The 95,931-nt window shown below is 57.1% G+C and carries 85 protein-coding genes and 2 riboswitches (1 of these 87 only partly in view); of the genes, 60 read left to right on the forward strand and 25 right to left on the reverse strand.

What is annotated here, in order from left to right:
• The 12 genes from HOP44_RS16960 to HOP44_RS17015 all read left to right on the forward strand — a co-directional run.
• Positions 1 to 191 carry the end of a metal ABC transporter permease gene (locus HOP44_RS16960; protein WP_172255430.1) on the forward strand. 754 nt of this gene lie to the left of the window's left edge, so the window shows 191 of its 945 coding nt (coding positions 755–945); its start codon lies off the left edge, out of view; its stop codon occupies positions 189 to 191.
• Entirely contained in the window at positions 188 to 1,066 is an 879-nt protein-coding gene (locus HOP44_RS16965; RefSeq protein WP_172255431.1) for a metal ABC transporter permease, read from the forward strand. Before HOP44_RS16960 ends, HOP44_RS16965 begins: the two co-directional genes overlap by 4 nt.
• Positions 1,067 to 1,225: 159 nt before the next feature.
• Entirely contained in the window at positions 1,226 to 2,200 is a 975-nt protein-coding gene (locus HOP44_RS16970; RefSeq protein ID WP_172255432.1) for a Gfo/Idh/MocA family protein, read from the forward strand.
• A gap of 268 nt (positions 2,201 to 2,468) precedes the next feature.
• Complete coding sequence (locus HOP44_RS16975) at positions 2,469 to 3,299, forward strand: Cof-type HAD-IIB family hydrolase (protein WP_172255433.1); 831 nt, start codon at positions 2,469 to 2,471, stop codon at positions 3,297 to 3,299.
• A gap of 49 nt (positions 3,300 to 3,348) precedes the next feature.
• A complete protein-coding gene (locus tag HOP44_RS16980; protein ID WP_172255882.1) occupies positions 3,349 to 3,828 on the forward strand; it encodes a DUF456 domain-containing protein in 480 nt (159 codons plus the stop codon).
• 47 nt (positions 3,829 to 3,875) lie between these two features.
• Positions 3,876 to 5,498, forward strand: coding sequence for a putative polysaccharide biosynthesis protein (locus tag HOP44_RS16985; protein WP_172255434.1), 1,623 nt, complete (start codon positions 3,876 to 3,878; stop codon positions 5,496 to 5,498).
• A 232-nt stretch (positions 5,499 to 5,730) separates the two neighbouring features.
• The gene (locus HOP44_RS16990; protein WP_172255435.1) at positions 5,731 to 7,764 is read left to right on the forward strand and encodes a methyl-accepting chemotaxis protein; all 2,034 of its coding nucleotides are present in this window, start codon (positions 5,731 to 5,733) and stop codon (positions 7,762 to 7,764) included.
• 53 nt (positions 7,765 to 7,817) lie between these two features.
• Positions 7,818 to 8,168, forward strand: coding sequence for a thioredoxin family protein (locus HOP44_RS16995; RefSeq protein WP_172255437.1), 351 nt, complete (start codon positions 7,818 to 7,820; stop codon positions 8,166 to 8,168).
• 264 nt (positions 8,169 to 8,432) lie between these two features.
• The gene (locus tag HOP44_RS17000; RefSeq protein WP_172255439.1) at positions 8,433 to 9,338 is read left to right on the forward strand and encodes a COX15/CtaA family protein; all 906 of its coding nucleotides are present in this window, start codon (positions 8,433 to 8,435) and stop codon (positions 9,336 to 9,338) included.
• Between the two features lie 298 nt (positions 9,339 to 9,636).
• Positions 9,637 to 9,779, forward strand: a riboswitch (SAM riboswitch).
• Positions 9,780 to 9,987: 208 nt separating this feature from the next.
• Positions 9,988 to 11,004 carry an ATP-binding cassette domain-containing protein gene (locus HOP44_RS17005; RefSeq protein WP_172199476.1) on the forward strand — a complete coding sequence of 339 codons (1,017 nt, stop codon included), beginning with the start codon at positions 9,988 to 9,990 and terminating at the stop codon, positions 11,002 to 11,004.
• On the forward strand, positions 11,001 to 11,672 hold the full coding sequence (locus tag HOP44_RS17010) for a methionine ABC transporter permease (protein ID WP_172199474.1): 672 nt from the start codon (positions 11,001 to 11,003) through the stop codon (positions 11,670 to 11,672). The genes HOP44_RS17005 and HOP44_RS17010 overlap by 4 nt, the downstream gene beginning before the upstream one ends.
• A 34-nt stretch (positions 11,673 to 11,706) precedes the next feature.
• Entirely contained in the window at positions 11,707 to 12,558 is an 852-nt protein-coding gene (locus HOP44_RS17015) for a MetQ/NlpA family ABC transporter substrate-binding protein (protein ID WP_172255441.1), read from the forward strand.
• Between the two features lie 197 nt (positions 12,559 to 12,755).
• Here HOP44_RS17015 and HOP44_RS17020 read toward each other — a convergent pair whose 3' ends face one another.
• Entirely contained in the window at positions 12,756 to 13,001 is a 246-nt protein-coding gene (locus tag HOP44_RS17020; protein ID WP_172199470.1) for a NifU family protein, read from the reverse strand.
• Between the two features lie 203 nt (positions 13,002 to 13,204).
• Here HOP44_RS17020 and HOP44_RS17025 point away from each other — a divergent pair, with 203 nt between their 5' ends.
• The 4 genes from HOP44_RS17025 to HOP44_RS17040 all read left to right on the forward strand — a co-directional run bounded on the left by HOP44_RS17025 (position 13,205) and on the right by HOP44_RS17040 (position 17,975).
• Complete coding sequence (locus HOP44_RS17025) at positions 13,205 to 13,462, forward strand: YuzB family protein (RefSeq protein ID WP_172255443.1); 258 nt, start codon at positions 13,205 to 13,207, stop codon at positions 13,460 to 13,462.
• A gap of 218 nt (positions 13,463 to 13,680) precedes the next feature.
• Positions 13,681 to 15,594 (forward strand): beta-glucoside-specific PTS transporter subunit IIABC, encoded by a 1,914-nt coding sequence (locus HOP44_RS17030; protein WP_172255445.1) that lies wholly within the window; start codon positions 13,681 to 13,683, stop codon positions 15,592 to 15,594.
• 25 nt (positions 15,595 to 15,619) lie between these two features.
• On the forward strand, positions 15,620 to 17,083 hold the full coding sequence (locus HOP44_RS17035; RefSeq protein ID WP_172255447.1) for a glycoside hydrolase family 1 protein: 1,464 nt from the start codon (positions 15,620 to 15,622) through the stop codon (positions 17,081 to 17,083).
• 43 nt (positions 17,084 to 17,126) lie between these two features.
• Positions 17,127 to 17,975: a PRD domain-containing protein gene (locus tag HOP44_RS17040; RefSeq protein ID WP_172255457.1), complete on the forward strand. Its 849-nt coding sequence runs from the start codon at positions 17,127 to 17,129 to the stop codon at positions 17,973 to 17,975.
• Between the two features lie 419 nt (positions 17,976 to 18,394).
• Here HOP44_RS17040 and HOP44_RS17045 read toward each other — a convergent pair whose 3' ends face one another.
• Positions 18,395 to 19,459, reverse strand: coding sequence for an NAD(P)/FAD-dependent oxidoreductase (locus tag HOP44_RS17045; RefSeq protein WP_172255459.1), 1,065 nt, complete (start codon positions 19,457 to 19,459; stop codon positions 18,395 to 18,397).
• A gap of 49 nt (positions 19,460 to 19,508) precedes the next feature.
• Complete coding sequence (mqnE, locus tag HOP44_RS17050; protein ID WP_172194928.1) at positions 19,509 to 20,615, reverse strand: aminofutalosine synthase MqnE; 1,107 nt, start codon at positions 20,613 to 20,615, stop codon at positions 19,509 to 19,511.
• Between the two features lie 405 nt (positions 20,616 to 21,020).
• On the opposite strand from mqnE, the gene HOP44_RS17055 reads away from it, so the two are divergent.
• Complete coding sequence (locus HOP44_RS17055; RefSeq protein WP_172194929.1) at positions 21,021 to 21,383, forward strand: HesB/IscA family protein; 363 nt, start codon at positions 21,021 to 21,023, stop codon at positions 21,381 to 21,383.
• A gap of 211 nt (positions 21,384 to 21,594) precedes the next feature.
• Complete coding sequence (hprK, locus tag HOP44_RS17060; RefSeq protein WP_172255461.1) at positions 21,595 to 22,509, forward strand: HPr(Ser) kinase/phosphatase; 915 nt, start codon at positions 21,595 to 21,597, stop codon at positions 22,507 to 22,509.
• Between the two features lie 206 nt (positions 22,510 to 22,715).
• Here hprK and HOP44_RS17065 read toward each other — a convergent pair whose 3' ends face one another.
• The 7 genes from HOP44_RS17065 to HOP44_RS17095 form a co-directional block, all read right to left on the reverse strand.
• Entirely contained in the window at positions 22,716 to 23,510 is a 795-nt protein-coding gene (locus tag HOP44_RS17065) for an ABC transporter ATP-binding protein (RefSeq protein WP_172255463.1), read from the reverse strand.
• Positions 23,510 to 24,430: an ABC transporter permease gene (locus HOP44_RS17070; RefSeq protein WP_172255465.1), complete on the reverse strand. Its 921-nt coding sequence runs from the start codon at positions 24,428 to 24,430 to the stop codon at positions 23,510 to 23,512. Before HOP44_RS17070 ends, HOP44_RS17065 begins: the two co-directional genes overlap by 1 nt.
• A gap of 315 nt (positions 24,431 to 24,745) precedes the next feature.
• On the reverse strand, positions 24,746 to 25,783 hold the full coding sequence (locus HOP44_RS17075) for an ABC transporter substrate-binding protein (protein WP_172255467.1): 1,038 nt from the start codon (positions 25,781 to 25,783) through the stop codon (positions 24,746 to 24,748).
• Between the two features lie 279 nt (positions 25,784 to 26,062).
• A complete protein-coding gene (locus tag HOP44_RS17080) occupies positions 26,063 to 26,347 on the reverse strand; it encodes a hypothetical protein (protein WP_172255469.1) in 285 nt (94 codons plus the stop codon).
• Positions 26,348 to 26,493: 146 nt separating this feature from the next.
• Positions 26,494 to 27,180, reverse strand: coding sequence for a TraX family protein (locus HOP44_RS17085; protein ID WP_172255471.1), 687 nt, complete (start codon positions 27,178 to 27,180; stop codon positions 26,494 to 26,496).
• A gap of 21 nt (positions 27,181 to 27,201) precedes the next feature.
• Positions 27,202 to 27,402, reverse strand: a complete 201-nt coding sequence (locus HOP44_RS17090; RefSeq protein WP_172255473.1) for a hypothetical protein — start codon at positions 27,400 to 27,402, stop codon at positions 27,202 to 27,204.
• A gap of 317 nt (positions 27,403 to 27,719) precedes the next feature.
• Entirely contained in the window at positions 27,720 to 28,721 is a 1,002-nt protein-coding gene (locus HOP44_RS17095) for an FAD-dependent oxidoreductase (protein WP_172255475.1), read from the reverse strand.
• A 448-nt stretch (positions 28,722 to 29,169) separates the two neighbouring features.
• Here HOP44_RS17095 and HOP44_RS17100 point away from each other — a divergent pair, with 448 nt between their 5' ends.
• From HOP44_RS17100 to HOP44_RS17115, 4 genes are all read left to right on the forward strand, one after another.
• Complete coding sequence (locus tag HOP44_RS17100) at positions 29,170 to 30,360, forward strand: NAD(P)/FAD-dependent oxidoreductase (protein WP_172255477.1); 1,191 nt, start codon at positions 29,170 to 29,172, stop codon at positions 30,358 to 30,360.
• A 181-nt stretch (positions 30,361 to 30,541) separates the two neighbouring features.
• Positions 30,542 to 31,216 (forward strand): response regulator transcription factor, encoded by a 675-nt coding sequence (locus HOP44_RS17105; protein ID WP_172255479.1) that lies wholly within the window; start codon positions 30,542 to 30,544, stop codon positions 31,214 to 31,216.
• Entirely contained in the window at positions 31,204 to 32,475 is a 1,272-nt protein-coding gene (locus tag HOP44_RS17110; protein ID WP_172255481.1) for a HAMP domain-containing sensor histidine kinase, read from the forward strand. Before HOP44_RS17105 ends, HOP44_RS17110 begins: the two co-directional genes overlap by 13 nt.
• A gap of 237 nt (positions 32,476 to 32,712) precedes the next feature.
• Positions 32,713 to 33,603: a lysozyme inhibitor LprI family protein gene (locus HOP44_RS17115; protein ID WP_172255483.1), complete on the forward strand. Its 891-nt coding sequence runs from the start codon at positions 32,713 to 32,715 to the stop codon at positions 33,601 to 33,603.
• 348 nt (positions 33,604 to 33,951) lie between these two features.
• On the opposite strand, the gene hemQ is transcribed toward HOP44_RS17115, so the two are convergent.
• Positions 33,952 to 34,698 (reverse strand): hydrogen peroxide-dependent heme synthase, encoded by a 747-nt coding sequence (gene hemQ, locus HOP44_RS17120; RefSeq protein WP_172255485.1) that lies wholly within the window; start codon positions 34,696 to 34,698, stop codon positions 33,952 to 33,954.
• Positions 34,699 to 35,140: 442 nt separating this feature from the next.
• Between hemQ and HOP44_RS17125 the strand changes: the two genes are divergently transcribed.
• The 11 genes from HOP44_RS17125 to mnhG all read left to right on the forward strand — a co-directional run bounded on the left by HOP44_RS17125 (position 35,141) and on the right by mnhG (position 47,599).
• Positions 35,141 to 36,649, forward strand: coding sequence for a replication initiation and membrane attachment family protein (locus HOP44_RS17125; protein WP_172194941.1), 1,509 nt, complete (start codon positions 35,141 to 35,143; stop codon positions 36,647 to 36,649).
• Between the two features lie 317 nt (positions 36,650 to 36,966).
• Positions 36,967 to 37,914 carry a primosomal protein DnaI gene (dnaI, locus tag HOP44_RS17130; protein ID WP_172195104.1) on the forward strand — a complete coding sequence of 316 codons (948 nt, stop codon included), beginning with the start codon at positions 36,967 to 36,969 and terminating at the stop codon, positions 37,912 to 37,914.
• Positions 37,915 to 38,124: 210 nt separating this feature from the next.
• The gene (gene trxA / locus HOP44_RS17135) at positions 38,125 to 38,445 is read left to right on the forward strand and encodes a thioredoxin (protein WP_172194942.1); all 321 of its coding nucleotides are present in this window, start codon (positions 38,125 to 38,127) and stop codon (positions 38,443 to 38,445) included.
• Between the two features lie 229 nt (positions 38,446 to 38,674).
• Positions 38,675 to 40,891 carry an excinuclease ABC subunit UvrC gene (uvrC, locus tag HOP44_RS17140; protein WP_172255487.1) on the forward strand — a complete coding sequence of 739 codons (2,217 nt, stop codon included), beginning with the start codon at positions 38,675 to 38,677 and terminating at the stop codon, positions 40,889 to 40,891.
• 188 nt (positions 40,892 to 41,079) lie between these two features.
• The gene (locus tag HOP44_RS17145; RefSeq protein WP_216667631.1) at positions 41,080 to 41,718 is read left to right on the forward strand and encodes a universal stress protein; all 639 of its coding nucleotides are present in this window, start codon (positions 41,080 to 41,082) and stop codon (positions 41,716 to 41,718) included.
• A 34-nt stretch (positions 41,719 to 41,752) separates the two neighbouring features.
• Positions 41,753 to 44,614 (forward strand): Na+/H+ antiporter subunit A, encoded by a 2,862-nt coding sequence (locus HOP44_RS17150; RefSeq protein WP_172255491.1) that lies wholly within the window; start codon positions 41,753 to 41,755, stop codon positions 44,612 to 44,614.
• 1 nt (position 44,615) lies between these two features.
• Positions 44,616 to 44,966: a Na(+)/H(+) antiporter subunit C gene (locus tag HOP44_RS17155; RefSeq protein WP_172255493.1), complete on the forward strand. Its 351-nt coding sequence runs from the start codon at positions 44,616 to 44,618 to the stop codon at positions 44,964 to 44,966.
• The gene (locus tag HOP44_RS17160) at positions 44,963 to 46,450 is read left to right on the forward strand and encodes a Na+/H+ antiporter subunit D (RefSeq protein WP_172255495.1); all 1,488 of its coding nucleotides are present in this window, start codon (positions 44,963 to 44,965) and stop codon (positions 46,448 to 46,450) included. The genes HOP44_RS17155 and HOP44_RS17160 overlap by 4 nt, the downstream gene beginning before the upstream one ends.
• Before the next feature lie 6 nt (positions 46,451 to 46,456).
• Entirely contained in the window at positions 46,457 to 46,936 is a 480-nt protein-coding gene (locus HOP44_RS17165; protein ID WP_172255497.1) for a Na+/H+ antiporter subunit E, read from the forward strand.
• Positions 46,933 to 47,217, forward strand: coding sequence for a Na(+)/H(+) antiporter subunit F1 (locus HOP44_RS17170; RefSeq protein WP_172255499.1), 285 nt, complete (start codon positions 46,933 to 46,935; stop codon positions 47,215 to 47,217). The genes HOP44_RS17165 and HOP44_RS17170 overlap by 4 nt, the downstream gene beginning before the upstream one ends.
• Positions 47,201 to 47,599 carry a monovalent cation/H(+) antiporter subunit G gene (gene mnhG / locus HOP44_RS17175; RefSeq protein ID WP_172255501.1) on the forward strand — a complete coding sequence of 133 codons (399 nt, stop codon included), beginning with the start codon at positions 47,201 to 47,203 and terminating at the stop codon, positions 47,597 to 47,599. Before HOP44_RS17170 ends, mnhG begins: the two co-directional genes overlap by 17 nt.
• Positions 47,600 to 47,824: 225 nt before the next feature.
• On the opposite strand, the gene HOP44_RS17180 is transcribed toward mnhG, so the two are convergent.
• Positions 47,825 to 49,609, reverse strand: coding sequence for a CPBP family intramembrane glutamic endopeptidase (locus HOP44_RS17180; RefSeq protein ID WP_172255503.1), 1,785 nt, complete (start codon positions 49,607 to 49,609; stop codon positions 47,825 to 47,827).
• A 197-nt stretch (positions 49,610 to 49,806) separates the two neighbouring features.
• Here HOP44_RS17180 and HOP44_RS17185 point away from each other — a divergent pair, with 197 nt between their 5' ends.
• The 7 genes from HOP44_RS17185 to HOP44_RS17215 all read left to right on the forward strand — a co-directional run bounded on the left by HOP44_RS17185 (position 49,807) and on the right by HOP44_RS17215 (position 57,249).
• The gene (locus tag HOP44_RS17185) at positions 49,807 to 51,147 is read left to right on the forward strand and encodes a TrkH family potassium uptake protein (RefSeq protein ID WP_172255505.1); all 1,341 of its coding nucleotides are present in this window, start codon (positions 49,807 to 49,809) and stop codon (positions 51,145 to 51,147) included.
• 15 nt (positions 51,148 to 51,162) lie between these two features.
• On the forward strand, positions 51,163 to 51,834 hold the full coding sequence (locus HOP44_RS17190; protein WP_172255507.1) for a potassium channel family protein: 672 nt from the start codon (positions 51,163 to 51,165) through the stop codon (positions 51,832 to 51,834).
• Between the two features lie 496 nt (positions 51,835 to 52,330).
• A complete protein-coding gene (locus HOP44_RS17195) occupies positions 52,331 to 52,999 on the forward strand; it encodes a succinate dehydrogenase cytochrome b558 subunit (protein WP_172255509.1) in 669 nt (222 codons plus the stop codon).
• 17 nt (positions 53,000 to 53,016) lie between these two features.
• A complete protein-coding gene (gene sdhA / locus HOP44_RS17200) occupies positions 53,017 to 54,762 on the forward strand; it encodes a succinate dehydrogenase flavoprotein subunit (RefSeq protein ID WP_172255511.1) in 1,746 nt (581 codons plus the stop codon).
• 172 nt (positions 54,763 to 54,934) lie between these two features.
• Positions 54,935 to 55,723: a succinate dehydrogenase iron-sulfur subunit gene (sdhB, locus tag HOP44_RS17205; RefSeq protein ID WP_172255513.1), complete on the forward strand. Its 789-nt coding sequence runs from the start codon at positions 54,935 to 54,937 to the stop codon at positions 55,721 to 55,723.
• Positions 55,724 to 55,833: 110 nt separating this feature from the next.
• On the forward strand, positions 55,834 to 56,631 hold the full coding sequence (locus HOP44_RS17210) for an AAC(3) family N-acetyltransferase (protein WP_172255515.1): 798 nt from the start codon (positions 55,834 to 55,836) through the stop codon (positions 56,629 to 56,631).
• Between the two features lie 27 nt (positions 56,632 to 56,658).
• Positions 56,659 to 57,249: a GNAT family N-acetyltransferase gene (locus HOP44_RS17215; RefSeq protein WP_172255517.1), complete on the forward strand. Its 591-nt coding sequence runs from the start codon at positions 56,659 to 56,661 to the stop codon at positions 57,247 to 57,249.
• 273 nt (positions 57,250 to 57,522) lie between these two features.
• Here HOP44_RS17215 and HOP44_RS17220 read toward each other — a convergent pair whose 3' ends face one another.
• The 7 genes from HOP44_RS17220 to HOP44_RS17250 form a co-directional block, all read right to left on the reverse strand.
• On the reverse strand, positions 57,523 to 58,413 hold the full coding sequence (locus tag HOP44_RS17220; RefSeq protein WP_172255519.1) for a carbohydrate ABC transporter permease: 891 nt from the start codon (positions 58,411 to 58,413) through the stop codon (positions 57,523 to 57,525).
• Between the two features lie 20 nt (positions 58,414 to 58,433).
• A complete protein-coding gene (locus HOP44_RS17225; protein WP_172255521.1) occupies positions 58,434 to 59,324 on the reverse strand; it encodes an ABC transporter permease in 891 nt (296 codons plus the stop codon).
• Positions 59,325 to 59,446: 122 nt separating this feature from the next.
• Positions 59,447 to 61,150, reverse strand: coding sequence for an extracellular solute-binding protein (locus HOP44_RS17230; RefSeq protein WP_172255523.1), 1,704 nt, complete (start codon positions 61,148 to 61,150; stop codon positions 59,447 to 59,449).
• Between the two features lie 154 nt (positions 61,151 to 61,304).
• A complete protein-coding gene (locus tag HOP44_RS17235) occupies positions 61,305 to 62,738 on the reverse strand; it encodes a response regulator transcription factor (RefSeq protein ID WP_172255525.1) in 1,434 nt (477 codons plus the stop codon).
• Entirely contained in the window at positions 62,713 to 64,530 is a 1,818-nt protein-coding gene (locus tag HOP44_RS17240; protein WP_172255527.1) for a sensor histidine kinase, read from the reverse strand. The genes HOP44_RS17235 and HOP44_RS17240 overlap by 26 nt, the downstream gene beginning before the upstream one ends.
• A gap of 219 nt (positions 64,531 to 64,749) precedes the next feature.
• Complete coding sequence (locus tag HOP44_RS17245) at positions 64,750 to 65,559, reverse strand: histidinol-phosphatase (protein ID WP_172255529.1); 810 nt, start codon at positions 65,557 to 65,559, stop codon at positions 64,750 to 64,752.
• Positions 65,560 to 65,597: 38 nt separating this feature from the next.
• Positions 65,598 to 66,500, reverse strand: a complete 903-nt coding sequence (locus HOP44_RS17250; protein ID WP_172255531.1) for a LysR family transcriptional regulator — start codon at positions 66,498 to 66,500, stop codon at positions 65,598 to 65,600.
• A gap of 609 nt (positions 66,501 to 67,109) precedes the next feature.
• Here HOP44_RS17250 and HOP44_RS17255 point away from each other — a divergent pair.
• The 10 genes from HOP44_RS17255 (at position 67,110) to HOP44_RS17300 (ending at position 75,522) form a co-directional block, all read left to right on the forward strand.
• The gene (locus HOP44_RS17255) at positions 67,110 to 67,568 is read left to right on the forward strand and encodes a chemotaxis protein CheX (protein WP_172255533.1); all 459 of its coding nucleotides are present in this window, start codon (positions 67,110 to 67,112) and stop codon (positions 67,566 to 67,568) included.
• An 84-nt stretch (positions 67,569 to 67,652) separates the two neighbouring features.
• Complete coding sequence (locus HOP44_RS17260) at positions 67,653 to 68,426, forward strand: SDR family NAD(P)-dependent oxidoreductase (RefSeq protein WP_172255535.1); 774 nt, start codon at positions 67,653 to 67,655, stop codon at positions 68,424 to 68,426.
• A gap of 156 nt (positions 68,427 to 68,582) precedes the next feature.
• A complete protein-coding gene (locus HOP44_RS17265) occupies positions 68,583 to 68,894 on the forward strand; it encodes a hypothetical protein (RefSeq protein WP_172255537.1) in 312 nt (103 codons plus the stop codon).
• 187 nt (positions 68,895 to 69,081) lie between these two features.
• Entirely contained in the window at positions 69,082 to 69,555 is a 474-nt protein-coding gene (locus HOP44_RS17270; protein WP_172255539.1) for a helix-turn-helix domain-containing protein, read from the forward strand.
• A complete protein-coding gene (locus HOP44_RS17275) occupies positions 69,552 to 70,787 on the forward strand; it encodes an MFS transporter (RefSeq protein WP_425501890.1) in 1,236 nt (411 codons plus the stop codon). The genes HOP44_RS17270 and HOP44_RS17275 overlap by 4 nt, the downstream gene beginning before the upstream one ends.
• A 68-nt stretch (positions 70,788 to 70,855) precedes the next feature.
• Positions 70,856 to 71,275, forward strand: a complete 420-nt coding sequence (locus HOP44_RS17280) for a universal stress protein (protein ID WP_172255541.1) — start codon at positions 70,856 to 70,858, stop codon at positions 71,273 to 71,275.
• A 208-nt stretch (positions 71,276 to 71,483) separates the two neighbouring features.
• The gene (locus tag HOP44_RS17285) at positions 71,484 to 72,929 is read left to right on the forward strand and encodes a DEAD/DEAH box helicase (protein ID WP_172255543.1); all 1,446 of its coding nucleotides are present in this window, start codon (positions 71,484 to 71,486) and stop codon (positions 72,927 to 72,929) included.
• A 101-nt stretch (positions 72,930 to 73,030) separates the two neighbouring features.
• The gene (locus HOP44_RS17290) at positions 73,031 to 73,792 is read left to right on the forward strand and encodes an ABC transporter ATP-binding protein (RefSeq protein ID WP_172255545.1); all 762 of its coding nucleotides are present in this window, start codon (positions 73,031 to 73,033) and stop codon (positions 73,790 to 73,792) included.
• The gene (locus HOP44_RS17295; RefSeq protein WP_246369891.1) at positions 73,789 to 75,144 is read left to right on the forward strand and encodes an ABC transporter permease; all 1,356 of its coding nucleotides are present in this window, start codon (positions 73,789 to 73,791) and stop codon (positions 75,142 to 75,144) included. Before HOP44_RS17290 ends, HOP44_RS17295 begins: the two co-directional genes overlap by 4 nt.
• A gap of 48 nt (positions 75,145 to 75,192) precedes the next feature.
• Positions 75,193 to 75,522: a hypothetical protein gene (locus HOP44_RS17300; protein WP_172255547.1), complete on the forward strand. Its 330-nt coding sequence runs from the start codon at positions 75,193 to 75,195 to the stop codon at positions 75,520 to 75,522.
• A gap of 83 nt (positions 75,523 to 75,605) precedes the next feature.
• Here HOP44_RS17300 and HOP44_RS17305 read toward each other — a convergent pair whose 3' ends face one another.
• Complete coding sequence (locus HOP44_RS17305; protein WP_172255549.1) at positions 75,606 to 76,916, reverse strand: aminotransferase class I/II-fold pyridoxal phosphate-dependent enzyme; 1,311 nt, start codon at positions 76,914 to 76,916, stop codon at positions 75,606 to 75,608.
• A gap of 400 nt (positions 76,917 to 77,316) precedes the next feature.
• Between HOP44_RS17305 and HOP44_RS17310 the strand changes: the two genes are divergently transcribed.
• Positions 77,317 to 77,796: a YfbM family protein gene (locus HOP44_RS17310; protein WP_172255551.1), complete on the forward strand. Its 480-nt coding sequence runs from the start codon at positions 77,317 to 77,319 to the stop codon at positions 77,794 to 77,796.
• 60 nt (positions 77,797 to 77,856) lie between these two features.
• Positions 77,857 to 78,870, forward strand: coding sequence for an ADP-ribosylglycohydrolase family protein (locus HOP44_RS17315; protein ID WP_172255553.1), 1,014 nt, complete (start codon positions 77,857 to 77,859; stop codon positions 78,868 to 78,870).
• A gap of 164 nt (positions 78,871 to 79,034) precedes the next feature.
• On the opposite strand, the gene HOP44_RS17320 is transcribed toward HOP44_RS17315, so the two are convergent.
• The 3 genes from HOP44_RS17320 to HOP44_RS17330 form a co-directional block, all read right to left on the reverse strand.
• Positions 79,035 to 80,123: an undecaprenyldiphospho-muramoylpentapeptide beta-N-acetylglucosaminyltransferase gene (locus HOP44_RS17320; protein WP_172255555.1), complete on the reverse strand. Its 1,089-nt coding sequence runs from the start codon at positions 80,121 to 80,123 to the stop codon at positions 79,035 to 79,037.
• 134 nt (positions 80,124 to 80,257) lie between these two features.
• Positions 80,258 to 81,445 carry a PQQ-dependent sugar dehydrogenase gene (locus tag HOP44_RS17325; RefSeq protein WP_172255557.1) on the reverse strand — a complete coding sequence of 396 codons (1,188 nt, stop codon included), beginning with the start codon at positions 81,443 to 81,445 and terminating at the stop codon, positions 80,258 to 80,260.
• 89 nt (positions 81,446 to 81,534) lie between these two features.
• Positions 81,535 to 82,746, reverse strand: coding sequence for a PQQ-dependent sugar dehydrogenase (locus tag HOP44_RS17330; RefSeq protein ID WP_172255558.1), 1,212 nt, complete (start codon positions 82,744 to 82,746; stop codon positions 81,535 to 81,537).
• A 269-nt stretch (positions 82,747 to 83,015) separates the two neighbouring features.
• On the opposite strand from HOP44_RS17330, the gene HOP44_RS17335 reads away from it, so the two are divergent.
• Entirely contained in the window at positions 83,016 to 83,882 is an 867-nt protein-coding gene (locus tag HOP44_RS17335) for an MBL fold metallo-hydrolase (RefSeq protein ID WP_172255560.1), read from the forward strand.
• Positions 83,883 to 84,026: 144 nt separating this feature from the next.
• Here HOP44_RS17335 and HOP44_RS17340 read toward each other — a convergent pair whose 3' ends face one another.
• The gene (locus tag HOP44_RS17340; protein ID WP_172255562.1) at positions 84,027 to 86,369 is read right to left on the reverse strand and encodes an outer membrane protein assembly factor BamB family protein; all 2,343 of its coding nucleotides are present in this window, start codon (positions 86,367 to 86,369) and stop codon (positions 84,027 to 84,029) included.
• A 118-nt stretch (positions 86,370 to 86,487) separates the two neighbouring features.
• Positions 86,488 to 87,480 (reverse strand): N-acetylglucosamine kinase, encoded by a 993-nt coding sequence (locus HOP44_RS17345; RefSeq protein ID WP_172255564.1) that lies wholly within the window; start codon positions 87,478 to 87,480, stop codon positions 86,488 to 86,490.
• Between the two features lie 271 nt (positions 87,481 to 87,751).
• Between HOP44_RS17345 and HOP44_RS17350 the strand changes: the two genes are divergently transcribed.
• The 7 genes from HOP44_RS17350 to HOP44_RS17380 all read left to right on the forward strand — a co-directional run bounded on the left by HOP44_RS17350 (position 87,752) and on the right by HOP44_RS17380 (position 95,816).
• Entirely contained in the window at positions 87,752 to 88,438 is a 687-nt protein-coding gene (locus HOP44_RS17350; RefSeq protein ID WP_172255566.1) for a MarR family winged helix-turn-helix transcriptional regulator, read from the forward strand.
• A gap of 54 nt (positions 88,439 to 88,492) precedes the next feature.
• Positions 88,493 to 89,278, forward strand: a complete 786-nt coding sequence (locus HOP44_RS17355; RefSeq protein WP_172255568.1) for a helix-turn-helix domain-containing protein — start codon at positions 88,493 to 88,495, stop codon at positions 89,276 to 89,278.
• Positions 89,279 to 89,753: 475 nt separating this feature from the next.
• Entirely contained in the window at positions 89,754 to 90,728 is a 975-nt protein-coding gene (locus HOP44_RS17360; RefSeq protein ID WP_343059941.1) for an SDR family NAD(P)-dependent oxidoreductase, read from the forward strand.
• Between the two features lie 54 nt (positions 90,729 to 90,782).
• Positions 90,783 to 90,897, forward strand: a riboswitch (TPP riboswitch).
• Positions 90,898 to 91,072: 175 nt separating this feature from the next.
• Positions 91,073 to 91,684: an ECF transporter S component gene (locus HOP44_RS17365; protein WP_172255572.1), complete on the forward strand. Its 612-nt coding sequence runs from the start codon at positions 91,073 to 91,075 to the stop codon at positions 91,682 to 91,684.
• Between the two features lie 13 nt (positions 91,685 to 91,697).
• Positions 91,698 to 93,473: an ATP-binding cassette domain-containing protein gene (locus HOP44_RS17370; protein ID WP_343059942.1), complete on the forward strand. Its 1,776-nt coding sequence runs from the start codon at positions 91,698 to 91,700 to the stop codon at positions 93,471 to 93,473.
• Entirely contained in the window at positions 93,470 to 94,273 is an 804-nt protein-coding gene (locus HOP44_RS17375; RefSeq protein WP_172255576.1) for an energy-coupling factor transporter transmembrane component T family protein, read from the forward strand. Before HOP44_RS17370 ends, HOP44_RS17375 begins: the two co-directional genes overlap by 4 nt.
• Before the next feature lie 400 nt (positions 94,274 to 94,673).
• Entirely contained in the window at positions 94,674 to 95,816 is a 1,143-nt protein-coding gene (locus tag HOP44_RS17380; protein WP_172255578.1) for a glucose-1-phosphate adenylyltransferase, read from the forward strand.
• Positions 95,817 to 95,931: the final 115 nt, after the last annotated feature.

Below are 95,931 nucleotides of genomic sequence, written 5' to 3' on the forward strand. Positions count from 1 at the left end.
TCGGGGAAGGCATCCCGACAGGACCCGTTACGGTGCTGGCAGCTACGCTGCTGTTCGTGCTGTCGCTGCTGCTGGCTCCGGGCCGGGGATTGATCTCCCGCGGGCTGCGCCGCCGTATACTCAAAGCCGATTACGCCCGTTCGGCGGAACGCGGAGCGCTTAACGCCGCGGAAGGAGGAAGCCGCAAATGATGGATTTCTGGATTATTCTTACGGCCGTTCTGGTCGCAAGCGCCTGCTCGATTCTGGGATGTTTCCTGATCCTGCGGCGGATGGCGTTGGTAGGAGACGCGATCAGCCATGCCGTGCTGCCGGGTATCGCGATCGCGTTTCTGATGAGCGGCACGCGCGACTCCATGTGGATGCTGCTCGGCGCGACCGCATTCGGTCTGCTTACCGTATTCCTGATTCAGACGCTGCAGACATCCGGCCTGCAGTCGGACGCTTCGATCGGCATCGTGTTTACCGCGCTGTTCGCGGTGGGAGTCCTGCTGATCAGTCTGAACGCCCAGCATATCGATCTGGATCTGGACTGCGTCCTGTTCGGCGAGATCGCTTACGTTCCTTGGGATACGTGGACGCTTGGAGGAACCGAAATGGGGCCAAGGGCCGTCTGGATGCTGGGCATCACGCTTACCGTCATTCTCCTGCTGATCGGATTGTTCTATAAACAGTTCAAGATCTGTGCATTCGACCCGGCGATGGCGGCGGCGTGCGGTATTCCTGTCCTGCTGTTCCATTATCTGCTGATGGGCCTGGTCTCCATGACGGCCGTTTCTTCTTTTGAGAGCGTCGGTGCCATTCTGGTTGTCGGAATGCTGATTATTCCGGCGGCGACGGCTTATCTGCTGACGAACCGTCTGGGCGTCATGATCGGTCTGAGCGTCGCGGTCGGCATCGTGTCGGCAGTCGGCGGTTACCTGGTGTCTTATCTGCTGGACGCGTCGATCGCGGGCTGCATCGTGTCGATGGCTGGCATCCTGTTCATCCTGACCCTGATCTTCTCCCCGTCGCACGGCCTGATCGTCAAGTTCGCGCGCAAACGCGAAGCGGCAGGTGTTTTGTAAAAGCGGCCGGATCCAAGCTGAGCGTCTTCCCTTTTCGGGAAGGCGCTTTTTTTGGTGCTGCGGCATGGGGCGGACAAAGTGGATTTTTGCGGAAAAATCGTGGTACGCTAGAACGGAAAACAGCCGGTCGGCCGGCGGAGAGAAAAGGGGTTGGAGCGCATGGCACTGAAGATCGGAATCGTGGGAACGGGATGGTTTGCGGGCAAGCACGCGGATATTCTTGCAGCGGCGGAAGGTGTGGAGATTGCGGGCATCGTCGGCAGCAGCAAAAACAAGGGGGAAGTGTTCGGGATCCGCTACGACGCTTCCGGATATGAAAGCGTATCCGAAATGGCGGATCGCCAGCAGCTCGACGCCGTCTATATTTGTGTACCGCCCATGGCGCACGGGGAGATCGAACGCGAGCTGATCGAACGGGGCATCCCTTTTCTGGTCGAAAAGCCGCTGGGTACGGACGCCGAAGTCCCGCAGGATATTCTCGGGTTCATGCGCTTGAAATCGTCGGAGCTGATCACGTCGGTCGGCTACCATTTCCGCTATCAGGATAATGTGGATCGCCTGCGCGAAGCGCTGCATCCGGGGCGGATCGGCATGGCGACAGGCATGTGGATGGGCGATATGCCGCAGGCCAAATGGTGGCGCAGGCAGGAGCAGTCGGGCGGACAGTTCATCGAGCAGACAACGCATATCGTGGATCTGCTGCGCTACTGCGCCGGCGAAGTGGACGAGGTGCAGGCGGTGTATGCAAGCCGTTTTCCGGAAGAAGAATGGGAGCAGACCAATGTACACGATATCGGAACGGTTACGCTCAAGATGAAATCGGGCGCCGTTGCCAGCATTTCGAACACCTGCGTGCTGCCTGCGGGCGTCGGTCAGGCGGGACTGTCTTTTTATGCGCGGGAAGGGCTGTGGGAATGGACACCGGGCCATCTGAGCGCGACGCGCGCCGAAGAGAAACACGTCTTCGCCGAAGAAAGCGATCCTTATGTGCGGCAGACGGAAGCGTTCCTGTATGCGCTGCGGACCGGCGATCCTTCGCGGATCCGTTCCGATTACGCGGATGCCTGCAAAACGCAGGAAGTGACGTTCGCCGCCCTGCAGTCGGCACTGTCCGGCCGCAGCATGAAGCTGTAACCCGGACGTTGGCGGCCGGCCGGTACACCGGCTTCGGCTTCGGCCGTTTGCGCAGTCCGGAGTTGGATTTGCCGATCTGACTCAAGCCCGTCTTCCGGCTCCGCCGGAAGACGGGTTTTTGCCGTTTCGCGTGCGGAAGTTCGAAAGAGGCATCAGCCGGAGCAACAAACAGCGGTGCCCTCTTTTTTCGGCGGCAGGGAGGCTTTGGAGCCCGAATGGAATTGTGATAGAATGGCGAGAGCCAACACGTTTTGAAAGGGGCAAAAGAATGACGAGTTACGATTACAAGCTGCTTGCACTCGATATGGACGGAACGCTGCTGAACGACGACCATCAAGTCTCGGAAGAGACGGCCAAATGGATTCGCCGGGCGATCAAGGAAGGATTCCATGTTTGTTTGTCTACGGGCCGCGCCGCCATGCACGCCCTGCCGTACGCGGTAGAGCTGGGGCTGGAGACGCCGATGGTGACGGTAAACGGAAGCGAAGTGTGGAAAGCGCCGCACCAGCTGCATTACCGCGCGCTGATGGATGTGGAATCGGTCCGGAAGATGCACGCACTGGCGGAAGAATACGGGGTGTGGTTCTGGGCCTACACGACGGAACGCCTCTACAACCGCGATCAGTGGACGGATAAGCTGGAAGACAAGGAATGGCTGAAGTTCGGTTACAATACGTCCGACCGCGAAATGCTGCACCGGATTCTGATGCGGCTTCAGGACATGGGCGGACTTCAGATTACGAATTCGTCGATGGAGAATCTGGAGATCAATCCGGAAGGCATTTCCAAAGCGAGCGGCATCGCGCAGGTATGCGAACTGCTGGATATCACGATGGAACAGGTCATCGCCGTCGGAGACAGCATGAACGACATCGCGGTTATTGAAGCGGTAGGACTCGGCGTTGCGATGGGCAATGCCCAGGACGCGGTCAAGCAGATGGCCGACATCGTGGTGGCGAGCAATAACGAGGACGGCATCGTACAGGTAATTCGCGAGTATCTGCTGGACGGCATGGAGTTCGAGGAGACCGAAACGGACGTATCGGCCTCGCAGGCACCGGCTCCCGCAATCCGGCGCGAAGACGATCCGTCGGCTTGAGGATAGGCGGCACTAAAGAAAAATCCGGGGAGGGCCTGGCATGGTAGCATTGGATATACTGGGTTGGGTACTGGTGATTGCGCTGTTTATCGTCGGGATGGCGGGACTTATTTTCCCGATTCTGCCCGGCGCGGTCGCGATTTATTTCGCCTTTTTCGTCTACGGTTGGTTCTTCTCGTTCGGCGAACTGACGGTCTGGTTCTGGATTATGCAGACGGTGATCTTCGTCGCGCTGATCGTGGCCGATTACGTGGTGAGCGCCTGGGGGACCAAGAAGTTCGGCGGTTCCAAGCTGTCGATTCAGCTCAGCACGGTCGGCTTGATTCTCGGCCCGTTCGTCATTCCGGCATTCGGCCTTATCCTCGGCCCGTTTATCGGGGCGGTGATCGGCGAGCTGATTCACGGATCGAACTTCAAGCAGGCGCTGCGCGCAGGCTGGGGGGCCTTGATCGGGCTGCTCAGCAGTACGCTCGTCAAAGGGATTCTGCAGGTTGTCATGATTGTCATCTTTATCATATGGATCGTGTAAGGAAGCCGCTTGCGGCTTTTTTTACGGGGGAAAGAAGGGAATAGGTTTTGTCGAAAAAGGAATCGTTTATCAAAGGGACGCTTATTCTGGCGGCGGCCGCGCTCGTCGCCCGGGTGCTGGGTCTCGTTCAGCGTATTCCGCTGGAACACATGCTCGGACCCGTCGGCAACGCGTCGTTTACCGTCGCCAATACGCTTTATCTGATGCTGCTCACGGTAGCGACGGCGGGCATTCCGAGCACGCTGAGCAAGATGATCTCGGAGCGCTACGCGCTCGATCGGCCGCAGGAAGCGGGACGCATCTATTACGCGGCGCTGCTGTTCTCCGGCATGATGGGCGTTGTCATCACGCTGCTGCTGTATATCTTTGCGCCGTGGTATACGGCACTCATCAAACTGCCGGAAGCTACCCCGGCCATCCGGGCGCTTGCGCCGGCCCTGATTCTGTTCCCGACCATCGCCATGATGCGGGGCTACTTCCAGGGCCGCAACATGATGGCGGTCGGCGGCGTTTCGCAGATCATCGAACAGGTCGCCCGCGTCTTCACGGCGATTCTGCTCGCTTACATCCTGCTGCAGATGGGCAAGCCCGGCGAAACGATCGCCGCGGGCGCCACATTCGGCGGCGTGCTGGGCAGTCTGGGCGCTTTTGCGATCATGCTGTTCGCTTCGGTGAAGCTGTCGAAGAACGAACGCAAGAAAGGCCGCAAGCTGATTAATCGTCACGATCAAACGATTCCGCTCGGCCAGATTTACGGAGATATTTTCAAACTGTCGGTTCCGATCGTGCTGACGGCGCTCGCCGTACCGGCAATCAACTTTATCGACACAACCATCATCAAGCCGCTGCTGATCGGACAGATCGGCGACGCGATGGCAACCATGCAGCTCGGTATTCTCGGCAGCCGCGCGCAGAGTGTCGCCGGTATTCCGCCTATTCTTGCGATCGCGCTCAGCACGTCGCTCATTCCGATTATCTCGGCGGCTTTTGCCCGCAAGGACACGCAGCATCTGCAGCAGCAGGTGACGCTTGCCATGCGCGTCGCAACGCTGACGGGGATGCCGATCGTGCTGGCGCTCGGCTGCGCCGCGTATTCGGTCAACGGCCTTCTGTTCAGTACGCTGGACGGAGCGGGTATTATCGCCGTGCTGACGATCGGTACCATTTTCCAGATTACGATGATGGTCAGCAACTCGATGCTGCTGGGCATGAATCTGGCCCGCCGCTCGATGGTGCACGTGGCGATCGGTCTGGTCGTGAAGCTGGCCGGCAGTTTTGCGTTGGCTCCGCTGCTCGGGAATTACGGGATTTACGGCATCATCGGCATGACCGGGGTCTGCTTCCTCGTAATCACGCTGCTCAACCTGCATACCCTGCGCAAGATCGTCCCGTTCTCGGTACTGGGCAGCCGCTGGCCGGCATTTATCGCGACCTGCATGATTATCGCCGCGGCCAGTTTCGGCCTCAGCGAGCTGGGCAGCTGGATGACCGCGTTTATGCATCCGCGTCTTGCTTTCTTCCTGGCCTGCTGCGCGGTAGGCGTAATCGTACCGTCGATTTATCTTGTCCTGCTGGTCGTCCTGCGGGTGATCCGCCGCGACGAGCTGGGTTCGTATCCGCGTCCGCTGCAAAAGGCGCTGCGTCCCCTGATGCGTCTGCAGCGCGGTTGATCGCTTTTGATATTGAGCCTGGACCTTCCTTGAGGAAGGTCTTTTTTTGTGTTTTTTACCGGGTTGTTCGAAGCGGACGGCCATCAAACGGCCGTATCGCAGAACCCATCGTCTACACTTTACGGTAGAAAAACCGATATAGAGAGGTCTGGGCAGAATCGGAAAGTGAATCAATAACCGCTGTATTGCGGCAAAAAAGATACTCGGATTATCCGAAGGATGGAGAGAAAAAATGGTCACTTTGAAAACGAAAGTTCTGCTGGTTGTCGTTGCAGTCTGCGTGCTGATCTCCGTGCCGCTCGCTTCGGTCTCACTGTTTCATATCAAAAAAGAAGCGACGGAAGGAGTCCAATCCGAGATACAGGGGACGGTACGCCAGGCGGCTTCCGAAGTGAATGGATGGATTACCGCCCAATCCAAAGTCGTCGAGACGCTGGGTAAGGTGCTGCAGGATACCGTTCCTTTGAAAGAGATCCGTCTGGAGCATCTGCAGGCGTATCAATTGGATAGCAACAAAGAAGATATCGCGACCCTGTACTTCGGATTGGAAGACGGTACCTACCTGGACGGCGCCGGCTTCAAACCCGATGCTTCCTTCGATGCCCGCAAACGTCCCTGGTACGAAGCCGCCAAAGCGTCCAATGCCCTGGCCGTCAGCGATGCTTATGTAACCCAGGCCGGCATCCAGTCGATCTATATTGCCCTGCCGCTGCAAAATGCTTCAGGGGCTTTCGCAGGCGCAATCTCGGAGAACATCGCGCTGACTTCGATCAGAGACGAAGTGGATGCACTCAAAACGGACGACTCGTTCACGTTCCTGCTCGACAAAAGCGGAGCGGTGCTCGCCCATCCCGACGAAGAGCTGCTGAATACGCCGCTTGGCGACCAGCCCGATTACGAAAAGATTTTCGACACGATGACAAGTGGAGAAAGCGCAATGGCCGAATACACGTACAAAGGCGATACGCAGCTGCTGTATTATGAAAAGCTGCCGGAGACCGGCTGGATCGTGGCGACATCCGTATCCAAAACTTCGGCGTTCGCCGAATACAACCGTCTGCAAAACTTCTTCCTGATCTTTACCGTCGGCCTGCTGCTCGTATTGGCCGCGCTTGCGTATCTGCTCGCTTATCGGACGATCCGGCCGCTGATTGCTATGAAGGACAGCGCTTCGAAGCTGGCTTCGGGCGATGTGACGGTACGGGTTCCGATAAAAGGCAAAGACGAAATCGCCCAACTGGGGGCTTCGTTCAACGAAATGTCGTCCTCGCTGAACGGTTTGATTCTGCAGGTCGACCAGTCGGCGCGCCAAGTGCTGGAATCTTCGCGGGCCATGTCCCAGGACGCATCGGGCAGCAATGACATTGCTAGCCAGATCTCGATGGTGATCGGAGAGATCGCGCGCGGGGCGACGGATCAGGCGGAATCGATCCAATCGGGGGCCGAACGGGTCTCCGATATGAACGAGACGATTCGGCAAATCTACAAACAAACGGATCGTGCACGTTCGGCCGCCGGCGACGTGGACGGCGCGATGAGCGGCGGTGAAGCCGCTTTTACCCGTCAGACCGTATTGTCCGAATCCGGCCGTGAATCGACGGAGCGCGTGGAAGCGGCCAACCGGCTGCTGCTCGGCAAGATCGAAGAAATCTCTCTCATTACGGGGACCATACAGACGATCTCGGCCCAGACCAATCTGCTGGCCCTGAACGCTTCGATCGAAGCGGCGCGCGCAGGCGAACACGGCAGAGGATTTGCCGTAGTCGCGTCGGAAGTGCGTCGGCTGGCTGAACAAGCGTCCGAATCGACCGTAGAGATCAAGCAGCTGCTCGGCGAATTGAACGAAGCCGGCCGCCAGAGTACGGAAGAGCTGGGCCGGTTCCGTCTCAACAGCGATTCCCAGACCGAGTCGATGCGCGAGACGTCGGGTTCGTTCGAACAAATTCGCCGCTCCGTGGATGTGATCGTCCGTGGCATCAATGCGATCGGCGATTCCATGCAGACCCTGCAGTCGGGAGCGAACCAAGTATCCGACGTCATGACCGGGCTGGCCGCTGTAGCCGAGCAAAGCGCGGCTTCAACCGAACAGGCCGCTGCCTCTACGATCGAGCAGTCCCAGACGATCGGGGGAATTTCCGAAGCATCGGCTGCGCTCATGAAACATGCGGACCGTCTGCTGCTGGAAATCAGCCGTTTCCGCACGGAGCAGAACCGCGAACAAGACGGGACGGACGCTGCGGATGATTCCGGGGCGAAATTGAGTTAAACTAAAGAAACCGGCATCGATGCCTGAATAGAATGTCAAAGGAGAGAATAAGCATGCAGCAAATTCGTACCAAAGCCGATTTTGATCGGGAAATCGCAAGTCCGGGACTGACCGTAGCCGTATTCCGCGCCGACTGGTGCGGAGACTGCCACTTTATCGATCCGTTTATGCCGGAAGTTGAAGAGCAGCGCAAAGACAGCCTCAACCTGATTCAGGTCGATGTCGAAGAAGTCGAGGAAGTCAGCCGGGAGCTGAACATTCTCGGGATTCCGAGCTTCGTTGCTTTTTCGAACGGCAAAGAACTGATTCGTTTCGTGAACAAAGCCCGCAAATCTCGTGCCGAGATCGAGACTTTCCTCGATCGCGCCGCCGAAGTGCACAGCCAGCTTGCCGGCCGGAACTAATCCGGCGCAGCCCGCTGCGGCAGTCTGCCGCAGCGGGCTTTTTTGGCGGGAATGACTTGGCGTATTCACGATTCAGTGAAGAAAGTCATAAAAAAAGGCCGGATAACCAGCAAATATGGAGTTGATTTGAACATTATTTGTCACAAACGCGATTCTTAACTCGGACCCATTTCCGGTATAATAAAAGAAAAGACGTTTCGGAGACCGCCGTATTCGCGGTACCGGGAATGTCTCCCATTACTTTTCGAATCGGCGGTGAACATTTTGCAGTATAAGATATTGAAATGGTTAAGCTACGCTTCCTGCGTGATCATGCTGCTCGTCTCGTTCAACGGCGTAGTCGTAACGAGAACAGGCTCCGGCCTCGAATGCGGACGAGAATTCCCGCTCTGCCACGGCAAGTTCGTGCCGGGAACGACGATGGGTTCGCTGATCGAGTATACGCACCGTTTGACGGCGGGCATAGCGGGTCTGCTGGCACTTGCAACGCTCGTCGCGTTTCTGATCTGGGCGCGCAAACGGCGTGATTTTCAAATTTATGCCGCGATCATGGCTTTCTTCGTGATCGTGCAGGCTATCATGGGCGCGCTTGCCGTCGTCTTCTCGCAGTCGCCTGCGATTATGGCCCTGCACTTCGGTTTCGCCCTGATCGCTTTCGCAAGTGCGCTTGTGCTGGCGCTGTCCGTTCGCAGGGCCGGCAGCCTGGAGCATTATCAGGCCCCTCCTGCTTCGCAGAGGGTTAGCAAGCGCACGCGCAATCTGACCGTATTCTCGGCGGTCTTCACTTATGCGGTCGTCTATACCGGCGCGCTGGTCAGCCATACGGAATTAGCCAAAGTCTCGGTCATTCTGCATATCGCTTCCGCGCTGCTGCTGATCTTCGTCTTGATGATCGGTCATATGGCGGTTCGCAGCTATTCGCATATTCCGGATATCCGGAAGCTCGGGATGATCGTCATTGTGCTGATGATCGCCCTGCCGCTCAGCGGCATATTGAATCTGGTGGCGCTGGGCAGCGAATACTATATGTTCGCGCCGATGCTGCATACGCTCATTACGGATTTCCTGTTTGCGTTCCTGTGCTTCATGAGTATCCGTACCTGGGAGCTCAGCCGGATTCCGGCCGGGGAAGAAGCAGCCGTGCGCGTCAAAGACACTGTCCAGGCCTGAATATGCGGACCGAAAGTCTACCCGGAACGGATCATTTTTTAAGCGGGCAGGCGGGCATTTCGGCAGGGCGGATGGTTAGGAAAGTACGGAACGGCCAAGAAGTCTCGGCGGAGGCTTCTTTTTTGTGCAGACATTTTGTCCGCAGTCGCAAGACAAGCGTGAAGGAAAAAATCCATGAAAATTTTCATGAGAAACCTTTACAAAACGTGTCAAACTGAATATACTGAGTTAAGGATTTCGGTTCGATGTTTTCGAATTTCTGTAATCCCAAGCTTTCCAATTAGATATCTCAGATTTTTTCTTATCGAGAGAGGCGGAGGGACAGGCCCGATGAAGCCCGGCAACCGATCCTGCACACGAACGTCACGAAACAGACGTCGCGTCAGGGTGTCATGGTGCTAATTCCTACAGAACTGCAAGGCGGGTTCTGGCAGATGAGAAGGTGACTCTACGCATACGATGCGAGCCCTTTTTGTCTAACCAAAAAGGGCTCTTTGATTTATTCGGACATCGCAGGTTCTTCCTTGCACAGCGAAGAATCGGGCTCGATCGGCGATTTGGATTAACAATCGGCTTTAAGACATCAACGCGGAGCATAAAGTGGGCAGGCCACGCCTCAGGGCGGCCCCCAAGTAGGAGGAACAACCGAGTGATTACCATTAAAAATCTGGTCAAGACCTACACCACGCGGGGCAAGTCGGCCACCGCATTGAACGGAATCAATCTGGAGATCGGACAAGGCGAAATTTTCGGGATCATCGGACATTCGGGAGCCGGCAAGAGTACCCTGATCCGATGTATCAATATGCTGGAGCAGCCGACAAGCGGCTCGGTCCGGATCGGCGAGACCGAAATCACCCGCCTCGGCAAAAGACAGCTTCAGCGCGAACGCCGGAAGCTCGGCATGATCTTCCAGCATTTTAACCTGCTGTCGTCGGCAACCGTCTACGACAACGTCGCTTTCCCGCTGCGCCTTGAACGCATGCCGCGTGCCGAGATCGACCGCCGGGTCAAAGAAATGCTTGAGCTGGTGGGACTGACCGAGCACGCGAAAAAGTATCCGGCCCAGCTGTCGGGCGGACAGAAGCAAAGAGTCGGCATCGCCCGGGCGCTTGCACCCAATCCGCGCGTCCTGCTGTGCGACGAAGCGACATCCGCGCTTGATCCGCAGACCACCGACTCGATTCTGCGCCTGCTGCTCGATATCAACCGCAAGCTCGGTTTGACCATCGTGCTCATTACGCATGAAATGCACGTCATTCAGAGCATCTGCGACAAGGTGGCCGTGATCAACGGCGGCATTATCGTGGAACAGGGACCCGTTATCGAAGTATTCCTGAAGCCGAGAGAAGCGATTACCCGCGACTTCATCAAGCGGGAGTCCGAAGGCGGAGAAATGTTTGAAGAAGCGATCCGCGCCGTACATGTTCCGTCTTCGCGAACGGTCAGGGTGACGTTTATCGGAGAATTGACGTACGAATCGACCCTCTCGCAGACGGTCAAGGAAACGGGAGTGGACTTCGCCATTCTTCAGGGCACGATCTCGCGCATCAAAGACACCCCTTACGGGCAGCTGGTGGTCCGCTTTGAAGGCGATACGGATTCGATCAACAACACGCTGCGGCGGCTTACCGAACAACGGCTTGAAGTGGAGGAACTGCAATGAACGGCAAACTCGATTTTTCGCAAGTCAACTGGGACGAGTTCGGCAAAGCTACGATCGAAACGCTCCAGATGCTCGGCTATTCCAGCCTGTTCACCCTGCTTATCGGTCTTCCGCTCGGCATCGTATTGTTCCTGTGGGCGCGTTCGTCGTCGTACATGCTGCGGGTGCTGTACAGCATCCTGTCGGTGATCGTCAACATCCTGCGTTCCGTCCCGTTCATCATCTTGATCATCGCGTTGATCCCGATCACAAAGGAAATCGTTAACACTTCGATCGGCGTACGTGGCATGATTCCGCCTCTCGTCATCGGCGCCGCTCCGTTCTTTGCGAGGCTCGTTGAGACCGCGCTGCGCGAAGTGGACCGCGGCGTGATCGAAGCGGCCCAATCGATGGGCGCTTCCACCTGGCAGGTCGTGTACAAAGTCATTCTGCGCGAATCGCTGCCTGGCCTGATCGCAGGCTTCACGGTCACGGTGATCGCCTTGATCTCCTACACCGCCATGTCGGGTCTGGTCGGAGGCGGAGGCCTTGGAACGCTTGCGGTCAACTACGGTTATTACCGCTATGAGACGGCCGTTATGCTTGTATCTCTTGTGCTCATTGTCCTGATGGTACAGATCATCCAGATGATCGGCGATCGTCTGGTCCTTCATTTTACCCGGAAATAAAATATAAAATAGTGAACAAAAGGGGAGAAACACAATGAAAAAATGGATTCTCGCAGTACTCACGCTTTCGCTCGTCGCTCTGTTGGCCGCATGCGGCAACAGTAACAGCGGCACTACGGCTTCTACAGACAAGGAACCGGCTGCCGGCGACGCGGCTTCTACCGAAGCGGTTACGCTCAAAGTCGGCGCTTCTCCCGTACCTCACTCCGTGATCCTGGAACACATCAAGCCCGCTCTGGAAAAAGAAGGCGTGAATCTGGAGATCGTTGAATTCGCGGATTACATTCTTCCGAATACGCAGCTGGCCGAAAAATCGCTGGATGCGAACTTCTTCCAGACCCAGGCGTACCTGGATGTGCAAAATGAGAAAAACGGAACCGATCTGGTCAGCGTAGCTTCCGTACACATCGAACCTTTCGCAGGCTATTCCAAAAAAATCAAATCGATCGAAGAGCTGGCCGACGGCGCAACGGTCGCGATTCCGAACGATCCGACCAACACGGCGCGCGCGCTGCTGCTGCTCGAGAAACAAGGCCTGATCAAGCTCAAAGAAGGCGCGGACATCACATCGACCGAGCGCGACGTGACAGAGAACACCAAGAACCTGAAGTTCCTGCCGATCGAAGCCGCAGCGATTCCACGTCAGCTGGACGAAGTCGACCTGGCGATGATCAACGCCAACTATGCGCTTGCAGCCGATCTGTCGCCAGGCGAAGACGCCCTGTTCAAAGAAGACAGCGACGTGCCTTACGCCAACCTGCTCGTTGCGCGTCCAGACAACAAAGATTCCGATGCCATCAAGAAATTGATCGCGGCTCTGAATTCGGCAGACACGAAAAAGTTCATCGAAGAAAAGTATAAAGGCGAGATCATCCCGGCTTTCTAAGCGTGAACGGCGGAACCGCCGATTGAGATCTATCGATTATCGTAAAAAGTCCCGGACTCCGAATGGAGAACGGGACTTTTTTTGGTGAGATTCGTGATCCCGTCAAAAGGACAAACAAAAACGCCGAATCCGAAGATTCGACGCTCTCATTCCATGTTCGCCGAAGCGAAATCTTGTATACGAACCGAAGGCCCGTCTTAGAAGACTTGGATAACTTCGTTCACGCCTTCGACTTCTTCGAACAGGGCACGTTCGATACCGGCTTTCAGCGTGATCGTGGAGCTTGGGCAGCTGCCGCAAGCGCCGACCAGCTTCAGCTTCACGATGCCGTCTTCGACGTCAACCAATTCAACGTCTCCGCCGTCGCGCTGCAGGAAAGGACGCAGTTTGTCCAGCACATCGGATACCTCGTCATACATTTCAAGTTGTGCACTTTCACTCATTATAGTCAGCTCCTCTCAAATGTTTGAAGCGTACAGTCATAACGGCGTAACCACTTCGGAGAATTATTTTGCAAATGGATGAAAAAGAAATCAAACTTTGCAAAAGTCTCTCTTGTATTATAATATAAATGGATCGAAAATTAAAGGATCATTACACGTTTACCGCTATGCGGCTGAGAATAAATAAGAATAGGTGAGAAAACATGATCAGACCGATTATCGAATTCTGTGCGAGCAATATGCATCACGGTACGCAGGAACTGTTCGATAAACTGGAAAGCAATCCCGAATACGATGTGATCGAATACGGCTGCCTCGGCAACTGCGGCCAATGCGACTTCGGTCCTTATGCGATGGTGAACAGCGATGTCGTCGAAGCCGAGACGGTAGAAGCGCTGGAGAAAGCGATCGAAGCGAAGATGAACGAAGAAGATCCTTGGGCATCATTAAACTTGGACTAGATGCCGTCACTTAAACTTTTAACAAAATTCCGCCCCGAATGTTGACGCTTTCAAAAATATGCGCTACAATGACAGCAATTCAATAAACCATTAGGCATGTGACTGGTAATGCAGGCAGGACCTAAAACGAACAAATCTCCCGATTTGTGCGTTTTAGGTCCTTTTTTATATGAAAAATTGCTGCAACCTTTCACAAAAGCCTGAAAAGGAGCATAGATATGGATTACAAACGCACCGCTTCCGAAGTCCTCAAGCATGTCGGAGGCAAAGAAAACGTGTCTCATTTCGAACACTGTTCCACCCGGTTAAGATTCTCCTTGGTCGACGACAGAAAAGCCGACGTTCCGAAACTGGAAAGCATCGAAGGCGTCATGGCAGTCAAAATAGCGAGCCAATGCCAGGTGGTCATCGGAAACGACGTGATCGAGGTCTACGATCAAGTCGTCAATCTGCTGGGTCCGCGCTTTGCCGGCGACTCTTCGGACGAAGACACTTTCGAAAGAAGCGGCAAAGCGAAAGAAAAGAAAAAATGGGGCGCCGTGTTCCTCGATTTCCTGACCGGAGTATTCGGACCGTTGATTCCTGCCATCGCTGGCGGCGGCGTACTGAAGTCCCTTCTGCTGCTGCTGAGCGTCTTGGGATTGATAGACGCTGACGGACAGACGTACAAGATTCTTTTCCAAATCGGCGATGCGCCGTTATACTTTTTGCCGCTGCTCGTTGCGATCACGACAGCCAATAAACTGAAGGTCAGTCCTCTTGTCGCGTTGTCGGCGGTCGGAGCTTTGCTTCTGCCGAATATGGGTGCCATGCTGACGGAAGGAACGACGCTGTTCGGATTCGGCGTTCGCAGCATCGCGTACGCGTATCAAGTGTTCCCGGCAATTCTAACCGTGCTGCTGTACGCGCAGGTCGAAAAGTTTTTCACCCGTTATTCGCCGAAAGTCATCCGCGTATTCTTCGTTCCGATGATGTCGCTGCTGATTACGGTGCCGATCGCCCTGCTTCTGCTCGGACCGCTCGGTTATACGCTGGGCGAAGGGTTCACGAAAATTATTCTGGCCGTATTCGACACGGTAGGTTGGGTAGCCGTTGCCCTGCTGGCAGCCGTTTTGCCGTTCCTCGTTTCCGTCGGTATGCACAAAGCTCTTCTGCCGTACGCCATCAACGCGTTGAGTACCGGAGGACGCGAGCTGTTGTATATGCCGGCTTCGCTGGCGCACAATCTTGCGGAGAGCGGCGCCTGTTTCGCGGTAGCGCTTCGCACCAAAGACAAACGACTGCGGGCAACCGCCATTTCCGCCGCGATCTCCGCTTTGTTTGGAATTACGGAACCGGCTTTATACGGGGTAACGCTGCAAAATAAAAAAGTGCTTTGGAGCGTTATGGCCGGATCGCTCGTAGGCGGCGCCTTTGTCGGTATCGTCGGCCTGCAGGCCTTCGTTGCGGTAGGCCCCGGACTAGCCAGCCTTTCCATGTTTATTTCCAAGGATCTGCCGGGCAATATCATCAATGCGGGTATCGGCCTGCTGATCTCGCTCGTCGCATCGTTCGTCGCCGCGCTGCTGCTGTTCAAGGACAGCCCATCCAAAGCCGCGGATCAAGCGCCGGCGGAGCCGCAGCCAAGCCGCGCCGTCGAGGAGCAGCGTCAATTTGCGGGCAGCCTGCAGGCGGCCGAGACGTTCAAAAGTCCGGCGATCGGCGAGCAAATCCCTCTGTCTCGGGTCAACGACGAAGTTTTTTCGACCAAAGCGATGGGGGAAGGCCTTGCGATCGTTCCTGCCGTCGGGGAATTGTACGCGCCGGTCGACGGCAAAATCGAGATGGTCTTCGCCAAAAAACACGCGATTGCCATGAGCACGACTAACGGGGCGGAGCTGCTGTTCCATGTGGGCATCGACACGGTCCGGCTCAAAGGCAAACATTTCGATCCTCAGGTGCAGGCCGGAGACCTCGTCAAAGCCGGCGATCTGCTGATGAAATTTGACTATGAGCAGATTGCGGCGGAAGGTTACGACCCGGTCGTGCTCGCGATCGTGACAAGCAAGGACAATTACAAGGTCGACGTGGCAAACTTGAAAAAAGTCGGTCGTCAGGATACGCTGATGACCGTGACCGCGCTGACCAACTAAATTTATTTTCGGGAGGAAACAAATCATGACGACGCACAAGGGATTTCCGGAGAACTTTATGTGGGGCGGCGCCATCGCCGCCAATCAGGCGGAAGGCGCATGGAATATCGACGGCAAAGGACCTTCGGTCGCCGACGTGGCCAGCTATAAGCCGCATTTGAGCGTGGAAGACTATGCCGGTCATGTAGGCATCTCCACGCGGATGATCGAAGAAGCGATGGCCGATCCGAGCGACCGGGATTATCCGAAGCGCCGCGGCATCGACTTTTATCACCGGTACAAGGAAGACCTGGCGCTGTTCGCCGAAATGGGCTTCAAAACGCTGCGCGTATCGATTGCCTGGAGCCGTATTTTCCCGACCGGGGAAGAAAGCGTGCCGAACGAGAAAGGGCTGCAATTTTACGAAAATTTGTTTACCGAAATGCGGCGTCTGAACATTGAGCCGATCGTGACACTCTCGCATTATGAAATGCCGCTCGCACTCAGCCTCAAATATAACGGCTGGTACGAGCGCAAAGTCGTCGATTATTTCGTGGAATTCAGCCGGGTATGTTTTATCCGCTACCGGAACCTCGTCAAATATTGGCTGACTTTCAACGAGGTCGACAGCATCAACCGCCACCCGTTCACGACGGCGGGCATCATTCCGGACCGCTGCCCCGAAGGGCAGGAAGATCAGGTCGTGTATCAGGCGCTGCACCATCAGCTCGTCGCTTCGGCGATGGTTACCAAAGACTGTCACGAGATCATCCCGGGCAGTCAGATGGGCTGCATGCTGACCAAGCTGACGACGTATCCGAACACATGCAATCCGAACGACGTGGAGATTACGCTTCAGCGCAACCTGAACAACTACTTCTACTCCGATGTGCAGGTATTCGGCGAATATCCGATCATGACGGAACGTATTCTGGAAAACAAAGGCGTGCGGATCCGGATGGAACCGGGCGATCGCGAAGTGCTCAAAGCCCATACCGTCGACTTCGTGTCGTTCAGCTATTACATGTCGCTGACCGAATCGGCGGAAGCCGGCAAGGAACGCACCGCGGGCAATACGATCATGGGCGTTAAGAATCCGTATCTGCCGTCGACCGATTGGGGCTGGCAGATCGATCCGGTCGGCTTGAAAATTTCGCTGATCGAGCTGTACGATCGCTACAAAAAACCGCTGATCATCGTCGAAAACGGCATGGGTGCGGTCGATGAAGTGGCGGAAGACGGCTCGATCCACGACGAGTACCGTATCAAGTATTTCCGCGAGCATTTCCAGCAGATGAAAGAAGCTGTGGAAGCCGGAGTCGATCTGTTCGGCTATACGAGCTGGGCCCCCATCGACCTGATCAGCGCCTCTACGTCGCAGATGTCCAAACGCTACGGCTTCATTTACGTCGATCAGGACGATCTGGGCAACGGCACGCTTGCGCGCAGCCGCAAAGACTCGTTCCACTGGTACAAAAAAGTGATCGAGACCAACGGGGAAGAGCTCTAAACGAACCGGCTTCTCCGATCTTTCCCTCAGGAAGGGGATCAGGATGATCAAAATCAAAAAAGTGCTGAATTCCAGCGTTGTGCTCGTCGAGGACGATCAGCGCAAAGAATATATTGTATTCGGCAAAGGCATCGGCTACGGGCAGAAAACGGGCAGCCTGATCGACGAGAACCAGGTCGACCAGACGTTTGTTCCCGTCGAAGATGTCAAAGTCAAAGAGTATCTGGGCATGCTGAACGCCATCGAACCCGTATACGTCGAGCTGACGAGGGAGATCATGGCCTACGCCGAGCGCAAGCTTCGGACGAAGCTGAATCCCGGCACGTATTTCATGCTGATGGACCATTTGAGCTTCGCCGTCGAACGCTACAAGAAAGACATCAACATCACGAATAAAGTCTTCTGGGAGATCAAGAACTACTACCCGGAAGAGTTCGAGATCGGCTTGTTTGCACTGGATTTGATGAACGAACGGCTGGAACTCGCATTGCCCAAGGAAGAAGCCGCGAATATCGCATTTCACCTGATCAATGCGCAGGGCAGCAAGTCCGAGTCGAAAGATGGAATGAAATACGCCAAGCTGATCGGCAGCATCGTTAATCTGGTGCGCTATTCGCTGCATATCGATCTGGACACGGAAAACATCCATTACACGCGGTTCATCACGCACGTGAAATTTTTCGTCGAGCGCTTCTATTCGGACCGGATGCTGAAGGCCAAAGACGATATGCTGTTCGAGCAGATTGCCACGTTGTACCCGCAGGCGATGGACGGAGCATTCAAGATCAAAGCCTACGTGGAGCAGGTATACGGAAAAGTTATCACGAACGACGAATTGACTTACCTGGCGGTGCATATCCACCGTCTCATGTCTTACAACGAGCTTGAATAGCAGTCCGGGGGGGAATGTTGTTGTTCGTTTAAGAATAAGGGCCGGCTCCGGGAAAGCTGCACCTTCCGCGAAACAAGATTTTTCGCTGCGTGCTTTCACACTCCCTTTTATAGGGAGTGTGTTTTTTCCTTTCTATAGGCAAAAGCTTGTTAGCCAAGCAACAAAAAAGAAGTCGTACTCGGTTATCGGGTACGGCTTCTTGGGGTAGGGAAATCAGTTTGAGGTTGGAGAGGGCGGGAGACGGAGGAGAACTTGAATGAAGAAACGAAGTGTTCGCCTTTGTCTTTGGGAAATCTCCGCTTAAACATCCAATCCCATTTCCCAAAGGCAACAAGCGATCGGAATCAAGTTCTCCGGAGCCTTATGGCCCGGACCAACCAATCGGGGTTTCTCCAACGGCTGCCAGAAGCCGGAACTCCCTAACCCAGATTATGCTTCGACATCCACAGGACGCCGCTCTTGAGCATACGCGGCACACGGCCGGTAATCGACGTATCGCCGATCACGTTCAGACCGAAGCCGGCTTTTTGGCCGAGGGAACCGAGCATGCCTTTGAGTTTCATCGGCTTGAGCTTCGGTTTCTCGTTTTTCCAGAAGGCCAGCAGCACATGGGCGATCTGCTCGCCCTGCGCTTCCGCGGCCTGGGCGCTCGGCGCGAACTCCAGGCTGGCGCAGTCGCCGCAGACGAACACTTCCGGGTGGGTCTCGATCTGCGAATATTCGTTGATTACGACGCGTCCCGAACGGTCTTTGGTGACATTCATCTTCTGCACCACGTCGACAGGCTGGATGCCGGCCGTCCAGACGACGGCATCGGTATGCATCAGTTCGTCGCCGTTATAGAGCGCGTCCTGCTCCACGCGGCTGATCGAGACTTTGTGGCAGACTTCGACGTCGTGCTTTTTGAACCAGTCCTGCACGTAGCGCGAAATACGCGGCTGATACGACGAGAGCAGACGCTCTCCGCGGTCGAGCAGCGTGATGCGCAGATCGTGGCGGCTTTCGCGCAGCTCGGCCGCAAGTTCGATGCCGCTGAGGCCGCCGCCGACGATATGCACGTGGGCGGACGGTTTCAGGCTGCTGAGCTTGTCGTTGGTGCGGCGCGAAGCATGCAGCGACTGGATACTGAACGTGTACTCGTCCGCGCCCGGAACGCCGTGGTAATTGTCGGTGCAGCCCAGTGCGACGACCAGCTGGTCGTAAGGGACCGGCTCGTCGTTTTGCAGCAGCACTTTTTTGTTCTCCAGATCGATCTCTTCGACCGTTCCGAAATGCTTGGTGATCCGCGGATGGTTCGGGAAAGCGATACGCAGTTTGTGATCGGATACGGTCCCGGCCGCCAAAGCGTAATATTCCGTTTTGAGGCCCATAAAAGGAAGACGGTCGATCAGGGTTACGTTTACGTCCGCAGGAAGATGTTCGGTAAGAGTGTCAAGGATCGTCAGGCCGCCGTAGCCCCCGCCGAGAATAACGAGATTTTTCATATGCAGATCTCCTTGTAATTGGAATGGTCAAGCGGCCGGCCCGAAGCCTTTACTCGTATACTTCGACCTCGTTATAGAAGGTGTCGCGTTCTACCGGAATACGGCCTGCGCCTTTGATCAACCAGATCAGTTCCTTGCGCGTCAATCCTTCCGGAGTCAGGGCGCCCGCGGCGTGACTGATCCGTTCTTTGACGATGGTACCGTGGGCGTCCGAAGCGCCGAAGGTCAGCGCCATCTGGGTCAGCTGCGTGCCGATATTGATGAAATACGCTTTGATATGGTCGATATTGTCGAGCATCAGACGGCTGATTGCGATCGTCTTGAGATCTTCGTAGGCCGAGTTGCGGCGCATGATGCTGGCGTTGCGGCTCTTCGGCTGCATGGACAGCGGAATAAAGACCATGAATCCGTTCGTTTCGTCCTGAAGCTCGCGGATCTGGATCATGTGGTTGATACGGTCTTCGTGGCTCTCGATCGAACCGTACAGCATCGTCGTGTGCGTACGCATACCGATTTTGTGGGCGGTGCGGTGCACTTCGAGGTAACGGTCCACGTTGGCTTTGTCGACGCGCATCTTCTGACGGTATTCGTCGGACAGGATCTCCGCACCGCCGCCGGTCAGCGATTTGAGGCCCGCCGCCTGCAGCGCACGAAGCACTTCTTCGATCGACAGACCGCTGATGCGGGTGAAGAAGTCGATCTCCGCCGCCGTATAAGCTTTGATCGTCACTTCCGGGAAGCGCTCGTTCAGCGCGGCCAGGGAATCGACGTAATACTGGAACGGCACATTGTTGTTGTGGCCGCCGACGATATGGAACTCGCGCACGCCCGGCGTGATGTTCTCTTCGACGTAGCGGACCATCTCGTTGCCGCTCAGGGTATACGATCCTTCTTCGCCTTCGTCTTTGCGGAAGTTGCAGAAGGCGCAGTGCGCTTCGCAGACGTTAGTGAAGTACAGGCTCATATTTTCGATAAAATAGACCTTTTTGCCGTTCTTGCGCAGGTTGGCTTCGTTGGCCAGCTGGCCGATGGTCAAAATATCTTCGCTCTGATATAAATAAACGCCGTCTTCCAAGCTCAAACGCTGCCCGTTATGAACCTTCTCGGCGATTTCGGCCATGCGCTTATCCATGGTGGGATTGATGATTGTAGACATTTAGTAAGAACCTCCTCGTGGATCCCGAGGCGGCGCAACCGCACCGGAACGGGCCGGACCGAATAGGGCCGGATGAACTGACAAACGACAAAAACATGACCGCATGCCGCGGCCCTTATCTGGCTGAAACGGCCAAGCCGTTTCGGAAAGTGTGAAAAAAGTTACATCGGTAAGCTGGTTCGAATTCTTTACATCTTCGTGTCGAAATTCCGAAAATTTAAAGAGTCATTCTCCCCCATTATAAACCTACTCGCTAATCGGGGCAATACGGGGCGGGGGTGCAAATATACCCTTTATCTAGCGGCGGTGCGGGATTTGGACTTTGTACCGAACCCGCCGAAATGCTTGAGTCATGCGGCGCAGAGGCGTATAATACATGGAAGAAAGCGTAAAGGAGGAAAAACCATGATCGAAATCACGGAAGCAGCCGCTTCGCGCATCAAACAGATGCTGGAGCAGCAGGAAACGCCGGGTATGTTTCTTCGTTTGGGCGTAGCCAGCGGAGGATGCAGCGGTTTTTCGTACGCAATGGGCTTTGACAACGAGGAGTCCGATGCGGACGACGTATATATGGAGATACAGAATATCAAGTTGGTCGTTTCCAAGGAAGATCTTAAATATCTGAACGGTCTTCAAGTCGATTTCGAAGAGTCCGGCATGAGCGGCGGTTTCACGATCTTCAATCCGAATGCGGTCGCGACATGCGGCTGCGGATCTTCGTTCCGTACGCGGGAAGAAGACGAAGTATTGGCGCAGCCCTGCGACTGATTCGCTGCCAGGAGTTTCGAAATATTCGTACAAGGCTTTCGGCTTGGATGCCATTTCCGGGCTGAAAGCTTTTTTTATGGAGCCGACGCGGAGCTGTATCCGTTCGTTGGCAGGCAAGTTGTGAATTCGGGCGCAATCACCGGGTGAAACCGCGGTCTATTGCTGCACTGGCGTACCGGATTCGATCTCACGATTCAAGGAGGAAGATCGGATGAAATCCGTTTCCGTAGCAGACATTGTCAAGACGTTCAAATTGGAAGTGCTGGCAGGAGCCGACTTTCTGGACCGGGAGATCACCCGTTCCAAAGCTCACCGTCCCGGACTGGAATTCGTCGGCTATTTCGATTATTTTCCGACGAATCGGGTGCAGGTGCTTGGGCGCAAAGAAATCACGTATCTGCTCCAGCAGACTGTCGAGGAAAGAAAGCTTCATATCGGCAATATCGTCAAATATCATCCGCCGTGTTTTGTCGTGACGACGGGGCAGCAGGAGATTCCTTTTCTCGAAATGTTCTGCGATCAGGAAGGCATTCCGCTGCTGCGCACGCCTGACAAAACGACCGAATTCCTCACCAAGATCGACGGGTATCTGCTCAAATCGCTGGCGCCGGAAATGTCGATCCACGGCGTCTGCATCAATGTGTCGGGCATCGGAGTACTGCTGAGGGGGCGTTCGGGTATCGGCAAGAGCGAGACGGCGCATACGCTGATCGGCCGCGGGCACCGTTTTGTGGCGGATGACGTAGTCGTGCTCAAAAAGCTCGGCCCGTCCACGCTGCTGGGCACGCACAATACGATTACGCGGGAATTTCTGGCTCTGCGCAGCATCGGGCTGATCAACGTGGTGCGCCAGTACGGCCGTACCGCGTTCCAGGACGAGACCCGGATCGTGCTCGATATCGAGCTGACGCCGTGGGAAGACAAAGCGCTGAACAACGATCTGGAAGTGGCGGATCAGTTCACGGAGTACCTGGGCGTCAAGATCCCGCATATCGAAATTCAGCTGCAGCCGGGCCGGGATACATCGGGTCTGATCGAAGCGGCGGCGAATAACTGGTACTTGAAGCAGCTGGGGTACAGCGCGGCGGAAGAGTTCATGAGCCGACTGGAAGAAGGGGCGGAGTGACTGTTGGCGGAGGCTCGCCTGCAGGCACCGTCGCTCCAGTGAGAAGGGATAAGGGATAAGATCAAAAGATTATACAAAAAGGCTGCCCTTCGCATTGCGAATAGGGCAGCCTTTTTGGGGTTAAGGGCAGGGCAGGGCAAACAAGGGATAAGGGATGCAGTAAATATAATCGGCTTGGAACGGGCCTACAGGCATTGCAGCCGAAGTTAACCGAGCAGCGTACGGTCATCGGCCATTTTCTTGCCGCTGATCCGCTCGAATTCGCTCATCAGGCGCTCAACGGTCAGATGCTGCTTGTCGGCTTCCCCGATGTCGAGAATAATTCGGCCTTTGTCCATCATCACGAGGCGGTTTCCGAGGCGAATTGCCTGTTCCATGTTATGTGTGACCATAAGCGTGGTGAGATTCATATCGCGGACGATCTCGTCGGTCAGCGAGGTGATCAGCTCGGCCCGGGAAGGGTCGAGCGCCGCGGTATGCTCGTCGAGCAGCAGGATCTGGGGACGCGTGAACGTCGCCATAAGCAGGCTCAGTGCCTGGCGCTCGCCGCCGGACAGCAGGCCGACTTTGGCGTTCAGGCGATTCTCCAACCCGATCCCGAGGCGGCTCAGTTCGGCCTGGAAGATCTTGCGCCGTGCGCTGCTGACGCCGAACGAGAAGCCCCGGCGTTTGCCGCGCAGATAAGCCATGGCCAGATTCTCTTCGATAGTCATGCGCGGAGCCGTGCCGGCCATCGGGTCCTGGAAAACGCGGCCGATCCAGCGGCTGCGGCGGTGTTCCGGCAGAGCCGTCACGGAGCGATCCCCGATGCGGATATCGCCGGTATCCGGTCTCATGACGCCGGAGATCATATTCATCAGCGTCGACTTGCCCGCGCCGTTGCTGCCGATGACGGTAACGAAGTCGCCCGGCTCCAAATTCAGTTCGATTCCGATCAGGGCGATTTTCTCGTCGATGGTGCCGGAGTTAAACAGCTTGGATACACCCGATACATGCAGCATCAGCGGTCACCTCCTGCGGTCTCGAACGATTTGAGCAGTTCCGCGGAGCGGCGTTTGGCCGCGCCGCGCTGCTTGATTGCGCTTCGCACGGTCGGGAAGACGAGCGCCACAATCACGATAATGGCGGTAATCAGTTTGAGGTCCGATGTCTCAAAGCCTTTGATTTGCAGTGCCAGCGAGATGACAATCCGGTACACGACCGAACCGAGCACGACGGCAAGCGTCGCGCGGAACACGGTCTTGGCGCCGAACAGCGCTTCGCCGATAATGACGGAAGCGAGGCCGATCACGATCATGCCGATGCCCGAGGTGGCGTCGGCGAAGGAGGACTGCTGCGCGATCAGCGCGCCGGACAAGGCGACAAGCCCATTCGAGAGGCTGATGCCGAGAATAGTCGTGTTGTCGGTATTGGAGCCGAAGCTGCGAATCATGCGTTTGTTGTCGCCGGTCGCGCGCAGCGACAGACCGATATCGGTCTTGAGGAAAGCGTCGAGCGCCAGCTTGAAGATCAGCACGACCGCGATCATGAACGGGAACGGGGAAAAGGTGCCGAGCACCGTTTCTTCGCCCATGATCGATACGTTGGGGCTGCCGAGAATACGCAGATTGATCGAATAGAGGGCGATCATCATCAGAATGCCGGACAGCAGGCCGTTGATTTTGCCTTTGGTATGCAGCAGGCCCGTACAGGCTCCCGCCGCCATACCGGCCACAATGGCGGTCAGCGAAGCGATCCACGGCGATATGCCGTGCGAGATCATGACCGCGGCGGTAGCCGCACCGGTCGTGAAGCTGCCGTCGACCGTCAAATCGGGAAAGTCGAGAATACGGAACGTGATGTAGACGCCAAGCGCCATAAGGGCATAGAGCAGGCCCAGATAGATGGCGCCCGGCATCGAGCCGACGAAGTTTTCGAACATGAATGACGCCTCCTGTATGAAAAGGGTAGTCCCTTGTCAACACTAAAGGTAAGGTTACGCTCCCCTGAGATTTCGTACCTGAAGCGTGTACGAAGTCTCCGACGGAATCACACCTAAAGCGTGTGCATTTCAGGAAAACGTAAACCTCTGATTAAGAGTTGAAAGGGTAGTAGGGGCAAGACTTTGCGTGAAAAGAAGGTCCCCCGTAAAGCAAAACAGGATGAAGCCTAGGCTCATCCCGTTTGCATTCGGCTGGGGTTCCGGTCCGAGATCCGTCCGGCAGCATACGCTATCCGTTTGTGCGGGTCGAATCTTTTATTGAATCAGATTGTTCTCCTGGTCCTGCACTTTGCCCTTCATTCCGTCCGTTACCGTGATACCCTGGGCTTCGGCGGCTTTGAGGTTGAGGATCAGATCCAGCTTCTCCTGCATGGCGACCGGAAGATCGGCCGGTTTGGTTCCGTTCTTGAGAATATCCGCGGCCATTTCGCCTACCTGGTAGCCGTGGTCATAGTACTTGAAGCCGACGGTTGCAAAAGCGCCTTTTTCCACCGTGTCGCGGTCGCTCGAGAAGAACGGCAGCTTGTTGTCGTTGGCGATCTTGATGATCGTATCGACGGCGCTGACGACGGTGTTATCGAGCGTAATATAGAGGGCATCGACCTGTCCGACAAGCGATTCGGCCGCCTGCTGCACTTCGGAAGTATTGGTCGCGGCCGCTTTGACCAGCTTGATGCCGTGCGCCCCGAGTTCCTGCTCCGCCCGGTCGGCCATGACGACCGCGTTCGGTTCGCCTTCGTTGAGCACCAGACCTACGCTTTTGATATCCGGCATTTCTTCGGCGATAAAATCGGCCAGCTGCTTGATCGCTTCCGGATTCGTATCCGACGCCCCAGAGATGTTGGCGCCCGGCTTCTCCATGCTGGCGACGATCTTGGCACTGACCGGATCGGTTACGGCGGCGAACAAGACCGGCGTTTCTTTGACCTGTGCGGCGACGGCCTGGGCGGAAGGGGTAGCGATTGCGAATACCAGGTCGTTCTTGCTTCCGGCCAGCTTCTGGGCGATCGACAGGTTGTTGGTCGAATCGCCTTGGGCATTGTTGTAGTCGAGCGTCAGATTCTCGCCTTCAACGATTCCTGCATCTTTGAGTGCGGCGATAAAGCCTTCGCGCGTGGCGTCAAGCGAAGGGTGTTCCACGATTTGCGAGACGGCGACTTTGTAGGTTTTGGCCTCGGGGGTCTCGGATGTGCCGCCACCTTGCGAACCGGTAGCCGACTCCGTTTGGCCGCAGCCAGCCAGGGCGGCGAGGGACAAAGTCAGGACGAGCGGAAGCCATTTCTTTTTCAGCATAAATCGTGAACCCCTTTCTATGACTCTCTGTGGTAAGGCTTTTGCCCGGTACCGGCCGCTTTCTTTTAATGGAAAACCGCGAAACCGCATTGTTGCTTCCATGTGATAAAGGATAAAAGCAAGCGGAGGCTAAAAGTTGCGGCCGGTGAAGGTTTTCTCCTATCTTACGTTGAGCATTTGCCGGCAGTCAATCCGAAATTGTATCTTTTGCAAATAAAAAGAGGCCCGCTGCCGAAATCGCGATGATTTCGGCAGCGGACCTCTTGGAAGACATGCCGGTCACGATCGGCGGAAGCTGCCGGGCATTCCCGCTCCGTAACGATCGACCATGCTAACGAGCAGCAGGGCGGCCGTGATCCAGTGTCCGAACATGCCCCAGACCGGGACGGAGAACAGCAGGCAGGTGACGATCCCCGCCGCCGATCCGTAGAACGACTGCCGGTGCTGCAGCGACATTAGAAGCGTAACGGCGTGCAGAGCGAACATAACCGCGGAAATTCCCCAACCACTGCCCATGACGACCATGCCGCCGAGCAGCGGAAGACCGAGGATGAGCTCAAACAAGCCGCTGACTCCTTTAAATGTGCGTGCGAGCACCATATGATACTCCCCCAGATTCCTTATGTGTTTTAGAGTGAATAATACGGTATAATACCCAGCTTATTGGAAAATGAAACACGAAGTGGAACGCGAACGATTTTTCCAGGTGCTCAGGAAGCGATCGTCCGGAAAAAATCGGCGAATCGGATATCGTTTATCTGCCAGTTGATCAGGGCGATCAGAGCCAGATGAACGGGATAGAACGATCGCCACAGCCAGCGGGGCAGGCGTATTTCGGTACGGGTCTCGGGAGCGGAGCCCTGAATACCGGCAATAAAGAGCGTGGTCACGATACTGTAGAATTGGGTCACGCTTTGGGACACAAGCAGATATAGGACGTTCAGCGCAAAATGCCCGCCTGCCATCGACCAGACATTCGGCATATACCGGTAGATCAGCACCAGCAGCACGCCGTAAGTGGCGTAATCGAACTGCAGCGCTTCCAGCGGCCAGTAGGTCAGCAGAACCAGCAGAATGCCAACGGTCCATTGAATCGCCGCCTGGTCTTTGAAATAGTCGATAGCCATCACGATCAGCAGCGCCACAAGCAGGGTTCCGATCACATTGACTCCCGCTGTGAGGAAAGCCAGCATGAACGGGATTTGCGATAGCAGGGCCAGGCCAAGCAGCCGCAGGGCGTAGCGTTTCGGGCTGCGTGTGCGCCGGTAGCCTGCGACGAGCAGATAGCAGTAAATCGGGAAAGCGATCCTGCCGACGATGCGCATCCAGCGTTCATCCGGAAAAAAGACATAGCCCAGATGATCGATCAGCATCGTAATCATGGCAATCAGCTGCATGCTTCAAGCCCCTTTCGCCGTCTATAGGAACTTGTCCTGCAGGCTCCACCAGGTCAAAGTCAGGCACACAATCAAAAATACGGTAAAAGCGATCACCGGACCGAAGCGTTTTTCTTTCCAAAACTTGATGCCGAGCATAACCATAAAAGCGGCAATCATCAACAAAATAATGATTTCGACGATCGAAATGACCAAATAGAGATTACTGGCGAATCCTTCCACGCGGGTTCCTCCTCATAAATAGTAGAAACGGTGCTGTCTATAGATCGAACGGCAAGGATAAAAGGAGATTTGTCACGTTCGCTCCCATCATACCATGCCGGGGGCAAACACGGGAAAGCCGGGGCTTGTGGATAAAGTTATCCCCAAATCCACAGCGTCATATGAAGCTCCTTTGCGTCTTATACCCACATTATACACAAACTGCCCACAGGAAACGGGGGATAACCGGGCCTTTTAGGCAAACAAAAAGCCCGTCGTACCGGGCGCCGCGGCGCTGGGAGGCATGACGGGCATAAATATGGCAATTCTGTGGATAATTATCGTTTCATGTTGCTGCTGTGGCCCGGGGAGAGTTTGGCTTCCGGATCGAAGTAAACTTTGGCATTGTTCACGGCCGTCGGCGCTTCGCCGAACCCGACTGCGATCAGCTTCAGTTTGCCCGGATACGTCGTAACATCGCCCGCGGCAAAGATGCCGGGAATGCTCGTCTCCATGCGCGTGTCGACCACGATCGAATTGCTTTGGATCTCGATGCCCCATTCGGAGATCGGACCGAGGGAAGAGACGAAGCCGAAATTGACGATGACATCATCCACTTCGATCTCCTGCGTTTCCTGCGTTTTGACGTTCGACAAAACGACGCGTTCGATACGTTCTTCGCCGATCAATTCCGTGATTTCCGTCGGCGTGACCACATTGACCTTGGAGGCCATCAGGTTCTCCACGCTGTGTTCGTGCGCACGGAATTTGTCGCGGCGGTGGATCAGCGTCACCTGCTCGGCGATCGGCTCCAGCATCAGCGCCCAATCGACCGCGGAATCGCCGCCGCCGCTGAGCAGCACTTTGCGGCCCGCGAATTTGCTCAGGTCGCTGACGAAGTAATGCAGGTTCTGTCCTTCGAAACGCTCCGCGCCTTCCAGGGCAAGGCGGCGGGGTTCGAAAGCGCCCACGCCCGCAGTGATGACAACGGACTTGGCATAATGGACGCCTTTGTCGGTCGTGACTTTGAACCGCTGCTCTTCTTCCTTGTCGACCGCGATTACTTTTTCTTCGAGACAAATTTCCTGATCGAAATGATTCATCTGCTCGACAAGCTGGTTAACCAATTCCTGTGCGGTCACTTTCGGGAAACCGGCTACGTCGTAAATATATTTTTCGGGATAAAGCGCGGCCAACTGCCCGCCAAGCTGAGGCATACTTTCGATCAGCTTTACGGACGCCTGACGCATTCCCCCGTAAAAAGCGGCGAACAAACCGGCAGGACCGCCGCCGATGATTAAAATATCGGCAAGATGTTCGCCGTTAGGGTTCTCTGTCACTGGATAAGCACCTCCGAAGGTATGAATCGTTATGAATCTATCGAAATGAATGGGTTTTTGCAATCTCACTCATTATAAACTCGTTTTTCCCCGGATTGCAAAGCGTATTCCCGGCTTTTTTCGCTGTTTCGGCCTCGGCGGGCGGTCCTGCCGGCCAATTGCCTGCCGCAGCTCCGGAAAAAGCCGTTCCAGGGCGCGTATTTTTCGGTTCTCTGACAAGTATGAATATTTTTTGTCCGTTTTGCGTCTGTTTTTCAAATTTTTCTTTGTATTATGAAGCGGAAAAGCGTACAATGTATGTGATAAAAGTCGCAGCCAAGATGCGGACGGGATAAACTTAAAAGTGGGCGAGTTCTCTCCGTTTTTGTGTAACTTTTCACATGAGGCTCCAACCTTGCAAGAGGTTATCCCATAAATGACTATGAATCGAAAAGGGGTAAGGAAAACAATGAACAGCATTCCCAAAATCGTAATCCTGGGCGCAGGGTACGCCGGTATTCTCGCGGCTCAAAACCTGCAAAAAAAGCTCAAAAACAACGAAGCCGACGTTACACTGGTTAACCGTCACGACTACCACTACTTCACTACGGAACTGCACATGCCGGCAGCAGGCACGCAGCCGGAAGAGAAAACCTACGAGAAGATCTCCAACCTGGTCGACGAGTTCAAGATCGATCTCGTGAAATCGAATGTAACGGAAATCAAACCGGAAACGCGTCAAGTGGTACTGGAAGACGGTACGCTGTCGTACGATTACCTGATTATCGCCCTGGGCGGCGATCCGGAAACGTTCGGCATCCCGGGCATGAAAGAGCATGCGTTCTCGATCCGCAGCATCAACTCCGTTCGCGCAATCCGCGAGCATATCGAGACGCAGTTCAAGGAATTCAAAAAAGACGGCGACGAAACCCGCTTGAACTTCGTAGTCGGCGGCGCCGGCTTCACAGGAATCGAATTCGTCGGCGAATTGGCGAACCGTCTGCCTGAGATGGCGAAACAATACGGAGTCGATCCTGCGAAAGTCGGATTGTACAACGTCGAAGCCGCTCCTTCCGCGCTGCCGGGCTTTGATCCGGAGCTGGTCACGTACGCCATGGACACGCTGACGAAAAAAGGCGTGACGTTCCGCATCGGCGTACCGGTTAAAGCTTGCGACGAAAACGGCGTAACGGTTGGCGAAGGCGAACGCATCGAAGCCAAAACCGTCGTATGGACCGGCGGTATCCGCGGCAACCATCTGATCGAAGACGCAGGCTTCGAAGCCATGCGCGGACGCGTCAAAGTCGACGAGTACCTCAAAGCTCCGGGCCACGACAACGTATTCGTCATTGGCGACGGTTCCCTCATGATCGGACCTGAAGGCCGTCCTTACCCGCCGACCGCCCAAATCGCCATGCAGCAGGGCGAGCGCGTCGCGAAGAATCTGGTAGCGACGATTCGCAACCAGCCGACGGAGAAATTCGTGTTCAGCAACAAGGGTACCGTCGCTTCCCTGGGCAAAGGCGAAGCCGTTGCCGTTGTAGCCGGCAAGAAGATCAAAGGCTGGCCGGCAGCCCAACTGAAAAAAGTGGTCGATGCCCGCTATCTGTTCGTGATCGGCGGTATGGGCCTCGTTCTGAAAAAAGGTCGTTTCCTGTAAGCCGGACCTTTCGACGCGGCGTTTGTACCGGTTCGCCGGAGCCGCTGATGCTTTACTGAATCAAAGCCGTCTTCGCACCGTTTATGCGGTACGCGAAGGCGGCTTTTTTCACTTTTTCGCGAAGAATTGGACAAATCTTGAAAAATGCGGATTATGCTGGATTCCGAGAGGAGGGAGCACGATGAATTACAAGCTTTTGATCGCCGACGACGAACCGGATCTGCTCGATATGCTGGGAAGCTACTTTCGCAAATGCGGTTACGAGGTGCTGTCGGCTTCCGGAGGCGAAGAAGCGATTCGTCTTGCCGCGCGGCATCCCGATCTGATCCTGCTGGATATCGGGATGCCGGGGATAGACGGATTGGAAGTCTGCCGCAGCTTGCGCGACACTGTAGCCTGCCCGATCCTGTTTCTGACAGCCCGCGTCGAAGAGGCCGACAAGGTAAGCGGCTTTGCCGCCGGCGGCGACGATTATATCGTCAAGCCGTTCGGCATGGCTGAGTTGGAGGCGCGAGTCGGTGCGCATCTGCGCAGGGAGGAACGCCAGACCGGCCGGTCCGAGGTGAAATTTGCCGGCGGCCTGGTTATCAACTATTCGGCGGCCGAACTATCGCACCGGGGAGTCGGCATCCCATTGACCCGCCAGGAGTACCGGATCGCGGAGCTGCTGTCGCTGCATGCGGGTCGAGTATTCGGCAAGGAAGAGATTTACGAGCGGATCCGAGGGCATGAAGGAGAGGGCAGCAGCGCTGTCGTGGCGGAACATATTCGCAAGTTGAGAGGCAAATTGACCGCGGCCGGAGCTGAGTCTCCGATCCATACGATATGGGGGTTGGGATACAAATGGAAATCCTGAATAGGAATTCGCAGGCAGCTCTGCCTAAAAGAACAAGCATCCGTTTTCGATCGGTGTTGACCGAGTTTCTGCTTCTGACTCTGGTATTGACGGCGCTGGTCGTGCTCCTGTCGCAGGTCACGACGCACGAGGCATCGAGCCGATACGGGATATTGAAAGCCTCCTATTGGGACAAACTTCCTTATACCTGGAAAGCCGTTTCCGATCATGGAGTCGTGAGAGAAGTCGGCCCTGATGAAAGGAGCAGTTCCAGAATTCGCGTGTACGAAAACGGAAGCACGGGACCGCGTTTTGCCGATTTTACGTTAGCGCATAAGCTGAAAGGCGGCTTTTACCTGTTTGTTCAGTACACGGCTCCTTATGCTTACGCGTTTATTCTGCTCGGCGGCAGCTTGTTCCTGTTCTACCGCCGCCGTATTCGCAGGCCGCTCCGCACGTTGATCGAGTCTGCGAATCGAGCAGCTTCAGGCGACCTGGATTTTCGTGTCGCTGTCTGCGGTCGCGACGAGTTCGGCCGAATCGGCGAAGCGTTCGAAAAAATGCGCGGCGGACTTGAACGCAGCAGTCGGGAAGTATGGAGGGTCGCCGAAGAGCGCCGACGTTTAAACGCGGCTTTCTCGCATGATCTGCGCACTCCTTTGGCCGTACTAAAGGGAAGGATCGACCTGTTAGCCGATTTCTATCCTTCGGGCGAATTGGATCGCGAAGAGACACTGTCCGCGATCTCGGCTCTTCGTCGCAACGCCGAACGGCTGGAACGCTATGTTGCATCCATGACTTCCGTGCAAAAGCTCGACGAGCTGCAGCCGCAGCCTCGAGAGGTCGAACTTTCGGAGCTGATCGAAGATTTACGCGAGACCGCCGAAACCTTAAGCGGTTCCCGCACGCTGATCTTCGGTCCCGTACTGCCGGCAAACTTGTCGCTGGACGCCAACCTTGTTGCCCGGGTTTTCGAGAATCTGATCGTCAATACCGAACGCTTCGCCGCCGAAAAGATTTCGGTTTCCTTCGAGCAAAGCGTCGATTCGCTTCGGATTGTCGTCTCCGACGACGGACCCGGTTTTTCGGCCGAAGCTTTGCGCCGCGCTTCGGAGCCGTATTACCGCGGGGACGAAACCCAAGGCGATGTCCATTTCGGCTTGGGTCTTTATATCTGCCGCTTGCTTTGCGAGAAACACGGCGGGAGCCTGACTCTCGGCAACGCGTGCTCGGGCGGCGCCGAAGCTGCTGCCGCATTCAAAGTTTTTGAGCAAGAGTGATAATTTACTTTTTGTGGTTTTACTTTAATCATTTTGCAATAAACCTTGACATGTATCGTATAATAGAAATTAATTTAACATTGAACTTTTACGATAACCAAATTAATTCGGGCCCTTTACAGCCTGAAATCAATCTTATAACCTGAACCCAGCTCCTATCGCGGAGTTGGGTTTTTCGTCGTTATAGAAGCCTTTTTCGATTGAAAAGCATAATAAAACGAATGGGGACATGCAAAAGTGATCTTGAACAAATGGATGCCAGCGTTAACCGCGCTCGTTTTGGTCCTGCTTGCGACCGGCTGCGGTTCCGAGGAAAACCGGATCGCGGGAAACTGGAAAATCTTTATCGGAGACGAAGCGCACGCCTATCTGGAGATCGGCCCGGAACGACTGATCAGCACGGTAGGATCGGAAAAGCCGATAACGGCGGATTATACGTTCACAGAAACCGAGGGCGGGCATTTTATGCTGGACGTGTTCAATCCGGAAACCCGGAAGAACGAGCTGTTGTTCGAAGGTTATTTCGAGGATAAAAACACGATAAAAGTTGTGAACACGCCAAGCGGACCGATCGAAAACAGCAAGCTGATCCGGGTCGACGTATCGGCGGAAAAACAAAAAGAGCTGAATAAAACGTCGTCGGCGCCGGCAAGCGAGCAGCCCGCAAAGGACGAAGTCCGAGCCGGAACAAAGCCCGAAGAAGCGGAATCCATGGAAGCGAAATCGGAAGAAGCGGAACCGAAAATCCGTACGGAAGCGGAACCGAAAGCTGCCGCGGAATCTGGGCTGCAAAGCCGATATGCGGCGAAAGCCGATCAGTTGGACCGATCGATCGAAGAAGAAGCCGAAAAATTGTTCGCGCACGATACCCGGCCCGGTTTTTACGGCGGATACTACGAAGACTGGGATAACCTGCTGCAAGAAACCTGGAACGAGTTAAAAGCGACCATGCCGAGCGAAGCGTTCGAACGATTAAAAGCGGAGCAAATCGAATGGATTAAAAAGAAAGAAAAGCGTTTTAACGAATTCACGGACACGGTCGCTTCCGAACGGGCCGCAGGCATGGATTATTTAGCTTTTGAAACAAAAGAGAGAACGTATTATTTGATCCGAAATCATATGCAATGATCCCCATCCCCGCGCCCAACTTAAGGTGGGGAAACGTCGAAGAGCCCCGGACGAGCATAGTCCCGGGCTCTTCGACGTTTCTGCACGACGCACGCATACATACGACATACCTGGCGGGAGGCGAAGAGTTCGAGCGGAGAGCGCAGCGATCGCCTCTGTAATCGAAAAATTCCCGCTTGCTCTAACTCTAATGGAAATTTCTCGATTACAGGAAGCGATGCAGCCGAACTCTTCGCCTGACGGCCCCGCATCCACATGCCCGCCCGTGCCCACTCGCAAAAAACAAGCGCCCCAGACGACCGAAGCAGTCGTCTAAAGCGCTCAATTCCACCGTTTCCCCGCCGAAAATTAAACTTTCAGCATCTCCTGGGCTTTTTCCCAATCCAGCAGATTCCCGACGTAAAACGCGCCGAATTCCCCGTAACGCGCGCTGACTTCGTCGAAACGCATCTCGTAAATCAGTTTTTTGAACTGAAGCGCATCGTCGGAGAACAAGGTGACGCCCCATTCCCAATCGTCGAAACCGACCGAGCCAGTGATGATCTGTTTGACTTTGCCCGCGTAGCTGCGTCCGATCAGGCCGTGGCTGCGCATCATCGCTTTGCGGTCGTCCATCGACAGCATGTACCAGTTATCGTTCAGCTCGCGCTTTTTGTTCATCGGATAGAAGCAAATATGGGCCGATTTCGGCAGTTCCGGTTTCAAGCGGGCGATGATCTGCGGATTTTGCATCGGATCTTCGCCTTCTTTGCCCAGATAGTTGCTCAGTTCCACAACGCTCACGTAGGAATATTCCTTGGTCGTGAATTTGGCGAAGTCCGTCTTGTTGAACGCGATCTCCAGTTTGTTCAGGTCTTCCAGCGTCTCGCGCAGGTACATGAACACGAAATCGGCTTTCTGGCCGACGATCGAATAGACGGCGGTGCTGCCGGTTCCGCTTTGGGCGGTCACTTCGAATTCTTTCATAAACTCTTCCAGATCTTCGATCGCGCCCGCGCGTTCCTCGTGATCCGCCGCTTTCCACAGCGTCCAGTCGATGGAACGGAAATCATGCAGGCAATACCAGCCTTCAAGCGTCAGTGTAGCTTCGTTCATGAATCGATCACTCCCAAATCAGATTGTATGGTGGGGATTTTCACAAGGTTTCCTGTAAAGATCCATTGCTCGTTCGTCGCGGCATAAGGTCGCCGGGATGCAAAAGGAGGGCAGCGCAAAGACGCTTTGGCGTTCTTTCCCGGTGCTTCCAGTTTCCATTGTAACGCAGGGGCGAACGCAAGAGCAATTCGAGCGCCGGAAAAGTCTGTTCGGACGGCGGGAACGGGTTCACAAAAAGATAAGCATTCCGAAGCCCGGGCTCATGCGGCGGGGAGGCCGGTTCGTATTCGCATGATTTTGCTTTCTTTCCGAGCTTTCCTGACGGAGGAATTGTGGTAAAATGAAGGGGCTCCAACGAACCTGTCCAGAGCCAAGGGCGCGTTCCGCGGAGTACGTCTATTTTTACCTGCAATTTGCAAGGACAAGAGGGGGACATCCGCAGATGCGCATGAAGAGCCTGCTGCACTACACGGAACATCACCGTTATTATACGTATCGCGATTTCAGCCTGAGCAGTCTGGACGACCGCATGCTGACCTTGGTCTACCAGCCGATGGTCGGGGCATCCGCCGTCGCTTTGTACCGGCTGTTGGCCCAGCACCTGCCGTCTGAACAAACGGGATACTCCAAAACGGAACAACAACGAGGGCTCTTTCTTACGCTCGGTATCGAGCCGAACGACCGGGGGAGAACGCTGATGGTCGAGAATGCTTCCAAGCTCGAAGCGGTCGGCCTGCTGCAGACCCATCGGCTGTATATGCCGGAGCAGGACCAATATATGTACGAATACGAACTGCAGCAGCCGCTGCCGCCGTCCGACTTTTTTGCGACCCAGCATCTTACGCTGCTGCTGCGGGACCGGATCGGGAAGTTCGCCGTGTTGGCTCTGCAGGAGCGCTTCTGGAACGGGGAACCGGAAGAGCTCGGCGAAAACGGACGGGCCGCGAAAGAAAATATTTCGCAGCCGTTTTATGAAATTTTTGAATTGAACACGCACGTGATCGACTATGAGCTGGAACAGGCGCTGACCGAAGCTTCGCCGGCGCGCCGCCAAAGCAAAAATATGCCGGCGGAAGATCCGCTGTTCGATTATTCCGATGTCATTTTGCATTTTCCGCGCGGAGCCCGCAACCGTCCATTCGTGGAAGGACTGCGTCACAACCGCGAACAGATGGGCATGATCAACCATGTGGCCCGCAAATTCGATCTGAACGTCGAAGATATCGTGAGACTGCTGGACGAAGAAGGCATTTTCTCGGGCGACGGGGAACTGCTGCTGGACAATCTTCAGAGCCGTGCCAACCTGACGTTCCGCCAGACCGCCAAACGGACCGAAGAACGCCAGGTCCGCGCGGCCCGCGCCGTGCGGCCGGAAGAACCGGCCGCCGAAGAAATGCCGGTCGAACACGCGGTGGAAATGGAATATTATCTCGAAGTGCCTTCGCAGTTCCAATCGAAGTGCGATATTCACCAATACAACATGCTGCTGCGGAACGAGCCGTATACCGGACTTCTGCGCAACTTTTTCCCGGGAACCGTTCCGGGTCCGTGGCTCGATATGTTCAGCAAGATCGATCTCAGCTACAAGCTGCCGGGGGAAGTCATCAATGTGCTGATCCATTACCTGGTAACCCTGCTCGGCAAAGACGGAGATCAGCGGATCAGCCGCAATTTCGTCGATTCGATCGCTTCCAACATGCTGCTGCGGCAGATCGATACGTACGAAAAAGCCGTCCGCTATATCCGCGACCAGGCCAACCCGAAGCGCCAGGCTGCCGCCCAGAGCGGCGGCACGCGCACCCGCACCGCAGGCAAAGCCGCCCGGGGCAAACCGGAACTGCCGATCGTCCAGAACTCGCCGGTCCAGACCGCTGTCAGCGACGAGGAGTTTGCCGAGTACGTCCGGATGGCCGAAGAGATGAAAGCAAGCAAGGCCAAGCCTCAGAAATGAACCGGCCGGACGCTTCTTGAATTTCCCGGATTCCGTGTCCGGTTCTCCCGACGCTCTTCACGCGAAAACAGCCGCCAACAGCGGCGCCTTTGAGCCTTCACGGTCTTTCGCCTTTGAACTTGAGCGCAGTTGCCCTGCTGGCCCTTGGGCCCTGCACGATCTTAAGCTTTTACCACCCACCCCGGCGGAGCGATGTCGAGGGGCGGCGGCTTTTGGATTTCCCGTTCCCCGAGAATCTCCGATTCGCAGGAAGGAAACCAACCGGAGCCGCCCCCGACGTCGCGGAGCGCCCAGAGAGGAGGCCCCCACCCATGACCATGGATTCGATCGGCAACGTACTGAAACAGTTCGGGAATTCCCGAATCCGTCAGCAGACGGAAGACCTGAAGAACCGTATTTTTAACGAACCGGAGGTTAGGCAGCTTCGGCTGCGGTATCCCGGATTGACGGAACAGGAACTGAGCCGCAATCTGAGCCGTTTGTACGAATATACGAAGGAAAAACAAAACTGCGCCAACTGCCCGGGTCTGGAGAATTGTCCGAACGATTTTCAGGGACATTACACGAAGCTCAGTATCGACGAAGTCGGCGAGCAGCTGCGGATCCGCGACCACAAAGCGCCGTGCAATCTGCAGTTGGCCCACCAGCGCGACCAGCAGATCAGCAGCCGGATCCGCAGTTTTTACGTGGATGAACGCGCCCTGCTGGAAGGCTACGACGAAGTGGAGATCATGATGAAAGATCCGGTGCGTTCGCCGGCCGTCAATCGCGTGTTCCGCTATATCAACGAGACGAAGACCGTGGGACTCTCCGCCAAAGGGCTGTACCTGGAAGGGCCGTTCGGCACGGGCAAGACCTTCCTGATGTGCTATCTGCTGCACGAGCTGGCGAAGCAGGGACACTCGGGGGTTATCGTGTATATGCCCGACTTTGTCGAAGACGTCAAATCGATGATCCAAGATGGAGAGAAGCTGCGCGATACCGTCGAGCTGATGAAAGAAACGGACCTGTTGATCTTCGACGATATCGGAGCGGAGAATATGGGACCCTGGGTGCGCGATCACGTGCTCGGTTCCATTTTGAACTACCGGATGAACCGCAAACCGACTTTCTATACGTCCAACTACTCGCTGTCCGCGCTGGAGAAGCATCTCAGTTTCACCAACAAAGACGGCGAAGAAGCCTACAAGGGCCAGCGCTTGATGAACCGCGTTTCTCCGTTTGTGGAAGTGGTCCGGGTACTGGGCGACAACAAACGCGGATAAGGCAAGTTCTTCACGCAATCTTCACTTACAAAAGGTTAGATATTTATAAAATAATACAATTTATTGTTTCGGTAAGTCCAATTCCGTGTTATAATTGACATGTAGACAAACGCAAGTTATCTTTAACTATGCGATTACGGTGTGAGCATTCGCACACAGCCGAGATAAATCATGAAGCACAGAAGAAGCACATATAAGGAGGAATTTTCCATGGCTATTGTAAATGTATCCGACCAAACCTTCGGAACCGAAGTGGAAGCGGGCGAAGGTACCGTTTTGGTTGATTTCTGGGCGCCTTGGTGCGGCCCTTGTAAAATGCTCGCTCCGATCCTGGACGAACTCGACGGCGAAGTTGGCGCAAACGTCAAAATCGCGAAAGTCAACGTCGACGAAAACCCGGAAACGGCTTCGCGCTTCGGCGTAATGAGCATCCCGACCATGATCTTCTTCAAGGACGGACAACCGGTCGACAAACTGATCGGCGTAAACTCCAAGGAAGCGCTGAAAGGCGTATTGTCCAAACACCAATAATTGTATGTATCCGGCGCACGGACGTTTTTTACAAGACGTCCATACGCTCGGCAGCGAAAAGCCCCGGCCTATGCCGGGGCTTTTTTCGTTCGTTCGTCTGAATCTGCGAATAGGGAGAGCGCGTGTTCGGCTTTAGGTGTATGCCGGTTCTTTTTGACGTATAATAAAAAGGGTAATGCATCGAGAGAACTTTATCGCAGGGCAAGTATACAGGGAGGTCGAAGGCAGAGTGGATACGCACCTCGAAACGATTCAGGAGCAGGAGAAAGCGATCGCGCATATCCGGGACAAACTGGCGCTGCTGCCGGAACTGCCGGGCTGCTACCTGATGAAAAACAGGGAAGGCACCATCATTTACGTCGGGAAAGCCAAGATTCTGCGCAACCGCGTACGGTCTTATTTTACAGGCAGTCACGAAGGCAAAACGCAGCGTCTGGTCGCGGATATCCGTGACTTTGAATATATTGTGACCTCGAGCAACATGGAAGCGCTGATTCTGGAATGCAACCTGATTAAACTGCACCAGCCGCGCTACAACGTGCTGCTCAAGGACGACAAGACTTTTCCTTATATCAAAATTACCAATGAGCGGCATCCGAAGCTTGAAGTGACGCGCCGGGTGCTCAAGGATAAAGCGCGCTATTTCGGTCCTTATCCGAACGCCTACGCCGCCCAGCAGACCAAGAAGCTGCTGGACCGTATGTATCCGCTGCGCAAATGCGGAGTCATGCCCAAGGAAGTCTGCCTGTATTATCATATGGGCCAATGTCTGGCGCCGTGCGTCAAAGACATCCAAAAAGAAGATTACGAAGGCATTCGCGACGAGATCGCCCGTTTCCTCGGCGGCAGCCACGAAGAGATCAAGAAAGAACTGCGCCGCAAGATGGAAGAAGCTGCCGAAGATTTGTATTTCGAGCGGGCCAAAGAACTCCGCGACCAGATCCAGAATATCGAAGCGGTCATGGAAAAGCAGAAGATCAACGCCACGGACAAAAAAGACCGGGATGTCTTCGGCTATTCCGTCGACAAAGGCTGGATGTGCGTACAGATTCTCTATATCCGCCAAGGCAAAATGATCGAACGGCACGCGTCGAGCTTTCCGTTCTACGGCGAAGCGTACGCCGATTTCCTGTCCTACGTGACGCAGTATTACAGCGATAACCCGGCGCTGCCGCAGGAGATTCTGCTGCCGGCGAACGAAGAAGACAGCGGCGCCGCGGCTGTGGGCGAAGAACGTCCGGCCGCGGCGGCTTCGCGGGCCGATATCATGGCGGCGAACGATGCCGCCGACGCGGACGGAGACGACGAAGAAACCGTTTCGTCGGATGACGCGTCCGCGGCTGCAGAGGCGGGCGAAGCCGCTGCAGCCGCCCGGGCGGGGGCCGCCGCGGGAACAGGCGGCCTGATCGGCGCAGCCGCCGAAGCGGCAGTGGGCGAAGCGCTGCCGCAGGTTGCGGAAGCGAAGGCGGAATATGCCGCCGCTTCCGCCGGGGGCGCGGACGCAGACGCGCCGGAAGGGCCGCGGGCCGAAGAGGCCGCGCAGCCGGAAGACGGACAGAGTCTGTCGGGGCTGGGCGACGTGAACGGCGCGGCCGCGCTGCAGCAGTGGCTGGGCGTCAAGACGCTTGTGCCCAAGCGCGGTTCGAAACGCAAGATGGTCGGGATGGCGTGCGAGAACGCACGGGTCTCGCTCGAAGAAAAGTTCCGCCTGATCGAGCGGCATGAAGAACGGACAAGCGGCGCGGCCGATCGGCTGGGTCATGCGCTCGGGTTCGACAGCCTGTACCGTGTCGAAGCCTTCGATAACTCGAACATTCAGGGCACGAATCCGGTCTCGGCGATGGTCGTGTTCCTGGACGGCAAGCCCGCGAAGCAGGAATACCGCAAGTACAAAGTCCGCACCGTCAAGGGAGCGGACGATTACGCGACGATGCGCGAGGTCATCCGCCGCCGCTACGAACGCGTGCTCAAGGAAAATCTGCCGATGCCCGATCTGGTTCTGGTCGACGGCGGCAAAGGCCAAATCTCGGTGGCGATCGATGTGCTGGAGAACGAACTGGGGTTGAATATTCCGGTTGCCGGTCTGGTCAAAGACGCCAAGCACAGGACCGCCCAGCTGATGAGCGGAGATCCGCCGCAGGTAGTGCCGCTGGCCCGCGACAGCGAAGAGTTTTACCTGCTGCAGCGGATCCAAGACGAAGTCCACCGCTTCGCGATCTCGTTCCACCGCGAGCAGCGGGCCAAATCGATGGTAACGTCGAAGCTGGATTCGATTCCGGGCATCGGCGACAAGCGGCGCCAGCTGCTGCTCAAGCACTTCGGTTCGCTCAAGAAGATTCGCGAAGCTTCGGTCGAAGACTTCCGTCCGCTGTCGATCGGCGACAAGCTGGCACGCCAGATTCTGGATGCCCTGAAGGAAGAACCGACTCCAAATCCGAACGATTAAGCCCGGTTTTAGTGACGCCCTGCTCTTACCTGCCTTTACTTTTGCGCGGGGGCTCGATATAATGGTCAGTAATTGTATAGGATTTACCCGGAGGAGCCTGCCAACAGCGGGCTCTTTTTGTGCTTTTTTAAAGACTTTTAAAGGGTAATAGACAGAAAATAACAAAGTGGAGGGGCTGCAAAGTGGAAATGGAAAATCAACAGGAAAGTATTCTGGTCTGTGTACATTACGGTCCGCACGGGCAGCGTTTGATCCAGCGCGGAAGCCGTCTGGCCCAACTGCTGGGCGCGCCGCTGCGGGTATTGACGGTCGCTCCGGCCAAACGGGAGGAATACAATCTGGAAAAAGAACGTTATGTGGCGGGCTGGCGCAAACAGACGGAAGAGTGCGGAGGCGAATTCCTCGTACGCGCATGCAGCGGAGGCAGCAAAGCTCCCGATGTCATTGCGGAAGCGGCCAAAGAGTTCGGCGTCACCCAGATCGTGATCGGCCGCGCGATCCAGTCGTTCTGGCACGAGATCGCGCACGGCGATTTCGTCGACGAACTGCTGGAGCGGATCGGCGCGACCGATCTGCATATCGTGGCGGTGCAGCGTTATCCGGAACTGCTTGAAGAAACGCACGAAAAAGGCTTCCCCGCCTATCTGGTTCTCCGCAAAGGGCGATACACGCTCAGCAGGGAAGCATCCGGAGACGACGCGATCCCGGGCATCTTTTTCCGGGAGCTGGATACCGACTTCGACAGCGGCCTGTTCAAGACCAATCGGAACGGACAGGCCGAATATTTGAAAATCGTGCAGGGGGAATGGATCAAATCGCAATCGTAAACAATCGCAATCGTGAAAGGAGGAACGCTTAAACGTGCTGCATGCCGCCATTTTACTTCCGTTTTTATGGGCCGCCCTGATTCCGTTGATGAAAGGGCTGCCCCGCATACATCCGGGTTGGGCCGTACTGCCTGTGCCCGCCGCGCTGTTCGTTTTCTTTATCGGCCTGCTTCCGCGTACCCGAAGCGGAGAAGGAGTCTTCGCCTCGATTCCCTGGATGCCGGGTCTCGGCATCGATTTGTCGCTTGTCCTTGATGGATGGAGCCTTCTGTTTGTTCTGCTGATTACGGGGATCGGAGCGCTCGTGGTCTGGTATTCCGTATTTTATATGGGCAAAGGCATGGAATCGCTGCGCAGCTTCTATGTCTACCTGCTGATGTTCATGGGTTCCATGCTCGGCGTCGTGCTGTCGGACAATCTGATGGTGCTGTACGCGTTCTGGGAACTGACCAGCGTCGCTTCGTTTCTGCTGATCGCGTTCTGGTACCGCCGCGAGCGCTCCCGCTACGGGGCGCTCAAGTCCATGCTGATTACCGTATTCGGCGGCCTGGCCATGTTTGCCGGATTTAATCTGCTATACGTGATGACCGGTTCGTACAGTATCCGGGAGATTGCGGCCCAGGCCGCGGACCTGGCCGGCCATTCGCTGTTCCTGCCGGCGATGATTCTCGTTCTGCTGGGCGCCTTTACGAAATCGGCCCAGTTCCCCTTCCATATCTGGCTGCCGGACGCCATGGAAGCTCCGACGCCGGTCAGCGCTTATCTGCATTCGGCTACGATGGTGAAAGCGGGACTTTATCTGGTCGCCCGGATGAGTCCCGTCTTCGCCGGCGCTTCCGAATGGTTCTGGATCGTATCGCTGACCGGTCTTGCGACGCTTCTGTACGGATCGTTCAAAGCGATCAAACAGACCGATCTGAAGGCGCTGCTCGCCTATTCCACGATCAGTCAGCTCGGATTGATCATGTGTCTGCTCGGCGTAGGTTCGGCATCGGCCTTTTTCCCCGGAACCGTACAAGGGGTTTTCTTCGGTCTGGCGACGACGGCCGCGGTCTTTCATCTGATCAATCACGCCGTATTCAAAGGTTCGCTCTTCATGGTAGTCGGTATCGTCGATCATGAAGCCAATACCCGCGATCTTCGCAATCTGGGCGGATTGATGCGTCTGATGCCGGTCACGTTCGCGATCGCGCTGATCGGTTCGTTTTCGATGGCCGGGCTGCCGCCTTTTGCCGGTTTTCTGAGCAAAGAGATGTTCTTCGCGGCCATGGTAAATATCCGCAATTTCAGTTCGGCCGGAGCGGAGAGCTGGATGATTCTGTTTGCGATTCTGGCCTGGGCCGCCAGCGTGTTCACTTTCGTGTACAGCCTGATACTCGTATTCAAAACGTTCGGGGGGAAACTGCAGCGCGAAAAGCTGGATAATATCCCTCACGAGGCTTCGGTCGGCCTGCTGGCCGCACCGGTGCTGCTGGTCCTGCTGGCTGTCTTTTTCGCGATTATTCCAAACGGGTTGGCTTATGCTCTGATCGACCCGGCCGCGGCGGCCGTGAACGGCGCAGGATTGACGGCGTCCGAAGCCCATGTCTCGATTCATTTCTGGCACGGCTGGACCCCCGAGCTGTTTATGACACTTGGCGTCGTCCTGCTGGGCGTCGTTCTCTATCGCACGTATACGCGTTTTCGGCTGCTGGACCGGGAATGGAACGGCCGGGATACGTTCAACCGGCTCTATAACGGTCTGCTGAAGCTGCTGGAGAGCGGCGGGCGCCGCGGAACCGATTTGTATATGACCGGTTCGGTTCGCCGTTATCTGATTTATATCCTGCTGTTTCTGGTCGCGGCGGTCGGCGGTACGCTGGTCTTCTCGCCCGGCGTCCGCTTCGGCATGGATAATTATGCGCCGATTACGTTCTATGAAGTCGGGCTGGTGATCGTGATGCTGGTGTCGGCCGCGGCCGTACCGTTTGCCCGGTCAAGAGTGAATGCCATCTTGTTCACCGGCTCGGTCGGCTATATGGTTACCGTATTGTTCTTGATCTTCCGGGCTCCCGATCTGGCGCTGACCCAGATGATCGTGGAGACGGTGTCCGTGATCTTGTTCCTGCTGTGCTTCAAGTATCTGCCGAAGTTGAAAAAAGACCGGACGGAAAAACCTACATTCAAATGGCTGAACCTGATCGTGGCGGCCGCAGTAGGCGTTACGGTGACGCTTGTTGCCCTGGCGGCGATGGGCAGCAGCCCGTTTGAGCCGATTTCGGAGTATTTTCTTGAGGAAAGCTATGAATCGGCGGGCGGCAAAAACGTCGTCAACGTGATTCTTGTCGATTTCCGCGGCTTCGATACCCTGTTCGAAATCATGGTCCTCGGGATCGCTTCGCTCGGGATCTACGGCATGACCAAATTGGGCGTGAAGACCGCGCCCGACCCGGAAGCCGCGGGAAAAGCCGCGATGCGCAAGCAGGGGTTCCCGCTCGTCAGCAGCGATGTCGTACTGCGGACCCTGTCGAAAGTCATCGTCCTCATCATTATTACGTTCTCGCTCTACTTGTTCTTCGCGGGACACAACAATCCGGGCGGCGGCTTCATCGCTGCGCTCATGACCGCTTCCGCGCTTATCCTGCTGGCCGTTTCATTCGGTATGGACACCGTGCGCCGAGTGATTCGGGTCGATTACCGGCTGATGACCGCGACCGGACTGACGATTGCGATTCTGACCGCTTCCGGCTCGTTCCTGTTCGGGTTTCCGTTCTTGAGCCATGCTTTCGGTCATTTCCATCTGCCGATTCTGGGCGATACGGAATTGGCGACGGCTGTGCTGTTCGATCTGGGCGTGTACCTTGCGGTCGTCGGAGTTGTGATGAATATTATTTTCACGATAAAGGGGGAAGACTGACATGGAATGGATTATGGCTGTAGCCGTCGGTGTGCTGTTCATGATCGGCGTCTATCTGATTCTGTCCAAAAGTCTGCTGCGGATCATTCTCGGCACGTCGCTGCTGACGCACGGCGTCCATCTGCTGCTGCTGACCATGGCCGGTCTCAAACGCGGAGCGGCTCCCGTGCTCGGCAGCGGCGGCGACGCTTATGCGGATCCCCTTCCGCAGGCGCTCATTCTGACTTCGATCGTCATCAGCTTCGGCGTGACCGCGCTGTACTTCGTGCTCGCTTACCGGGCGTACCAGACCCGAGGCACGGATGAGATCGATGCGGCGGACGAAGTCCGCGGCGGGGAGGAGGAATCTTGAACAATTTGCTTGTGCTGCCCGTCCTCTTGCCTATGGCGATTGCCGTCTTATTGATGTTCTTCCGTACAAAAACACAGCTTCAACGGGTCATCGGCCTGCTCGGCGGGATTGCGAACGTCGGGATTGCCGCCACCATCGTGCTTCGGGTACGAGAGCACGGCATTCAAACGCTGCAGCTCGGCGGCTGGGCGCCGCCTTACGGCATCGTGTTCGTGGCCGATATGTTCGCGGCGCTGCTGGTGCTGGCGGCTTCGATTACGGGGCTTGCCGTGCTGATCTATTCGTTCTCGACGATCGGACAGAAAAGGGAAGAGCATTACTACTATACGTTCTTTCATTTTCTGCTTGTCGGGGTGTACGGTTCGTTCCTGACCGGCGATATCTTCAACCTGTTCGTTTTCTTCGAAGTCATGCTGATCTCTTCGTACGCGCTGATTACACTCGGCGGTTCGAAAAAGCAGATGCGCGAAGCGCCCAAATACCTGCTGATCAACATCCTGTCTTCGACCTTGTTCGTGGCCGCCGTCGCTTATCTGTATGCGGCTGTCGGCACGCTGAATATGGCGCATCTGTCGCAGCGGATTGCGGAAGCCGGACAAGGCGGCGTACTGAATGTCATCGCCGTATTGTTCCTGGTCGTCTTCTCGCTCAAAGCCGGTTTGTTCCTGTTCTTCTGGCTGCCGGGTTCGTACGCGGCACCTCCGTTCGCGGTGCGGGCTCTGTTCGGAGCCCTGCTGACCAAGGTAGGGCTGTATGCGATCGTACGCACCTTTACGCTGATCTTCCCGTACGATTCTTCGCTCACGCATACCTGGATTGGCGGAATGGCCGCGGCCACGATGATTCTGGGCGGGATCGGGGCGGCGGCTTACCGCGATATTCCGCGCATCTTGAACTACAACGTACTGATCGGCGTAGGATTTGTGGCGTTCGGGTTGTCGACCGGCACACGCGACGGAATGGAAGGCGTAGTCTTCTATATGCTGCATGATATCCTCTCGAAAGGGCTTATGTTCGTTCTGGGAGGGATGTTGATTGCGGCCGCGGGCACGGATCGTCTGGACGGAATGGGCGGGTTGATCCGCCGCCGTCCGGGGCTGGGATGGATGTTCTTTATTCTGGCGCTTGCGCTGGCGGGCATTCCGCCGCTCAGCGGCTTTGCGGGCAAAGTGCTCATCGTCCGCGGCGGTCTCGAAGACGGTATGCTTACGCTGTCGCTGGTCGCTTTGGCTTCCAGTCTGCTGACGCTCTATTCGATCATCAAGATTTTCCGCGAAGCCTTCTGGGGGGTCGAGCCGCAAACGGAGCCCGAAGCGGAGATGTCAAAAGCCCGTCCGGGCCTGGCGAACGTATCGGCCGTTCTGCTGCTGCTGTTCGTGATTGGACTGGGCGTGGGAGCGAACGGCGTATACGGCCCCGTTTCGCAGGCCGGAGAAACGCTTGCCGACCCGTCGCTCTATATCGAAGCCGTATTGAAGGAGTAGATCGACATGCCTTTTCAAATTTTGCTGAATCTGATGATCGCCTTCTTGTGGATGATGCTGAACGGAAACTGGACGCTCCCGGGTTTCGTCGTCGGATATACCCTTGGGATCGCCGTGCTGCTCGTGGTCCGCAAATTCCGTCCGGAGCCTTTTTATCTGGTCAGATTGTGGGCGGTGCTGAAGCTGCTGGGGATCTTCATGCGCGAGCTGCTGGTTTCAAGTTTCGTCGTCATGGGGCAGATCCTGCGTCCCAAGCTGAACCTGCAGCCGGGCGTCTTCGAATACCGCACGGAGCTCGGCTCCGATTGGGAAGTCACGATCCTGTCCTGCCTGATCTGCCTGACGCCGGGAACGCTGACCCTTGAAGTATCCGGGGACAACCGGGTGCTGTATATTCATGCCCTGAACATGACGGATGCGGACGAGATGGCCGAGGGTATTCGTTCCACATTCGAAAAAGCGATTATGGAGGTGACCCGATCGTGATAACCGCTCTATTGACCGCTGCGCTGATTATCCTGGCGCTTGCGATACTCGGCTGTACCTATCGGCTGATCGCCGGCCCCAGCCGGTCGGACCGGATCGCCGCACTCGATACGATCGGCATCAATCTGCTGGCCATGATCGCCGTGTTCTGCATGCTGCTCGACACGCGGGCCCTGATCGAAATCGTGCTGGTGATCGGCATTCTGACTTTTATCGGCACGGCCGTGCTGGCGCGGTACATCGAGAGAGGGAGCGTGATCGAAGATGGCGACGATCGTTGAATGGATTTCCGTTCTGCTGGCGCTGGCCGGAGCCGTATTCTGCGCGATCAGCGCTTTTGGACTGATTCGTTTTCCGGATGTGTATATGCGCTCGCATGCGGCCACCAAAAGCGCGGCGTTGGGTGTTCTGTTTATTCTGGGCGGCGCTTTCCTGTATTTCTGGGCCGTGGACGGAGCGGTGGACGCGAGGCTGCTGCTGGCGATCGTGTTCGTGTTCCTGACTTCTCCGGTAGCCGGACATCTGAACGGCCGATCCGCTTACCGTTCCGGAGTGAAGATGTGGAAAGGCAGCGTGCGCGACGATTTCAAGGACGTGCTGGAGAAAGCGGGAACGTCCGCACCCGATGCCGCTTTTGAAAAAGAAAAGCCGAAGCTTCCTTGAATGTGTTCTGGGGATAGCGCGCGGCACAAACAGGCTTTGCCTAAAGGCGAAACGGTTTGTGAGCGCAACACAAACAGGCTTTGCCTAAAGGCGAAACGGTTTGTGGGCTCGACACAAACAGGCTTTGCCTAAAGGCGAAACGGTTTGTGAGCGCAACACAAACAGGCTTTGCCTAAAAAAAGGCAAAGCCTGTTTTTTGCGTCCGCGATTTCGGTCGGTTCCGGACTAGACGGAAGAAGGGCGATCGTCTTTGGACAGCGACCAGCCCGGCGTGCGGCGATCGGCGCCGTTATCGGACGGTACGGCCGGCTGCGGCCGATCCGCTTCCCGGTCTTGAAGACCGCCTCCGCCCGGCGAAACGCCGCCTGCGGGACTCGGCTTGTCTTTGCGGTAGATCATGTAGATGACAAAAGCGACGATCGCCGGCATCACGATCGAGACGATGCCTACGATCACATAATTGAGGGTGCCCATGAAGATGAGGCTGAGTCCCATCAGAATGCTGTCGAACACGACGTGCGCGAACATGGCCGTGATATAGCCGTAGCGCAGGAAGATGAAGCTGAACAGCAGACCGAGGAACAGCAGCTCGATCGGCCGCGTGATTACGGGATAGATCGGATACAGCGTATGGCCGAGCGCCCAGATCAGCGAAGTGATGATACTGGCCAGCACGGTGCTGCGCACCACTTTTTTGACCATCGGAATCCCGAACATCCGGTAGATCGCTTCTTCGGAAATGCCGGCCATCCAGGCCAGGATCGGAAACAGCCACGGGTACATCATATTATACGTGGACTGGGAATCGTCGGTCGTCGAGAAGACGCCGAGCGTACGCTCCAGTACGAAGAAGAGAACGGCCTGCACCGCAAGCAGGATAAGCGCCCACAGATAGCCGGTTTTGACCGATTCCCATATGTGGCGCCCGTAGGCCGGTTCTCCGCGGCGCATCCACATATTGCGTCCTTGGCTGCGCCACATGGCGTCTCCCGCGACAAACGAGAAGTACAGCGAAGCCGCCATGAAGAGGCCGAACAGGATCTGGATCACCAGCGATACGATGAAGAGCAGGTCGGAGTAACTGGTGCCTTCGAAGTAAGGACGCGAGTTGAAGACGGCGAACACCGACACGGCATAATAGAACAGGGAAAGGAAAATGCCGCGCGTGAACGAAGCATACTTTTTGAGCACAAAAGCATAGATGATCGCCAATACGCCCAGAACGAACGTCAGCAGCATGTAGCCTCCGTACGTCATGATTTCCGCCCAGTCCGTCTGCTGCTTGATGTAGGCGGTATATTCGGCCGGTACGCCGAAGTTCGAACGGATCGAGGCGACCTGGTCGCCTTCGAAAGTGACGTTGACGTTCAACGCGCTGTCACCGATCTTCACCGAAGGGGACGTATAGAACAAGCCGGGATCGCCGTCGAAGGTAACCAGTTTCAGTTCGGCCGGATCCAGGCCGAGCGTCCGGATCATCGGCAGGGCGATGCGCTCTTTGTCTTTGGGCAGCAGGGACAAATCCTCGATCGGCGACGGCATCACGTTCGATTCCGTCAGCTCCCGGGCATAGGCAGCCGGAAGATCGTTGAAGGCGAGTACCCGTCCGGGAGCTCCGCCTACGTCCACCGTCAGAATCCGTTCGACTCCCTGTTCCTCGTAGTCGTAGGTCACGCGGAACATTTCGTACGGATACTTATCGAGATAGGTCTCGTCGTACTCGCTGACGAGGCTTTCGCGCGACAGATAGCCGTACAGCTCGGATTCGCTTCGGTAACTGACGGACGGATCGGCGAGGAAAGCGGAAATGCCGAGTTCAGAAGCGGCGAAATCCGACGCAATCTGCTGCGCTTCCTGCTGGCTGACCAGCGAGTACGGCTCCTGCTGCGTCATATCGCTCTGAAACAGGGATGTAAAGTTGAACAGAACATAGATGACCAGGCCGATCGCCGCGGCCAAACCGAGCTTCTTGTAATTTACATTCAAAATGCGCTGCTGCGGGTCTGTCATTTTCTTCCTCCTTGCCGGATTTCGTATCCCGTGCGGATACCTTTATCTAAAATACCATATTCCGAGAAGGGGATACCACAAAACGGCGTTTCGGATCCGCTACCGCCGAAGTCGTTGTTGTAGGAAACGTACGGGTGCGGATATAATAGGACGACTGCCGCACTTTGATCTTGTACGGAAAGGGGAGACGCGAACAAATGGCGATAGCGGTTCCCAAATTGAGATTTGCTCCGCCGCAAATTCTGGCGATGGGCTATGCGGTGATGGTGCTGATCGGCACGATTCTGCTGACGCTGCCCATCTCGAACCAAACCGGCAAACATCTGCCGTTGATCGACGCTTTTTTTACGGCCACATCGGCTGTCTGCGTGACGGGGCTTGTCGTAGTGGATACCGGGACTTTTTTTAATACGTTTGGCCAGATGGTCATCTTGGTGCTGATTCAGGTCGGCGGCCTCGGATTTATGACGATGGCGACGCTGTTCGCGCTCGTCTTCCAGCGCCGGATTTCGCTGCGCGACCGGCTGCTGCTTCAGGAGGCGCTGAACCAGGGCACCGTGGAAGGGATCGTCCGCCTGATCCGGCGCGTGATTTATTATTCGCTGGCGATCGAAGCGGTAGGAGCGCTGGCGTTTACGCTGCGTCTGTCTTTCGATATGCCTTTCGGCAGAGCGCTGTACTTCGGCATCTTCCATTCGGTTTCTTTTTTTAACAATGCGGGTTTTGATATTTTCGGCGATTTTCGCAGCCTGACCGGTTATGCCGAAGATCCGGTTATGAACCTGACCGCGATCGCGTTGATCGTGCTGGGCGGCCTCGGTTTTATCGTGCTGTCCGATTTGGCGGATTTCCGCAGCCACAGGAAATTGTCCATGCATTCCAAAGTCGTCCTTTCGACTACCGGCGCTCTTCTTCTGCTCGGCTTCGCCGTTATTCTGGCTTTTGAATGGGGAAATACGGGGACTCTAGGCCAATATGGCTGGGGAGGAAAGTTCTGGGGAGCTCTCATGCAGTCGGTAAGTCCGCGTACGGCGGGAGTCAATTCGGTCGATCTGACCGCTCTGCACCAGGCGACCCAGTTTCTGCTGCTCATCTTGATGTTTATCGGGGCTTCGCCGGGCTCCACGGGCGGCGGGATCAAGACGACGACGTTCGCGGTCACGATCGGCGCCATGATTGCCATGATGCGGGGGCACGAAGATGTCGTCTTTTTCCGGCAAAGGCTGGCGCGCGAACGTATTCTCAAGGCGCTGACGATCATCCTGCTCTCCCTGGCGCTTGTAGTCAGCGTCGCGATGCTGCTGTCGGCTACCGAAGGACGCGACTTCATGCTCATCTTGTTCGAGACGACGTCCGCTTTCGGAACGGTCGGCCTGTCGCTTGGTCTTACCCCGGACTTATCGACATTCGGCAAGGTCATGATCGCGCTGACCATGTTTGCGGGCCGGGTCGGCCTGCTGACGCTGGTCTACGCGCTCAAGCCCAAGAAGAATCCCGAGAAGTACCGTTATCCGGAAGGCAAGATCATTATCGGTTAAGGAGGTGTGTCCGTATTGGGTACACAGCAGTTTGTGGTCATCGGACTGGGGCGTTTCGGCATGAGCCTCGGCATGGAATTGATCGAACTCGGTTATGAGGTCATGGGCGTCGACCGAAACGAAGAAGTGGTCGAAGAAGTCGGCGACCGGTTTACGTACGCGGCTGTCGCCGACGCGACGGACGAGGAGATGCTGCGTTCGCTCGGCATCCGGAATTTCGACTGCGGGATCGTGGCGATCGGGGAAAATATGCAGACCAGCATTTTGGCGGCGATCCTGCTCAAAGAGCTTGGCGTCAAAAAGGTCGTGGCCAAAGCCATCACCGTCCTGCACGGCCGGGCGCTGGAGAAAATCGGCGTCGATCAGGTCATTTTTCCGGAGCGCGATATGGGAATCCGTGTGGCGCACCAGCTCGTTACGCCAAACCTGCTCGATTATATCAAATTGTCGGACGACTATTCGATCGTGGAGATGCGCGTGCCGACCTGTCTGAACGAGCGTACGGTTGCGGACCTGAATTCGCGGACCCGCTTCGGCTGCAGCATCGTGGCGCTGCGTACCGACGCGGGAGTCACGATCGCGCCTACGGCGCTCGACCAGATGCGCGAAGGCGATATCATGGTTATTGCGGGTCCGAACGACCGGATCGAACAGTTTGAACGCGAAGTGGTCAATATCGAAGAATGACGGCTGCAGGTTCGTGAAATCGGGACCTCGAGAAAGAGGAAAATGCGGAAAAAGCCGGCAGGAATCCGGCGGATTTCCGCAATTTTCTGCGCCGAATCATGGAAACGCTTACTTGCTTGTCGGGCCATAAAAGCCGCAGCGGTGCGCCCTGGAGACCGATTCAAAGTCTTCGGGGCCGTTTGGGTCGTTGTTGAATCGTTAACCTTTATGTACGCTTACATATACTATGCAGGAATTTTTTGTTTTCAAAAAGTCGCCATATTGGTTCCATTCTACGAAAATTTGGGGTAACATAAAAAGGGAAGCCGCGTTGTTTGCAAAAGCCTAATAGGTTTGGAATTCCGGTCGTTCGTTTGCTTCGGCAGGCGGGGCGGAAGGGCGGCAATTTCCAACGTGGGATTTATGAAAACGTTCTAAAATGGCATTTTGCAGCGCCAAGGAACTTGCTTCCGGGCAGCGGCGGAGTGCCGAACGATGAAAGGGGACGGTTGGGCAGATGAAAGGTTACTACGCCAGAAAGGTGCACTCGTTATTGGGGGTAATTCCGCTCAGTTTGTTCCTGATCGAGCACGCAATTACCAATTATGCGGCTTTCGACGGCGGGCAGGAAGGCTTCCGCAAGGCGGTGCACACACTCAACGATCTACCATTAGTTTTTTTCCTTGAACTGTTCGCAATCTGGCTTCCGCTGCTCTTCCACGGCGTATACGGACTTTATATTGCGTATCAGGCCCAGCCTAACCTGGGGCACTTCAAGACCGAGCGCAACTGGCGCTTTATCCTGCAGCGTGTAAGCGGCGTGATCGCTTTCGTGTTCATCGTGTGGCACGTGTACTCGACCCGTTTCCAGATTACGTTGGGTAATACCACTCACGACGAACTCGGCGGCTTTATGCATAACATTGTTACGCAGCCGGGATTCTTCGTCTTCTTCCTGGTAGGCGTCATCGCCACGACTTTCCACTTCGCCAACGGCGTGTGGGCGTTCCTCGTCAGCTGGGGCATTACGGTGGGACCGCGCGCGCAGCGTATTTCTTCCTACGCCTGCCTGGGTCTGTTCGTGATTGTAACGGCCCTGTTCATGCTGTCGCTGTTCGCTTTCCGCGGGGAAGAATTTGCAGATACGGCCAGTGCGATAACCACGTTGAAAACAATGATCGGCTAAGGGGGACTTAATCAGACATGGCAAAATCCGGACTTATTATCGTCGGCGGAGGGCTTGCGGGTCTCATGGCAACCGTCAAAGCGGCCGAAGCCGGCGTTCCCGTACAATTATTCTCCGTCGTTCCCGTCAAGCGTTCGCACTCCGTGTGCGCGCAGGGCGGCATCAACGGAGCGGTTAATACAAAAGGCGAGGGCGACTCGCCCTGGCTGCATTTTGACGACACGGTCTACGGCGGAGATTTTCTCGCCAACCAGCCTCCGGTCAAAGCGATGTGCGACGCCGCGCCCGGCATCATTCACCTCATGGACCGGATGGGCGTTATGTTCAACCGTACGCCGGAAGGCCTGCTCGATTTCCGCCGTTTCGGCGGTACGAAGTTTCACCGTACGGCGTTCGCCGGCGCGACGACGGGCCAGCAGCTGCTGTACGCCCTCGACGAGCAGGTGCGCCGCTACGAAGCCGCGGGTCTCGTAACCAAGTACGAGAACTGGGAATTCCTCGGTGCGGTACTGGACGACGAAGGCGTCTGCCGCGGCGTGAGTTCGCAGAACCTGCGCACGATGGAAATCCAGACCTTCACAGCCGACGCCGTGATTCTGGCGACCGGCGGACCCGGCATCATTTTCGGCAAGACGACCAATTCGGTCATCAATACCGGTACCGCGGCCAGCGCCGTATACCAGCAGGGCGTTCACTATGCGAACGGCGAATTCATCCAGATTCACCCGACAGCCATTCCCGGCGATGACAAGCTGCGCCTCATGTCCGAATCGGCGCGCGGCGAAGGCGGCCGGATCTGGACGTACAAGGACGGCAAGCCGTGGTATTTCCTCGAAGAGAAATACCCGTCTTACGGCAACCTCGTTCCGCGTGACATCGCGACGCGCGAGATCTTCAATGTCTGCGTAGACCAAAAGCTCGGCATCAACGGCGAGAACATGGTTTACCTGGATCTGTCGCACAAAGACCCGAAAGAACTCGACGTCAAACTCGGCGGCATTATCGAGATCTACGAGAAGTTCATGGGCGACGATCCGCGCAAGATTCCAATGAAAATCTTCCCGGCCGTTCACTATTCGATGGGCGGCATGTGGGTCGACTATAACCAGATGACGAATATTCCGGGGCTGTTCGCCGCCGGCGAATGCGAGTATCAATACCACGGTGCGAACCGTCTCGGCGCGAACTCGCTCGTCTCCGCCATCTATGGCGGTATGGTAGCCGGTCCGAAAGCGGTCGAGTATATCAAAGGTCTCAAAAAATCGGCGGCGGATCTTTCGAGCTCGCTGTTCGACGCAAGCACCGCCAAGCATCAAGCCAACTACAATCAACTGCTCGCGATGGACGGCGGTACGGAGAACTCGTACGTGCTGCACCGCGAACTGGGCGAGTGGATGACCGACAATATGACGGTCGTACGCTATAACGACAAGTTGGAGCAGACGATCAACAAGATCAAGGAATTGAAGCAGCGCTACCGCAAGATCAACATGATGGATACGGCCAAATGGAACAATTCCAGCGTCGCGTTCACCCGTCAGCTCTGGAACATGCTGGAGCTGTCCGAAGCGATGACCAAAGGCGCGCTCCTGCGCAACGAAAGCCGCGGAGCCCACTATAAACCGGACTTCCCGACGCGTAACGACGAGGAATTCCTCAAGACGACCAAAGCAGCCTGGACGCCGGACGGCCCAAGCATTTCCTACGAGGAAGTCGATGTATCCCTGATTCCTCCGCGCGTCCGCGACTATTCCAAAGATTAATGCATCGCGTTTCGAAGAAACGCGCAGACTCAGCGAAGTTTCGCAGAAACTTGCATAATCGCGTTTCGAAGAAACGCGCAAACTCAGCGAAGTTTCGCAGAAACTTGCATAATCGCGTTTCGAAGAAACGCGCAGCCTTGTCCATATCAAGCGAATGGGGGAGAAAACGACCATGGCGGAAACCACAACCGTGCCGCAAACATCTCAGAACACAGCCAGAAGAGTCAAATTTGTGATCACCCGTCAGGACACGCCGGAAACCAAGCCCTACACCGAAGAATTCGATCTTCCTTACCGCCCGGGCATGAACGTCATCAGCGCCCTGATGGAAATCCAGCGGAACCCCGTCAACGCAAACGGCGGCTCCACCGCTCCCGTCTGCTGGGAGTCGAACTGCCTGGAAGAAGTATGCGGAGCTTGTTCGATGGTGATCAACGGCAAGCCGCGTCAAGCCTGCTCGGCGCTCGTGGATCAGCTGGAACAGCCGATCCGCGTCGCTCCGATGGCGACTTTCCCGGTTGTACGCGATCTGGTGATCGACCGCAGCCGGATGTTCAACGCGCTGAAGAAAGTCAAAGCCTGGATTCCGATCGACGGAACATACGATTTGGGTCCCGGACCGCGGATGCCCGAGAAAAAACGTCAGTGGGCTTATGAATTGTCCAAGTGCATGACGTGCGGCGTTTGTCTGGAAGCCTGCCCGAACGTCAACGACAAGACGGACTTTATCGGCCCGGCCGCGCTGTCGCAGGTTCGCCTGTTCAATGCGCATCCGACCGGCGAGATGAATGCCGACGACCGTCTCGATACGCTAATGGAAGGCAGCGACGGCATCGAAGGATGCGGCAACTCCCAGAACTGCGTACGCGCTTGTCCGAAAGGGATTCCGCTGACCACTTCGATCGCCGAGCTGAACAAGCAAACGACGAAGAGAATGTTCAAACGCTGGTTTGCGCAGTAAGAAGCGCCCGGCAGACTTCTTCGACCGGGAATATAGATCCGAGAAGCCCGCTGCCGGGCTCCTCGGATTTTTGGCGTAACGAATGAAATGAAGGATGGAGTCTGATTGCCATGATTGTCGAAAAACCGTATACCCGAACATCGATTGCCGACGAAGCCCGGGCCCTGGGCGTCGAGCCGGGGTCCGTCCTGTTCGTGCATTCGTCTCTCAAAGCGATCGGAGGATGGATTGCGGGAGGAGCCGAAGCTGTGATCCTGGGGCTGGAAGATGCGCTGGGCGACGAAGGTACGCTTGTGATGCCGACGCAGTCGTCGGATCTGACCGATCCCGCAATCTGGATGAGCCCGCCGCTCGATCCGCTCTGGTGGGACTTGGTACGCCGGGAAATGCCTCTGTACGATCCGGATCTGACGGTTACCCGGGGAATGGGTGCCGTGCCGGAAACCTTCCGCAAACAGCGCGGTACGCGGCGCAGTCCGCATCCCCATCTGTCTTTTGCGGCGAGGGGCCCGCAGGCCTCTTATATTACGGAGCGTCATCCGCTGGAATACGGGCTGGGCGAACATTCGCCGCTCGGCCGTCTGTATGAGTTGGATGCCTGGGTGCTGATGCTGGGTACCGGCTATGGAACGAACACGTCGTTTCATCTGGGCGAATACCGGGCGGCGTACCGCGGCAAAAAGGAACTGCGGCCAACGGCCAAAGTGCCCGGCGCAAACGGGCCCGAATGGGTGTCGTTTGCCGATATTAATTTCGATTCGGACGATTTCGAGCGAATGGGCGCCGACTTCGACACGGAGCGGGCTTCCAAGATTCGGCGCGGCCGAATCGGCCGCGCGGAGTGCAGGCTTGTCCGGCAGTCCGTAATGGTCGATTACGCCGTAAGATGGCTGGAATTGTATCGCTGAGCCAAGAACGAGGGGAGAACAAAGGATATGGCGGACAAAGAACGAATTGCGGACAGCCTGCCCGAGTGGCTGCCGATTCGCACCAAACGGCTGGAGCTGCGCATCCTGACGCATGAGGATATCCGGAATTGGAGCCGAAGCGCCGACGATGCCGAAGTGAACCGTTATCTGGCTTCGGCGGGGCGCACTTTCGGTATAGGCAATCCGGATCGCGTCTACCGGCAGATCGAAGAATCGTACCGGAGTTTGAGCGCCCTGCATCTAGGGGTCTTTTTGCACGGCGGAGACCAAATTATCGGCTTGTGTTCGTTCCAGCGCTGGGATGCGCGGGGCGGCAAAGCCGAGCTTGGTTTCGCGCTGTCGCACGAGCATTGGGGGAAAGGTTATGCGACGGAAGCAGCCGATGCCTTGGCGGCTTTCGGCTTTCGGTATTTGGAGCTGGAACGGATTCAGGCCCGCTGCTTCGTCAAGAACGCCGCTTCGCTTCGCGTTCTGGAGAAGATCGGCATGGAGCGCCAGCACCGGCCGGAGTTCGGCTTCGGAGTGAAGCGGCGCGACGACGAATTGGGCGTTGTCGTTTTTACCCTGACCCGCGAGAATCTGGAAGCCCAGGCCTGAAGCGGAGAATTTCTTTGTTTTCGCGCCAGATAGGCTTTGTTACACAATTGAAATATAAGCGAAATTGTTTTCTAACATGGATGGGGTATAAATAAGACATGACCCCCTTTTGAAATAGAAGTGATTAGACCCGGACGGAAGTCCGGGTCCCTTTTTTTGTTTAGGGGAAGGTGAATAAGCTTTTCGGCTCAAACAAACGGACTTCGGGATTTTTCCCGAAGTCCGTTTGTTTGAGCCGTACACGTCGTGCGCGGCACAGTTGGCCAAACGCGATTATTCTTTTACCGAACCGAGCGTAATACCGTGAATGAAATAGCGCTGCAGGAAAGGATAGACGATCATGACCGGCAGCATGGCCACGAAGATCTTGGCGGCGTCGAGCGTCCGGTTGGACAGTTCCGACAGCCTGCGATACTGATCTTCGCTCATGGTAGACGGATCAACCGAGACGACCATCTGCTGAATGTAAGTCTGCAGCGGATAATACTGCTCGCGCGTCATGAAGATCAGTCCGTAGAGGAATTCGTTCCAATGATACACGATGCTGAACAAGGTGATGGTCGCCAGAACGGGTACCGCCAGCGGCAGATAGATTTTGATGAGCGAATACCAGGGGCCGGCTCCGTCAACGAGTGCGGCTTCATCCAGCTCTTTGGGCAGATTCCGGAAAAAATTCACGGTTAAAATAACATTGAATACGAGCGTTTGCGCGCCTCCGACAAGAACAAGCGCCCAGATGCTGTTCAGCATTCCAAGCTGTTTTACCGTCAGATACAGAGGAATAAGGCCGCCGTTGAACAGCATGCAGAAGACGAGAATCCACATCAGTATGCCGCGGGCTCTGAACTGCCTAGAAGTTCGGGAGAGCGGATAAGCCATCAGCAGCACCACGACAAAGTTGAGGGCGGCGCCAAGCGCTACCCGCTGAACCGAGATCCAGAAAGAACCGAAGAACTGCGTGTCTTTCAAAATCTGGGTATAGGCGTTCAGGTTGAAGCCGACCGGCCACAGCCAAACCTGGCCCGACGCCGCAGCGGAATTGGAGCTGAGCGACAAGACGAGCGTATACCAGATCGGCAGCACGCAGGTCAGGGTGATTGTGATCAAAATGACGAGCAATCCGATATCCGTGAGGCGTGACCCCCAAGTTCTGTCCCGGATCATAAGCGCACCTCCCGTATGGATTAGAAAATCCGATAATTGATCAGCCGGTAAGCCAGATAATAAGAGATGCTGATCAGAATGAATCCGATGACGGACTTCAGCAGCCCAACCGCGGTTGCCAGCTCGTACTGCAGGTTAAGCAGGCCCGTGCGGTATACCCAAGTATCGATAATGTCGCCGGTGGAATAAACGAGCGGATTGTACAGGTTGAAGATCTGGTCGAAGCCGGCGTTCAGCACGTTGCCGAGACTGAGCACGGCAAGCAGGACCACGGTCGTCTGGATGCCCGGGAGCGTAATATGCCACAAACTGCGCCAGCGGCCCGCACCATCCATGCCCGCCGCTTCGTACAGGGCAGGATTGATCCCCGTCAGTGCGGCCAGGTAGATAATCGTATTGAATCCGAATTCTTTCCAGACATCGCTGCCGACCACCAACCACGGAAACAGCTCCGCCTGGGCAAAAAATAGCACGGGCTTGAAACCGAGCAGCGCTCCGAGCTGATTGATCGGACCATTGTACGAAAAGATATCCAATACGATGCCGCCGAGGATCACCCAGGAGAGGAAATGCGGCAGGTATACGACGGTCTGGATCCAGCGCTTAAGGATCATCTGGCGCAGCTCGTTGAGCATGAGCGCGAACACCAGCGGAACGACCAGGTTGGTGACGATTTTGAGTACGGCGATAATGAGCGTGTTGACGAAAACCTCACGGGTGTCCTTCAGCACGAACATATAGCGGAAATGTTCCAGCCCGGCCCAATCCGAGCCGAATATGCCTTTGCCGGGATTAAAATATTGAAAAGAGATCGCGATTCCGAACATCGGAATGATGCTGAATACGATCAACCACAGATAGCCGGGCAGCAGCATCAGATAATAGTGTTTGTCGAAGCCTTTGATCCGCATCCGTCAAAACTCCTTTCCAAACGGGGATAGGCGCTGCATCGCTATCGAACGCCGCGGTAACGCCCCGTGGAGACCCTGTTCGGGGAATCGGGAGCGTTACCTCGGCTGAACGTTACCTGTGACTATTGAAGCGCCTCGGCCACCTCTTTGGTAATCTGTTCGCCGCCTTGGCGTTTCCAGTCTTCGACAAACTGATCGAAGCTGTCGATCGGAGCGACCCCCATTACGATTTTCAGGAACATTTCGTCTTCCATCTTCTTGAGATTGACCCAACGGCTTTCCATCAGCGGCGTCTGTTCGTAGATCAGGCTTTTGACTTTTTCCATCTCCGTCTCGACAAGCGGGTTGCCGCCGACCATCATCGAATAGGCACGGGTCCAGGCTCCCCAATCGGCGTCCGGCGTCCAGGTTTCGATATTCCATTTATCGTAGGGTTCCTGCTTGATGGTCTTGATCGAATCAAGATCCGAAGGCAGAAGTTTGTACGATCGGGCATCGGCAAAATCTTCTTTGGTTTTGGTGCCGGCGAGGACTTCCTTGACGGCTTTGTTCGTGAATTCGATCTCGTCCGAAGGCGCGAATACGACGCGAAGCGGATAGAAACCGGGTCCGCCTTTGCTCGGGTCGAACGTATTCTCCATCTCGTTCTTGAACAGATTGTTCAGCATCTTCATCGGAATTTCCGGATGCCCGTAATCTTTGCGTACCACGACGAATTCGGTGGAAGGCGTTGCCGCATGCGGCTGGAAAGCTCCGTCTGCGTTAAGAGGCAGCGCGTAAGCCTGCCAGTCCGCTTTGGCGTTGTTCTTGACGGCATTGGTCAGCGGTCCGTAGCCCATCCACCAAGGAGCGAAGAAGATTCCCGATTTGCCGTTGATGATCGGTTCGTCCGAAGCGGCGCGCACCGCCATTTCGGGATCGATCAGCCCTTTGGCATAGAGGTCGCGAAGTCCCGCCAGCGCTTCTTTGGTCTCCGGCTGAATCGAACCGTAGACGGGGCTGCCTCCGTTGTCCAACCAGAAACCCGGGAAAGAACCGTAAGCGGAGAAGACCGGATCGAATCCGTACAGATTATTTTTCGACTCGAGGAAGTTCGCGTACATTTTGCCGTCTCCGCTTTGCGGGCCGGAAATGCCGATCGTGTCGGCAGAGCCGTTCCCATCCGGATCCTTTTCGACAAAAGCCCGGGCGACCGTCTCCAGCTCTTCCATCGACTTGGGAGGTTCAAGGCCCAATTTGTCCAGCCAGTCCTGGCGAATCCACATGATATGAATGCCGTCCGCGTCGGCCTGCACGCCGGGAATCGCGTACATTTTGCCGTCGAACGTAACGGATTTCAACGCTACGCCGTTTGTTTTTTCGATAATGTCCTTGATTTCGGGAGAAGCGTAGCGGTTATAGACCTCCGTCAGATCGGCGAGCTGGCCGGCGGCGACCATCTGCCGAAGTTCGACGGCATTGACCACGAGAGCGTCGGGCAGATCGTTGCTGGCAATCGCCAAACTGATCTTCTGGCGCATGTTGGCGGCCGAAGCGGTAAAAGCATGTTCGACCTGTACATTCAGCGCTTCTTTGACCTGCCGCGTATACTGATTGTCCAGCGGCGTGTCGCCGGCCGGCAGGTCTTTGTCCGTCGGGTCCACCTGCATGCCGATCGAGATTGTCGTCGGTTCGTCGTAACGTCCATAAGGATCGGCCGGCTCGCTGTTTGGCGCTGCGGCTTCCCCGGCTGCCGGTTCGGCAGATTTTTCCGGGCTGCCGCAGGCTCCGAGCATCAAAGCGGCCGACAATAAAACCATCCCTGTCATCGAGACTTTTCGCTTCATGACGTTCCCCTTCTTTCTGTAGAAGATTAATGAAGATAGGTATAATCTAACACGAAGAAACCGCTTTCATGGATAGAAAGCGGTCTTGGGTCTGGTAAGGAAAATGCACGCAATTCGGACATAAGAAGCGGATGTCGGACAAGTCTCTACCCTTCTAGCGGACATTTGTCCCCTCGGGCAGATGCCGCTGCCGAAATTCGCTCGGAAGAAGACCGGTCTGCTCCCGGAAAATACGGCTAAAGTATTTCTCATCCGTATAGCCGGTCCGTTCGGCAACCCATTGCACGGTCTTGCGCGTCTCGGCCAGCAGGGTGCAGGCCCGGTCGATTCGCTGCTGCCGTACGTATTCGTTAAACGTGATGCCGAAAATATCGCGGAAGCATTGGCTGAAGTAGCTGCGGCTCATGTTGACTTCCCGGGCCAGCTGCCCCGCCTGCAGCGGCTCGGACAGCCTTGCGTGGACCAGAGCCGCGGCGCGCGTCACGCTGGCACGAACTTCGATGGAATAAAGCCTGGATCCCAGAGCCGTACCCAGCTGTTCACGCGCCTGTCGCATGAACTTTTCCGTCTCGAACCAGGAGTCCAGCCGTTCGGGCGGTTCCAGACGGCTGCCGGAGACCGCTTCGTAGACCGCATTCCAGGCGTATCCCCAGCTGAGCAGCTCGCCGTGAAGTCTCGGAGACGGAAGACGCAGAGCGGCGAGATCCGCCAGCAGCGCTTCGAACGATCCGGCGTCGTATACCCAATCCAACCGGGAACCGCGCAGACGTATCTCCTGCAAATTCCGCATGTGCGTCTCGGCGAGAGTGGGACACTGCGTATCGGGCTCTGTTTGCGTCTCGGCCAGATTCAGCACATAAGCACGTTTGTCCGGCCGCCTTGCATAGAACCATTCTTCATCCAGATAAGCCGACAGTCCGGCGGATATTTCGGAGATTCCCAGGCCCCGCAGACCGCTTAAACGAAGGATGCGGCAGTCCGATTCCGGATTCAGGGCCTTGTTCAGCAAGCCGGCCAACTGCTCGTCCTCCGTGGAATTGGCGGCCAGCCATGCCGCGAGATGGGGCACGGTCTTGAAATGGGGCGGCCGGAACTCCTCGGAAACGAAGCGGACCGCGTGCTGAAGTTCCGCCGTGTTTGCGCCAATCAGCGCATAGCCGGTATCGGCCGGCAGCTGATTTTCGAATGCAGGAGTATCCTTGCTGTGTTCGCTGTCGATGCGCGAGCGGATGCGCCCCAACACTTCCTCGAAGCGTTCTTCTTCCAACTGGACCTTGGCGATATAGTCGATTGCCCCCAGCCGAAGAGCCTCCTGTACATAAGAAAAATCCTGATGCAGGGTCAGCACGACAATAAATATCCGGGGATAACGTTTTCGAACACTGCGCATCAATTCGAGCCCGGACATGACGGGCATGGCGAGGTCGGTCAGCAGCAGATCGACTTCGTGGGTTTCGAGAAACTCCAGCGCTTTTTCTCCGTTACGGGCTTCGCCGACGACGCGCAGTCCAAACTCGGCCCACGGCATGGTTGAAATCAATCCCTGACGCACAAGCTTGTCATCATCCACTACCAGCACGTTTAACATCCGTCGATTCCTCCTTGTCTGGCGGGTCCGTCTCATCCGGCAGCAGAAGACGAACCGCGGTTCCTTGGCCCAATACGCTTTCCAGCCGAAGCTGCGCCCGTCCTTCGTAATACGATTCGATCATCCGCTTGACGTAGTTCATTCCGATCCCCATACCGACTTTTTCGTGAGCGGGATTTTGTTCGTCCAACAGCCTCCGGATTTCCGCTTCGGCAATGCCGCCTCCGTTGTCGCGAATCATCAGCTCGATCATTCCGTATTCGCGTTTGACGTCCACCTGGATATGCCCTTCGTCGTCCAGGCCGTGGTACAGCGCATTCTCGACAAGCGGCTGCAGAATGAACCGCGGAACCGGAACGTCGAGCACCTTATCTTCGACCCGGATGCGTACATCGAAATCGAAATCGTACCGGATCTGCTGCAGAATCAGATATTGGCGCAGCGAGTCGATCTCTTCCCGAATGGTCGATACCTGCCCCAGCTTGCCAAGATTGTAATACAGTAGGCGGTTCAAAGAAACAAGCAGTTTGTCGATTTCTTTTTGTCCGTTGATGACCGCCAGCCAATGCGCCGTGTCCAGCGTATTCATCAAAAAGTGCGGGTTGATCTGGTACAGCAGTTTTTCCACTTCGAGATCCGCGCGCCGCTTCTCCTTCTGCTCCACTTCATGGATCAGCCCGGCAATCTGATGCTTCATATGATGGAACTGCTGCTGCAGGTATTGGAATTCCGGAATCCGGCTGGGCGGGGAGGGGGTGTCGAAACGGCTTCCGATCACATCGTTCATCTCGCGATTGAAGCGGTTGAGCGGCTCGTATACCATTTTCCACAGCAGCCCGGCCGTTCCGAGCCCCACGGCAAGAAACAGGAGGAGCAGCATCGTCATGATCTGGATCCAGCGGCGTTTTTCGGCTTCGTAATCGCTCTTGGGAATCAGCGAGACGATGCTCCACCCCTGGGTGCTTGTGCCTTTGAACCAATAATAATCGCCTTCGAGTCCCGAAGAAGGAGCATCCCGACCGTGGGGCTCGCCGGAGTGCGCATCGGGACGGAAAAACCCGTTCTCCGCGAAAATTTCGGGCAGCTCACTGTAAGCGATCCGCCCCGGGTTATCCAAAATGAGATGCGAAGAGGTCTTGACGATATTATCGCTGTCCAGAATATTCTGCGTTAGTTTGAAACCGGATTCCATATAGACATAGACATTGTCGCGGCCCGGCAGATTTACCTTCCTCAATGCCGACAGTACGTATTGATCGTTGAAGCGGTCTTTGCTGATATGCGGACCGTAATAGGAAATGCCGTAATAACCCGCCAGAAGAGGAAGGTCTTCGGGAGAGAAACGTCCTCTCAGTCCGGCGTTTGCGAAAAGCACGCGATTCTCGTCCGCCAGATGGTACATCACGAAGCCCGTTGTCGGATTGGTGAAAGTGATCAGGTTGAGCTCGCTTTGGATAGCTTCGATCAGGGCGGCCCGATCATATGCCTGCTCGGCCGCCAGATACTGTTCCAGCAGTTTGCCTACGCTTCCCGGATAAGCCAACTGCTGCGAGACGTGATTGAGATTGCTGATCGTATTCTCAAGCGAGAGCTGGACTTGATGCAGATTGCTCTGTACGCCCGAGTGCAGATTGTCGGCGAGAATGACGGAAATGGTGCGGTGCGAGACCAGCGTCGTGATGACGAACGGAATAACGATGCCCGCCGCGAAGATCAGAATAATGCGCTTTTTCAACGTAAGACGTTCCCGTTTCGGCCGCGGCGGGCGCCTGCGGCGAAGCCAACCTGTCATAGCATGACCGTCCCTCCTTCCGGAATCACTCAAATTGTAACGGATGCGGCAAAGCTCTGCAATTTGGAAATTGGGGGACTCTCCGGTCCGGTCGTCCGGACAGAACCGCGGGGAAAGGAGGAAGAAAAAGACCCCGTTCGACGCAGCTGCGTAAAACGGGGACTTGAAATAGATCCAGGTGCGAATAAGGAGATTTCGAGCCGCCGGGCCAGCCGCGTCTTACAGGGGAACCGCTACCGGCTTGCGCTGTTTGACGTAGATCCATTCCTTGAATCCGATCTCCCGCAGCTTCGCGGCGACGGCCTCGAAGTCTTCGCCGACCCGGGAAGGTTTATGGGCGTCGGAGCCGAAGGAAATCGAGACCCCGTAGTGAAGCGCCCGCTCGAGAATGGCGTCCGACGGATACCAGCCTCCGCAGTGCTTGGTGCCGCCGGAGGTGTTGACTTCGATCGCAAGGCCGAGCTCTCCGATCGTCTTGAGCGCCGAATCTACGGCTTCCGGGGCCGGGATATCGGCGAAAGCCGGATAATAGCCTTTCATGGCATCGATATGGCCGAGAATCTGGAACATGCCGCTGCGCGCGGAAGCTTCGATCAGGCGGTAATATTCTTTTTTCGCTTCGACCGCAAGTTCTGCCGGAACGTCCTGCCAGCGGTTGCGGTCAAAGATACTTTTGCCGCCGCTGATATGCACGGAACCGATGACGTAATCGAACGGATAACGCTCGATCGCTTCGCGGTAAACGCGTTCGTGATCGATAAAATAATCCGATTCGATGCCCAGCAGCACATCGATCCGGCCTTCGTATTCTTTTTTGAGGGCCAGCACTTCTTCCACGTAAGCGCCGAGTTCGAGTCTCGACATGGCGACCGTCGGAACCGGATGGTCCAGCGGACTGAACAAATGCGGCATATGATCGGAGATTCCGATCACGGACAGACCTTCGCGGATAGCGGCTTCGATATAATCCCGAATATCGCCGTCCGCATGCCCGCAGCGATAGTGATGGGTATGCAGGTCGAACTTCATGGACGGATGCTCCTTTGCTTCATTAAGATGGGAAGCTTTTATTCGGACCCGATGAACTGCGTTTCGGGCATTCCTTTGAGATCGGCCAGGAATTGGCGTATGGCGGAATTCAGATATTTGCCCGACCGGTAGATAACGCCGACCGGGTGGCTGACTTCGAACTCGGTCAGCGGCAGCATGATCAGCGAGCCCTGACGGACTTCCCGCGCAATCGACAGCTTCGAGATGACGGCTGCGCCCAGATCGAGCTCTACCATCCGTTTGACTTCTTCGCTGCTGGAGAGTTCCATCGCAACGCGGGGAACAATCCCGTGCTGCTTGAACACCTGCTCGACGAAACGCCGCCCCACCGTATCCGGAGACAGCATCACAAGAGGAACGTTTTTTAAATCTTCGATCGAAACCTTGGACTTGTGCGCCAGTTCGTTCTTGGGCGAGACCACCAATTCGAACGTATCGTAATAGAGGACGGAGGTTTCCAGATCGGGATTGCGTTCGATCAGATAACCGATCCCGATATCGACCGAGCCGTTCTCGACCAGACTGTAGATCTGCGAAGAAGGCATCGATTGGATACTGGTCTGGATCAGCGGGAACTGGTTTTGAAAATAGGACAAAACGCGCGGCAGAATTTGCATGGCGATGGAAGTGGTCGTGCCCAGCATAATATGGCCCTGGGGCGTTTCTTCGAGGTCGGTCATTTTCTGCTTCAGTTCCTCCACGACGGAAAGCACGCGCTCCGCATGTTCGAGGAATACCAGACCCCGATCGGTCAGCGTCACAGGCTGGCTGCGATCGACGAGAACGGTCTTGAATTCGTCTTCCAGGCTTTTGATCTGTGCGGAAACGGCAGGCTGCGTCAGATTGAGCAGTTCCCCGGCTTTGCGGAAACTCATCGTTTTCGAGATGGTTACGAGCGTCTCCAGCTGACTCATATTCATGAAACTTCTCCTCCCACCGCGTACTTGATTCTTTAAATTATAGGGGAAGAACAAAAGTAAAAGCAATGAATAAGCCGAGCTTTGCCTGCAAAAGAATCAAGAGCTCCGACTTTGCGAAAGGTTCAACCGGGAAAAAACGTTCGGGCTGATCGAATAAAAGAGGCGAATAGGTGCGTTCAGCGTTAAAATAGATAAAAAAACCCGATTTTCAAGCCGGAACAAGCGCCATTGGAGTGAAAAAAGGAGGGAATACCCTGTCTTTGGTCACAAAATTTCGGGAAATAATCTTCGGCTATAAAATAAAGATCACTTTCTGGCGATAAAAGAATAAGCCGAATACTTACAGAAATTTACCAAGTTCGACGCAGGACGCCCGGAAGAGCACCATCTGCCTTCTTGTGCGTTTTTTGCGTGTCAGACTATGTCAAAAAACGTCGGTAAGTTGCGGAAATGCGAACAAAATAAACACTCGAAATAAGATGCTTTAATTTTCTCTCTCGCGTATAATTGGGATATTCAAGGATAGGACTTAAGACATCGGATTCTAAAGTCCCGAAATTCAAACGACGTGATTCCGAAAACCTAGGCAGCAGGGGGCGAATGGATAGAATGAAAGCAGAAATAATCAACCCTTTTTTGGAATCGGCCAAGCTGGTCCTTCATCAGCTTATCCAGATTTCTCCGTCGACAGGCGCACTTGCCGTCAAAAGCGTAAAGCCGATCGCCGACCACATCTGGATTCAGATTGGGATGACCGGACAATTGAGCGGCAACATCATCTTCGGTCTGCATGAACAGGTCGCGATGCGGATCGTATCGGCGATGATGGGCGGTTTTACCATTACCGAAATGGACGATATGAGCCGCAGCGCAATCTCGGAACTTGGCAACATGATCAGCGGGAATGCCGGGATTCTGCTCTCCAACCAGGGAGTGACCGTCGACATTACGCCTCCGAGTGTGTTACACGGGCAGGACTTCACCGGAATCATGCCGGACAAGGCTTTGACGATTCCGCTGCTGATGGATGGAATCGGCGAACTGGATATTCAGGTGCTGATTTCGTAAACTGAAAAGGCGAACTTACCGCGTTGACCGGGATTCGATCTCTTCAACGCCCCTATCCGGAATTCTGAAGGAGCATTCGCCTATATGCTGACCAACAAAATCGTATGGATTACAGGCGCTTCGAGCGGAATCGGAGCGCTTGCTGCGCGTCTGGCTTCGGAACGCGGAGCGATCCCGATCTTGTCCGCCCGTTCCGAAGACAAACTGAAGCGCGCCGCGGAAGCTGTACCCGGTCCGCACGGCATTCGCGTACTTGACGTGAGCCGCGCGGACTCGGTTCAGGAGACGGCGCGCTCGATTATGGAAGAGTACGGCCGAATCGATATCCTCGTCAATAATGCCGGCTACGGATTCTTCGAGACGGCGGAAGAAATGGACATGGCCGACTATGAAGGCATCATGGATGTGAATTATTTTGGCGTCGTGCGCTGCACCAAAGCGGTGCTGCCGCATATGCGAAGCGCCGGCGGCGGTCAGATCATGACGGTCGCTTCGATGGCCGGCAAATTCGCCACGGCGAAATCGGCCGGCTACGCGGCTTCCAAGCATGCCGCTGTGGGCTTCATGAACTCGCTGCGCCAGGAGCTGCGCGGGAGCGGGATTGCCGTCTCGACCGTCAATCCGGGGCCGATCGATACGCCGTTTTTCGAGACGGCGGATCCGCACGGCAGTTACGTCAAAAGCGTAAGCCGCTTTATCCTGCCGCCGGAGAAAGTCGCGCGCGAGATGGTGCGAATGATGGAGACGCGCAAAGACGAGATCGATCTTCCGCGTTATTTGGGCCTCGCTGTCCGGCTGTACGGACTGATGCCGCGAACGGCGGACAAACTGGCGGGACGTTTTCTGAACCTCAAGTAGAAGGCGGACGGTCGGCCGAAACGCGGAGCGCCGCGGAATTCTTTTTCCCGATTGGAGGAGAAGGTTTTCGCGGGGCTTTTTTTGCGTTACATTAGAAGAAACAAACGGCAGCGGTTTCCGGCGGAAGCCGCGGAGAAGACGGGAGGAGAGAATCCAGTGGCTTGGGTAGCTTCGCAGCCTTATTACCAGGTAGAGCGGGAAGTCAGCGAAGGCGAGCAGAAACGGAGCCGGTCGGACCGGCAGATCGATCTGTATCACGACCGCATCACGACGCACCGCCGGGAGTTTTCCCTGACGCATGTGTTCGATATGTCGTACCGGCGGATCGGCGGGGGAATCGGCATGCTGTATCTGCACACAAGCATCGGCGTGTTCTCTTATACCGTCAATACCGACCCGCGTCCGTTTATCGACCGTTTCAAGTCGATGCCCGGCGGCGCCGCACAACCCGGCGAAAGAATAAAATAAAGAAACGAGACCAGCCGGAACCGCGAGTTTTTCGCGGATCCGGCTTTTTTTCTATGGGGAGCGGATTCCCACAGAAAAAGATAATCTAACGTTGACGTTAACATTTTTATGTAGTAATATTCATATGTAAATGTTGAAATATTAACGAAACGTTCAGAAAAATTATGAAAAGGCGGGAGGGAAAAGCATGGGCGACTATAAAATCGACGACGTGGCCCGCGAGACGGGACTGACCAAGCGGACGATCCGTTACTACGAAGAGATCGGCCTGATGCCGGCGCCGCAGCGCAGCGAAGGCGGAACGAGGCGTTACACGCGCAGCCATATCGAACATCTGCGGCGCGTCATTTCGGCAAGGGATGTACTCGGCTTCTCGCTGCAGGAAATTCAGGAATATATGGCCTACGCGGAAGAGCTGACCGGTCAGCGCGAACTGTATCCGCAGCTCGGCGAACCGGATCTCCAGCTGTCGAAGCTTCGGGAAATGGACGGAACGCTGGAGCTGCAGCTGCGCAAGCTTGACGAGAAAATCGGCAGGATTCTGCTGTTAAAAGAAGAACTGGAACAGTTTCGCAAACGGGTACGCGGCGGAATCGCGCGGCTCGAAACGGAACAGGCAAATCGTACGAAAACCGACAACATGGAGGGGACGGAATCATGAAGAATGCATCAATGACCCAATCTGGACAGCGGCCTCCGGAAGGGAAAACGCTGAAGGAAGGCGGATTCCTGTCCCAGCCCAAGGCGGTCTGGGCCGTTATGTTCGCCTGCATCATTTCATTTATGGGGATCGGGCTGGTCGATCCGATCCTGCCGGCGATCGCCACGCAGCTGGACGCGTCGCCGAGCCAGGTCTCGCTGCTGTTCACCAGCTACAACTTCGTGACCGGCGTGGCCATGCTCATTACGGGCTTCGTATCCAGTCGGATCGGAGTCAAAAAAACGCTGCTGAGCGGGATCATCCTGACCGTCGTCTTCTCGGCGCTGGCCGGTTCGTCGGATACGATCGCCCAGATCGTCGGCTTCCGCGGCGGCTGGGGACTCGGCAACGCGCTGTTTATCGCGACCGCGCTGTCCGCTATCGTCGGTTTGTCGACTTCCGGTACGGCCAAAGCGATCATTCTGTATGAAGCGGCACTGGGTCTTGGTATCGCGGTCGGACCGCTGCTGGGCGGGGAACTCGGCTCGATTTCTTGGAGAGGACCGTTCTTCGGCGTCAGCGTGCTGATGGCTCTGGCTTTCGTGGCCGTTACCGTGCTGCTGCCGAAGATCCCGAAACCGAAAACGACGAGCAAGCTGTCCGATCCGTTCAAAGCGCTCGCTTATCCTTCGCTGATGACGCTCGGGATCGTCGCTTTCCTGTACAACTTCGGCTTCTTCACCCTGATGGCTTATTCGCCTTACGTAATGGGACTGGACGAACACGGACTCGGCTATGTTTTCTTCGGCTGGGGACTGCTGCTTGCGATCACATCCGTGTTTGTCGCCCCCCGTATTCAGGCCCGTTTCGGTACGGTCCGCTCGATGGCGGTCATGCTGACGCTGTTCGCGGTCGACCTGCTCGCCATGGCGATCGGTACGGTCATGGGCAGTCCGACCACCGTTATCGTATGCGTCATCGTGGCCGGTGCGTTTCTGGGGATCAATAACACGCTGATTACGACGGCCGTTATGGAATCCGCTCCGGTCGAACGTTCGACCGCTTCGGCGGCTTACAGCTTCGTCCGCTTTATGGGCGGCGCGGTGTCGCCGTTCCTGGCCGGCAAGCTGGCGGAATGGTTCAGCGCGGAAATGCCGTTCTACTTCGGTGCGGTCATGGTCGTGATCGGCGTGTTCGCCCTGCTGCTCAGACGCCGCCATCTGTCGCATATCGACGAAGCGATCAGCCATTGATAGCGGAGTGAGCCGGGTGCGGTCAAGAAGCTCCGGTTCCAGTCACCCATAGAAAGGAAGAGGAATTCATGAAACATATTCTGGTAGCGATAGACGGTTCGCCGGGTGCGGATCGGGCTTTGGAAGAAGCGATCCGGCTGGCTTCCGCATTGAAGGACGCTCCGACGGTTACGGCGCTGCACGTCGACCCGGCGCTCTCGATGAACGAGCCCGCGATCGGCTTCGATCCCGAAGCGCGGATCGAAGCCGAAGGCCTGGCGCAGCTGCGTCCGGCGGAAGCGCTGCTCGCGGATTCCGGCCTGGATTATCAAACGGCCGTGCGCCGCGGGGATCCGGCGCGCGAGATTTGCGAGTTTGCCCGCCGCGAAGACTGCGACCTGATTGCGGTCGGCACGCGCGGCCACGGCCCTGCCGCCGAACTGCTGCTCGGCAGCGTCAGCCACAAAGTCGTCCAGCATGCTCCCTGCCCGGTGCTCACGATCCGCTGATCCTTACGATCCGCCGATCGCAGGCGGCCCGGAGTGAATCCGCTGTCCGGGCCGGCCCCCCAGGCGATCCGGCAAGCGTTCTCCTCTTCATCATGAAGCGGGAGGGCGCTTTTTTGCGTATCCGGCTTTTGGATTTTCATTTGGGATTTGCGGAGATTCCCCCTATAATGGAGAAAGGACATGACTGAACATAAAGGTGGAACAAGTAATGACAAAAGAAATCGAACAATTTGCGCAGCTCGGCATCGGCGAAGCGCTGACGGCTGCGCTGCTTGAATACGGGATCGAAACGCCAAGCCCGATTCAGGCGGAAGCGATTCCGCCTATTCTCGAAGGGCGGGACGTATTGGCCCAATCCCAGACGGGAACAGGCAAGACGCTCTGTTATCTGCTGCCGCTGCTGGAGCGGATCGACCCGGAGAAGAAAGAAACCCAGGTGCTTGTGATTGCGCCGACCCAGGAGCTTGCGATGCAGATCGTACGCGAAGGGGAGAAGTACGGAGCGGCTCTCGGCATCGGCACGATCGGTCTGATCGGCGGCGCTTCGGCGGCCCGGCAGATCGAGAAGCTGCGCCAGCGGCCCCATCTGGCCGTCGGCACGCCGGGACGGCTGCGCGAGCTGCTGTCGACGCGCAAGCTGAAGCTGCACGAAGTGCGTACGATCGTGCTGGACGAAGCCGACCAAATCTTCCAGATGGGAGGCGCGGACGATGTGCGCTCCCTGCTCAAGGGAGCCCTGCGCGACCGTCAGCTGGTCTTCCTGTCGGCCACGCTCGGACCGGATGTCCGCGGCTTGGCCCAACGCGAAATGCGCGACCCCGTCGATGTCGGAATCGAACCCGAACAGAAACTCGTCAAGTTGACGCAGCATCTGTATTTCGAATGCCAGCAGCGGGACCGGATCGATACGCTGCGCCGCGTGGTCCGACATTACAACCCGGAGCGTGCGATCGTATTCGTCAATCAGGCCGATACGATTGCCGAAGTGGAAGCGAAACTGAATCACCTCGGCCTCGAAGCGCGGACGCTCTACGGAGATTCGGACAAAGTGACGCGGGCAACCGTTCTGTCGCAGTTCCGCTCCGGCAAGTTCCGTCTGCTCGTCGCGACCGACGTAGCGGCGCGCGGTCTGGATATTCCGGGTCTTGAACTGGTCGTGCATCTCGATCCGGCTACCGACTCGGAGCATTACGTTCACCGCGCGGGACGGACAGGCCGCATGGGACGCAAAGGACTTTCGGTCTCGATCGTGACCGATCGCCAGGCGTTCATCATGCGCAGATTCTCGCGGGAGCTGGGAACCGAGATTCAAGAGCGCGCCATGTACGACGGCGTCGTGCTCGATCCGGCGGAAGCCGACGAGCGCCGCTCGCGGCGGACGTCGAAAAGTCCTTCCGCGGGCCGCAGCGACAGCGCGAAAGCTCCGGCGAAGCCGGCCGCGCGCAGCGGCGCGGCACCTTCGGCCCGTTCGGCCGAAACGCCTCTTGACGGAGCGGAGCGTCAAGGCGCGGACGGAGGTCCGGCCGCGGTTCGGCCGAAACCTGCCGCCAAGCCTGCGGGACGCGGTCCCAAAGGCGGCAAGAAGCAGCCGAACAAAGACAAAGGCGCGCCGAAATGGCTGAAGGACAAAAGGTCCCCGCAGGACCCTTCCTGATCCCGATCGATTCGCCCGCCAAGCCGCCGGATCTTCGGCGGCAGAAGAGCGGCCTGCTGCACGGATACGTGCCGCATCAGACATAGAAGAGGTGAAACGCAATGAGTGAACAAGCCGCCCTGCAGGTAGCAAGGCTGACCGGCGGATACAGTATCAACAAGCCGGTTCTGCACGGGGTCGATTTTGAAGTCGGAACAGGCGAGATGGTCGGCCTGATCGGGCTGAACGGAGCGGGCAAAAGCACGACGATGAAGCATATTCTCGGGCTGATGTCGCCCAAGGAAGGCGAGGTTCGGATCGGCGGCGCCCTGCTGAAAGACGATCCCGACCGCTACCGTGCTTCCCTTGCTTTCGTGCCGGAGTCTCCGGTGCTGTACGAAGAATTGACGGTGCGCGAGCATCTGGAATTTACGGCAAGAGCCTACGGCGTCGACAACGCGGTATTTGAAGAACGCGCGGAGCGTCTGCTGAAGCTCTTCTATATGAAAGACAAAGAACACAGCCTGTCTTCGCATCTGTCCAAAGGCATGAAGCAGAAGGTCATGATTATGTGCGCTTTCATCGCGCGTCCGCCTCTGTACGTGATCGACGAACCGTTTCTCGGTCTTGATCCGCTCGGTATTCGCGATCTGCTGGAATACATGGTCGAAGTCAACCGCGAAGGCGCTTCGATCCTGCTCAGCTCGCATATTTTGTCGACGATCGAGAACTACTGCGACCGCTTCGTCATTCTGCACAAAGGACGGATTATCGTGCAGGGCACGCTGGAAGATATCCGCACCGCATCGAATATGCCGGGCGCTTCGCTCGAGAACATGTTCGATCGGCTCGTCCGGGCAGAGGGCGCCGGGGGCATTCAATGAGCGGGCCGCAGCACGGTTCGCAGGAGTCCAAAAGCGGCGGTGCGGCACCGGTAGGCGCGAGATTCGCTTCGCCGCCCGCTTCGGGCGGTCTTCCCTGGCCGGCCGGAACGATCGCGCCGATGACGACGGAAGGCATGCAGGCGCTGCGGGGCAAACGCCGCTCGGTGTTCCTCGGCCGCATTGTGCCGTATACCCCGTACATTATCCAGAGCGGTCTGGCCGTCACGGTCATGCTGCTGCTGATCTTGTTCTCGGCCTGGTATACGTCCCTGCTGCAGAATATGCCGGCCGATCTGCCGATCCGCTGGATTCTGCCGGCGATGCTGTTTCCGCTGACGGCCTGGAGCGGTTTCCGTACGTATTTGCAGCCGGCGGATACCGTGTTTCTGCTGCCGCTGGAAACGAAGATGCGAGCTTACTTCGCCCCCGCTTGGCGCGGAGGGGTGGTCTACAAGCTGCTGCTCGTCTGGTTGGTCCTGCTGGTCGCCTGGCCGGTCTACATCCGGGTACATCCCGGAGACCATGCCAACTTGTGGGCAAGCCTTGCCCTGCTGCTCGGCTTGAAACTGCTGCTGGCCTATGGCGCCTGGCAGGAACATCGCCTCGTCTCCTCGCGGCTGGCGGACGGATTCATGCTGCTGCGCTGGATTCTGGCCGCAGGGGCCGTCGTCGCCTGGTTCCGGCTGCCGCCGGCTTACGCCGCGCCGGCGATACTGGCCGGCGCCGCTGTCTATGTACTGATTCTGCGCTTCCCGGCCAAGCACCGCGTACCGTGGGAACGGCTGATCGCGGTCGAACGGGCTCAGGTCGGCCGCTCGATGCGCATGCTCGGCTGGTTCGTGGATGTGCCGACGGAAGATCCGCGCGTGTACCGGCGGCGCTGGCTGTCGGGCTTCGGCCGGAAGATTCCGTGGAAGCAGGAAGAGGCTTACCGCTTCCTGCTGACCCAGTCGTTTATCCGCAGCGATCTGCTGGGCATGGTGGCGCGCCTGGTTATCGTCGGTTTCGTTCTGCTGCTGCTGGCCCGCGTATCGTGGTTGGGTATTGCGCTCCTGCTTCTGCTGCTGTTCATGATCGGGACGCAGCTGAACGGACTTCGCCGCACCCACGCCGATTCGCTCTGGTTGGCGCTGTATCCGATTCCGGAAGATTCGCGCCGCCGCGCCGGTCTGCGTCTGATGCTTCGCGTGCTGCTGGTCTCCGCCGTTTGCATGTGGCTGCCGTTCCTGCTCACGCTTGCGTCCGATCCGCTGCTGGCTCTCGGCGCACTGGCCGCGGGTCTCGTACTGGCCTGGTTGATACAGGGTTCCGCGCAGCGGAAATGGCGCAAGCTGGAAGGCGAAGAAGATTGATCCCAAGTGTCCGTCAAGTCTATCCCTTTTGATCGGAGTGTGATCCCCGTGAAGCGATTGAAACAAAAAAGACTTCTGTCGACGATATTGTGCGGATTTCTGGTTCTGCCTGCGGCCTGCGGTTCCGCTGTAGAGTCGGGCTCTTCTTCACCGGTGCTTCCCCTGGACGAGATCCGGGAGGAAGCGGCCAAGAAAACGCCCGATTGGGACACATTCAACGAGTACACGCATACGGATATCGGCTCGGGCTTGTATCTGTGGGAGTACGAAGTTGAAGGAGGTCGGAAATTGAGGATGGGCGGAGCCGATTTGAATGCCGCTCCGACCCAGGTTCAATTGATCGATGCCGAAGGTGAAGTGACGGATCTGCTGAAATAAGCTTTGTATCCATCCAAAAAAGACCAACCTGCCGGAAACTTGGGCAGGTTGGTCTTTTTTTATATGGGGATTCAGTAACGGCTCTATTCCGCTGCCTTGCCTGTCAGTTCCGCTGCACCTTTGTACACCAGATCGAACAGATCTTCCAGATTCTCTTCGGCGATGCAGGAGAACGCGATACGCAGATCGGTCTCGCCGAGGGCGATCGTACCGACGCCGTATTCGTGCAGCAGGCGCTGGCGCAGCGCTTCCGCTTCGATACCCGGGTTCAGCTTCAGGCACATGAAGTAGCCGGAATTGAACGGATAATACGTCCAGAAGCCTTCGTATTTGCCGCTGTCGAGCAGGGCTTTGACCTTGTTCGCGCGGCCTTTCATAATCAGGAACTTCTCGTGCTTCTGATCTTCGAACTCCGGAGACTTGAGCGCGTCCAGCACGAAAGTCTGCGACGGATGCGGACCGCTGGAGATGGTGGCGCGAATGATGCCCATCGTTTTCTGTTCCAGGCCCGCCAGCACGTCGGCTTGATCCGAAGCGAACGTGATGAAGCCCACGCGGAAGCCCCAGACGAATTCTTCCTTGGTCGCGCCGTCGATCTTGATCGGCAGGATGCGCGGATGTACGCCGGCCAGCTTGCCGAACAGTGACTCGTGCAGCGAGTCTTCGAAGAACAGACCGAAATAGGCGTCGTCGCTGACGACTACCAGATTGATGCCGGCTTCCGCCGCTTCAATCAGCGCGGATATAATTTCTTCGCCTTCCGCTACGCTTGGCGTATAGCCGGTCGGGTTGTTCGGGAAGTTGAGCGGCACGATCGCTTTGCCCGCTTCCTTCTGCGCCAGCAGGGCTTTGCGGAACGCTTCGGTATTGAAGCTCATGTCCGCGGTGAACAGCTCATAGTTAACGATCTTCGCGCCGCGGCGGATACCGAAGGTCAGCTCGTAGTTTTCCCAGTTTTTGTCCGGATAGACGACCGCGTCGCCCGGATCGGCGAACAGATCGGCTACGATGCTGAGGCCGTGCGTCAGCGCATTGGTCGTGATCGGATTGCCGAACGCTTTGCCTTCGAGCGAAGGATTCTCGCGGATCATCTTCTCGCGCCAGACGGCGCGCAGTTCCGGCTTGCCCGCGGGAGGCGCATAACCGTACAGGTCTTTCGGGCTGTAAGCCGAAAGTTTATCCTGGATCACGTTCAGATGCATGGGTCCGCCGTTCTCGGTTGCGATTCCGATCGTAGCGTTATATTTCTTGGCGTGCGTGGTCGCTTCGGCGGATTGGCTCAAGATGCCTTCTTTCGGGAAATAGATTTCCCGGCCGAGTGCCGACAGCATGTCGTAGACATGCGTGTTTGCGGTTTTGATCTTGTCATTCCATTGTTCAGCCATTGGGTTCATTGCGAGTCGTCATCCTTCCAAACTGAATTGCGTCAATTATAGCATTCTCCCCTCGAGCCGTCACGGGAAAAGCGGGGATTTTTCAGCTTTTTCCGCCTGCTTGCCCGCTTTTTGAACGAAAAAGCCGGAAGATGTCCCCGGCATGCGTACGATCGGAATTTCCGGATGTTCGGTTGTCCATGTCAAGTTTTTGTACGGAACGGGAAAGGTTATAGATTTTCGGGTTGTGGGTACGCTTTGAAGAAGCATTTTCTCGGCTTCCCGCAGACCGGTATTCCATCGAGCGTCTTCCGAGGGTGGACAACGGTTCAATCGCACGGAAAAATGTGTACAATGGAAAATGAAGGCCAAGCAAACGCATACTGACGTATTCTTTTTTAATCCGAGGAGGAACTTGGTTATGGGCATGATCGGTTATCTGAAACGCGTGACGGAACAGGCGCTGTCTTCCCTGATTCACGGGGGCCAGGACCTGTACGAGTACATTCACGGAGAACAAGGCGAAGAGCTGGATCTCGACAAAGCCTGGCAGGGTCTGCATTATCTGCTGTGCGGAGACCCTTATGGCGGAGAAGGTCCGCTGTTTGATGCCTTAATGGGCGGTAAACCGCTTAACCCGGAAGAGGAGAGCGAAATCATCGTGCGGTATCTGACTCCGGACGAAGTGCGCGAGGTGGCCTCGGCGCTGGACAGCGTCGGACCTGCGGAGTTGGCCAAAGGATTCGAACCGGACGATATGAACGAAGCAGGCGTATATCCGTCGCCCGATTGGAACGAGGAAGGCGAACTGGATTATCTGCTGGGTTACTACGAGCCGATGCGCGAACATTATCGGGCGGCGGCCGCGGCGGGCGAAGGCATGCTGCTCTACGTTTCTTAAGCCGCGTCAGCAGGAACAAGGAAGACCGGAAGCCAGAGATCCGGCAAGGAGGAACGGACTATGCAAGATAAGCTCCATACGGCGAACGGACCGCAATCCCGGCTGAACGGCGCCCTGCTCGGACTTACCGCCGCGGACGCGCTGGGGGTGCCGGTAGAGTTCCGTCCGCGAACGTATCTGGATGCCAATCCGGTTGCGGACATGTTCGGCTACGGCACGTACAACCAGCCTCCGGGCACCTGGTCGGACGACAGTACCATGATGTGGTGCACAGTGGAGAGTCTGGCGCTGCAAAAAGAGTGCGATACCGAAGACATGGCCGGACGCTTCGTGCGCTGGCTGACATCCGGTTATATGACCCCGCACGGGGAGCTGTTCGATATCGGCAATGCGACGCGCGAAGCACTGGAACGCTACCGGACGGAAGCGGTCTGGGCGAGATTCGCAGGTCTTGAGCGGGAAAGCTCCAACGGCAACGGATCGCTGATGCGCATCCTGCCGATGGCTTTTTACGTGCGGGGAATGGAAGCGGCCGAGCGCGACCGGCTGGCGGCCGAAGTCTCGTCGATCACCCACCGGCATCCCCGCTCTATTCTGGCCTGCCAGATCTACGTGGAGATCGCCCTGCGGCTGCTGGACGGCCGCTCGGCCGGGCAGGCCTGCCTCGAAGCGGCTGCGGCCGTTCGGGAGCGCCATGCGGACCATCCCGAATTGGAAACGTTCGAACGGGTATTGAACGGGAGTTTGGCGGAATTGAAGCGCGAAGACATCCGTTCCGGCGGTTATGTGGTCGATACGCTCGAAGCGGCGCTGTGGTGTCTGCTGACGACAAGCAGTTACCGCGAAGCGGCGCTTAAGGCAGTCAATCTCGGCGAAGACACCGATACGACCGGAGCCGTCGTCGGCGGGCTGGCAGGGATCTTGTACGGCGAAACCGGTATTCCGGCAGAGTGGCTCTCGCAGCTGGCGAAGCTGAATGAGCTGCGGGCGCTTGGCGGACGGTTCTCGTCCATGCTTGCGGAGCGGGATGCGGACATGTCCGGACAACGGCCGGCCCGTTCGGAACCCGAATGAAGCGGTGAGCGAAGAACGGGAGTGAAGCCAGGCCAGGAGATAAGCGTCACGAAAAAGAAATTGGAAAAAGAGCGGGATCGCCGAAGCGATCCCGCTCTTTTTGCGGTCAGCGCGTCTCGAGCATTTGTATGCAGCCGGATCGTATCCTTTCCGGTATCCAAAGCTCAGCCGGCCGCATCCTTGATTCGCCGCAGCAGCAGATCGAGCGGGTCGCCGGCTTCGGCCTGGCTCATCCGGGCGCTGTACTGCTTGCGTTCGCGGTGCAGCAGATCCAGCTTGGCGAGGAAAGCTTCGTCGCTCCACGAGTCTTCGTCCAGGCGTTCGGCATAGCCCGCGCGGACGAACGAATCCGCATTCAGCAGTTGGTCGCCGCGGCTCTGCTTGCGGCCGAGCGGGCAGAGCAGCATCGGCTTGCCCAGCGACAGGAATTCGAAGATCGCGTTCGAGCCGGCACGGCTGAATACGAGATCGGCCGCCGCCAGCACATCCGGCAGCGGTTCGTTCACGTATTCGAACTGGCGGTAGCCCGCTTTGCTTTCAAGCTGCGGATCCAGGCCTCCCCGCCCGCACAGATGCACCACGTCGAAACGCCGCACGAGTTCGTCCAGGTTGCGCCGCAGGTTGCCGTTCAGCGCGCGGGAGCCGAGGCTGCCTCCGGCGGCCAGCAGCACGGGCTTGACTCCGTCAAAGCCCAGAAATCCGAGTCCGCGCGCCGCCTGCCCGTTCTTCAGTTCGGGCCGGACCACCGAGCCGATCTGCACGGCTTTGCCGGACTTGACGGAAGCGGCCGTCTCGGGAAACGTCGTGCAGAGAGCCGAAGCGAACGGCAGGGCCAGCTTGTTGGCGAGGCCCGGCGAATAATCCGATTCGTGGATCAGGGCGGGCACGCGGTTCATCCAGGCGCCGAGCACGACCGGCACGGACACGAATCCGCCTTTGGAGAAGACGACTTTTGGCTTCAAGCGGCGGATCAGGCGCCGGGATTGGCCGACGCCTTTGAGGATGCGCAGCGGATCGGTGAAATTTCGCAGCGAGAAATAGCGGCGCAGCTTGCCGGTGGCGATCGCATGATACGAAACGCCGGGCAGTCCTTCGACCAGTTCTTTTTCGATGCCGGTCTCCGATCCGATATAGTCGATCGTCCAGCCCTGCCTCCGGAGCACAGGAATAAGGGCGAGATTGACCGAGACATGCCCGGCCGATCCGCCCCCTGTCAGAACAATGCGTTTATTTGAATTGGAATGGGAAGTCATTGCGTTAGATTCTCCTTTGCTTCGGGTGATTCCGTTTTGCGCAAGCTTCATTATGCGCAAACTCTATTGTACGTTTCACCGAAGCAAAAGCCAAGGCGCGCTCTTGGAACCGCCAAATCGACAGGACCCGGCTTTTATTTCAAAATAAGCAGCCGGTCGTCGTCCGCACCCGGCGACCCGCCCGATGTATTGTTCGTCAGCACGTAGATTTTTCCGTTGTGCAGGGCTACGTCCCTGATCCGTCCTTCGCCGGTCAGCACGTCGGTCATCGTGCGCGCCTTAGGATCGAACAGCTTCAGGCTCTGGCCCGCCAGCGTGGCGACAAGCACTTTGTTGTCCGGCATGGCCGCGATGCCGGAAGGGGCGATCGCCCGGTCGCCGGCTACATATACAGGCGCGGTCAGGCCGGGAGCGGTCTCGGTTCCCTGAACCTTCGGCCAACCGTAATTGGCGCCGCGCTTGATGACGTTAATTTCGTCGAGTCCGGTAAGGTCGGTTCCGCCGCCCGGAATCGGCGCGCCGCTTGGACCGTGGTCGGAAGCGTACAGGGTGCCGTCCGGCGTCCAGGCGAGGCCTTGGGAATTGCGCAGTCCGTACGCATAGACGTACGAATTCTTGAACGGATTGTCCGCGGGCACTTTGCCGCTGGTCGTCATACGCAGCACTTTGCCTCCGGGACTTGAGAGGTCCTGGGACAATTCGCGCCGGTTCGTGTCGCCGGCCGTGCTGTACAGCATGCCGTCCGGACCGATCGCCAAGCGTCCTCCTTCATGGATTCGGCCTCCCGGAATGCCGCTCAGCAGTTCTTTTTGTTCGCGCCAGACGCCGTTTACCAGCTTGACTTTGACGATCCGGTTCAGCGCTTCGCCTTTTTCTTCATAGGCATGATAGATATAGGCATACTTGTTCTTCGAGAATTTCGGATCGAGCACGAACCCGGTCAGCCCCGCTTCGCCGACGACCCGAAGCTTTTTCTTGGTCCGGACTTCCTGCACGGTCTGTTTGCCGTTTTTCACTTCGACAATGCCGCCGCCGCGTTGGGTGATGTACACGGTCTCGCCGGCAAACTGGATCGACCAAGGGACTTTCAGTTTGGATGCCGCCGCCTCGTACCCGCCTTTGAGCGAATCGACCGGAGAAACGGCGGCCGGACTTGCCGCCGCGCCGACAGCGGCCGTTTTTACAGGGGCGGCCAGAGCCGTTTGAATCGATGATCCGGCCGTCTGCCCGGTCTCGCGCTGGTCGGCTGCATACACGGAGATCGGCACGGCAAGCAGCAGGGCCGCCGTCAGCGTTTTGGTTTTCGTATTCAGTATGGACACGAAGAATCCCTCCTTCTTTCTTTTTCCATTTTTACCCGGAAAGGGCAGAATCAATCGGGATCGAAGCTTAAGCTCCGTTTTTTTATAGCCTATTGCAAAATAAGCAGTTTATCATCGCCGCTCTGCGGAGATCCGCGGCCGTCGGTATTGTTCGTAAGAATATAGATTCTCCCTTCATGAACGGCTGCGTCGCGGATGCGGCCTCCGCCGCTCCAGACTTCACGCATTTCTCCGGTGGCGGGGTCGAACTCCGTCAGGCTCTCGCCCCGGAGGTTGGCGACCAGCAGCGTACCGTCCGGCGTGGCCGCAATGCCCGAGGGCGCGAGCGCGTCTTCGCCCGTGTGGTACAGCGGGGGGGTCAGTCCGTCTCCCGTCTCGCCGCCTAAGACGTCCGGCCAGCCGTAATTGGCGCCGGGCTTGATCTCGTTCATTTCGTCGTGGCCGCCGGAGCTGCCGCTTGGTCCGTGTTCGGACGCGTACATCGTTCCGTTTTCCAGCCAGTCGATGCCCTGCGAGTTGCGGTGGCCGTACGAATAAACGTAAGACCCTTCGATCGGATTGTCGCTTGGCACTTCGCCTTCGGGCGTCATGCGCAGGATCTTGCCCGCCACGCTTCCGGTATCCTGCGCGGAGCCGTCGTCCTGCGCGTCGCCGGTCGTCACATAGAGCATCCCGTCCGGACCAAACGCGATCCGTCCGCCGTCATGGACGCGCGCGCCCGGAATATCGTCGAGCACCGTCGCCGTTTCGGTCCAGCTTTTCCCGGAAGGTTCTTCCTCGATCCGAATGACGCGATTGCGCATTTCGTTGCCTTTGCCGTACGTATGGTACACATAGGCCGCGCGCGAATCCGCGAAGTCCGGCGCCAATGCCAAACCGAGCAGTCCGCCTTCGCCTGCTTCGAGTACGCCGGGATTCAGGGCGACCGGCTGCAGCGTTTGTCGACCGTCGGCCAGCTTGACGATCGAACCGCCGCGCAGGGTAAGATAGACGGTGTCTCCATCAAACTGGATTTCCCACGGGGTGTCGAGATTATCGGCGAGGACCTGCGTTTCGCCCGTAAGTTCGGCGAAGGCCCCGCCTGCCGCTGCGTCGGAAGTGTCTTCGCCGCCGGAAGGCTGCGCCGGTGCAGCGGGAGTTTTATCCGTCTCCGGAGAGGCTTCGGCGGCGACATCCGGCGCCTGCGCGGGCTTTTCGTCGGCGGGAAGCAATCCGGGAGGTGAGCCGGCTTGTCCCGAGCAGGCCGCGATCGGCAGCACCAGCAGCAGCGCGGCGGCTTTTCTGTTCCATGAGAGATTCATGGCTTCCTCCTTTTTCGGTCTGCGCTTCGGAGGCGGGGCCTCCGGGCATTCCGTTTTTTGGGGTGTGATTCCGCTTACGGGACCTTACCCGTGCGAAGCGGAATCCAAATCGCCTTTTGCTCTCCCGACCGCACGGAACCCGATATTTTTGTGGGACGGACCGTTTGGAGGAAGACCCGGAAAATGGTAAAATGAAGCTTGGCGTATACCGAACGGGTCTGGGTAGGGAACGCCTTCATCAGTCAATTCGTAGGTTGGGGGTTAAAAAGATGTCCGAATTTGAACGGATCAGTGAACATATTTATGTGATGCACGCCGAACGCGAAACGGATCGTCCGCTGCTCGCGGCCGTGGCCGGAAGCAGCCGCACGCTGCTGATCGACGGCGGCAATTCTTCGGCGCATGCGGCGGCTTTTCGCGAGTATCTGGAACAGGAAGGCGTGCGCAAGCCGGATGTGATGGTGCTGACGCACCACCACTGGGATCACTCTTTCGGCGTGGCCGAATGGAGCCTTCCGGCGATCGCCCAGCGGCAGACGGCCGATATTCTGCGCGGTTTCGCGGGGCTTGAGTGGAACGAGGAGACGCTGTCGCGGCTGATCGCGGAAGGCGTCGTCAGCGAACAGACCCGAAACGATATGCGGGCCGAATACGGAAGCAATCTGGGCCTGATTCGGGTCGAAGAGCCCAATATCGTATTCGAGCGTTTCATCGACGTGCATCTGGGCGACCTCACCTGCGAGATCCGCTATGTCGGCGGCGACCATGCGGCGGATTCGTGCGTCGTCTATGTAAAAGAAGAAGGAACGCTGTTCCTCGGCGATGCGCTTGCCCCTTCCGTTTACGGCGGTCCGATGAAATACACGACAGGCAAATTCCTGGCGCTGCTCGACACGGTCTTCGCTTACGGCGCGGACGTACTGGTCGAATCCCACGGCCGTCCGGTCTCCCGCGAAGATTTCTACAACGATGTGCGGCGGTATGAGCTGCTGGCACGCCAGGTTCTTCGCCACGGAAGCGACCGGGAAGCGGTTCTGCGCGATCTGCGCGCCGATCTGGGGATGGCCGCGGAAGAGGCGCTGCCGGAAGATTTGACGGAAGCGGCCGGTTATTTCATGAACGGACTGGTCAAATAAGCGGGCTTTCGGGCACGAATTCAAAAAAGGCTTTACCCAGGGCGGACAGCGCCGGGTAAAGCCTTTTTGGTGCGGGTAGGTACGATCGGATAAGCGGTATATCCGAAGGGATCGAGGTTTACAGGCAGTTCCGCGGTTTCCGGTTCAATAAGGTTCGGCCGGATACCATGCGGCCGCTTCCGCTTCCCGGTCGGCCGGGGTTAGGCCTTTGATACCGGATCCGTCCGCCAAAGCTTTATCCAGCAGACGGATCAACTTCTCCGTATCCAGGACCGAGAAAGAACGCGAAGCCGAGCCGATGTAAAGTTTGCCGTTGTGCTCGTTCAGCAGCGAATCGCGGACCAAGGAGCCGTGCATTTCGGGATAGCCGAAACGGAATCCGTCGATCCGGCCGAGCAGGCGTCCGGTCTTTTTGTGAAAAGCCAACAGGTCCGTATCGTACGGCAGCAGCAGATAATCGCCGAGCACGGTGAAGTGTCCCGCGCCGTACGTGAAGTTCAGGTTGGGAACCATCCCGTTGGTTCGCGCCTGCCAGACCGTGCGGCCGGATTCCAGCGACAGCGCCGCCGGAATCCCGTTCGCGACGGCATACAGCGTGCCGCTTTCAATTCGGCCATGCTCGATTTTGCCGGGAAATGTCCAGAGTACCGATCCGTCCGAAGCATCCAGCAGGGTCGTGGTGAAGTCGCGGGCATCCGGCCTGCCGTTTCCGATATCCGGATTCGGCTGGGCGACCAGGAGGCGGTCGCTGCCCAGATCTTCGAACGATCCGCTGTCCAGCTCGTCCGGCATGGCGTAACGGGCGAGCGTTCGGCCGTCTTCCAGATCGATTTTGCGCCAGCCTTCGCCGTCGACTTTGATCCAGCGCGTACCGTCCGGTTCGGCAAACGGATGCACGGCCGCCGGATCGTACGCTCGCGATTCGCCTGCGTCGATGCTGCCCGATTCGAACGATCCGCTCCAGACCGTGCGGCCGTCGGACGGGTCGAGTGCCCGGAGTGTACGGCCCTGCGCGAGCAGCACATAAGGATCGCCGGAATCGCGGTTCAGCACGCCGAACGGTTCGCTGACCTGCTGCTTCCATCTTTTTTGGCCGGTTTTCTCATCCAGTGCGATCAAAGCTCCGGCGCTGCGGTTTGAGGAGGTGCCGCTGGACAGAATGACCGCATCTCCCACCGTATAAGCCTGGGGAGAGGAGAGCCCCGGCCAGGCATACGTCCACAGTGCTTTTCCGTCTTGCGGGCGAATATGGGCATAACCCTGCGGGTCTTCATCTGCCGAATCGGAGACGGAGGCAGGCGCTTCTTTGCCCAAATCTTTTTCCCACCGCACTTTTCCATCGTTTTGGTCCAGCGCATACAGGAGGGAACTGTAATGAAACCCGCTGAATCCGCCGTCGTCGCCGAGCACCAGCAGCACATTGTCGTCCACGGAATCCAAATAGGCATAATCCGTATCCATCTTCGTCCGCCATTCAATCTCCGGTTTCAGCGACGGCAGCAGGGGCAGCGCTTTGTACAAGGTGTCGAACTCTCCTTCCTGCAGCCACCAAGGGCGCAGAAGCTGCTGGTCATAGTCGGTCAGCGGCAGAATCCAGTTCGCGCCGATCAGCTTGTTATCCTTCTCCGACAGGCGAACGAGAAAATGGGCGTCTTGTCGTTCGTACCGCCATTCGCTGCCTCCGTTCCGCCATCGGTATTTTCCGTCCGTTCCCATGTCTCCCGGGGGCAGCATGCGCGCGTCGGTCACCGATACCGGTTCGCCGAGCATTCGGCGCACCTCCCGTTCCGGCATGCCGGCGTGCAGCAGTCCGTCCAGCGCGGCGCGCACCGTATTCAGCGACAGGCCGGAATCCGGCGCCAGCAGTCCTTGCTCAAGCGGTTCGACGTTTGACGCGTCGTTCGCCTTGATCCACAGCAGCATCGCGTGCGAACCGGGCCTGCTGCCGGACCTGCCGGTATCCGGCGAGACGCCGTACCAATCGCCGAAGCGCAGTGCCGAAACGAGCGGATCTCCGTCGTAGACCCAGGACTCTTCGCTGCCGGGAGACAGGTACAGCTTGGCGCCGGCCGGAGCCGTCAGCCGCACGGCTGGTACATATTCGACCTTCGCGGCATCGCCGCTTGTGTACCAGGCGGGAATCCAGCCGCTTCCGCTGCCGAGCTTGGCATGCAGCCAGCCGCCTTCATGGGCGAACAGCTTCAGGCTGCCGCCTGCGGCCGGGTATTGGTCGGCGGCGAGCGAGCGCCAGCCGGCTTCGGCTGCAGGCCTGGAACGCAGCAGCGGGGCCGCGGCCCGAAGTTCGGCCCTGCCGATCACGGCCGGATACTTGGCAGGCTGGCCAACGCGGTCCGAAGAGACCGGAGCGGTCCGGGCCGCCGGTGCGCCGAAAGCGGTCCCGGGCAGGGGAAGTGCCGACAGCAGCACGGCGGACAAGGCATACAGGGCAAAGCGGCGAGCTTGGCCGCCGATCGAAAAAGTGTGCATTTGTTTACCTCCGCGTTTCTCGATATGGGCAGTCCGCCGAACCTGCACGGACTTCTTAATAGACCCCGCGGCAGGAAAAAGAGTTGCATTTCCTGCCGCCGGATCCCGAAGCGGAACGTTACAAACGGGCGTGGGGGCTGTTTTCCAGCGCTTCCGCCATACTCTCGCCGAACGACAAACCGAGCGCTTCGTAAGCGGTCAGAACGGAACCCGCCGCCGGGGTCAGCCGGGGTTCCAGGTATTCGAACCTTCGGCCGGGCTGCGCGCAGACCAATCCGCGGAGGCCGGCACGCATATAATCGCTGCCCGCCACGCTGCCGGTCTGCGAGAGCGGAATATCCGGTCCGTCGAAGAAAGCGGCCAGCAGATCCGCGCCGACGCCGATCTGCCGCAGCGCTTCGTCGCAGACGCGGACGGCGATCGGAGAACCCTCCGCCGCTTCGCGCGTCACGACGGGAGCAAACAAACCGAACAGCCGGTCCCGGCGGTCTTCCTCCAGACCGAAGCTTCGGCTCGCCGATTCGGTCAGTTCGCGCAGGTTGGATGCGCGGAAGAAGCGCAGCATATCGCGCACCAGCACGCCGTCGCCGGGACTTTCCCTTCCGGCGAGCACATCGTAGACGGCCTGGTAGCCGAGGAAACGGGCTCCGCTTGCCGCATAGTGGCCGAAGTCGTAATTGCGCAGCCATTGGCCGCTTTCCGTATGGGCAAGCAGAATCGAACCCGTGCCCGAAGCGACGAGAATGCCGGGACGTCCGGCGAGTGCGCCGCGGTGCGCGATGAAGGCGTCGTTGACAACGCGGCTGGAACAGTTCAGACCGAATCCGGCCACAAGCTTCTCGGCCCAGGTCCGGTCCGCTTCGTCGTCGAGTCCGGCGATGCCGGCGACAAGAAAGACGACATCTTCCGGCCGGCTGCCGGCTTGTTCGAGCGCTTCTTGCATCTGGGTCTGCAGCGGGGCGGTATCGGTCCGCTGTTTCGGCAGCAAATCCGTTTCGGTCTTGACGTAGGCAAGGATCTGGCCCGCGAGATCGGCGATCATGATCCGGATATTCGTGCCGCCCATATCGATGCCCGCGACGACGGAATCCGCAGTGATTTTTTCCAGCATGAAAAGCCTCCTTATGACAGTGGGGGTACAGGTCCCGAATCGATTACTCGCATTGTAACCGTTCGCGGCGGGTTTCATCAAACCTTCATCGCGAAGACGCCGGAGTTCCGGTGACGCGGCGGATTTTTTGCCCTACAATGGGAAAGTGCGCGGATCGGTAGAAAAGGGGCCGAATTCCGTGCGCGGCGATTGCGTGGGAAGACCTCCTTTCTGGTATAATGGGAATAAGTGTTTGGCCGCTGACGGCATCTTGCGATAGGAGGGCTGTACCTTGAAAGAAGTTCTTCGCGAAATCGAAGCGATCGCCCGCTGTTCCGAAGCGATCAGCAGTATCGAATTCAAGCATTTGAAGCTGTCGCGCGGACTGCATCTGTATCTGACGTTCGTCTGCGAGAATCCGGGAGAGCCTGCCGGAACGGTCGCGGACCGGCTCAAGGTCAAGCGCGCCGCCGCCGCAAGGTCGCTGGAGAAGCTGGAGAACGAAGGGCTGATCGAGCTTCGGGAAGCGTCCGACCTGCGCAAGGACAAACGGGTCTATCCGACGGAATCGGGTAAGTCGGCTTATTTGTTCATCCGCGAAGAAGGCCGGTACGCGGACGGATCTTCCCTGCGGGGACTATCCGCGGAAGAAACGGCCCAACTGCTCGATATGCTGTACCGCGTAAAGCTTAACATCGAGAAAGATTGGCGTTTCGTCCAAAAAGGCGGGCGCCGTCCCTATATTCACGATTATTACAACCGTCTGATCGCCGGCGCGTCCGAACCGGGCATCGGCGAGGCCGACAGCCTTATGGACGAAGCGGACGTTCCCGGTCCGAAGCACCGCGATCGCCCGGACGACCGCGATCGCGAGGCCGCCGGCGAAGTCCGGCTGTGGAGCTACGAAGAAACGAAGGAACAAGCCAGGCTGCAAGCCCGAATCGACGAAGCCGCCGGGAACGATCGGGAAGCCGAATGATCGCGCCGGGCGGCAAGATCCATTACTTTGACCTGAAGAAAGGAGCGGGTACCGTTGCTGAACGTGCCGCCATCCTCTTTTATCCTGACGCCCTACGTCGCGAAGATCGCGTGCGAACCGGGTTGGAAATGGCAAAAACGCGAGCAGCCGCTCCAGAATTACGATCTGTTTTATGTCTGGAGCGGGGAAGGGCGGCTGCTGCTGAACGACGAACCGCACGAGATCGGCAAAGGAAGCTGTTTCCTGTTCCGGCCGGGCGACCATACAAGCGCTACGCACAATCCGCAGAAACCGCTTGTGCTGACGTATATCCATTTCAATATTGAAGGAGACACACTCGATATTCCGCGTGCGTACCGCGTGCTGGAAGAGACGGTCGATTTCGAATATTTGCTGTCCCGCTACGTTCGCCTGCTGCTCAGCGGTTCGTACGGAGCCGAAGAAGAAGCGAAACTGCTGCTCAAGCAGATGATGATCCAACTGCTGCGCGGCGACCGCGAAGAACCGTCCGAGCGGCGCGGCAGCAACCACTTGTACGAAGTGGTGCACGAAGCGGCCAACTACGTCCGCCAGCATCCGAGCCTTGCCCACCGGGTCGAGGATCTGGCCGCGCGCGCGGGGCTGTCGCCGAGATATTTCTCCGCCAAGTTCAAAGAGCTGGTCGGAGCCTCGGTGCAGTCGTATATCATCCGGATGCGGATCGAGCGCGCGCAGCATCTGCTCGGGCACGCCGGTATGAATGTGACGGAAGTGGCGGAAGCGCTCGGCTACCGGGATATCTTTTTTTTCAGCCGGCAATTCAAACAGTACACCGGCAAAAGTCCGTCCGAGATCCGCTGAACGGGAAAAAAGGCGGAGGTTATTTATTTGGACCGACGTGTTTAACAGCTGGCCCGATCGGGTAATGACCCGTTAGCTTTTATTCCCGAGACGCAAGAGCGCCGGGATCGGAAAGGAGGAGCCAGCATGATGATCAAACGTCGGATTCGCTGCGGCGCGGGGCGTACCGGGGGCAGTGCCATTTTCCGCAACCGTCTGCGTCGGTTCAAAGCCGCCGAACAAAGCGAACTTTGGTTCTAAGCGACGTTCCTGAATTTCCAATCGCCTATACCTATAATGAACAATGAATATAGATGCAGCAGACGAACGCAAAGAGCCCCGGATGCGGGCAATCGGCTTCCCTGGCATCGACCGGGCGGGAAGTATACATAAGGGAAGAACGGAGACGGCCTTTCGGCCGTCTTTTTGCATGGACCGGCAGCGGCGGCGAGACGCGCGAAGCGGGACCGGATGAGGAACAAGGGGAGCGATGAGGGTGAAAGGGAACGATACGAAAAAAAGCGGAACGCCGGGACGACCGGAGCTTCGAACCGCGCTTGTGACCGGAGCTTCCAGCGGGTTCGGCATGCACATTTGTATCGAGCTCGCCCGCTCCGGCGTCCGCGTGGCTGCGGGAATGCGGCGTCCGGAAGCGGCGGAGAAACTGTTCGCGGCAGTCCGTGAAGCGGACTTGGCGGCAGCGGGCGAAGAGCGGACAGGGCTTGGGATCGGGCGGGCGGAGAGCCTCCAGGCGCTGGGGACAGGACCCGTATCGGGCCTGATTTTTCCGCTGCGTCTGGATGTGTGCGACGATCCGCGGGTCAAGGAAGCGGTGGATACGGTATATGGACATTTCGGACGGATCGATATTTTGGTCAACAACGCGGGACTGGCGATAGGCGGATTTATCGGAGAAGTGCCGATGGACGCCTGGCGGGAACAGTTTGCGGTCAATGTGTTCGGACTTATCGCCGTCACCGGCGCGGTCGTGCCCTACATGCGGGAAGCCCGCAGCGGCTGCATTGTCCAGATGAGCAGCGTCAGCGGAGCGATCGGTCTGCCGGGCTACGGCCCTTACGTCTCGTCGAAGTTCGCGCTCGAAGGGTTCAGCGAATCGCTGGCGCTCGAGACGGCTCCTTACGGCATTCGCACCTATGTGCTCGAACCGGCTTCGTACAAGACCGACATCTGGGAAAAAGGCTTTGCCGGTATTCACCGGGCGGAAGGTTCGCCCAACGCGGAAGTGCTTGGCCGGATGCTCGACATGTCCCGCGCCAGTGCGGAAAAAGGCGGCGATCCGCGCGATGTTGCCCGATTGGCGGCGGACCTGGCACTCGGGCGCAAAGGGCGCGGACGGTTTCGCTACGTCGTCCCGCGGGGGTCGGCGCTGCTTGTCGCTTTGAAGAAAAGGCTCCCTTTCCGGTTGGTCCAAAAGGTAATGCTGCGGATTTTGCGGCGGGGAATGAAATAGGCGAAAATTCGTTATTGCGTCTCCGCCCGAAACTGTGTATGGTAAAAAGCAACTGCATAACGATACGGGGGTCCGGGAGAGCCGGGCTGAGATTGAAGCCGTTTTACCGCTTCTGACCGTTAATCTGATCTGGATCATGCCAGCGTAGAGAATTCGTATCCGTCCGTGAATCGGCGGCTTTCTGCGCATTTTTATGCCCGAAAGCCGCTTTTTTGCGTCTACGGGACCCGGCGAAGATCGGAAGAGCCCTCGTCGTTAGCGCAGAACACGGGCTTTGCGGAAGTGCGTTTCCCGATCGGGACGGACCGCCGAAGCTACATTCGAACAACGGGGAGAACGGAAACATGAGTGCAAAAAGAACAGAAGCGGCTTCGCGCCGCAGGGGTTTGACGCTGACGGACGTGCTGGTTACGGTGGTGGTTTCGCTGGTGCTGGGCGTCGTGTATCATCTCTGGGCTTCGGTCTCAAGCCTTGCGGGGCTGCTCTTCATCCAGTCCGACGAGCTGGTCTACGGCATGTGGTTCGCGGCTTCGACGCTTGCGTTTCTCTTGATCCGCAAGCCCGGCGTAGCGCTGATAGCGGAAATTGCCGCGGCGCATCTGGAGATCGCTTTCGGCAGCGCCTACGGCATTCAGCTGCTGCTGTACAGCGTCTTGCAGGGCCTGGCGGCGGAACTGGTCTTCGCGGCTTTCCGCTACCGGAATACGAGCGCGGTCGCGGCGGGACTTGCCGGCGTGGCCGCGGCGGCGGGCTCGCTGCTGGCGGATATTTATTACGGCTACGTCGCGGAATACGCGACCTGGCTGATCCTCTTCAAATATTCGCTGCGCGCCGTCAGTTCGTTCGTGATCGCGGGTTATCTCATGTACGGATTGGCCAAGCTGCTCGAGCGAGCCGGCGTGACCCAATCGCTGCGTCCGGTGGAACGCAAGGAATACGATGCGCTCGACGGTTGAGGCAAATGTTCCCGTGCCTGTACTTAAGGACGCGGTGAAGCCGGGCCAGCCGGCGGACAAAGAGCCGGCGGAGACGCAGGACCGGATCGGTCCAAGTAGGGAAGAGGCGGAAACGGCCGAATATGCGGCCGAAGTGCGGAATCTGCGCATGAAATTTCCGGGTACGCCGGACCTGCTGTTTCGCGATTTGTCGCTGAACATTCGCCGCGGCGAAAAAGTGCTGCTGCTCGGTCCGAGCGGCTGCGGCAAGTCGACGCTTCTTCAGGTGCTGGGAGGCGTGATTCCGCAGGTAACCGAAGTGCCGCTCAAAGCGGAGCGTCTGCATGTGCCGGACTCGGCGGGACTGGTCTTCCAGGACCCCGATACGCAGTTCTGCATGCCTTATGCCGACGAGGAACTGGCTTTCGTGCTGGAGAATCTGGCCGTTCCCGCGGAAGACATGCGGCCTCGTATCGGGCAGGCGCTGCGGGAAGTGGGCCTGGATCTGCCCGATCCGCATGTACCGATCGGTTCGCTGTCCCAGGGCATGAAGCAGCGTCTGGCTCTGGCCTCGGTGCTGCTGCTTGAACCGGATGTGCTGCTGCTCGACGAACCGTCCGCCCTGCTGGACCCGGAAGGGCGGCGCACGATCTGGGACGCGGTGCGCCGGGTTGCCGGCGAGCGGACGGTCATTATCGTCGAGCACCGGATCGAGGAGGTGCTCGATTGGGTGGACCGGGTCGTCCTGTTCCGGGACGACGGTTCCATTCTGGCCGACGGACAGGCGGCCGAAGTGTTTGCGCGCTGCCGCGCCCGGATGCGTGAATACGGCATCTGGCATCCCGAAGCGTGGAGCGAAGCTTACGGGGAACCTGCAGGCGAAGCCGCACTTGCGCAGCCTGCGGCATACCGGGCGGGCGGAGTGTGCGAACCGGAGGAGGCGGCGGCTCCGGCCGCCGGGCCGGCCCGCGAGCGGTCCGCCGCGGCGCCCGCACGCCCGGCGGCGGACTCCGCCGCTGCCCGGCCGCTGCTGCGGCTCGAGAATTTCCGCGTGCTGCGCGGCGGGAAGAGCGTCTGCGCGGTGCGGTCGGCCGCCGTGCTGCCCGGCGACCTGATCGCGCTGACCGGCCCCAACGGCGCCGGCAAAAGCTCGCTGCTGCTCGGGCTTATGGGCCTGCTTGCGCACGAAGGTTCGTGCGAATACGCCGGGAGCCGCCCTTCCGGCCGCCGGGCCATGCGCGAAGCGGCGGCGAAGCACGCCGCTTTCGTCTTCCAGAATCCCGAGTTCCAATTCGTGACGAACCGGGTGCTGGACGAAGTGGCCTTTACGCTGCGAAGCGAAGCGGCATCCGCGCTGAACGCTTCGCAAAGCGGGGCGTTTGCGCGCTGGTTCCCGCGCCGCCGGCTGCGGCCGGATGCCGGGGAGGAAGCGCTCATTGCGACGCAGGCTTCGGCGTGTCTCGCCCGTTTCGGGCTCGGCGGCTATGCCGAGCGCCATCCGTATCTGCTGTCCCTCGGCCAGAAACGCCGGCTCAGCGTCGCCTCGGCCATCGTCTCGGACAAACCGCTCGTGCTGCTCGACGAGCCGACATTCGGGCAGGACGCCCGAAATGCGTTTGCGATTCTGGATCTGTGCGAACGTCTTCGGGCGTCGGGCCATGCCGTGCTGATGATTACGCATGAGATGGAGATCGCCGAGCGGTTGGCGACGCAGGTGTGGAAGATCGAAGACGGCGCTTTGATCTCCGCCGAATCGACAGGACGTTCGCATACCGCCGGTCTTCGTCTGTCGAAGGAGGAACCGTTATGAGAAGCTTTTTTGTGCCTACCCGTATCAACTGGCTGCACCGGGCGAATCCCGCGGTCAAGCTGCCGCTGTTTATTCTGCTGTTTGGAGTGACGGTGCTGACGCACCGGATCGATGCTTCGTTTTATCTGGCCTGCGTATTTCTGGCGCTGCTGTTTCTCGCTTCCGGTTATCCGCTCTGGAAAACGGCGCTGCTGGCATCCGGCTTCGCCCTGGCGTTCGCTTCCGCTTCGCTGACGATGATCCTGTTCGGCAAAGGCAGCGAAGTCTGGTGGTCGCTGGGCCCGATTTCCATTTCCAAAGAAAGTTTTTACCGCGGGCTGCATCTGGGGTTTCGCTCGATCGCTTTCGGCTGCCAGGGGCTGCTGTTTGTCCTGACGACCTCTTCGACCGGACTGTTCTACGCGCTGATGCAGCGGCTTAAGCTGAGCCCCAAATACGCGTACAGCTTTATGGCTTCGCTCCGCCTGATGCCCATGGCGCTGGACGAACTGCGAATCCGCAGGGATGCCTTGTCGGTAAGAGGCGCGGGGAAGGGAGCTTCGGCGTCGCTGCTTCGCCTGCCCGAGCTGTATGCCCTGCCGCTGCTCGCCCAGAGTATCCGGCGCGCCCAGCGCACCGCCGTGGCGATGGAGGTCAAGCGTTTTGATGCCGGCCGCCGCAGAACGTATTATTATTCGTCTCCGATTACGCGAAACGACGGGGCGGCTGTACTGGTGCTGTCGGGTGCCGCGGGTGCGGCCCTGCTGCTGGCGCATCTGCTGCCGCTGTTTGCGCTCGGCGATATGCGGATGAACCCTTGAGAAGGGTTCATCCGCTTTTTTGCAGGCAATCGCGATTTTTTTTGCGGCGCTCTGGGCAATCGGCAGGCGGGTCGGAGACGGTTCTCACTTTTCCAAATAAATAGGGTATCATCGGATCGGAAAAGGTTTTTTTCTGAACCTTTGCGTCGGTTCAATCGTTTGCACGGATTCCTCGCCGTATTTCCTGCGTTTTCTTCCGAAATTTCCTGCTTTGCCGCGATTCCAAATCCTCTGCCGGGGTTAAAGATATTTATGTGGTTTTTACCTGTCTCGCTTGTTGGAATTCCCGATTTCCGACCCTGGCAAGTCGCGATTGCCCTGTACAGGGAACGCCTATACAAGGGCGGACACCGCTCCGCCACGAGCACAGCCTTATATATTGCCAAGGAGGTTCGTCTGAATGAAGAAAAAAGAAATGATCGCCATGCTGTTGGCCGGCGGACAGGGAAAGAGATTGAAAGGCCTTACGAAGTCGTTGGCCAAGCCTGCCGTTTATTTTGGAGGCACGTACCGGATTATCGACTTCCCGCTCAGCAACTGCACCAATTCCGGCATTGACACCGTGGGCGTACTGACTCAGTATGAGCCGCTTGTGCTTCATTCTTACATAGGCGTCGGAAGCGACTGGGACATGGACCGCAAGAACGGCGGTGTTTTCGTTCTGCCTCCGCATGAACGCGAAGACGGAAGCAGCTGGTACCGCGGAACCGCGGACGCCATTTCCCGGAACCTCAAATTTATCGACCAATACGATCCGGAGCATCTGCTGGTGCTGTCGGGCGATCACGTTTATAAAATGGACTACACCAAACTGCTCGACTATCACAAGGAAAAAGGCGCGGACTGCACCATTTCCGTTATTAACGTTACCTTGGAAGAAGCACCGAGCTTCGGGATGATCAACACCCACGAAGACCTGAAGATCTACGAGTTCGACGAAAAGCCGAAGCAGCCGAAGAGCACGCTGGCTTCGATGGGCGTATACATCTTCAAATGGGATGTGCTGCGCAAATACCTGGTCGAAGATATCGATACGCCGGATTCCGAATCCGCGCACGACTTCGGCAAAGATATCGTACCGAAGATGCTTGCCGACAATCTGTCTCTGTACGCGTATCCTTTCCAGGGATACTGGCGCGACGTAGGTACGATTCCGAGCCTTTGGGAAGCGAACATGGATCTGCTCAACGACGCTCCCGAGCTGAACCTGAACGATCCGAACTGGCGCATTTATACCCGCAACCCGAACGAACCGGCGCAGTACATTTCTCCCCAAGCCAAGCTGAAGAACTGCATGGTCAACGAAGGCTGCTCCGTTTACGGCGAAGTGGACCGTTCCGTCCTGTTCTACGGAGTCGAAGTCGGAGAAGGCAGTGTCATCACCGAATCGGTAATCATGCCCGAAGTGAAGATCGGCAAGAACGTGCGGATTCACCGCGCTATCGTGGATCAGGGCAAAGTGATTCCGGACGGCACCGTGATCGGCGCAGACCGCGGAGACGACAGCGAAATTATACTGGTTAACGGCGATACGCCTTATTGATCAAATCATTGATCGCGAGCGGAGCTTATTGCCGGAAACGGCGATACGCCTTATTGATCAAATCATTGATCACGAGCGGAGCTTATTGCCGGAAACGGCGATACGCCTTATTGAC

Source organism: Saccharibacillus deserti, assembly GCF_013618475.1.
GTDB lineage: Bacteria > Bacillota > Bacilli > Paenibacillales > Paenibacillaceae > Saccharibacillus > Saccharibacillus deserti.

Coding starts and splice junctions, on each gene's coding strand:
- HOP44_RS16965 (WP_172255431.1), top strand. CDS start 188: ATGATGGATTTCTGGATTATTCTTACGGCCGTTCTGGTCGCAAGCGCC.
- HOP44_RS16970 (WP_172255432.1), top strand. CDS start 1,226: ATGGCACTGAAGATCGGAATCGTGGGAACGGGATGGTTTGCGGGCAAG.
- HOP44_RS16975 (WP_172255433.1), top strand. CDS start 2,469: ATGACGAGTTACGATTACAAGCTGCTTGCACTCGATATGGACGGAACG.
- HOP44_RS16990 (WP_172255435.1), top strand. CDS start 5,731: ATGGTCACTTTGAAAACGAAAGTTCTGCTGGTTGTCGTTGCAGTCTGC.
- HOP44_RS16995 (WP_172255437.1), top strand. CDS start 7,818: ATGCAGCAAATTCGTACCAAAGCCGATTTTGATCGGGAAATCGCAAGT.
- HOP44_RS17010 (WP_172199474.1), top strand. CDS start 11,001: ATGAACGGCAAACTCGATTTTTCGCAAGTCAACTGGGACGAGTTCGGC.
- HOP44_RS17015 (WP_172255441.1), top strand. CDS start 11,707: ATGAAAAAATGGATTCTCGCAGTACTCACGCTTTCGCTCGTCGCTCTG.
- HOP44_RS17020 (WP_172199470.1), bottom strand. CDS start 13,001: ATGAGTGAAAGTGCACAACTTGAAATGTATGACGAGGTATCCGATGTG.
- HOP44_RS17025 (WP_172255443.1), top strand. CDS start 13,205: ATGATCAGACCGATTATCGAATTCTGTGCGAGCAATATGCATCACGGT.
- HOP44_RS17030 (WP_172255445.1), top strand. CDS start 13,681: ATGGATTACAAACGCACCGCTTCCGAAGTCCTCAAGCATGTCGGAGGC.
- HOP44_RS17035 (WP_172255447.1), top strand. CDS start 15,620: ATGACGACGCACAAGGGATTTCCGGAGAACTTTATGTGGGGCGGCGCC.
- HOP44_RS17040 (WP_172255457.1), top strand. CDS start 17,127: ATGATCAAAATCAAAAAAGTGCTGAATTCCAGCGTTGTGCTCGTCGAG.
- HOP44_RS17045 (WP_172255459.1), bottom strand. CDS start 19,459: ATGAAAAATCTCGTTATTCTCGGCGGGGGCTACGGCGGCCTGACGATC.
- mqnE (WP_172194928.1), bottom strand. CDS start 20,615: ATGTCTACAATCATCAATCCCACCATGGATAAGCGCATGGCCGAAATC.
- HOP44_RS17055 (WP_172194929.1), top strand. CDS start 21,021: ATGATCGAAATCACGGAAGCAGCCGCTTCGCGCATCAAACAGATGCTG.
- hprK (WP_172255461.1), top strand. CDS start 21,595: ATGAAATCCGTTTCCGTAGCAGACATTGTCAAGACGTTCAAATTGGAA.
- HOP44_RS17065 (WP_172255463.1), bottom strand. CDS start 23,510: ATGCTGCATGTATCGGGTGTATCCAAGCTGTTTAACTCCGGCACCATC.
- HOP44_RS17070 (WP_172255465.1), bottom strand. CDS start 24,430: ATGTTCGAAAACTTCGTCGGCTCGATGCCGGGCGCCATCTATCTGGGC.
- HOP44_RS17075 (WP_172255467.1), bottom strand. CDS start 25,783: ATGCTGAAAAAGAAATGGCTTCCGCTCGTCCTGACTTTGTCCCTCGCC.
- HOP44_RS17085 (WP_172255471.1), bottom strand. CDS start 27,180: ATGCAGCTGATTGCCATGATTACGATGCTGATCGATCATCTGGGCTAT.
- HOP44_RS17100 (WP_172255477.1), top strand. CDS start 29,170: ATGAACAGCATTCCCAAAATCGTAATCCTGGGCGCAGGGTACGCCGGT.
- HOP44_RS17105 (WP_172255479.1), top strand. CDS start 30,542: ATGAATTACAAGCTTTTGATCGCCGACGACGAACCGGATCTGCTCGAT.
- HOP44_RS17110 (WP_172255481.1), top strand. CDS start 31,204: ATGGAAATCCTGAATAGGAATTCGCAGGCAGCTCTGCCTAAAAGAACA.
- hemQ (WP_172255485.1), bottom strand. CDS start 34,698: ATGAACGAAGCTACACTGACGCTTGAAGGCTGGTATTGCCTGCATGAT.
- HOP44_RS17125 (WP_172194941.1), top strand. CDS start 35,141: ATGCGCATGAAGAGCCTGCTGCACTACACGGAACATCACCGTTATTAT.
- dnaI (WP_172195104.1), top strand. CDS start 36,967: ATGGATTCGATCGGCAACGTACTGAAACAGTTCGGGAATTCCCGAATC.
- trxA (WP_172194942.1), top strand. CDS start 38,125: ATGGCTATTGTAAATGTATCCGACCAAACCTTCGGAACCGAAGTGGAA.
- HOP44_RS17145 (WP_216667631.1), top strand. CDS start 41,080: ATGGAAAATCAACAGGAAAGTATTCTGGTCTGTGTACATTACGGTCCG.
- HOP44_RS17155 (WP_172255493.1), top strand. CDS start 44,616: ATGGAATGGATTATGGCTGTAGCCGTCGGTGTGCTGTTCATGATCGGC.
- HOP44_RS17165 (WP_172255497.1), top strand. CDS start 46,457: ATGCCTTTTCAAATTTTGCTGAATCTGATGATCGCCTTCTTGTGGATG.
- mnhG (WP_172255501.1), top strand. CDS start 47,201: ATGGCGACGATCGTTGAATGGATTTCCGTTCTGCTGGCGCTGGCCGGA.
- HOP44_RS17180 (WP_172255503.1), bottom strand. CDS start 49,609: ATGACAGACCCGCAGCAGCGCATTTTGAATGTAAATTACAAGAAGCTC.
- HOP44_RS17185 (WP_172255505.1), top strand. CDS start 49,807: ATGGCGATAGCGGTTCCCAAATTGAGATTTGCTCCGCCGCAAATTCTG.
- HOP44_RS17195 (WP_172255509.1), top strand. CDS start 52,331: ATGAAAGGTTACTACGCCAGAAAGGTGCACTCGTTATTGGGGGTAATT.
- sdhA (WP_172255511.1), top strand. CDS start 53,017: ATGGCAAAATCCGGACTTATTATCGTCGGCGGAGGGCTTGCGGGTCTC.
- sdhB (WP_172255513.1), top strand. CDS start 54,935: ATGGCGGAAACCACAACCGTGCCGCAAACATCTCAGAACACAGCCAGA.
- HOP44_RS17210 (WP_172255515.1), top strand. CDS start 55,834: ATGATTGTCGAAAAACCGTATACCCGAACATCGATTGCCGACGAAGCC.
- HOP44_RS17215 (WP_172255517.1), top strand. CDS start 56,659: ATGGCGGACAAAGAACGAATTGCGGACAGCCTGCCCGAGTGGCTGCCG.
- HOP44_RS17220 (WP_172255519.1), bottom strand. CDS start 58,413: ATGATCCGGGACAGAACTTGGGGGTCACGCCTCACGGATATCGGATTG.
- HOP44_RS17225 (WP_172255521.1), bottom strand. CDS start 59,324: ATGCGGATCAAAGGCTTCGACAAACACTATTATCTGATGCTGCTGCCC.
- HOP44_RS17230 (WP_172255523.1), bottom strand. CDS start 61,150: ATGAAGCGAAAAGTCTCGATGACAGGGATGGTTTTATTGTCGGCCGCT.
- HOP44_RS17235 (WP_172255525.1), bottom strand. CDS start 62,738: ATGTTAAACGTGCTGGTAGTGGATGATGACAAGCTTGTGCGTCAGGGA.
- HOP44_RS17240 (WP_172255527.1), bottom strand. CDS start 64,530: ATGACAGGTTGGCTTCGCCGCAGGCGCCCGCCGCGGCCGAAACGGGAA.
- HOP44_RS17245 (WP_172255529.1), bottom strand. CDS start 65,559: ATGAAGTTCGACCTGCATACCCATCACTATCGCTGCGGGCATGCGGAC.
- HOP44_RS17250 (WP_172255531.1), bottom strand. CDS start 66,500: ATGAATATGAGTCAGCTGGAGACGCTCGTAACCATCTCGAAAACGATG.
- HOP44_RS17255 (WP_172255533.1), top strand. CDS start 67,110: ATGAAAGCAGAAATAATCAACCCTTTTTTGGAATCGGCCAAGCTGGTC.
- HOP44_RS17260 (WP_172255535.1), top strand. CDS start 67,653: ATGCTGACCAACAAAATCGTATGGATTACAGGCGCTTCGAGCGGAATC.
- HOP44_RS17270 (WP_172255539.1), top strand. CDS start 69,082: ATGGGCGACTATAAAATCGACGACGTGGCCCGCGAGACGGGACTGACC.
- HOP44_RS17275 (WP_425501890.1), top strand. CDS start 69,552: ATGAAGAATGCATCAATGACCCAATCTGGACAGCGGCCTCCGGAAGGG.
- HOP44_RS17280 (WP_172255541.1), top strand. CDS start 70,856: ATGAAACATATTCTGGTAGCGATAGACGGTTCGCCGGGTGCGGATCGG.
- HOP44_RS17285 (WP_172255543.1), top strand. CDS start 71,484: ATGACAAAAGAAATCGAACAATTTGCGCAGCTCGGCATCGGCGAAGCG.
- HOP44_RS17290 (WP_172255545.1), top strand. CDS start 73,031: ATGAGTGAACAAGCCGCCCTGCAGGTAGCAAGGCTGACCGGCGGATAC.
- HOP44_RS17295 (WP_246369891.1), top strand. CDS start 73,789: ATGAGCGGGCCGCAGCACGGTTCGCAGGAGTCCAAAAGCGGCGGTGCG.
- HOP44_RS17305 (WP_172255549.1), bottom strand. CDS start 76,916: ATGAACCCAATGGCTGAACAATGGAATGACAAGATCAAAACCGCAAAC.
- HOP44_RS17310 (WP_172255551.1), top strand. CDS start 77,317: ATGGGCATGATCGGTTATCTGAAACGCGTGACGGAACAGGCGCTGTCT.
- HOP44_RS17315 (WP_172255553.1), top strand. CDS start 77,857: ATGCAAGATAAGCTCCATACGGCGAACGGACCGCAATCCCGGCTGAAC.
- HOP44_RS17320 (WP_172255555.1), bottom strand. CDS start 80,123: ATGACTTCCCATTCCAATTCAAATAAACGCATTGTTCTGACAGGGGGC.
- HOP44_RS17330 (WP_172255558.1), bottom strand. CDS start 82,746: ATGAATCTCTCATGGAACAGAAAAGCCGCCGCGCTGCTGCTGGTGCTG.
- HOP44_RS17335 (WP_172255560.1), top strand. CDS start 83,016: ATGTCCGAATTTGAACGGATCAGTGAACATATTTATGTGATGCACGCC.
- HOP44_RS17340 (WP_172255562.1), bottom strand. CDS start 86,369: ATGCACACTTTTTCGATCGGCGGCCAAGCTCGCCGCTTTGCCCTGTAT.
- HOP44_RS17345 (WP_172255564.1), bottom strand. CDS start 87,480: ATGCTGGAAAAAATCACTGCGGATTCCGTCGTCGCGGGCATCGATATG.
- HOP44_RS17365 (WP_172255572.1), top strand. CDS start 91,073: ATGAGTGCAAAAAGAACAGAAGCGGCTTCGCGCCGCAGGGGTTTGACG.
- HOP44_RS17375 (WP_172255576.1), top strand. CDS start 93,470: ATGAGAAGCTTTTTTGTGCCTACCCGTATCAACTGGCTGCACCGGGCG.
- HOP44_RS17380 (WP_172255578.1), top strand. CDS start 94,674: ATGAAGAAAAAAGAAATGATCGCCATGCTGTTGGCCGGCGGACAGGGA.